This is a genomic window from Streptomyces sp. NPDC056160 (genome assembly GCF_042268205.1).
In the GTDB taxonomy this organism is placed as follows: Bacteria; Actinomycetota; Actinomycetes; order Streptomycetales; family Streptomycetaceae; genus Streptomyces.
This window is the reverse complement of sequence record NZ_JBHJUW010000011.1, coordinates 1-102,973: the sequence shown is the minus strand read 5'-3', so window position 1 is coordinate 102,973 and position 102,973 is coordinate 1. Positions and strand designations below refer to the sequence as shown.

The 102,973-nt window shown below is 72.9% G+C and carries 112 protein-coding genes, 1 tRNA gene and 1 pseudogene; 89 read left to right on the top strand and 25 right to left on the bottom strand.

Annotated elements, in window-relative coordinates; translation table 11 throughout:
- From ACFC02_RS06580 to ACFC02_RS06565, 4 genes are all read left to right on the top strand, one after another.
- A partial coding sequence (locus tag ACFC02_RS06580; protein ID WP_376353107.1) for a tetratricopeptide repeat protein occupies positions 1-1,014 on the top strand: 1,014 nt, incomplete at its 5' end.
- 3 nt (positions 1,015-1,017) lie between these two features.
- Positions 1,018-2,469, top strand: coding sequence for a protein phosphatase 2C domain-containing protein (locus tag ACFC02_RS06575; RefSeq protein ID WP_376353104.1), 1,452 nt, complete (start codon positions 1,018-1,020; stop codon positions 2,467-2,469).
- 169 nt (positions 2,470-2,638) lie between these two features.
- Positions 2,639-3,985, top strand: a complete 1,347-nt coding sequence (locus ACFC02_RS06570) for a VWA domain-containing protein (RefSeq protein ID WP_376353101.1) — start codon at positions 2,639-2,641, stop codon at positions 3,983-3,985.
- A gap of 128 nt (positions 3,986-4,113) precedes the next feature.
- On the top strand, positions 4,114-5,709 hold the full coding sequence (locus tag ACFC02_RS06565; RefSeq protein ID WP_376353098.1) for an FHA domain-containing protein: 1,596 nt from the start codon (positions 4,114-4,116) through the stop codon (positions 5,707-5,709).
- Between the two features lie 16 nt (positions 5,710-5,725).
- On the opposite strand, the gene ACFC02_RS06560 is transcribed toward ACFC02_RS06565, so the two are convergent.
- The gene (locus tag ACFC02_RS06560) at positions 5,726-6,724 is read right to left on the bottom strand and encodes a methyltransferase domain-containing protein (protein WP_376353096.1); all 999 of its coding nucleotides are present in this window, start codon (positions 6,722-6,724) and stop codon (positions 5,726-5,728) included.
- Positions 6,725-6,828: 104 nt separating this feature from the next.
- Between ACFC02_RS06560 and ACFC02_RS06555 the strand changes: the two genes are divergently transcribed.
- From ACFC02_RS06555 to ACFC02_RS06540, 4 genes are all read left to right on the top strand, one after another.
- The gene (locus ACFC02_RS06555) at positions 6,829-7,233 is read left to right on the top strand and encodes a globin (protein ID WP_376353093.1); all 405 of its coding nucleotides are present in this window, start codon (positions 6,829-6,831) and stop codon (positions 7,231-7,233) included.
- Positions 7,234-7,516: 283 nt separating this feature from the next.
- Positions 7,517-10,798 (top strand): FtsX-like permease family protein, encoded by a 3,282-nt coding sequence (locus tag ACFC02_RS06550; RefSeq protein WP_376353090.1) that lies wholly within the window; start codon positions 7,517-7,519, stop codon positions 10,796-10,798.
- Position 10,799: 1 nt separating this feature from the next.
- Positions 10,800-13,535 carry an FtsX-like permease family protein gene (locus ACFC02_RS06545; RefSeq protein WP_376353087.1) on the top strand — a complete coding sequence of 912 codons (2,736 nt, stop codon included), beginning with the start codon at positions 10,800-10,802 and terminating at the stop codon, positions 13,533-13,535.
- A 193-nt stretch (positions 13,536-13,728) separates the two neighbouring features.
- Positions 13,729-14,688 (top strand): ABC transporter ATP-binding protein, encoded by a 960-nt coding sequence (locus ACFC02_RS06540; RefSeq protein WP_376353084.1) that lies wholly within the window; start codon positions 13,729-13,731, stop codon positions 14,686-14,688.
- Between the two features lie 236 nt (positions 14,689-14,924).
- On the opposite strand, the gene ACFC02_RS06535 is transcribed toward ACFC02_RS06540, so the two are convergent.
- The 3 genes from ACFC02_RS06535 to ettA are packed head-to-tail and all read right to left on the bottom strand — an operon-like array spanning position 14,925 to position 17,689.
- Positions 14,925-15,608, bottom strand: coding sequence for a hypothetical protein (locus ACFC02_RS06535; RefSeq protein WP_376353081.1), 684 nt, complete (start codon positions 15,606-15,608; stop codon positions 14,925-14,927).
- A complete protein-coding gene (locus ACFC02_RS06530) occupies positions 15,605-16,018 on the bottom strand; it encodes an acyl-CoA thioesterase (protein WP_376353079.1) in 414 nt (137 codons plus the stop codon). The genes ACFC02_RS06535 and ACFC02_RS06530 overlap by 4 nt, the downstream gene beginning before the upstream one ends.
- 6 nt (positions 16,019-16,024) lie before the next feature.
- Positions 16,025-17,689 carry an energy-dependent translational throttle protein EttA gene (ettA, locus tag ACFC02_RS06525; RefSeq protein ID WP_376353077.1) on the bottom strand — a complete coding sequence of 555 codons (1,665 nt, stop codon included), beginning with the start codon at positions 17,687-17,689 and terminating at the stop codon, positions 16,025-16,027.
- Positions 17,690-17,870: 181 nt separating this feature from the next.
- Between ettA and ACFC02_RS06520 the strand changes: the two genes are divergently transcribed.
- Positions 17,871-17,993 carry a BBE domain-containing protein gene (locus ACFC02_RS06520; RefSeq protein ID WP_376353074.1) on the top strand — a complete coding sequence of 41 codons (123 nt, stop codon included), beginning with the start codon at positions 17,871-17,873 and terminating at the stop codon, positions 17,991-17,993.
- A 187-nt stretch (positions 17,994-18,180) separates the two neighbouring features.
- Positions 18,181-18,699, top strand: a complete 519-nt coding sequence (locus ACFC02_RS06515; protein WP_376353071.1) for a hypothetical protein — start codon at positions 18,181-18,183, stop codon at positions 18,697-18,699.
- A 51-nt stretch (positions 18,700-18,750) separates the two neighbouring features.
- Here the strand turns inward: ACFC02_RS06515 and ACFC02_RS06510 are convergent, their stop codons facing one another.
- The 4 genes from ACFC02_RS06510 to ACFC02_RS06495 all read right to left on the bottom strand — a co-directional run bounded on the left by ACFC02_RS06510 (position 18,751) and on the right by ACFC02_RS06495 (position 24,970).
- On the bottom strand, positions 18,751-20,163 hold the full coding sequence (locus ACFC02_RS06510; RefSeq protein WP_376353068.1) for a Cys-Gln thioester bond-forming surface protein: 1,413 nt from the start codon (positions 20,161-20,163) through the stop codon (positions 18,751-18,753).
- A gap of 317 nt (positions 20,164-20,480) precedes the next feature.
- Positions 20,481-20,957 carry a single-stranded DNA-binding protein gene (locus ACFC02_RS06505; protein ID WP_376353065.1) on the bottom strand — a complete coding sequence of 159 codons (477 nt, stop codon included), beginning with the start codon at positions 20,955-20,957 and terminating at the stop codon, positions 20,481-20,483.
- A gap of 236 nt (positions 20,958-21,193) precedes the next feature.
- Positions 21,194-23,335 carry a GTPase gene (locus ACFC02_RS06500; protein ID WP_376353063.1) on the bottom strand — a complete coding sequence of 714 codons (2,142 nt, stop codon included), beginning with the start codon at positions 23,333-23,335 and terminating at the stop codon, positions 21,194-21,196.
- Between the two features lie 3 nt (positions 23,336-23,338).
- Positions 23,339-24,970: a dynamin family protein gene (locus tag ACFC02_RS06495; RefSeq protein ID WP_376353060.1), complete on the bottom strand. Its 1,632-nt coding sequence runs from the start codon at positions 24,968-24,970 to the stop codon at positions 23,339-23,341.
- A gap of 324 nt (positions 24,971-25,294) precedes the next feature.
- On the opposite strand from ACFC02_RS06495, the gene ACFC02_RS06490 reads away from it, so the two are divergent.
- Positions 25,295-25,367, top strand: a tRNA-Arg gene (locus tag ACFC02_RS06490).
- Positions 25,368-25,480: 113 nt separating this feature from the next.
- Entirely contained in the window at positions 25,481-26,458 is a 978-nt protein-coding gene (locus tag ACFC02_RS06485; protein ID WP_376353057.1) for a tyrosine-type recombinase/integrase, read from the top strand.
- A 76-nt stretch (positions 26,459-26,534) separates the two neighbouring features.
- Here ACFC02_RS06485 and ACFC02_RS06480 read toward each other — a convergent pair whose 3' ends face one another.
- Both ACFC02_RS06480 and ACFC02_RS06475 read right to left on the bottom strand, forming a co-directional pair.
- On the bottom strand, positions 26,535-26,720 hold the full coding sequence (locus tag ACFC02_RS06480; RefSeq protein WP_376353054.1) for a hypothetical protein: 186 nt from the start codon (positions 26,718-26,720) through the stop codon (positions 26,535-26,537).
- Positions 26,721-26,943: 223 nt separating this feature from the next.
- A complete protein-coding gene (locus ACFC02_RS06475) occupies positions 26,944-27,315 on the bottom strand; it encodes a hypothetical protein (RefSeq protein WP_376353051.1) in 372 nt (123 codons plus the stop codon).
- A 250-nt stretch (positions 27,316-27,565) separates the two neighbouring features.
- On the opposite strand from ACFC02_RS06475, the gene ACFC02_RS06470 reads away from it, so the two are divergent.
- The 28 genes from ACFC02_RS06470 (at position 27,566) to ACFC02_RS06335 (ending at position 41,848) form a co-directional block, all read left to right on the top strand.
- Positions 27,566-27,943 (top strand): helix-turn-helix domain-containing protein, encoded by a 378-nt coding sequence (locus ACFC02_RS06470; RefSeq protein WP_376353049.1) that lies wholly within the window; start codon positions 27,566-27,568, stop codon positions 27,941-27,943.
- Positions 27,891-28,172, top strand: a complete 282-nt coding sequence (locus ACFC02_RS06465; protein ID WP_376353047.1) for a hypothetical protein — start codon at positions 27,891-27,893, stop codon at positions 28,170-28,172. The genes ACFC02_RS06470 and ACFC02_RS06465 overlap by 53 nt, the downstream gene beginning before the upstream one ends.
- 98 nt (positions 28,173-28,270) lie before the next feature.
- Positions 28,271-28,624 (top strand): hypothetical protein, encoded by a 354-nt coding sequence (locus ACFC02_RS06460; protein WP_376353044.1) that lies wholly within the window; start codon positions 28,271-28,273, stop codon positions 28,622-28,624.
- Positions 28,621-29,124 carry a hypothetical protein gene (locus tag ACFC02_RS06455; protein WP_376353041.1) on the top strand — a complete coding sequence of 168 codons (504 nt, stop codon included), beginning with the start codon at positions 28,621-28,623 and terminating at the stop codon, positions 29,122-29,124. Before ACFC02_RS06460 ends, ACFC02_RS06455 begins: the two co-directional genes overlap by 4 nt.
- Positions 29,125-29,197: 73 nt before the next feature.
- Positions 29,198-29,593: a hypothetical protein gene (locus ACFC02_RS06450; RefSeq protein ID WP_376353039.1), complete on the top strand. Its 396-nt coding sequence runs from the start codon at positions 29,198-29,200 to the stop codon at positions 29,591-29,593.
- Positions 29,590-30,069: a hypothetical protein gene (locus ACFC02_RS06445; protein WP_376353036.1), complete on the top strand. Its 480-nt coding sequence runs from the start codon at positions 29,590-29,592 to the stop codon at positions 30,067-30,069. The genes ACFC02_RS06450 and ACFC02_RS06445 overlap by 4 nt, the downstream gene beginning before the upstream one ends.
- Positions 30,066-30,344 carry a hypothetical protein gene (locus tag ACFC02_RS06440; RefSeq protein ID WP_376353033.1) on the top strand — a complete coding sequence of 93 codons (279 nt, stop codon included), beginning with the start codon at positions 30,066-30,068 and terminating at the stop codon, positions 30,342-30,344. The genes ACFC02_RS06445 and ACFC02_RS06440 overlap by 4 nt, the downstream gene beginning before the upstream one ends.
- On the top strand, positions 30,341-30,772 hold the full coding sequence (locus tag ACFC02_RS06435; RefSeq protein ID WP_376353030.1) for a hypothetical protein: 432 nt from the start codon (positions 30,341-30,343) through the stop codon (positions 30,770-30,772). Before ACFC02_RS06440 ends, ACFC02_RS06435 begins: the two co-directional genes overlap by 4 nt.
- Positions 30,769-31,020 (top strand): hypothetical protein, encoded by a 252-nt coding sequence (locus ACFC02_RS06430; protein ID WP_376353027.1) that lies wholly within the window; start codon positions 30,769-30,771, stop codon positions 31,018-31,020. Before ACFC02_RS06435 ends, ACFC02_RS06430 begins: the two co-directional genes overlap by 4 nt.
- Complete coding sequence (locus tag ACFC02_RS06425; RefSeq protein ID WP_376353024.1) at positions 31,017-31,844, top strand: hypothetical protein; 828 nt, start codon at positions 31,017-31,019, stop codon at positions 31,842-31,844. Before ACFC02_RS06430 ends, ACFC02_RS06425 begins: the two co-directional genes overlap by 4 nt.
- Before the next feature lie 3 nt (positions 31,845-31,847).
- Complete coding sequence (locus ACFC02_RS06420) at positions 31,848-32,933, top strand: hypothetical protein (protein WP_376353021.1); 1,086 nt, start codon at positions 31,848-31,850, stop codon at positions 32,931-32,933.
- Positions 32,930-33,745: an exonuclease domain-containing protein gene (locus tag ACFC02_RS06415; protein WP_376353018.1), complete on the top strand. Its 816-nt coding sequence runs from the start codon at positions 32,930-32,932 to the stop codon at positions 33,743-33,745. The genes ACFC02_RS06420 and ACFC02_RS06415 overlap by 4 nt, the downstream gene beginning before the upstream one ends.
- Complete coding sequence (locus ACFC02_RS06410) at positions 33,742-34,209, top strand: phiSA1p31-related protein (RefSeq protein ID WP_376353015.1); 468 nt, start codon at positions 33,742-33,744, stop codon at positions 34,207-34,209. Before ACFC02_RS06415 ends, ACFC02_RS06410 begins: the two co-directional genes overlap by 4 nt.
- On the top strand, positions 34,206-34,832 hold the full coding sequence (locus ACFC02_RS06405) for a hypothetical protein (protein ID WP_376353012.1): 627 nt from the start codon (positions 34,206-34,208) through the stop codon (positions 34,830-34,832). The genes ACFC02_RS06410 and ACFC02_RS06405 overlap by 4 nt, the downstream gene beginning before the upstream one ends.
- Positions 34,829-35,215 (top strand): hypothetical protein, encoded by a 387-nt coding sequence (locus ACFC02_RS06400; protein ID WP_376353009.1) that lies wholly within the window; start codon positions 34,829-34,831, stop codon positions 35,213-35,215. Before ACFC02_RS06405 ends, ACFC02_RS06400 begins: the two co-directional genes overlap by 4 nt.
- Positions 35,206-36,354: a DNA cytosine methyltransferase gene (locus ACFC02_RS06395; protein WP_376353007.1), complete on the top strand. Its 1,149-nt coding sequence runs from the start codon at positions 35,206-35,208 to the stop codon at positions 36,352-36,354. The genes ACFC02_RS06400 and ACFC02_RS06395 overlap by 10 nt, the downstream gene beginning before the upstream one ends.
- On the top strand, positions 36,351-36,626 hold the full coding sequence (locus ACFC02_RS06390) for a hypothetical protein (protein ID WP_376353004.1): 276 nt from the start codon (positions 36,351-36,353) through the stop codon (positions 36,624-36,626). Before ACFC02_RS06395 ends, ACFC02_RS06390 begins: the two co-directional genes overlap by 4 nt.
- A 2-nt stretch (positions 36,627-36,628) precedes the next feature.
- A complete protein-coding gene (locus tag ACFC02_RS06385; protein WP_376353001.1) occupies positions 36,629-37,081 on the top strand; it encodes a hypothetical protein in 453 nt (150 codons plus the stop codon).
- Positions 37,078-37,440: a hypothetical protein gene (locus ACFC02_RS06380; protein WP_376352998.1), complete on the top strand. Its 363-nt coding sequence runs from the start codon at positions 37,078-37,080 to the stop codon at positions 37,438-37,440. Before ACFC02_RS06385 ends, ACFC02_RS06380 begins: the two co-directional genes overlap by 4 nt.
- A 55-nt stretch (positions 37,441-37,495) precedes the next feature.
- The gene (locus ACFC02_RS06375) at positions 37,496-38,344 is read left to right on the top strand and encodes a hypothetical protein (protein WP_376352996.1); all 849 of its coding nucleotides are present in this window, start codon (positions 37,496-37,498) and stop codon (positions 38,342-38,344) included.
- A complete protein-coding gene (locus ACFC02_RS06370; protein WP_376352993.1) occupies positions 38,341-39,000 on the top strand; it encodes a hypothetical protein in 660 nt (219 codons plus the stop codon). The genes ACFC02_RS06375 and ACFC02_RS06370 overlap by 4 nt, the downstream gene beginning before the upstream one ends.
- Complete coding sequence (locus ACFC02_RS06365) at positions 38,997-39,197, top strand: hypothetical protein (protein ID WP_376352990.1); 201 nt, start codon at positions 38,997-38,999, stop codon at positions 39,195-39,197. Before ACFC02_RS06370 ends, ACFC02_RS06365 begins: the two co-directional genes overlap by 4 nt.
- The gene (locus ACFC02_RS06360; protein ID WP_376352988.1) at positions 39,194-39,337 is read left to right on the top strand and encodes a hypothetical protein; all 144 of its coding nucleotides are present in this window, start codon (positions 39,194-39,196) and stop codon (positions 39,335-39,337) included. The genes ACFC02_RS06365 and ACFC02_RS06360 overlap by 4 nt, the downstream gene beginning before the upstream one ends.
- On the top strand, positions 39,334-39,921 hold the full coding sequence (locus ACFC02_RS06355; protein ID WP_376352986.1) for a hypothetical protein: 588 nt from the start codon (positions 39,334-39,336) through the stop codon (positions 39,919-39,921). The genes ACFC02_RS06360 and ACFC02_RS06355 overlap by 4 nt, the downstream gene beginning before the upstream one ends.
- A complete protein-coding gene (locus ACFC02_RS06350) occupies positions 39,918-40,124 on the top strand; it encodes a hypothetical protein (protein ID WP_376352985.1) in 207 nt (68 codons plus the stop codon). The genes ACFC02_RS06355 and ACFC02_RS06350 overlap by 4 nt, the downstream gene beginning before the upstream one ends.
- A gap of 34 nt (positions 40,125-40,158) precedes the next feature.
- On the top strand, positions 40,159-40,515 hold the full coding sequence (locus ACFC02_RS06345; RefSeq protein WP_376352982.1) for a hypothetical protein: 357 nt from the start codon (positions 40,159-40,161) through the stop codon (positions 40,513-40,515).
- Entirely contained in the window at positions 40,512-40,838 is a 327-nt protein-coding gene (locus tag ACFC02_RS06340; protein ID WP_376352979.1) for a hypothetical protein, read from the top strand. Before ACFC02_RS06345 ends, ACFC02_RS06340 begins: the two co-directional genes overlap by 4 nt.
- A gap of 98 nt (positions 40,839-40,936) precedes the next feature.
- Positions 40,937-41,848 (top strand): hypothetical protein, encoded by a 912-nt coding sequence (locus ACFC02_RS06335; RefSeq protein WP_376352977.1) that lies wholly within the window; start codon positions 40,937-40,939, stop codon positions 41,846-41,848.
- A 74-nt stretch (positions 41,849-41,922) separates the two neighbouring features.
- Here ACFC02_RS06335 and ACFC02_RS06330 read toward each other — a convergent pair whose 3' ends face one another.
- Positions 41,923-42,123 (bottom strand): helix-turn-helix transcriptional regulator, encoded by a 201-nt coding sequence (locus ACFC02_RS06330; RefSeq protein WP_376352975.1) that lies wholly within the window; start codon positions 42,121-42,123, stop codon positions 41,923-41,925.
- Positions 42,124-42,334: 211 nt separating this feature from the next.
- On the opposite strand from ACFC02_RS06330, the gene ACFC02_RS06325 reads away from it, so the two are divergent.
- The 8 genes from ACFC02_RS06325 to ACFC02_RS06290 all read left to right on the top strand — a co-directional run bounded on the left by ACFC02_RS06325 (position 42,335) and on the right by ACFC02_RS06290 (position 49,510).
- Positions 42,335-43,582, top strand: a complete 1,248-nt coding sequence (locus ACFC02_RS06325) for a DUF2637 domain-containing protein (protein ID WP_376352973.1) — start codon at positions 42,335-42,337, stop codon at positions 43,580-43,582.
- A gap of 1,183 nt (positions 43,583-44,765) precedes the next feature.
- Positions 44,766-45,143, top strand: a complete 378-nt coding sequence (locus ACFC02_RS06320; RefSeq protein WP_376352971.1) for a hypothetical protein — start codon at positions 44,766-44,768, stop codon at positions 45,141-45,143.
- Positions 45,144-45,153: 10 nt separating this feature from the next.
- The gene (locus tag ACFC02_RS06315; protein ID WP_376352968.1) at positions 45,154-47,274 is read left to right on the top strand and encodes a hypothetical protein; all 2,121 of its coding nucleotides are present in this window, start codon (positions 45,154-45,156) and stop codon (positions 47,272-47,274) included.
- Positions 47,271-47,531, top strand: a complete 261-nt coding sequence (locus ACFC02_RS06310) for a hypothetical protein (RefSeq protein WP_376352965.1) — start codon at positions 47,271-47,273, stop codon at positions 47,529-47,531. The genes ACFC02_RS06315 and ACFC02_RS06310 overlap by 4 nt, the downstream gene beginning before the upstream one ends.
- An 8-nt stretch (positions 47,532-47,539) precedes the next feature.
- Entirely contained in the window at positions 47,540-48,007 is a 468-nt protein-coding gene (locus ACFC02_RS06305) for a hypothetical protein (RefSeq protein WP_376352962.1), read from the top strand.
- Between the two features lie 564 nt (positions 48,008-48,571).
- Positions 48,572-48,943, top strand: coding sequence for a hypothetical protein (locus tag ACFC02_RS06300; RefSeq protein WP_376352959.1), 372 nt, complete (start codon positions 48,572-48,574; stop codon positions 48,941-48,943).
- 22 nt (positions 48,944-48,965) lie between these two features.
- Positions 48,966-49,211 carry a hypothetical protein gene (locus ACFC02_RS06295; RefSeq protein ID WP_376352957.1) on the top strand — a complete coding sequence of 82 codons (246 nt, stop codon included), beginning with the start codon at positions 48,966-48,968 and terminating at the stop codon, positions 49,209-49,211.
- Positions 49,208-49,510, top strand: a complete 303-nt coding sequence (locus ACFC02_RS06290; RefSeq protein WP_376352954.1) for an HNH endonuclease — start codon at positions 49,208-49,210, stop codon at positions 49,508-49,510. The genes ACFC02_RS06295 and ACFC02_RS06290 overlap by 4 nt, the downstream gene beginning before the upstream one ends.
- Positions 49,511-49,640: 130 nt before the next feature.
- On the opposite strand, the gene ACFC02_RS06285 is transcribed toward ACFC02_RS06290, so the two are convergent.
- Positions 49,641-50,051: a winged helix-turn-helix domain-containing protein gene (locus ACFC02_RS06285; protein ID WP_376352951.1), complete on the bottom strand. Its 411-nt coding sequence runs from the start codon at positions 50,049-50,051 to the stop codon at positions 49,641-49,643.
- A 341-nt stretch (positions 50,052-50,392) separates the two neighbouring features.
- Between ACFC02_RS06285 and ACFC02_RS06280 the strand changes: the two genes are divergently transcribed.
- The 27 genes from ACFC02_RS06280 to ACFC02_RS06150 all read left to right on the top strand — a co-directional run bounded on the left by ACFC02_RS06280 (position 50,393) and on the right by ACFC02_RS06150 (position 73,549).
- Positions 50,393-50,977 (top strand): bifunctional DNA primase/polymerase, encoded by a 585-nt coding sequence (locus tag ACFC02_RS06280; protein WP_376352949.1) that lies wholly within the window; start codon positions 50,393-50,395, stop codon positions 50,975-50,977.
- Between the two features lie 59 nt (positions 50,978-51,036).
- The gene (locus ACFC02_RS06275) at positions 51,037-51,516 is read left to right on the top strand and encodes a hypothetical protein (RefSeq protein ID WP_376352946.1); all 480 of its coding nucleotides are present in this window, start codon (positions 51,037-51,039) and stop codon (positions 51,514-51,516) included.
- Positions 51,517-51,594: 78 nt separating this feature from the next.
- Positions 51,595-53,205 (top strand): terminase, encoded by a 1,611-nt coding sequence (locus ACFC02_RS06270; protein ID WP_376352944.1) that lies wholly within the window; start codon positions 51,595-51,597, stop codon positions 53,203-53,205.
- Positions 53,206-53,221: 16 nt separating this feature from the next.
- Positions 53,222-54,652 (top strand): phage portal protein, encoded by a 1,431-nt coding sequence (locus ACFC02_RS06265; protein ID WP_376352941.1) that lies wholly within the window; start codon positions 53,222-53,224, stop codon positions 54,650-54,652.
- Complete coding sequence (locus tag ACFC02_RS06260; protein WP_376352938.1) at positions 54,645-55,445, top strand: hypothetical protein; 801 nt, start codon at positions 54,645-54,647, stop codon at positions 55,443-55,445. The genes ACFC02_RS06265 and ACFC02_RS06260 overlap by 8 nt, the downstream gene beginning before the upstream one ends.
- 59 nt (positions 55,446-55,504) lie before the next feature.
- Positions 55,505-56,239: a hypothetical protein gene (locus tag ACFC02_RS06255; RefSeq protein WP_376352935.1), complete on the top strand. Its 735-nt coding sequence runs from the start codon at positions 55,505-55,507 to the stop codon at positions 56,237-56,239.
- 16 nt (positions 56,240-56,255) lie between these two features.
- On the top strand, positions 56,256-56,651 hold the full coding sequence (locus tag ACFC02_RS06250; protein WP_376352932.1) for a head decoration protein: 396 nt from the start codon (positions 56,256-56,258) through the stop codon (positions 56,649-56,651).
- Positions 56,652-56,667: 16 nt separating this feature from the next.
- Positions 56,668-57,717, top strand: coding sequence for a major capsid protein (locus ACFC02_RS06245; RefSeq protein ID WP_376352929.1), 1,050 nt, complete (start codon positions 56,668-56,670; stop codon positions 57,715-57,717).
- Positions 57,717-58,043 (top strand): hypothetical protein, encoded by a 327-nt coding sequence (locus ACFC02_RS06240; RefSeq protein ID WP_376352926.1) that lies wholly within the window; start codon positions 57,717-57,719, stop codon positions 58,041-58,043. Before ACFC02_RS06245 ends, ACFC02_RS06240 begins: the two co-directional genes overlap by 1 nt.
- A 4-nt stretch (positions 58,044-58,047) precedes the next feature.
- Entirely contained in the window at positions 58,048-58,494 is a 447-nt protein-coding gene (locus ACFC02_RS06235; RefSeq protein ID WP_376352923.1) for a hypothetical protein, read from the top strand.
- Positions 58,491-58,844, top strand: a complete 354-nt coding sequence (locus tag ACFC02_RS06230) for a hypothetical protein (RefSeq protein WP_376352920.1) — start codon at positions 58,491-58,493, stop codon at positions 58,842-58,844. Before ACFC02_RS06235 ends, ACFC02_RS06230 begins: the two co-directional genes overlap by 4 nt.
- 4 nt (positions 58,845-58,848) lie before the next feature.
- Positions 58,849-59,127, top strand: a complete 279-nt coding sequence (locus ACFC02_RS06225; protein WP_376352917.1) for a hypothetical protein — start codon at positions 58,849-58,851, stop codon at positions 59,125-59,127.
- Positions 59,127-59,534 carry a hypothetical protein gene (locus ACFC02_RS06220; RefSeq protein WP_376352914.1) on the top strand — a complete coding sequence of 136 codons (408 nt, stop codon included), beginning with the start codon at positions 59,127-59,129 and terminating at the stop codon, positions 59,532-59,534. The genes ACFC02_RS06225 and ACFC02_RS06220 overlap by 1 nt, the downstream gene beginning before the upstream one ends.
- Before the next feature lie 74 nt (positions 59,535-59,608).
- Positions 59,609-60,262 (top strand): phage tail protein, encoded by a 654-nt coding sequence (locus tag ACFC02_RS06215; RefSeq protein WP_376352911.1) that lies wholly within the window; start codon positions 59,609-59,611, stop codon positions 60,260-60,262.
- A gap of 100 nt (positions 60,263-60,362) precedes the next feature.
- Complete coding sequence (locus tag ACFC02_RS06210) at positions 60,363-60,695, top strand: hypothetical protein (RefSeq protein WP_376352908.1); 333 nt, start codon at positions 60,363-60,365, stop codon at positions 60,693-60,695.
- Positions 60,696-60,883: 188 nt separating this feature from the next.
- Entirely contained in the window at positions 60,884-61,165 is a 282-nt protein-coding gene (locus ACFC02_RS06205; RefSeq protein WP_376352906.1) for a hypothetical protein, read from the top strand.
- Positions 61,166-61,171: 6 nt separating this feature from the next.
- On the top strand, positions 61,172-65,503 hold the full coding sequence (locus tag ACFC02_RS06200) for a phage tail tape measure protein (protein ID WP_376352903.1): 4,332 nt from the start codon (positions 61,172-61,174) through the stop codon (positions 65,501-65,503).
- The gene (locus ACFC02_RS06195; RefSeq protein WP_376352900.1) at positions 65,504-66,466 is read left to right on the top strand and encodes a phage tail protein; all 963 of its coding nucleotides are present in this window, start codon (positions 65,504-65,506) and stop codon (positions 66,464-66,466) included.
- Positions 66,467-66,487: 21 nt separating this feature from the next.
- Positions 66,488-67,645, top strand: coding sequence for a siphovirus ReqiPepy6 Gp37-like family protein (locus ACFC02_RS06190; RefSeq protein ID WP_376352897.1), 1,158 nt, complete (start codon positions 66,488-66,490; stop codon positions 67,643-67,645).
- A gap of 11 nt (positions 67,646-67,656) precedes the next feature.
- Positions 67,657-68,598, top strand: a complete 942-nt coding sequence (locus tag ACFC02_RS06185) for a hypothetical protein (RefSeq protein ID WP_376352895.1) — start codon at positions 67,657-67,659, stop codon at positions 68,596-68,598.
- A gap of 2 nt (positions 68,599-68,600) precedes the next feature.
- On the top strand, positions 68,601-70,118 hold the full coding sequence (locus ACFC02_RS06180; protein ID WP_376352892.1) for a glycosyl hydrolase family 28-related protein: 1,518 nt from the start codon (positions 68,601-68,603) through the stop codon (positions 70,116-70,118).
- 9 nt (positions 70,119-70,127) lie between these two features.
- The gene (locus ACFC02_RS06175; protein ID WP_376352889.1) at positions 70,128-70,925 is read left to right on the top strand and encodes a hypothetical protein; all 798 of its coding nucleotides are present in this window, start codon (positions 70,128-70,130) and stop codon (positions 70,923-70,925) included.
- An 85-nt stretch (positions 70,926-71,010) separates the two neighbouring features.
- Positions 71,011-71,289, top strand: coding sequence for a hypothetical protein (locus tag ACFC02_RS06170; protein WP_376352886.1), 279 nt, complete (start codon positions 71,011-71,013; stop codon positions 71,287-71,289).
- Positions 71,286-72,101: a CHAP domain-containing protein gene (locus ACFC02_RS06165; RefSeq protein ID WP_376352883.1), complete on the top strand. Its 816-nt coding sequence runs from the start codon at positions 71,286-71,288 to the stop codon at positions 72,099-72,101. Before ACFC02_RS06170 ends, ACFC02_RS06165 begins: the two co-directional genes overlap by 4 nt.
- 57 nt (positions 72,102-72,158) lie before the next feature.
- On the top strand, positions 72,159-72,476 hold the full coding sequence (locus ACFC02_RS06160; protein ID WP_376352880.1) for a hypothetical protein: 318 nt from the start codon (positions 72,159-72,161) through the stop codon (positions 72,474-72,476).
- Between the two features lie 54 nt (positions 72,477-72,530).
- Positions 72,531-72,863, top strand: a complete 333-nt coding sequence (locus tag ACFC02_RS06155) for a hypothetical protein (RefSeq protein ID WP_376352877.1) — start codon at positions 72,531-72,533, stop codon at positions 72,861-72,863.
- Positions 72,860-73,549: a collagen-like protein gene (locus tag ACFC02_RS06150; protein WP_376352874.1), complete on the top strand. Its 690-nt coding sequence runs from the start codon at positions 72,860-72,862 to the stop codon at positions 73,547-73,549. The genes ACFC02_RS06155 and ACFC02_RS06150 overlap by 4 nt, the downstream gene beginning before the upstream one ends.
- Positions 73,550-73,611: 62 nt before the next feature.
- Here ACFC02_RS06150 and ACFC02_RS06145 read toward each other — a convergent pair whose 3' ends face one another.
- On the bottom strand, positions 73,612-74,073 hold the full coding sequence (locus ACFC02_RS06145) for a hypothetical protein (RefSeq protein WP_376353109.1): 462 nt from the start codon (positions 74,071-74,073) through the stop codon (positions 73,612-73,614).
- A 45-nt stretch (positions 74,074-74,118) separates the two neighbouring features.
- Positions 74,119-75,576 carry a helix-turn-helix domain-containing protein gene (locus tag ACFC02_RS06140; protein WP_376352871.1) on the bottom strand — a complete coding sequence of 486 codons (1,458 nt, stop codon included), beginning with the start codon at positions 75,574-75,576 and terminating at the stop codon, positions 74,119-74,121.
- Positions 75,577-75,704: 128 nt separating this feature from the next.
- Here ACFC02_RS06140 and ACFC02_RS06135 point away from each other — a divergent pair, with 128 nt between their 5' ends.
- The 5 genes from ACFC02_RS06135 to ACFC02_RS06115 all read left to right on the top strand — a co-directional run bounded on the left by ACFC02_RS06135 (position 75,705) and on the right by ACFC02_RS06115 (position 78,872).
- Positions 75,705-76,178 (top strand): hypothetical protein, encoded by a 474-nt coding sequence (locus ACFC02_RS06135; protein WP_376352869.1) that lies wholly within the window; start codon positions 75,705-75,707, stop codon positions 76,176-76,178.
- Positions 76,175-76,663: a hypothetical protein gene (locus tag ACFC02_RS06130; protein ID WP_376352866.1), complete on the top strand. Its 489-nt coding sequence runs from the start codon at positions 76,175-76,177 to the stop codon at positions 76,661-76,663. Before ACFC02_RS06135 ends, ACFC02_RS06130 begins: the two co-directional genes overlap by 4 nt.
- Positions 76,660-77,295 carry a hypothetical protein gene (locus ACFC02_RS06125; RefSeq protein ID WP_376352863.1) on the top strand — a complete coding sequence of 212 codons (636 nt, stop codon included), beginning with the start codon at positions 76,660-76,662 and terminating at the stop codon, positions 77,293-77,295. Before ACFC02_RS06130 ends, ACFC02_RS06125 begins: the two co-directional genes overlap by 4 nt.
- Positions 77,296-77,406: 111 nt before the next feature.
- Positions 77,407-78,516 carry a hypothetical protein gene (locus ACFC02_RS06120; RefSeq protein ID WP_376352861.1) on the top strand — a complete coding sequence of 370 codons (1,110 nt, stop codon included), beginning with the start codon at positions 77,407-77,409 and terminating at the stop codon, positions 78,514-78,516.
- Entirely contained in the window at positions 78,513-78,872 is a 360-nt protein-coding gene (locus ACFC02_RS06115) for an ASCH domain-containing protein (protein ID WP_376352858.1), read from the top strand. The genes ACFC02_RS06120 and ACFC02_RS06115 overlap by 4 nt, the downstream gene beginning before the upstream one ends.
- Before the next feature lie 561 nt (positions 78,873-79,433).
- On the opposite strand, the gene ACFC02_RS06110 is transcribed toward ACFC02_RS06115, so the two are convergent.
- The 4 genes from ACFC02_RS06110 to ACFC02_RS06095 form a co-directional block, all read right to left on the bottom strand.
- On the bottom strand, positions 79,434-79,847 hold the full coding sequence (locus ACFC02_RS06110; RefSeq protein WP_376352855.1) for an STAS domain-containing protein: 414 nt from the start codon (positions 79,845-79,847) through the stop codon (positions 79,434-79,436).
- Between the two features lie 115 nt (positions 79,848-79,962).
- The gene (locus ACFC02_RS06105) at positions 79,963-80,727 is read right to left on the bottom strand and encodes an IclR family transcriptional regulator (RefSeq protein ID WP_376352852.1); all 765 of its coding nucleotides are present in this window, start codon (positions 80,725-80,727) and stop codon (positions 79,963-79,965) included.
- Between the two features lie 113 nt (positions 80,728-80,840).
- Positions 80,841-84,041 (bottom strand): M28 family peptidase, encoded by a 3,201-nt coding sequence (locus ACFC02_RS06100; protein WP_376352849.1) that lies wholly within the window; start codon positions 84,039-84,041, stop codon positions 80,841-80,843.
- A 477-nt stretch (positions 84,042-84,518) separates the two neighbouring features.
- Positions 84,519-86,201, bottom strand: a complete 1,683-nt coding sequence (locus ACFC02_RS06095) for a helix-turn-helix domain-containing protein (protein ID WP_376352846.1) — start codon at positions 86,199-86,201, stop codon at positions 84,519-84,521.
- A 337-nt stretch (positions 86,202-86,538) separates the two neighbouring features.
- Between ACFC02_RS06095 and ACFC02_RS06090 the strand changes: the two genes are divergently transcribed.
- Positions 86,539-86,823, top strand: coding sequence for a chaplin (locus ACFC02_RS06090; RefSeq protein WP_376352844.1), 285 nt, complete (start codon positions 86,539-86,541; stop codon positions 86,821-86,823).
- Between the two features lie 191 nt (positions 86,824-87,014).
- On the opposite strand, the gene ACFC02_RS06085 is transcribed toward ACFC02_RS06090, so the two are convergent.
- The 6 genes from ACFC02_RS06085 to ACFC02_RS06060 all read right to left on the bottom strand — a co-directional run bounded on the left by ACFC02_RS06085 (position 87,015) and on the right by ACFC02_RS06060 (position 91,193).
- Positions 87,015-87,884 carry a tyrosinase family protein gene (locus tag ACFC02_RS06085; RefSeq protein ID WP_376352841.1) on the bottom strand — a complete coding sequence of 290 codons (870 nt, stop codon included), beginning with the start codon at positions 87,882-87,884 and terminating at the stop codon, positions 87,015-87,017.
- Positions 87,865-88,464, bottom strand: coding sequence for a tyrosinase family oxidase copper chaperone (locus ACFC02_RS06080; protein ID WP_376352838.1), 600 nt, complete (start codon positions 88,462-88,464; stop codon positions 87,865-87,867). The genes ACFC02_RS06085 and ACFC02_RS06080 overlap by 20 nt, the downstream gene beginning before the upstream one ends.
- A gap of 194 nt (positions 88,465-88,658) precedes the next feature.
- Positions 88,659-89,174, bottom strand: coding sequence for a hypothetical protein (locus tag ACFC02_RS06075; protein ID WP_376352835.1), 516 nt, complete (start codon positions 89,172-89,174; stop codon positions 88,659-88,661).
- A gap of 167 nt (positions 89,175-89,341) precedes the next feature.
- On the bottom strand, positions 89,342-89,623 hold the full coding sequence (locus ACFC02_RS06070; RefSeq protein WP_376352832.1) for a hypothetical protein: 282 nt from the start codon (positions 89,621-89,623) through the stop codon (positions 89,342-89,344).
- 312 nt (positions 89,624-89,935) lie between these two features.
- Positions 89,936-90,694 carry a hypothetical protein gene (locus ACFC02_RS06065; protein ID WP_376352830.1) on the bottom strand — a complete coding sequence of 253 codons (759 nt, stop codon included), beginning with the start codon at positions 90,692-90,694 and terminating at the stop codon, positions 89,936-89,938.
- Between the two features lie 259 nt (positions 90,695-90,953).
- On the bottom strand, positions 90,954-91,193 hold the full coding sequence (locus tag ACFC02_RS06060) for a chaplin (protein ID WP_376352827.1): 240 nt from the start codon (positions 91,191-91,193) through the stop codon (positions 90,954-90,956).
- A gap of 234 nt (positions 91,194-91,427) precedes the next feature.
- Here ACFC02_RS06060 and ACFC02_RS06055 point away from each other — a divergent pair.
- The 8 genes and pseudogenes from ACFC02_RS06055 to ACFC02_RS06020 all read left to right on the top strand — a co-directional run.
- Positions 91,428-92,600: pseudogene (locus ACFC02_RS06055) on the top strand (glycosyltransferase); the annotation flags it as partial.
- Between the two features lie 464 nt (positions 92,601-93,064).
- Positions 93,065-94,513: an exopolysaccharide biosynthesis polyprenyl glycosylphosphotransferase gene (locus ACFC02_RS06050; RefSeq protein WP_376352824.1), complete on the top strand. Its 1,449-nt coding sequence runs from the start codon at positions 93,065-93,067 to the stop codon at positions 94,511-94,513.
- 5 nt (positions 94,514-94,518) lie between these two features.
- A complete protein-coding gene (locus ACFC02_RS06045; protein ID WP_376352821.1) occupies positions 94,519-95,952 on the top strand; it encodes an O-antigen ligase family protein in 1,434 nt (477 codons plus the stop codon).
- On the top strand, positions 95,949-97,625 hold the full coding sequence (gene murJ, locus ACFC02_RS06040; protein WP_376352819.1) for a murein biosynthesis integral membrane protein MurJ: 1,677 nt from the start codon (positions 95,949-95,951) through the stop codon (positions 97,623-97,625). The genes ACFC02_RS06045 and murJ overlap by 4 nt, the downstream gene beginning before the upstream one ends.
- Positions 97,609-98,370: a polysaccharide deacetylase family protein gene (locus ACFC02_RS06035; protein WP_376352816.1), complete on the top strand. Its 762-nt coding sequence runs from the start codon at positions 97,609-97,611 to the stop codon at positions 98,368-98,370. The genes murJ and ACFC02_RS06035 overlap by 17 nt, the downstream gene beginning before the upstream one ends.
- A 1-nt stretch (position 98,371) precedes the next feature.
- Entirely contained in the window at positions 98,372-99,547 is a 1,176-nt protein-coding gene (locus tag ACFC02_RS06030; RefSeq protein WP_376352813.1) for a glycosyltransferase, read from the top strand.
- Positions 99,544-100,197 carry a lipopolysaccharide biosynthesis protein gene (locus ACFC02_RS06025; RefSeq protein ID WP_376352810.1) on the top strand — a complete coding sequence of 218 codons (654 nt, stop codon included), beginning with the start codon at positions 99,544-99,546 and terminating at the stop codon, positions 100,195-100,197. The genes ACFC02_RS06030 and ACFC02_RS06025 overlap by 4 nt, the downstream gene beginning before the upstream one ends.
- Complete coding sequence (locus ACFC02_RS06020) at positions 100,194-101,339, top strand: GNAT family N-acetyltransferase (protein ID WP_376352808.1); 1,146 nt, start codon at positions 100,194-100,196, stop codon at positions 101,337-101,339. Before ACFC02_RS06025 ends, ACFC02_RS06020 begins: the two co-directional genes overlap by 4 nt.
- Positions 101,340-101,420: 81 nt before the next feature.
- Here ACFC02_RS06020 and ACFC02_RS06015 read toward each other — a convergent pair whose 3' ends face one another.
- The gene (locus ACFC02_RS06015; protein WP_376352805.1) at positions 101,421-102,764 is read right to left on the bottom strand and encodes a glycoside hydrolase family 26 protein; all 1,344 of its coding nucleotides are present in this window, start codon (positions 102,762-102,764) and stop codon (positions 101,421-101,423) included.
- Between the last annotated feature and the right edge of the window lie 209 nt (positions 102,765-102,973).

Below are 102,973 nucleotides of genomic sequence, written 5' to 3'. Positions count from 1 at the left end.
GGCCCGGCCACCGCGGCGCCCGCCCCGGGCCCCGCCGCCGTGCCCGCCCCCGCCGTCCCGGTCGCCGTCCCGGCCCTCGTGAAGCCGGCCGGTGCCCCGGCCGCGGCGCTCGCCCTGCCCGCCCCGCACGTCGATCCCGGCGACCCCGACGCGGGCTTCCTGGCGGGTCTGCTGGCGTCCGCGCCGGCCGAGCTGATCCACGCCCTGACCGCCGCGCCCGCGCCCTCGACCGAGACCCGGCTGCGCGAGGTCCGCGCCCGCCTGGAGACCGGCGAGGCGGACACCGCCGTACGCGTGCTGCGCGCCCTGGAGCAGCAGCACCCCGACGACTGGCGGGTCGTCTGGTACCGGGGCCTGACCGCCCTGGTCACCGCCGACCACGAGGAGGCGGCGCTCGCCTTCGACGCGATCTACGACGCCTTCCCCGGGGAGGTCGCGCCGAAGCTGGCGCTCGGCCTGTGCGCGGAGGTCCTCGGCCAGCTCGACAACGCTGCCGAGTACTACCGCCTGGTCTGGTCGAGCGACCCCAGTTACGTGAGCGCGGCCTTCGGGCTGGCCAGGGTCCGGCTCGCGGGCGGCGACCGGCAGGGGGCCGTACGGGCCCTGGAGTCGGTCCCGGAGTCCTCCATCCACTACACGGCGGCGCGGGTGGCGGCCGTACGGGCGCGGCTGCGGCACCGTACGGCACCCGCCTCCGACACGCCGTTCCTGGCGGACCTGACGGCCGCCGCCGGGCAGGTGGAGGCGCTGCGGGCGTACGGTCTGGACCCCGCGCGGCGCGAGCTGCTGTCGGCCGAAGTACTCGGCTGCGCGCTGGACTGGATACTCTCCGGGGGCCGGGCCACCGACCCGTCCTCCCGGCGGGTGCTGCTCGGCAGCGACCTGGACGAGCGGGGACTCCGCTTCGGCCTGGAGCGTACGTACCGCACGCTGGCCCGGCTGGCGCCCGGCGGCGAGGAGAGGATCGACCTGGTGGAACGTGCCAACCGTTACCGCCCCCGGACGTGGGTGTAGTTGATGTCCCAGATGCACCAGCAGGCCGCTCTGACGAACTGCCCGAGCTGCGCGGAGCCGCTGGAGGCGGGTGACCGTTTCTGCGGCGCCTGCGGATACGACCTGTCGGCCGCCGCGCCGCGGCACGACACGCCGACGGTCCAGATGAACGGCGGCGCGGTGCCGCGCCCGTCCGCGCCGCCCGAGGGCGGCACGGAGGGCGACGGGTGGCCGCTCGCCCCGCAGCCGGACAGTTCCGGCGCGGCCCGCATGCAACACCCCGCCGACCTCCCGGGCACCGACTCGGGCGGCTCACCGCTGCCCGCACAGGGACAGCAGGGGCAGCAGGGGCGGGAGCCGTCAGCGGCGGCGCCGGAGGCGGGCGTACGGTTCGACCGCCCCGCGGAGCCCGAGGAGTACCCGCTCCAGGCCCCGGACCCGCGCACGGCCCCGGGCGGCACGGAGGGCACCGCCGCCCTCCCGGAATTCGGTGCACCCGGCGGGGCCGGTGTCCCCGGCGGGGCCGGTGTTCCGGAAGGGACCGGTGTTCCCGGTGAGGCCGGCGCGGTGTGCGTGGCCTGTCGGGCGGGCCGGGTGGACGGCGACGGCTACTGCGAGAACTGCGGTCACGCCCAGCCCCGCGAACGCGACCACATGGAACGGCAGTCGGGCCCGGTCGCGGCGGTCAGCGACCGCGGTCTGCGCCACCACCGCAACGAGGACGCGTTCGCCGTCGGCAACGCCGTCCTGCCCGACGGCTCTCCCGCGACGGTGGCCGTCGTCTGCGACGGTGTCTCCTCCGCGACCCGCCCCGACGAGGCCTCCCTCGCCGCCTCCCGGGCCGCCTCCGAGTCCCTGCTGGCCGCCCTGCCCCGGGGCACGCACCCGCAGCAGGCCATGCACGACGCGATCGTCGCCGCCGCGCGGGCGGTCGACGCGCTCGCCGAGGAGCCCGCCGGGGCCCGTGAGCACGCCCCCCAGCAGAACTCCCCCGCCTGCACGCTCGTCGGCGCGGTGGTCACCGCCGGACTGCTGATCGTCGGCTGGGTCGGTGACAGCCGTGTCTACTGGGTGCCGGTGGACCGCGCGGCGCCGCCGGCCCGGCTCACCGAGGACGACTCGTGGGCCGCGCAGATGGTCGCGGCGGGCCTGATGAGCGAAGCGCAGGCCTACGCCGACGAGCGCGCCCACGCGATCACCGGCTGGCTCGGCGCGGACGCCTACGAACTGGAGCCGCACACCGCCTCGTTCAAGCCGGACCGGCCCGGAGTGGTCGTGGTCTGCACGGACGGCCTGTGGAACTACGCCGAGTCGGCGCAGGAGATGGCCGAGGCCCTGCCCCTGGACGCGGCCGTACGCCCGCTGCACAGCGCCCGGGTCCTGGTCGGCCACGCGCTCGACGGCGGGGGCCACGACAACGTAACAGTGGCCGTCCTGCCGTTCCCGGCACCGCCGCAGGGGGCAGGATCGGCCTGAGGGACACGGCCGGAGCGCGCGAGGGGACGCCCGGTCCGGGTGCCCTCGCACGGGGACTTCCCGGGGACCGGAGGGCACCGTCAGGGCGGCGGGGGGGGGGGACCGGTCCGGCAGAGCCGCACAGTCGTCAGCCCCGCCCACGGGGCCCAGAGGGGGGATCTGGGAAGGCATGGCCAATTTCTCGAAGTCCAGCGTGCCGCTGTTCTCGATGGACGTGTACCAGAACGAGTACCTGCCGGAGGGCGGGCGTGAGGTCGACGCCATCATCACGGTGACGGCGACCGGCGGCGGCACCGTCGGGAGCGCGGTCACCGCCCCGCACCTGTACACGTCCGGCCAGGGGCCGTCCGCGGCGGTGGTCGTCATGGTCGACTGCTCGGGTTCGATGGACTACCCGCCGGCCAAGATGCGCAACGCCCGTGAGGCCACGGCCGCCGCGATCGACACGCTGCGCGACGGCGTGCGGTTCGCGGTGGTCGCCGGGACGCACGTGGCCACGGAGGTCTACCCGGGCGGCGGCAGGCTCGCCGTCGCCGACGCCACCACCCGCGACCAGGCCAGGACCGCGCTGCGCCGGCTCGGCGCGGGCGGCGGCACCGCCATCGGCACCTGGCTGCGGCTGGCCGACCGGCTGCTCGCCTCGCAGGACGTCGCCATCCGGCACGGCATCCTGCTCACCGACGGCCGCAACGAGCACGAGTCGCCGGACGACCTCAGGGCGACGCTCGACGCGTGCGCCGGGCGCTTCACCTGTGACGCCCGCGGTGTGGGCACCGACTGGGAAGTGAAAGAAGTCACAGGGATCGCCTCCGCGCTGCTGGGCACCGCCGACATCGTCGCCGATCCGGCCGGCCTGGCCGCCGACTTCACCCGGATGATGGAGACGGCGATGGGCAAGGAGGTCGCCGACGTCGCCCTGCGGGTGTGGACACCGGTCGGTGCCACGATCAAGTTCGTCAAGCAAGTCGCGCCCACCGTCGAGGAGTTGGGCGACCGTCGCAGCGAGGCCGGCCCGCGCGCCGGGGACTACCCGACCGGCTCCTGGGGCGACGAGTCCCGGGACTACCACCTCTGCGTCGAGGTCCCGAGCGCGAACATCGGCCAGGAGATGCTGGCGGCACGGGTCTCCCTGGTGGTGCCGGAGCCGGGCGGAAGCTCCCGGAACCTCGGCGCCCAGGGTCTCGTACGGGCCGTGTGGACCGACGACATGGCCGCCTCCACCTCCATCAACCCGCAGGTCGCCCACTACACCGGGCAGGCCGAACTGGCCCGGGCCATCCAACAGGGGCTCGATCTTCGCAAAGCGGGCGATTTCGATGGAGCAACGACCAAACTGGGGCGGGCGGTTCAGCTCGCGAACGCCTCCGGGAACGCCGATACCGCGAAGCTGCTCGCCAAGGTGGTGGACGTGGTGGACGCCGCGACGGGTACTGTGCGACTGAAGACGAAGGTCGAGGAGGCCGACGAGATGACTCTCGAGACCCGGTCGACAAAGACTGTTCGTGTAAAGAAGTGACCTGGCACGGCTCGGCTCCACGAGCCGGCAGTACGACCCAGCAGCACAGCGACAGACAGTGAACCCGGCCCCTCGGGGTGGGAGAAATCCGGCCGGTGCGGCCGGAAAGGAGAGGGGGAAGCGCCGACATGCCGACCTGCCCGAACGGACACCAGTCGGGTTCCGACGACTGGTGCGAGGTCTGCGGTCACCGCATGGCCGGTGCCGTACCACCACCTCCTCCTCCGCCGCCGCCCCCGGTCGGCGGCTACGGCTTCCCGCCCGCGCCGGGCCCTGGCGGCCCCGGGCCGGCCGGCGGCTTCCCGTCCCCTCCCGGGGGGCCCGGCTCCCAGCCGGAACTCTGCCCGCAGTGCCGCACGCCCCGCGAGGGCGGTGCGCCGTTCTGCGAGGAGTGCCGGTGGAACTTCCTGACGAACACCGCCACCTCGTACACCCCGGCCGCCCCGCGCCCGCAGACGCCCGGCCCCGGCCCGGTCGGCGGCCCCGGCGGCGGTACCGGCCCGCGCTTCCCGCAGGCGCCCGCCCCGGCCTACGGCAGCGGCGGCGACGCCTTCGACTACCAGGGCTCCCGGCCCTCCCAGGTGAACCGGCCGGCCGAGCCGATCCCGCCGAACCCGCCCTTCGGCGCGGACCCCGCGGGCCGTCCCGGCGGCCCCGGCCCCTCGGGCTTCGGCGGCGCCCCCCGGCCGACCGGGCCGTCCGGTGGTCCGGGCGCACCCGGAGCGCCCGGCGGACCCGGAGGACCCGGTCCCTCGGGCTTCGGCGGTGACCCTTCCCGCCCCCTCCCGCCGCCCCCCGGCCCGCCGCCGCACGCCGGCCCCGGCGCTCCTGGTGGCCCCGGCGCACCCGGCGGCGCCCCGCAGGCCTTCCACCGGCCCGGCCCGCCCGCGCCGCCACCCTTCCCGCAGGAGGCGAACAGGCAGCAGCCCGGCGGTCCGTCCTTCGGCGGTGGCGACGACGACTGGGTGATCTCCCCGCCGTCGTCCACGAACCCGGGCGGCCCCGGCGGCCCGGGTCACGGCGGTCCAGGTCCCGGCGCTCCGGGCGGTCCGGCCGGTGGTCCCGGTGGTTACGGCTACCCGCAACCCGGCCCCGGACAGCGCCCCGGTCCCCAGGGCGGCCCCGGTGGTTACGGCTACCCGCAGCCCGGCCCCGGGCAGCCTCCGGGCGCCCAGGGCGGCCCCGGTGCCTACGGCTACCCGCAGCCCGGCGCCACGCAGGCCCCGCCGCCGCCCCCGCCCGGCCCCGCGTTCCCGCAACAGGCACAGCAGCCGCAGCAGACCCAGCCGCCGCAGCAGCTCCACCAGCCGCAGCAGCCGGCGACCTGGACGGCGACGATCGGGCCGGACCGCGAGTACTTCATGGCGATGATGCACCGCTCCGGCCCCGAGGCCGCGGGCCTGAACCTGCCCGCGTACTCGCCCGAGCAGCAGCGCACGCTCAGCGGCGACCAGATCACCATCGGCCGCCGCCGGCACTCCACCGGCGACACCCCCGACATCGACCTGGCGGTGCCGCCGGAGGACCCGGGCGTCTCGCACCAGCACGCGGTGCTCGTCCAGCAGCCCGACGGCAACTGGGCGGTGGTCGACCAGAACTCGACCAACGGCACCACGGTCAACGGCTCCGAGGAGCCGATCCAGCCCTTCGTGCCGGTCCCGTTGCAGGACGGCGACCGGGTGCACGTCGGCGCGTGGACGACGATCACCGTCCGGCGCGGCTGACCGGAGGGCGTACGGATCAACCCGGCAGGGGCCAGCTGTGCGGCCCCTGCGGGTCGTCCAGCCACGCCCGGGCCCGCTCGCCGCTCACGGTGACCCCGTAGCGCTCCCGTTCCGGCCGGCCCGCGCGTTCCCACAGGTCGTACGCCTCGCGTGCGTCGGTCCGCCCCCGTACCAGGGCGAGCAGGAAGCGGAACAGATCGTCCTCACGGGCCCACGCGGGTACGCCCTCCAGCCTCGGCACCGGTGCCGCCGGTCCGCTGCCGCCGCCGCGCAGCGGCACGAAGTAGGCGGGGGTGTCGAGGAACGGCCCTTCGGCGTGCCCGGCGTCCCGCACCGTCAGGGCGACCAGCCCGGTGGCGATCGGCACCAGGATCCGGCCACCGGGGACGCACTGGGCCGGCCAGGCGGGCGGGACGGAGGGCAGCGCGCAGGTGGCGATGATCCGGTCGAAGGGGGCGCGCCGGGGGACCCCGCGGGTGCCGTCCGCGGTGACCACCACCGGGTGGTGGCCTGCGGCGGCCAGGTGGCGCCGGGCCGACTCGGTGATCTCCGGTTCCAGGTCGACGGTGGTGACGAGGCCGTCGTCGCCGAGCCGGTGGGCGAGCAGCGCCGCGTTGTAGCCGGTGCCCGCGCCGATCTCCAGGACCCGGTCGCCGTCCCGCACCCGCAGCTCGGCGAGCATCTGCGCCATCAGCGAGGGCTGGCTGCTGGAGGAGACGAGTTCGCCGTCGCGCAGCCGGGTGGCCAGCGGCACGTCCTCGTAGGCGCCGCGCAGCCACCGCTCCCGCGCGGCGGGGTCCGGGTTCTCGCCCCAGCGCCGTTCGTAGCCTGCGGCGCCGGCGACGTAGTAGTACGGCACGAACAGGTGCCGTGGCACCGCGGCGAACGCCTCCCGCCACACCGGGTCGCGGGCCCAGGCCCCGCTCGCCTCGATCTCCCGGACCAGCGCGGCCCGCTCCGCGGCGGCCTGCCCGGCCCGGTCCTTGTCGTCGGTGTCGACGGGGTGCGCGCCCATGGCTCCACTGTGCGGCTCGATCGGCCGCGGGGCGAGCGTCCACGTCAGGGCGTGGGGGACCTAAGTCCTCGGTCCTCCGTCCGGCCGTCTGAGACGATGAACGGGTGAATGAGATTCGGCGCGGCACGCTTCAGGAGCAGACCTTCTACGAGCAGGTCGGTGGGGAGGAGACCTTCCGCCGGCTCGTCCACCGTTTCTACGAGGGGGTCGCAGGCGATCCCGAGCTGCGGGCCATGTACCCGGAGGAGGACCTCGGTCCGGCGGAGGAGCGGCTGCGGCTGTTCCTGATCCAGTACTGGGGCGGCCCGACGACGTACGGCGAGCGGCGCGGCCACCCGCGGCTGCGCATGCGGCACGCGCCCTTCACGGTGGACCGGGCGGCGCACGACGCGTGGCTGCGGCACATGCGTGCCGCTGTGGACGAGCTGGGCCTGTCCGAGGAGCACGAGCGCACGCTGTGGAACTACCTGACGTACGCGGCGGCGTCGATGGTCAACACCCCGGACTGAGCCGCCGGGGCCCCGCCCGGCCCCGTCCCGTCCGGCCGTACGGCCCCGCTCTCGTTCCGCCCGGCCCGGTCAGGGCAGGCCCGATGACGTCGCCCGGGTTGCCCGCTTCGCCCGGTCCGCCCGCCCGTACCGGACGGTTCGACCGCTCGGAGTGCCGTATTCCGGTCGTTCGTCGCCGTATTCCGGTCACAATCCGATCAAGCTAGGTCTACAAGCGCTTACCCCGCCCCCGGCTCCTCTGACAGCATCACCGGCAGGTCTGGACAACTGCGGGGGGAGCCGCGTGGGGGGATTCACGGGATTCGTCCTGTCGCGAGCGCGCGCACACCGCTTGCTCCTGGCCGCCGCTGTGCTCTCGGTCCTGCTGACCACGGCGGTGCTGGCGACGCTCACCGCCTACTCCGGCGCGATCGGGGACGCCTCGCTGCGCCACTCGCTGCGGGATGCGCGCAACGCGGCCGCCACGACCCTCGTCGTCAAGGCCGACGTACCGCCCGCGGGCCGCGCCGCCGCCGACGCGGCCGTGCGCGCGCAGGCCCGCACCGCCTTCGACGGCCTGCCGGTGGCCGTGCGCTCCCTGACCCGCTCCGGCCCCTACGCGCTCCCGCGTTCGCTCCAGCCGCCCGCCGCGCGCTCCGGCGACCCGGACCTGACGTACTTCGCCGCCCTCGATGCCGCCCAGGTGCGGCTCGTCTCCGGCCGCCTGCCGCGCGCGACGGCGACCGGGGACCTGGAGGCCGCGCTGCCCCAGGCGGCGGCCCAGCGCCTGGGCCTGAAGCCGGGCGCCCGGCTGACCCTCGCCGACCGGCTCGACGACCACGAGGCCCACGTACGGATCACCGGGCTGTACCGGCCCGCCGGAACCGACGCGCCGTACTGGCAACTGGACGACCTGGGCGGGCGCGGCATCCGCAAGGTCGACTTCACGACGTACGGTCCCCTCCTCGCCGACGCCGGTGTCCTCACCGGCGGCCGGGTGAGCGCGGGGCAGACCGCGTGGCAGGCGTCGGCGGACTTCTCCGCGCTGACCACCGGCCGGACCGGCGCGCTGCGCGACGCGGTGCGCGCGGGCGCGGCGACCCTGAAGAAGACGACCGCGATCGGCGGCACGCCGACCGTCACGACCTCGCTGCCCGACGTCCTCGACCGGATCGACCGCTCCCTGCTGGTGGCCCGCTCGACACTGCTGATCGCCGCGCTCCAGCTGGCCCTGCTCGCCGGGTACGCGCTGCTGCTGGTGGCCCGGCTGCTGAGCAGCGAGCGCGCCGGTGAGACCAGGCTGCTGCGGGCCCGCGGCGGTTCCCGGGCCCGGCTGGCGGCGCTGGCCGCGACGGAGGCGCTGCTGCTCGCCGTACCGGCCGTGATCTGCGCTCCCCTGCTGGCCGGCCCGCTGACCCGGCTGCTGGCCGGGCACGGCGCGCTGGCCCGGATCGGGCTGCACCCGGACGTCCCGCTGACGGGCGGCCCCGGGGTGTGGCTGGTCGCGGCCGGTGTGGCGCTGGGCTGCGCGCTGGCGGTGACGCTGCCCGCCCTGACCTCGTCCCTCGCGCCCGGCCGGCGGGCCCGCGCGCTGCCCGCGCCGCTGCGGGCGGGCGCGGACGTGGGCCTGCTGGCGGTGGCCGCCGTCGCGTACTGGCAGCTGAACCAGCAGTCCTCCGGCGCGGTCGGCGACGACAGCACCGGCGCCCTCGGCATCGACCCGCTCCTCGTCACCGCGCCCGCGCTGGCGCTGCTGGCCGGAACCGTACTGACGCTGCGCCTGCTGCCGCCGGTGGCACGTCTTGCCGAGCGCCGGGCGGCCGGTGGGCGCGGGCTGCCCGCGGCGCTGGCCGGCTGGCAGTTCAGCCGCCGCCCCACGCGCGGCGCCGGACCGGTCCTGCTGCTCGTCCTGGCCATCGCGCTGGGCATGCTGGCGATCGGGCAGGGCGCCTCCTGGAACCGTTCGCAGGACGACCAGGCGGACTTCCTCGCCGGTGCGCCGGTGCGGGTGATGGGCGCCGGGGAGGGCGGCCTGGGCCGCAGCGAGCAGTACGCGGCCGTCCCCCACGTCGAGGCCGCCGCCCCCGCCGTACGCACCTCGCTGCCGATGTCCGCCGACCGCACCGGGACCGTGCTCGCCCTGGACACCACGAGCGCGGCGGGCTCCGTACTGCTGCGCGGCGACCTGGCACCACAACCGGTGCGCCCACTGCTGGCGGGACTCGCCCCGAAGGGCGCGGCGGCGGGCGTGCAGGTACCCGCGGGCACGGCCCGGCTGCGGCTGACGGCGGCCGTGCGCAGCTCTGCGGCGGAACACCCGGCCACGCCGGTGGACCTGGCGGTCACCCTCCAGGACCGCTACGGCGTCCCGTACCGCAAGGCCCTCCCCCCGCTGCCCGCCGACGGCCGCGCCCGCCCCCTCGACGTGGACCTGCCGCCCGCCGCTGGGCCCCTGACGCTCACCGGTCTCGACCTGAGCGTGCCCCAGCCCGTGGACCGGGCCGCGGAGCACCGCCTGACCCTCCTTGCGGTCGAGGCCGACGGCGGCGGGGCGGCCCGGCAACTGACGCTGCCCACCGCCTGGACGGCGGTGTCCGCCGGCGGCGCCGACGCCCTTCCCGACGGCAGCAACATTCCGGCCGCGGCCGAGGTGACCTCCGGCCGCCCGCCGACGGTCGCCTACGGCACCGGCTACGTGCCGCACCAGGACATGTGGGCGGTGGGGACGGTCATCACCGTACGGCTCCAGGTCACGCAGCCCGCGCAGCGGGAGATCGCGGCCGTGGCGACCGACCGCTTCCTGACCGCGGCGGGCGCCCACGCGGGACAGCGCATGGACGTGACCTTCGCCGGCCGCAACCTCCCGGTGCGGCTCGTCCGCGCGGTACGGGAGCTGCCGACCACGGCCGGGGCCGGCCAGAGCGCCTCCCCGGACACGGCACACGACGGCGGAGGCCTCCTCATGGACCTGCGGGCGGTGAACCGGCTGCTCCAGACGCGCTACGGCGAGAGCGCCGAACCCACCGAGTGGTGGCTGAGCGCCGACGCCCGCCACGCGAGCACCGTCGCCGCCGAGCTGCGCTCGCTGCCTGATATCGACCCCGGACAGGTCGTCGTGCGCGAGGAGATCGCCGGCCAGCTGCGCGACGACCCGTTCGGCGCCGGGCCGGCCGCAGCGTTCACCGCCGCCGCGATCGTCGCGGCGGCGCTGGCCGCGCTCGGCTTCGCGGTGAGCGCGGCCGGGGCGCTGCGCGAACGCGACGCCGAGTTCGCGGTGCTGCGCGCCCTGGGCGCACCGCGCCGCCAGCTCGCCCGGATGCTCGCCGCCGAACAGGGCGTCCTCGTCGCGCTGGCCCTGGTGGTCGGCGTGGCCCTGGGCACGGTCCTGACCCGGGCCGTGATCCCGCTGATCGTGCTGACCGGGCAGGCCACGAAACCCGTGCCGACGGTGCTGGTCCGGCTGCCGGTCGGCCAGGTGGCGCTGCTGCTGGCCGCCGTCGCCGCCGCACCGCTCGTCGTCACGGCGGTGCTGACCCTGCGCCGGGCCGACCCGGCGGTGTCCCTTCGAGACCGCGGAGGTGAGTGAGGTGAACACCGTCGCTCCCGCCTGGGTCCGGGTACGGCTGCGCACCGCGCCGGGTGCCGCCGCCGCCCTCGCCCTGCTGGTCGCGCTGACGGCGTGCCTGGCCGCCGCGTTCCCGCGCGCCCTGGACCACTACGAGGACGCCGGCCTGGGCCGGGCCGTCGAGCAGGCGACCCCGAAACGCACCACCCTGACGGTGAGCGCCCCCCAGCCCGGCCTCCAGCTCTCGGCGGCCGAGCGGGAACAGGCGCTGCTGCCGCAGGCGCTGGGCCGCCAGTTCGGCAGGGTCGTCGGCGCCGTCCCCCGGCCGCTCGTCGTCGACCGCGACCAGTCCTCGTACGGGGTGCAGAACACCGCCGACCTGACGGTGCCGGACCCGTGGATCCCGCGGCCCAGCGGCGTCCCCCCGCAGATCCGCCTCGCCGCGCAGAACGGGCTCGCCGCGCACTCCACCCTGACCACCGGACGGCTGCCCCGCGCGGCCGGCCGGGTCACCGCCGAGACGGCCGGGGTGGAGGCCGCGGTCACCGCCGAGACGGCCAGGAGCCTGCACGTCAAGGTGGGTTCGGTCATCCACGTGCCCGCCGTCTCCCGCCCTCCGCTCGCCGTCCGCGTCACCGGCATCGTCACGCCCCGCGCGCCCGAGGGCGCCTACTGGGCGACCGAGCCGCTGCTGCGCTCCCCGGCCCTGATGCGGGTACCGGGCAGCAACGACCCCTTGTACTACTGGCTCGGCACCCTGCTGCTCCCGCCGGAGGCGGCCCCGGCAATGCTGGCCACCAACGGCAGACCGGTCCGCTACTGGCAGGTGGCCCCCGACGGCGGCGCCCTGCACGCCCATGAACTCGGCCGGCTGAAGTCCGCGGTCGCCACCCTGGAGGCCGGACCGGGGCTCGGGCAGATGCGCGCGGCCACCGACCCGGCCGCGCAGGCCGCCACCGATCTCGACGACGTCCTCGCCTCCTACGACCGCCTGGCCTCGGGCGTCGGCCCGCTCGTCGCGGTCGCCGCGTTCGGCAGCGCTACCGTCGCCGCCGTCGTCCTGATGATGGCGGGCGGCCTGGCCGCCGACCGCCGCCGCACCGAACTCACCCTGCTGCGCGCCCGCGGCGCCTCCCTGCGCGGCCTGACCGGACGGCTGCTGGCCGAGACCGCGGTGGTCGCGGTGCCCGCCGGGGCGCTCGGACTCGGCGCGGCCCTGCTCGCCGTGCCCGAGGGCCGCCGCCTGCCCGCGCTGCTCGCGGCCGTCGCGGTCACGGCCCTCGCCTGCCTCGCGCTGCCGCTGCGCGCGGCGGCGGCGCACCGCACGGTCCGCCTGCACGGCCCGCGCGAGGACACGGTGTCCGTACGTCCCTCCCGGCGCCGTACGGTCGCCGAGCTGACGCTGCTGGTGATCGCCGCGGCGGCGGTGGAGGCACTGCGGCGGCGCGGGGTCTCGGGCTCCTCGGACGCCTCCGGTGACCGACTCGTCTCGCTGGCGCCCGTACTGGTGGGCGTGATCGCGGCCCTCGTGCTGGTCCGCCTGTATCCGCTTCCGCTGCGCTGGCTGATGCGCCCCGCCGGGCGGCTGCGCGGCGCGGTCGGCCATCTCTCCCTGGCCCGCGCGGGCCGTACGTCCGTCTCCGCGGTGCTGCCCCTTCTCGCCCTGCTGACCGCGCTCACCACCGCCGCGTTCGGCGGTTCCGTGCTGGCGGGGGTGGCCGACGCCCGCGACCACGCCGCGCTCATCGCCGTCGGCGCCGACGGCCGCGTCGAGGGCACCGGGATCCTGCCGGCCACGCTGCCCGAACGGGTGCGCGAGGTGCCCGGCGTGCGCGCGGTGACCGAGGCGGGCGTCAACTACGAGGCCAAGGCGGGTGACGACCTCACCCAGACGACCCTGGCGGGCGTGGTCCCCGCCGACTACGCGGCCCTGGCCCGCCGTACCGGACTCGGCGCGTTCTCCCAGGAGGAACTGCGGCGGCCCGCCGGTGACCGGCGGGACCCGCTGCCGGCGCTGGCCTCCCCGTCGGTCGCCGAGACGTACGGCACCCGGCCCTTCCCGGTCCGGCTGGACGACGGCACCTCGGTCACCGTCCGCATCGCCGTCGTCCGGGACCGGACACCGGCCGTGATCGGCACCCGCTTCCTGGTCGTGGACCGGTCCGGGCTGAGCAGCCAGGCCGCCCGCACGAGCACGCTGCTGCTGACCGGCGACCACCTGGACGCGGGCGCGCTGCGCCGGGCGGCGGGCGCGTCCGTGGGCGTGCATCTGCGGTCGGCCGAACGGGCCCGGTACGTCGACTCCCCCCTCCAGTCCGGCGCGGAGCACATCTACACGGCGGCGGTGGCGGCCGGCACCGGTTACGCGGTGCTCGCCCTGCTCCTGGCCCTGCTGCGGGCCGCGCCCGAACGCACCGCGCTGCTCGCCCGGCTGCGCACCATGGGCCTCACCCGCGCCCAGGGCCGCCTCCTGCTCGTACTGGAATCCCTTCCCCAGGCGGTGCTCGCCGCGGCGGGCGGCGCGCTGACGGGCTGGGCGACCATCCGGCTGCTGTCCCCCGGCGTCGACCTGACGACCATCGCGCTGCCCTCCAGCGCCGTCTCGGCCGGCGAGAACGTGCTGCGCACCGATCCGCTGTCCCTGGCCCTGCCGGCTGCGGGGGTCCTGCTGCTGGCGGTCGCCGTCGCCGTCGGGCAGGCGTGGTGGACGGGCCGCAGGGGCTCGGTGCGCGAGCTGCGGGCGGGGGACGCGCGATGAGCCCGTACGAGCCGCCGGGCCGCCGACGCGGACCCCGTGAACGCGGCGGCCCCGGCAGCCACCGCAACCGAAGCGGCGGCAGCAGCGGCGGCGGCCCGAGTCCCCGTGACTGCCATTGCCGCCATTGCTGCCACAGCCTCCCTAGCCTCCGTAGCAGCCGTAGCCGCCGTAGCCGCCGTGCAGGAGTCCTCCGATGACGAAGAATCCCACCCTCGCCGACCTGGCCCGGCGCGCCACCGAGGACCGCACCCGGCCCGCCTACGGCCATGACGCCCTGATCACCTGCGACCGGCTGGTGCGCATCTTCTCCGCCGACGGCGTGGAGGTGCAGGCCCTCCAGGGGCTCGACCTGCTGGTACGCCAGGGGGAGCTGATGGCTCTGGTCGGCGCGTCCGGCAGCGGCAAGTCCACCCTCATGAACATCCTCGCCGGTCTGGACACGCCCACGGCGGGCGCGGCCCGGGTCGGGGACCACGACCTGCTCGCCATGACGGCCAAGGACCGGCTGCGCTACCGCCGTGAGGTCGTCGGTTTCGTCTGGCAGCAGACCTCCCGCAACCTGCTGCCCTACCTGACCGCCGCGCAGAACGTCGCGCTGCCCATGCAGCTGTCCGGCTCCCGGGGCCGCGCCCGCCGTGCCAAGGCCGAACGCGCGCTGGAGCTCCTGGAACTGCTGGAGGTCGGCGACTGCCGCGACCGGCGCCCGCACCAGATGTCCGGCGGCCAGCAGCAGCGCGTCGCGATCGCGGTGGCCCTCGCCAACAACCCCGCGGTACTGCTCGCCGACGAGCCCACCGGTGAACTCGACTCGCAGACCGGCGAGCAGGTCTTCGCCGCCTTCCGCACCGCCAACGAACGCCTGGGCACCACCATCGTCATCGTCACCCACGACCAGGCGGTGGCCACGGAGGTCCGCCGCACGGTCGCCATCCGCGACGGCCGCACCTCCACGGAGGTGCTGCGGCGCAGCGAGGTCGACGAGGCGACGGGCGACGAGCGGGTGGTGAGCCGCGAGTACGCGATGCTGGACCGCGCCGGCCGCCTGCAACTGCCGGCCGACTACACCCAGGCCCTGGGCATGCGCGACCGCGTGGCCCTGGAACTGGAACCCGACCACATCGCGGTCCGGCCGGACGACAGCGATCGGGACTGAGACGGCGGCGGACGGGGCCGGGACGACAACGGGCCGGAGTGGTCCGGCCGCACGAGGACCGGGGCGTCCGCGGGCGTGCTCGGTGGTGGCAGGAGCCGGGACCACGACGGACGGGTCCGAACCGGCTGCGGACGGACCCGGAGCGGCTGACGTCGGGAGTTGCCCCGGGCGCGGCCGGGACCGAGGTGGCAGGGACCGGGCCGCCAGGGACGGATCCGGCCGGCGGGCGGCGGCAGCTAGCGGACGCTGACGCCCAGCGTCCCGAGGCCGGCCCGCCGTACGGCTATCGACCCGTACGGGGTGCGCAGCCGGAGCCAGGCGCCCGACGAGAACAGTGCGAGGCCGTCCGGCCCGGCGGCCGGCGCGGGCCGCAGGAAGCCGAGGGACTGCGCCGCGTGCACGGCCCGGACGGGCAGCCCGCTCTCCGCGACCGTCCGGGACCAGATCTCCCGGCCGATCCGGTCGAGTTCGCCCCGGGTCCGCCGCTCTGGAGCCAGCTCGCCCGTGCGGGTACGGAACTCGGCGACGGCCCCGGAGACCAGCGCGCGCAGGGAGTTCGCCGGGGGGAGCCCGCCCTCCGCCCGCCAGCCGCCGCGCGGGGGCAGCACGCCCGCCCACGGCGGCCCGGTCACCGCGGCCGGGACGGCGGTCGTGGCCGCCTTCTCGTCGACGGCCTCCAGGAGTTCACCCGCGGAGACGGTCACGTCGAGGGTGGCTTCGAGGCCGTCCTCGTAGGGCTTGGCCAGAGCGACCGCGCGCACCGCGAGCACCTCGAAGGAGGCCGGCCGCCCGAACACCGCCAGCGCCGTCCCCGCCGCCTGGAGGCGGACGGCGGCGGCACGGTCGTAGTGGAGCAGACGGGAGAGGAAGGCGGCGAGATCGGCCGCCTCCGTCTCGTCGGCGAGGTGGAGCACCGTCATGCGGCGACGGCCTCCTCCTCGTCCGCGTCCCGGTACTCGCGCAGGAACTCGCGCTCCTCCTCGGTGAGCCGGCGGGGCCGCTGTGCCTCGAAGTCGAACGGCACGATCACCGTGGAGGCCCGGACGTAGATCTGGTCCCCGTCCTTCACCTCGTAGCCGAGGGTGAAGGAGGCGGCCCTGATCTCGGTCACCCACAGCTCGATGTCCACCGGCGCGTGCCGGTGGACGAGCTGCCTCTTGTAGTCGATCTCGTGGCGCGCCACCACGGACCCCTGCTTGAACTGCTTGTCCGGGCGGAACAGGAAGTCGATACGGGCCTCCTCCAGGTAGCGGAGGAAGACCACGTTGTTGACGTGGCCGTACGCGTCCATGTCCGCCCAGCGCAGCGGGCAGCGGTAGATGTGCCGCAAGACCGATCAGCCCCGGGTCAGCTTCTTGTAGGTGGCCCGGTGCGGGCGGGCGGCGTCCGGGCCGAGCCGCTCGATCTTGTTCTTCTCGTACGACTCGAAGTTGCCCTCGAACCAGAACCACTTGGAGTCGCCCTCGTAGGCGAGGATGTGCGTCGCCACGCGGTCGAGGAACCAGCGGTCGTGGGAGACGACGACGGCGCAGCCGGGGAACTCGAGCAGCGCGTTCTCCAGGCTGGAGAGGGTCTCGACGTCGAGGTCGTTGGTGGGCTCGTCGAGGAGCAGCAGGTTGCCGCCCTGCTTGAGGGTGAGGGCGAGGTTGAGGCGGTTGCGCTCACCGCCGGAGAGGACCCCGGCCGGCTTCTGCTGGTCCGGGCCCTTGAAACCGAAGGCCGAGACGTACGCGCGCGAGGGCATCTCGACCTGTCCGACGTTGATGTAGTCGAGTCCGTCGGACACGACCTCCCACAGCGTCTTCTTGGGGTCGATGTTGGCGCGGGTCTGGTCGACGTAGGAGATCTTGACGGTCTCGCCGACCTTGATGTCACCGGTGTCCGGCGTCTCCAGGCCCTGGATCATCTTGAACAGGGTGGTCTTGCCGGCGCCGTTCGGGCCGATGACACCGACGATGCCGTTGCGCGGGAGGGTGAAGGACAGGCCGTCGACGAGGATCTTCTCGCCGAAGCCCTTGTGCAGGTCGTTCACCTCGACGACGACGCTGCCCAGGCGCGGGCCCGGCGGGATCTGGATCTCCTCGAAGTCCAGCTTGCGCATCTTGTCCGCCTCGGCGGCCATCTCCTCGTAGCGGGCCAGACGCGCCTTGGACTTGGCCTGGCGCCCCTTGGCGTTCGACCGCACCCACTCCAGCTCTTCCTTGAGCCGCTTCTGCCGCTTGGCGTCCTTCTGGCCCTCGACCTTCAGGCGGGCGGCCTTGGTCTCCAGGTACTTGGAGTAGTTGCCCTCGTAGCCGTGCAGGCGACCGCGGTCGACCTCGCAGATCCACCCGGCGACGTTGTCCAGGAAGTACCGGTCGTGGGTGACGGCGACGACGGTGCCCTCGTACTTGGCGAGGTGCTGCTCCAGCCAGTTCACCGACTCGGCGTCGAGGTGGTTGGTGGGCTCGTCGAGGAGCAGCAGGTCGGGGGCCTCCAGCAGCAGCTTGCACAGCGCCACCCGGCGCTTCTCGCCACCGGAGAGGTTGACCACGGGCCAGTCGCCGGGCGGGCAGCCCAGGGCGTCCATGGCCTGCTCCAGCTGGGCGTCGAGGTCCCAGGCGTTCGCGTGGTCCAGCTCCTCCTGGAGCTTGCCCATCTCTTCGAGCAGCGCGTCCGAGTAGTCGGTCGCCATCTGCTCGGCGATCTCGTTGAACCGGTCGAGCTTGCCCTTGACCTCGGCGACGCCCTCCTGGACGTTCTCCAGGACCGTCTTGTCCTCGCTCAGCGGGGGCTCCTGCAGCAGGATGCCGACGCTGTAACCGGGCGACAGGAACGCGTCCCCGTTGGAGGGCTGCTCAAGCCCCGCCATGATCTTCAGTACGGTCGACTTACCGGCACCGTTCGGGCCGACGACGCCGATCTTGGCACCCGGAAGGAAGTTCAGGGTGACGTCGTCGAGGATCACCTTGTCGCCGTGCGCTTTGCGCGCCTTGCGCATGGTGTAAATGAACTCAGCCAAGAGAAACCGTCCGGCAGCTTGAATCTGGCAGTGGGCAGATACACCCCATCTTGCCTGACCGCCACCCCTGGATGGAAACCAGTGCGGTCGCAGGGCTCTGAGCTGGTGTTTACCGGGGCCGCCTGCGACTCGCCCGGCACTGCCGGTCGCCGTCCGCCGGCCTCGGGCGCCCTTCATCGGCATGCAGGACCGGGAGGCCGCCTTCTGGGGGTCCGACTTCGACCGGCTCGGCAGGATCAAGGCGAAGTACGACCCTCGCAACGTCTTCCAGTACGACCAGAGCATCCCGCCCGCATCCTGCTGACCGAGCAGGGCCTGAGCCCCCACCCGGCAGGTGAGGGGGCTCGGCTCGCCGTACGTCCGCCCCTGGGCGGAAACCCGTCCGGTCCGGCGGCTCTGACCTGGGGTTTCGCTGCCGGCATCCGCACATGTCCGAGGGGGAGGACCCGGGGGCGACGGGTGTCCTCACCTCGTCGGACTACCGTGACACCATGGCCAGCGCACCGGAGCGCCCCCTCCTCTTCCTCGACGTCGACGGACCGCTCATCCCGTTCGGGGCGTCGTACGGTCCCCCGCAGGTGCCCGTTCCCGGCCCCTCGGCGGCCCTCGACCGGGGGAACCCGCTGCTCGATCGGCTCGATCCCGGGATCGGACCGCGCCTCATGGCCCTGGACTGCCGTCTCGTGTGGGCGACGACGTGGATGCGGGATGCGAACGAGGCCGTCGCTCCACGCCTCGGACTGCCGAAGCTCCCCCTGGTGGAGTGGCCGGACACCGGCGCCGACGACGGACCCCGCGGCCTGCACTGGAAGACGCGCCCCTTGGTCGAGTGGGCCGACGGCCGGCCGTTCATCTGGGCCGACGACGAGATCGGCGCCATGGACCACGTCTGGGTCGCCGCCCAGCACCCCGGGCCGTCGCTGCTGCACCGCGTGGACCCGGCCCGGGGACTCGTGGAAGCCGACTTCTGCGCGTTCACCGATTGGCTCGGAGCCCTTGCCGCTGGATGAGCCCGGCTCGCCGCCCGCGACACGGACGCGCCCCCGGCCGGGAGGCTGGGGTCAGCCCTGGGTGGTCTTCTTCTTGCGGACGATGCTCAGGGCCGTGGCGCCGAGGACCAGGAGGCTGAGGCCGATCGCGGCGATCAGTGGGGTGGTGTCGGTGCCGCCCGTCTCGGCGAGGTTCGTGCCGTCGGGGACCTCGCCCGCCTTGGCCGGGGCCGGGACGGGTTCGCCGAGCGTCTGGGTCTTCGTGCCGACCGCGGCGCCCTGGGTCTTGCAGTCGAGGACGCCGGTGAAACGCTGTCCCAGGCCGTCCGGGCCCGTGATCGTGAAGTCGTAGGCCTGGTCCTCCTGGAGGGGGATCGCGATCGTACGGGCCGCGGCCGCGGGGACGCTGTGGGCGGCGCCCATCAGCTCGAACGTGTATGCCTTGTCGCCCTTGTTGACCACCTTGATGTCCAGGGCGCCCTTGTCGCAGTCCTTCTGTGCCGACAGGGCCGGTATCGCGCCCTTGTCGGCCCAGGTGGCGACGGCGGTCGCGGAGACCGTCGACTCGCTGGAGCCGGCCAGGATCTGCGTCTGGCTGCGGCTGTCGGAGGTGAAGGCACGGCCGACCGGCACGGTGGTGGACGCCTGGACGGTCAGGTCCGCCGAGCCTGCCGCGTCGCCCGGTGCCGTGGAGGCACCGTCGGGGTCGGCGGCGGTCCTGGGCACGTCGAAGTACAGCCTGCTGCCGTTCTTGGCGGAGGTGACCGGCTTGCCGTCCTTCCCGACGATCCGCACGCCGCCGGTGTCCGCCAAAGAGGCCACCGTCACACTGCTCGCGTCGGTGTGGACCGTCACCGGGCCCAGCCGGTGACCGGGGCGGCCGGAGACCGCCGGCGGGTCGAGGCTGAGCGAGGCCTTCGGCTCCGCCAGGTCGCGCGCGCTCCTGTGGAGGTAGTCCGCGAGCTTCTCGGCCCGGGCGTCGGCGGCGTCGACGTGCGCGCCGTCGGAGTAGCGCCAGATGGCCACCTGGGTGCCGGCCGCGGCGTCCTGCTCGGTGAGGTTCTTGACCCCCGCCTTGCGGGCGAGTGCCGCCAGGTCGTTCACCTGCGGGTAGGAGTGCTTCAGGATCCAGCGGATCTTCCCGGCGTTCCTGTTCGTGCCGAGCGAGGTGCCGTTCCAGGGAGTCTCGTAGTACTTGGCGTCCTTCTGCGTGGGGTTGTGGATGTCGACGCAGTACGTCTGCAGCATCCCGCCGCCGTCCACGGCCATTTCGAACAGACCGGCCGAGATCTGGTGGTCACCGCCCTCGTCGTGGAGGACGGCGGCGCCGTACGTCTTCAGGCCGCCCATGGTCGCGGTGGCCCCGCCCTGGCTCTGCGGCCTCCCTACGGCGGCGGCCGGGCCGGCGGCGGCCAGCACACCGGTGGCGACGAGTCCGGACGTCAGAGCGAGGGCGGCGAGAGAGGTCGCCCCCCGCCCGCGCACGGACCGCGCGGAGTACGAAGCACACACAGAATTCCCCTTCGAGCAGGACCCGTTCACGTGGGGGTGCGGTCCCACCAGCAGAATCTCCAAGCCCAGAGAGCTACCTCGGCATCCTAAGGACCCCTCGCACCGGCACTTGCTGTCAGATCGTCAGCCGACGGATCCGAATCGGAATCGTTATCGCCGACCGTCCCTGCCACGAGCGGGGATCATCGACAAATCCGCCTCGACCGGGTGTGTCGGGCGGGAGTTGACGTACGGAGCCGTGGAGCGGGTGCGGGGCGCGGCCGGCCCGGAGGGGTCGGCCGCGCTCGGTGTCACGTCACCGCGGCCGGTTCGCGCTCCTGCCGGTTCGCCGAGGGGACGGCCGGGTCCGGCTCCGGTGTCTCCCAGGACGGTTCGGGCTGTGCCTGGGCGCCGGCCGTGCCGGGCTCGGGCCTGCCGGTCCGCCGGAACGCGGCCGTCCCCCGCCCCAGGTCGTGGCCGATCGCCACGGCGTCGATGTCGGCCGACGTCCGGCTGGTGCCGTCCCGGGTCTCCGTACGCACCTTCAGCCTGCCCTGGACGAGCACGGGGTCGCCCACGTTCAGCGACGCCACCGCGTTCGTGGCGAGCTGGCGGTTGGCCCAGACCGTGAAGAAGTTGGTGTGCCCGTCCGTCCAGGCGTTCTTCTCGCGGTCCCAGTAGCGCGAGGTGACTGCCAGCCGGAACCGCGCCGACGCCCCCGACACCGGTTCCCGGTACACCGGCTGGGTCGCCACGTTCCCGACCACGCAGACCATCGTCTCGTTCATCGTCTACCCTCCCTCGCCCGGCCGTCCGGGCCGGGCCAACACGCGTACGGGCCCGTCCCGTACGGCTGCGCCTGCCGCGCCGACCGCGTCCGTCGCGATCGCCGCGGCACCAGACTGCCGCCGTCGGGACGGGCCCGCAGAGACCTGTGGACCACCGCCCGCCTGTGGACAACTCGCTCACCCGGACAGGGGACAGGCTCCCGCCCCCGCACCGGCCCGCCGACCCGTCGGACGCCTCACCGCGTGCCCGGCACCGCTCCCGCGCCCGTCCCCGCCCCGTTCACGCGGGCGTACTGTTCCCGCACCTCCCGGTAGCGCAGCAGTTCCGCGGCCACCGGGTCCAGTACCCGGGCCCGGCCGCACCCCCCGGCCGCCTCCCGCAATCGGCGTTCCGCCTCCTGGCCGTAGCGCCGGGCCGGGCCGCGCGCCGCGATGCGGCAGCTCCACTCCACGAGCGGTCCGCCGACGATCCCGGCGATCATCAGCAGCACCGGCACCCCGAGGTCCGGCGACAGGACACCGGCGATCTGGCCGACGAGCCACAGTCCGCCGAAGACCTGAAGGACCGTCATCGAGGCCTGGGCCAGGACCGCCGCCGGCCACCAGCCCGGCCGCGGCGGGCGTCCCGGGGGCAGGCCTGCCCGCGCCGCCAGTTCGTCCAGTGCCTCGGGCAGCCCCTGCGCACCGCGCACCGCGGCCTCGCGCACCGCCTGCGCCCACGGCGCCGGCAGTCCGGCCGCGGCCCGTTCGGCCACCGTGCGCACCGCCTGTTCGACGCGCTGACGCGCCGTGGCCTCCTCGTCGGGCTGCGCGCGCACCGGCAGGCGGCCCGTGGGTGGTTCGCGCCGGTCCTGGTACCACCGCCACAGCCGCAGCCAGGGCGTGCCGCACGCGCGGCCCGCGTTGCGCAGCCAGGCACGCTCGGCCGCCTCGCCCGCGGCGACGGCGCCCACCGCGTCCGCGAGCCGGGCCGCGAACTCCTCCCGTGCCTCCTCGCTCAGCCCGGCCCGACGCCCGGTGGCGTAGACGGGCCGCAGATGGGCCGCCGCCGCGTCGACGTCGGCCGCGATGCGCCGGGCGGCGGCACCGCGCTCGGCCACGAACTGGCCGAGTGACTCCCGCAGTTCCCCGACGCCGTCCCCGGTGAGCGCGGAGAGCGCGAGTACGGTCGCGCCCGGCTCGCCGTACTCCCCGAGGGCGATGCCGTCCTCGTCGAGCAGCCGCCGCAGGTCGTCGAGGACCTGGTCGGCGGCCTCTCCGGGCAGCCGGTCGACCTGGTTGAGGACGACGAACATGACCTCGGCGTGGCCCGCCAGGGGCCGCAGGTAACGCTCGTGGAGGATGGCGTCGGCGTACTTCTCCGGGTCGACCACCCAGATGACCGCGTCGACCAGTCCGAGGATGCGGTCCACGTGCTCCCGGTGCTGTACGGCGGCCGAGTCGTGGTCGGGCAGGTCGACCAGGACGAGCCCGCGCAGCTGCGGGTCGGCGTCCGGGCCCTGGACGGGGCGTCGGCGCAGCCGGCCGGGGATGCCGAGCCGGTCGATGAGGCCGGCCGCGCCGTCGCTCCAACTGCACGCGATGGGCGCCGCGGTGGTCGGCCTGCGGACGCCGGTCTCCGAGATCGGCACGCCGGCGAGGGCGTTGAACAACTGCGACTTGCCGCTGCCGGTGGCGCCCGCGATGGCGACGACGGTGTGCTGCCCGGACAGCCGGCGGCGCGCCGCCGCCTCGTCGAGGACACGTCCCGCCTCGGCGAGGGTGCGGTTGTCCAGCCGGGCGCGGGAGAGCCCGACGAGTTCGCGCAGCGCGTCCAGCCGGGAGCGCAGCGGTCCGTCGTAGGCGAGCGGCGGCACGGGCAGCGACCGCGCGGGGCGGAGTTCCACAGGGGCGAGTTCGGCGGCGCTCGTGCCGGTCTCGGTGACGCGGCGGGCGATCAGCCCGTCGTCCCAGGCGCCGTCGGCTCCGCCACGGCCGGGGGCGTCGTCGTCCCTCACGCGCGCGTGCCGGTCGGTGGGGCGGTCGGCGAGAGGGTCCGCCCGGTCGTGCCGGTCGCCGTACCGGTCGCCCTGCCGGTCCGCGTGCTTCACGAGCGCGCTGCCGGAAGCCTCCCGGTCCGCGGGGCTCCTGCCACCCCTGCCGTCCCTGGCGTCCCTGCCGTCCCCGGCACTCCTGGGATCTCCAAGGTCTCTGACGTCTCTGGGATCCCTGCTGCCGCTGCCGGCCCTCTGCTCCCCCGGGCCCCTTCTCGGCCGGCCGTCCACCGGGTCCGAGCCCTCCACCTCGGCGGAGACCGCGCCCTCCGTGCGCTCCGCGCGCCCTGGGCGATCCCTGTGCGCGGCGTCTTCCGTTCGGTCCTGGTCAGTGACGGCGGTCACCGGTCACCTCTCCTTCAGCAGTACGGACAGCGAGGCGATGAGTTCGGCCTGGGGCTCGGGATGCACGTCCAGGGCGTCGAGCGGGGCCAGCCGCCGCTCCCGCTCGGCGTTCATCACCCGGTCCAGGTAGTCGGCGAGCAGCCGCCCGGCGCGGTCGCGCAGCCGCAGGGCGCCGTGCGCGCCGATCCGTTCGGCGAGCCCCTCCCCCGCGGACCGCCCCCGGCGGCCTCCCAGCAGCCCGGTGGCGGCCAGGGCGGCGACGGCCTCGGGGTCCGGCGCGACGCTGCGGTCCAGTTCGCGTACCTCGTCCTCGGCGTACTCCTCCAGCTCCCGTCGCCAGCGCCGTACCGCCAGCCCGATGCGGTGCTCGGCGCTCTCCACGGCGGGGACGTGGTCGCCGAGCCCCGGGGCCGCCGCGGCCGGCTCGCGCCGCCAGGCGTCGTCGATGCGCTCGTCGGCGGCGGTCACGGCGCACAGCAGCAGCGCGCAGAGGCTTTCCACCAGCGCGTCGAGCAGTTCGCCCGCGGTGCAGTCCAGGGGGTAGGCACGCCAGCGTTTCAGGGCGTCCCCGGCGAGCACGGCCCCTGCCTGCAGGCGGCCCCGCACGCGTGCGTGCTCGCCGTCGTAGGCGCCGTCCACGGCCGAGATGAGCCGCAGGGCGGCCGAGTGCTGCGCGGCGGCGGCGCCTGCCAGCTCGGGCATCCGGGACTTGAGCGAGTCGAGCAGGCCGTGGGCCGTGCGGGCCATGGCGTGCCGGCGGGCCGCGGGGTCCTGGGCCTGGTGGACGAGCCAGGTCCGCAGCGGGGCCACGGCGGTGGCGGGCAGCAGCCCGCCGCCCCAGGCCGACTCGGGCAGTTCGGGCACCGTGAACCGGGGTACGTCGCCGAGGCCGGCCTTGGCGAGCAGTGCCCCGTACTGCCGGGAGACCTCGGAGACGACCTGGTGCGGCACCCGGTCCAGCACGGTCACGAGCGTCGCGTCGTACTCCTTGGCGGTACGCAGCAGGTGCCAGGGGACGGCGTCGGCGTAGCGCGCGGCCGTGGTGACCATGACCCAGATGTCGGCGGCGCAGATCAGCTCGGCGGCGAGGGCGCGGTTCTCGGCGATCAGGGAGTCGATGTCCGGCGCGTCGAGCAGGGCGAGGCCGCAGGGCACGGTCTCCACGGTCTCCACGCGCAGCACGCGCGCCGGCTCGTCGTCGGACGCCTGCGGTTCGAGCGGTTCGTCGCCGGCCGCTCCGGTTCCGGGTTCCTGCCGTGGCACCCACACGCGCGCGAGGTCGGGCAGGACGCGCATGCCGCTGAACCAGTGGTGGTCCTCCGGATGACACACCAGTACGGGGGTCCTGGTCGTCGGCCGCAGGACTCCCGCCTCACTGACCCGCCGTCCGACGAGGGAGTTGACGAGCGTGGACTTGCCCGCCCCGGTGGATCCCCCGACGACGGCGAGCAGCGGCGCGTCCGGCTCCTTGAGCCGTGGCACCAGGTAGTCGTCGAGCTGGGCGAGCAGTTCGTCGCGGTTGGACCGCGCGCGGGGGGCGCCCGCGAGCGGCAGCGGGAAGCGTGCGGCGGCGACACGGTCGCGCAGGGCGGAGAGTGCTTCGAGCAGCTGAGGCCGTACGTCCAAGGTCACCACATGCGAAGAATGCCCAATTTTAGGGGAATTCTGAAGCATATGAGCATGTCTGCGCGCCGACGGAACACAAGGGATGGAACGGACGACTGGGACGAGGGCGCAGTCCAGGCATAACGAGTGCACAACACCCGGCGCCCGAGCCACCAAAAGCGGTGCACGATTCTTACCTGCCTGCGATTATCAGGACCGCTTCACCGAACCTCCACATCGAGCCACGGAGGCGAAGCAGCAGGGGCAAGGACGCGGGAGCCCTATCCTTGTCCCCGGTGATGTCTCGGAACGGCCCGTACCGGGGCGGCACCACGACAGAGGCCACCACACCAGGCCCCCGTAGCTCAGTGGATAGAGCAGGCGCCTTCTAAGCGCTTGGCCGCAGGTTCGAGTCCTGCCGGGGGCGCACACACCTTCTGACCAGCGGAAACGCTGGTCTTCTTTCGTTCTGGCCCGATGCACATCGCTCCGAGGCCAAGCGCCTTGACCGTCCACGATCGTGGGCACCATAGTCGAGGCATGGCAGATGAGCGGTACAACATCGGGCCCATGGCTGCCTCATGGCTGCGCGCCCTGCGGTCCGAAGCGAAGTCCGAAAACACCATCCGGATCTACGGCAACGCGACGAGACAGTTCGCCGCGTTCCTGCTCGACCAGGACGAGGGCTATCGGCCCGTCGCGGACGACGAGGGCATCCCCGGCCGGCCCGCCCCGACCGACCTCGACGAGGTGCACCGCGAGCACGTGCAGGCGTACATCGCCCACACGATCAGGCGCACCTCGGCGGCGAACGCGCACCAGCACTTCCGCGCATTGAAAACGTTCTTCAACTGGCTGATGGACGAGGAAGAGATCGACCGCACCCCCATGCGGACGATGAAACCGCCGACGGTCGTCGAGCCCGAGGTGCCCGTCATCGCCGACGACGACCTCGTGAAGCTGTTCAAGACGTGCAAGGGCAAGACGTACGCCGAGCGACGAGACACGGCACTCTTGCTGTTGTTCCTCGACACGGGCGTGCGGCTGTCCGAGGCGACCGACCGCAAGGTCGCCGACCTCGACCTCGACTTGATGGTGCTGCGTGTCCTCGGCAAAAAGGGCAAGTGGCGGTCGGTGCCGTTCGGCCGCGCTACGGCAACGGCTTTCGACCGGTACCTGCGCGCGGCAGCGAAGCACAAGGGCAAGCCGCTCGAAGAGGACATGTGGCTGTGGTGGGGCGACCAACCGGCGCACAAGCACCACAGGTTGACCGTCTGGGGCGTGGGGAAGGTCGTCAAGCGGCGGTGCGCCGAGGCTGGTATCGCCCCGATCCATCCTCACCAGTTCCGGCACACGTTCGCGCACCTGTGGAAGGTGCAGGGCGGCAACGAGGACGACCTGATGCGTATCACGGGTTGGACGTCCCGACAGATGCTGTCGCGCTACGCGGCGTCGGCCGGCGCCGAGCGTGCCCGTGCCGCTCACGCGAAGTTCAGCCCGGCCGACAGGATCGCCTGAACAGACCTGCGCCCCGGTGCCCGGCTCGTCGGTGAGAGTCGGATTCCGGGGCGTTCGCGTGCGGTCCGGTGGGGGGTTACTGGACTCGCCGCACCTCAAGGTTCCCGACGAGCTGCGGCTCGTGGACGCAGAGGAGCGCGAGGGCCGCAGCTTCGTCTATCTGCTGGGGATCGTGGGCAAGTCGCACGTACGTCTCGAAGCAGCGATACATCATGGGCGTACCGCGGTCGAGTTCGGCCTGTTCGACTCGCACATCTGTCAACGTGACCCCCTGTTCCCGCCGGTTCGGAGCAGCATAAATCGAACCGGCGTTCGACACGCGCGAGGTGAGATCACTCTACGACGCGAGGGTCCGTTCGCACAGCGCGTATCAACTGCAACAGTGGGTGACTCCGTGACCAATCAGCGACGGTCTAAACATGCTTCGACCGAGCTGTCACAGAAGCAGTACGTGCCGGGTACAAGGTGTTCGTGCGCTCGAACGCTTACGCCTCGCGCTCCCAGCGCTCCGCGACCGCCTGCGCCTTGTCCGTCGAGGCATCGGCGCCGATGATCTTAATCAGCTTGGCCGGCGCCCCCTTGGTCAACTCGACCTCGGTGTAACCGATCACCTGCAGATGCGCGGCGGCGGCGACGATCTCTCGGTCGATGCCGAGGCCGGCCGCGATGGCAGACACGAGCTGTGGCGTGATGTTGTACCCCTGCCCGCCGATGATCTTGCCGACGAGGCTCTTACTCGGGGTCCAGTCGGATTCGGCGTCCACGGCTGCGGCAGCGAACTCCCTCGTCGACATCCGCCGGCCCTCGCCGACGTGCGCCTTCACGAGTTCCGTGAGCGCGTTCCGCTGCTGCGGCATCCCTCCGCCTCTCTAGCCTCATCAGTCCACACCCGAATCCGGGCATGCGTACGAAATCGCAGGTCAGGGCGTACAACCTTTTTCGACTGCGAGACATTGTCCACGATCGGGGGCAGGCATGGGGCGCCGGGGGCAAGGAAGGGCCGATTCTTAACCCCCTCATAAGGTGCCCACGATCGTGGACACCGCATGAACGGTGTGCTTCACTGGTCCTGTCCACGAACGTGGGCAGCTAAGCGGAGGCGCATTCATGACCCATGCCCGACTCGTTCTGACCGACAGCGACGTGCTGCGCGGGCTGATGACTTGGGCGCCGGGCGGTAGCTCGGTGGATATCCGGAAGCTCGCAGACGCCGTCGGCGTCTCGAAGAGCAAGATCGGCGCGCTGCTGTCCGGCGAACGACCTTCAGTCACAGAGGACGTTGCCGACCGCATATGCGAGGCGCTCGACGTACGTCGGGACGCTCTTTTTTACGACCCACTGCCCACGCCCATGGGCGTGGGCAGCCATCGACAGGAAGGGGCAGAACGTGAACACGAGCGAGCGGTCGCAACAGATGAGGTTCGCGGCTCACATGAGTTGGGCGAACACGACGGACCGGTCGGCCCGTACCGCCGCCGCGCGTAGGGCATCGCACCACACGCGGTTCCTCGACCAGGCGCGCGAACTGCACCCCGACGCGAGCGAGCAGCAGATCGAGCAGATCGCCGAGTCGCTGCGCAAGGCGCATTACACCGCGCTCGCCCTCAAGTCGGCGGCTGCCCGCCGCGCGAAGCGGGACGCGACGCAGGCGAGGAAGCGGGCCACGGCGCAGCAGCAGCTCGCGCAGTACCGCACCGGCTCGGCCGCCGCCTGACAGACCCCCGGACGCGAGTCGGGGCCGACCCGGACCGGCATCCGGAACGACCCCTGTCGGCTCGCTCCCCACTCAACACAGAAAGCGAGGCACGTGCCTTGAGCGCACAGCCTATCCCCCTGCGTTCGGCGAAGGCGCCGACGATCGACCCGCAGCTCGCGGCGGTCGAGGCGGCGATCGACTACCTGATGCTGCCGACCGTCCGGCCGCCGCTGCTGCGCGAGGACGGCATACACGTCGTCGTCGCCGACGGCGAGCAGTTCGCCGCGTGGGTGTTCGCCCTCGGCGGCGACGTCAACCGGGCGCCCGCCCTCGACGGCGCGTCGCTGTGGACGCTGCGCACCGAGACGCCGGCCCGCGGCGACGGCTCGACCGTCCGGATCCGCGTTCACGTCGCCCTCGTGCACGACGAGTTCGTGCCCGCGCAGTTCCGCGGCGAGGTGTCGGCATGACGAACCCGACCGTCGAGCGAGCGGCCCGCATCATCGCCGCGGCGATCGTGCACGGCACCTCGCCCGACCCCGCCCTCGACGCCGCGCAGGCGCTCGACGACGCGCGGCTGCTCGTACCGGCGCCCGACCCGTTCGCGACGCCCGGCCGCAACCGGCCCGGCCCGAGTCCGGCCGCCGTCGCCGCCCTCGCCGCCTGCGGGAAGGCGAAGCAGGCCGCCGACACCGCGCGGGCGCAGACCGAGGGCATGCCCGGCAAGCCCAACGTGTCCGCGGCCGGCGGCGAGGTGACGTTCGTCGTCCACCCGCAGTCGCTCGCCGACTGGAAGCAGTGGATGCACGCCCTCGGCGTCGGCGACGCCCGCGGCGACTCGACCGGCGTCGCGATGGTCGTCCGCTGCACGTACGGCGGTGTCCGCGCCCGCCTCGTCGGGGTCGGCGTGCCCGGCCTGTACGGCGAGATGCACGACCGCCTCGGCTACCGGACGGCGGTCCGCTCGTGAGCGTGCTCGACGTCCTCGGGGTGCTGCTCGTCGGCGCCGTCCTTGTCCTTGCCTCGTCTGCCGGGGGTTCCCGATGACCAAGCCCAACATGCCCGTTGACGGGCCGTACCGCATTACCACCGAGCCGTTCCCCACGGGCGTGACGCTCGACGTCGAGCCGTTCGTGCAGCGCGTCGTGACCGACGTCGTCGAGGCGCTGCTGACCGACGAGTTCGCCGACCGGCTCGGCGGGCTGTACGACATGCAGGCTTGTGACCCGCACCTGATCGAGCGCCCCGGCGACCTCCCGTTCGAGGGGCTCGTCGACGACCTCGTCGCCGCGGTCCGCACGAAGCTGCCGGTCTACGGCCGACAGTGCTCGCGCCTCGCCGAGCGGCTGCTCGTGCTCAGCCTCGCCGGACAGGTGCGCTCGCTCGCCGACCGCCGCGCGGCCGTCGCGCAGCACGCCGAGGGGGGTGCGGCAGCGTGAGGAACACCTACCGCGACGAGTGGCGGGTCATGGTCACTCTCAAGCCGCGCCGCCCCGCCGATCTCGGGCTCACCGGGCTCGACGACCTCGCCGAGTTCGTCGCCCCGAGCGGGCCGATCACGGTCGCCGTGCTGCCGCGCCGCCTCGGCAAGCTCGCGGCCGGTATGTCCGTGAGCGACGACATGGTGAGTCGGGACGTCGAGGGCGACTACCGGCGCCGCTGTGAGGAGATCGCGGCCGAGCTGCGGCGCCGCCCGCAGGTCGACGAGGTCAACGTGAAGTGCACCGAGACACACACGTGCTCGCACTGCCGGCTGCGGTGGGAGGTGCTGACCGCCGACGAGGCGGCCGACAGCTCGACGAACCAAGACGAGCACAGCGTCGAGGGCGAGCCCGTGTGCTGCACGGCCGCGATCGCCGAGTTCCGTGCCGAGCGCGGTATTCCGGCGCTCGTCGAGGCGGGTGAGGTCGCGTGATCGCCCTCACCGACGCCCGCGTCGCGGCTGCCGACCGGCTGCGCGAGTACGACCTCGACGGGCTGCCCGAGTGGCGGGTCGCCGCCGACGACGAGACCGGCCGGATCGAGCCGCAGTGCATCGCTCCCGTGTGTCCCGACCCGGAGCACGAGCGGGTCGACGCGAGCGTGTACTCGTGCTGCCCCGGACCGGTCGTCGAGGTCGGCGACCGGCTGCTCGCCGAATACCTCGTCGCGCTGCTCAATGACGACCGCGGGGCGGGTGAGTCCGCATGAGCGCCCGCGACGTTCTCGTGCACGCGCTGCGCGTCTACTACGCCGACAGCCGAGACCCGAACGGGCTCGTCGACAAGCTGATCGCGAAGTACGACGCCGAGCGCTCGGTGAACGAGACGCTCGCGACGGCACGCGGGGCTGCCGCCGACATGTTCGAGGTCGAGGCCGGCGAGCGCCGCCCGATGTGGCGGGTCATCTACACCGACAGCGAGTCGGCGACCGGCGTCGCCCTGGTCTGCACGGCCGAGGGCGACGCCGACGAGCACCGAGTGATCGTGACCGACGACGGCTCGGGCGAGCCTGTGCGCGACGAGCAGGGCGTGTACGACTGCTGCCCCGGAACGCAGTTCGAGACGTACTCGACTGTCCTCGCCGCGTACCTCGTCGAGCTGCTGAATGCCGACGTCGAGGCGGGTGAGCAGCCGTGAACGCCCGCGCCGAGGCACGCGCCGCCCTCATGCGGGCCGGCTACGGGGCACCTGCGGCCGACCGGCTGCTCGACCAGGTCGAGGGCGACGCGCTCGCTCGTGAGAAGGACACCCGCGGCGGATCGCCGCAACAGGGCGAGTCCACTCACCGGCACGGGCTGCCCTGCGAGTACCCCGAGTTCCTTCCCTGCCTCTGCCCGGTCCGTCCGGCCGGGCTCGTGGAGCCGTGGGCGGGTGCTGCGCGATGACCGATCCGAAGTGGGCGCACGACACCGAGCGGGGCCGGTACTACACCGACCCCGCCGGGGGGCCGGACCTGATCAGCATCACGAACGCGCTCGGCAGCATCGCGAAACCGGCGTTGGTGCCGTGGGCGGCCGGGCTGACTGCCGACGCCGTGATCGCCGACCCGATCTCGACTGCCCGCCGGGCGCGCACCGAGCCGACGGCGCTGCGCCGCGAACTCGTCGCCGTGTCACGGGAGTACACCGATCAGGCTCGCGACCTCGGCACGCGCGTGCACCTGCGGGCCGTGTCGCTCGTGCTGAACACCCCTTATCCGTACGACCCCGAGGTCGAGCCGTACGCCGTGCAGCTCGCTGCGTGGTTCCGGCTGTGGCGCGTCGACTTCGAGAACGACGTCGAGGCGGTCGAGACGACCGTGATGCACCGGAAGCGCGGTTACGCCGGTACGGGCGATCTGTGGCTGTGGCTGCCGACCGGCCGGTTCCGGCGGCGGCAGCTCTGGCTCATCGACTACAAGACGAGCGCGAAGAAGCCGGCGAGCACGGTGTACGACGATCAGCCTCTGCAGCTCGCCGCCCTGCGGCACGCGCCCGAGTGGCTGCTGCCGGACGACAGCAGCGAGCCGGCGCCGCGGGTGCACCGTACGGCGCTGCTGAACCTGCGCCCGCGCAGCCGCCGGTTCATTGAGGTGCCGTCCGGCCGGGCGCAGTTCCGGGCGTTCCTCGGCGCCCTCGCAACCTCCCGCTATCTGCACGACGCCCCGAGCGCGTACCCGGCGATCGATCCGCCGTGGGCGCCGGGCGCATCCAACCGAAAGGCAGCGTGACCCATGGGTTCGCGCATCATGACCATGAAGCGGCAGGCGGCCGAACTCGGCCGTATCCGCACTGGCTACAGCCGGCCCAACCCGAAGCCGAACGGGCGGCCGATCCCGGTCAAGTCGAAGACGTTCATTCTCACCTCGCACTCGCGCGAGTACATCGCGGCGGCGGCCGATCTGTACGGCGGCCCGGTCGAGCAGTGGACGCCGCAGGGGCAGCCCGTCGCGCAGTGGCGGGTCATCACCGAGGCGACCGAGCTGCGGGCGATCCTGCCCGCCGGCGACCCGCTCGACCAGGCGAACGAGAAGTGGACGGCGGGCGGGTGCGAGCGACGCTGTGACGGCGTCACCGAGAAGCTCTCGGGACGTCCGTGCATCTGCCTCGCGCAGTACGGCGACGACTGGCACGAGCGCAAGCCTGAAGAGGTGTGCCGCCCGACCAGTCGGGTCGGCGTGTTCCTGCCCGATCTGCCCGACCTCGGCGTGTGGCGGCTGGAGACGAAGTCGTATTACGCGGCCGATGCGTTGGCGGGCGGGCTCGACACCGTGCTGCAGGCGACCGGCGGCCGGGGGCTGCTGCCCGTGCGCATGTGGATCGAGCAGCGCAAGGCGGTGCGCGGCGGTAAGACCAAGCAGTTTCAGGTGATCGTCGTCGTGCCGTCGCTGCCGAAGCTGCGCCACGCGCTCAGCGGCCCGATCAGCACGGCGGCGGCGCTGGACCCGGCGAGCCTCGACCGGCCCGCGATCGAGGCGGCGCCCGTCGAGCGGCCCGACTACCTCGCCGAGGCGCGCGGTTGCCGGACGGCCGACGACGTGATCGGGGTGTGGCACAAGGCCCGCGAGGCCGGTCACGGGTCCGACGAGCTGCTCGCCGACCTCAAGACGATCGCCGAGGACATCAGCAAGGGGATCGACCCGCAGACCGGTGAGGTCGGCGACCAGGACGACGACGAACTCGGGCCGGACGACGAGGGCGTGTACGACGTCGAGGTGCTCGGCGAGGGCGACGGGCCCGTCGGCGAGGAACCGCCGGCCGCGCCCGCACGGTCGTCGTGGCCGACGGCGGCGCAGCCCGGATCAGGGGCACGCCGATGACGTGGTTCCTGGGCCGATGGGCCGCGTTCGACACGGAGACGACTGGCGTCGACGTCGAGAACGACCGGATCGTGTCCGCGGCCGTTCACGCTCGCGGCGGCGGGGTCGAGCCCGAGTCGGGCGAGTGGCTCGCCGACCCTGGCATCGAGATTCCCGCCGAGGCGGTCGCCGTTCACAAGATCAGCACCGAGCACGCCCGCGCGCACGGCGACCCGGCCGCGCAGGTGGTGAACGAGGTCACGGCCGAACTCGCCGCGCAGGTCGTCATGGGCGGCGCGGCGGTCGTCGGGCACAACGTCGTGTACGACCTCACGCTGCTCGACCGCGAGTGCCGTCGGCACAGCCTGCCGACGCTGCACGACCGGCTCGACGGTCACCCGCTGCACGTCATCGACACGCGGGTGCTCGATCAGCGGGCGGTGCCGTTCCGCAAGCGCGTGAGCGAGCAGCAAGGCGCCCGGCAGCTCATCACCCTCGCGCAGTTCTACGACGTGCCGTGGGACGACGAGGCGGCGCACGGCTGCTCGTACGACGCGATCGCCGCCGCGCAGGTCGCCCGCCGGATCTCGACGCTCGCGCACATGCGGCGCGTCGACTGGCCCGAGCACGTGCGCGCCGAGCGCCGTGTGTCCTTCCTGCCGTTCCGCGATCTCTCCCTCGCCGAGCTGCACGACGCACAGATCGAGTGGGCGGCCGAGCAGGCGGCCGGGCTCGAAAAGCACTTCCGCAAGACCGACCCCGAGGCGCGCGTCGACGGCACGTGGCCGCTGCACCCGTGGGCCGAACCGACCAGCGAGGGGGCACCCGCATGAGCGAGCGGAACATCATCGGATTCGACGTCGACAGCCACGGCAACGCCGCGATCGTGGTCGTCGTCGAGCGCGACGGCGCGTACTCCGTGCGCACCTCGGGCGTGTGCAAGCACCTCGCCGCCGAGCTGCTGCGCGGGATCGCCGCCCGGCTCGACGCCGAACACGGCCCGTTCCCCTGCAGCCCGGCGGCCGAGCAGCACGACCGGCCGCGCGAGGACGAGCCGGCCGACCCGCGCGGCGGGCACCTCGACCGCGACCGCGGCGTGTACCGCGACCCCCGCGGCGACTCGTTCGACCTCACGCTGCTGTGGGCCGACGAGTTCGACCGCGCGTGGAAGTGGCAGGGCGCCACCGACGTACTCGGCGAGCCGATGCTGCAGGCGGACGACGGCGAGGTGCAGCCGCTCGGCGTGCTGCGAGCGCTGTACGGGCCGATCACTCCGCGCTCGGGCGGTGCCGCATGACGGAGATCCCCGGACTGATCGCCGCCGACGAGGTGCCGCTCGACGACCGCACCGCCGCCCCGGCCGAGCTGCAGGTGATCGGACTCGACCTGTCGATCACGTCGACCGGCGTGTGCATGCCCGACGGTTCGACGTTCCGGATCCGGACCCGGCAGAAGGACGGACCGCGCCGGCTCACGGTGATCCGCGACCGGCTGACGATCGAGGTCGCCGAGCAGCGCCCGCACCTCGCCGTGATCGAAGACCTGCCCATGAACGCGGGGCGGATGAGCCTCACGAACCTCAAGAACATGGCGTGCCTGCACGGCGTCGTGCAGGCGCTGCTCGTCGACGCTGGCGTGCCGTGGGCGTACGTGAACACGAAGACGCTCAAGAAGTTCGCGTGTGACAACGGCGGCGCCACCAAACAGGAGATGACGGCCGCCGCGTTCCTCGCCGCCGGCGCGGCGTTCGAGGACGACGAGGGCGCCGACCAGGTCGACGCGTGGTGGCTGCGCGCTGCCGCGTTCGACTGGCTCGGGCTGCCCCTGTTCGCGATGCCCGAGGCGCAGCGCGAGGCACTGAGTAAGGGCGACTGGCCCGACACCTACGCGCAGCGGTACGTGATGGGGGCCGCGGCATGATCGACGTCACGGTTCGCGTGAAGTCGCCGACCGCTGCGCGGCTGCTCGCCGGTCTCCTGCGGCAGGCTGCAGCGGACGAGGCCGACCGGGGGCAGGCTCGGCACTGGCGAGGCGCTGCCCGTCGGCTCGACGAGTGCGTGCGCCTGCCCCGCTACGCCCCGCGGGTGCAGCGACCGCAGGCTGCCGAGATCGATCACGGCGCCGTGCGGCGGGTCGTGACCGGCGTGCACCCGCTGCCCGTGCTCACCCGCGACGAGGCGCGGCTCGCGTGCTGGCACCTCATGGTGAACGGCTGCAGCATCACCGAGTCTGCCGAGCGGCTCGGCGTCCGGCCGCGCACGGTCAGTCGGTGGCGGGCCGAGGATCTCGGCGGGTGCTCGTGAGGCGCCGCAGCGTCCCGGCGGGCGCCGCGACGATCCCAGGTACGGCCGTCGCCCCGCCGCGGCCGACGCTCGACGACACGATCCGTGCGACCGCCCGGCCGGTCCCGCCCGTTCCGGGGCAGCAGCCGCTCGTCGTCGACGGGCCGCGGATCGCCTCGTTCTGCACCGGGTACGGCGGGCTCGACATGGCCGTGCAGCGGCTGCTCGGCGGGTGGCTCGCGTGGGTGTCGGACATCGACCCGAGCGCCTGCAAGATCCTTGCCCACCGCTTCCCCGAGGTGCCCAACATCGGCGATCTGACCGTCGCCGACTGGCAGCACCTGCTCGCCCTCTACGGCCGCCCCGACGTCGTCACGGGTGGCTACCCGTGCCAGCCGTTCAGCATCGGCGGCCGGCAGAAAGGAACCGCCGATGACCGGCACATCTGGCCCGATATTGCCCGTGCCCTTCGCGTTCTACGACCCCGAATCGCAGTCTTTGAGAACGTCCGCAACCACCTTCGGATCGGGTTCGACACCGTACTCGCGGACCTTGCCGGTCTCGGGTTCGATGCGGAATGGATCGTTGTACGAGCGTGCGACGTTCACGGCTGCCACATCCGCGAACGGCTGTTCATCCTTGCCGTTGCTCAAGACGCCGACGGCGAACCTTGGATCGAATGGCGGCAGTCAGCATCCCGACAAGCGGAAAGCGGGCGGGCACGGTCCGACGCTGGCCGACGAGGTCGAGTGGCTGCTGCCGACGCCGACGACGTCGCAGCACGACGACGGCAAGGATCCGGCAGTCTGGCGGGCGCGCCGGGAACGGCTGAGGGAGAAGCACGGGCAGGGCGTCGGTACGCCTCCGCTGTCGGTACTGGCCCGGACACTTGGGGAATCTACGCCCCCGCGGTCGCGCGGTGGGCGGAAGCGTTCGACGTCAAGCCACCCCGGCCAACTGACGATCGAGGGCTGCTGAACACCGAACTCGAAGAGTGGATGCAGGGGCTGCCCCCTGGCCACGTCACGCAGGTGCCCGGCCTCGGGCGGCAGGGGCAGCTCAAGGCGCTCGGCAACGGGGTGTTCCCGCTGCAGGCCGAGGCGGCGCTGCACGTGCTGCTCGACCGCCTCGACCAGGACGCAACCCGGCGAGCGGCATGAGCGGGCTCGGGCCGACCATCGGCGACGCGCACCCCGGCTACGGGCTGCGGGTCCGGCTCGACAGTCACAAGGCGAAGAGCCTCGCCTCGGGCGACTTCACGTGCCCGTGCGGGCGAGCCGAGGACGCCGTCGGGTACGCCGAGGTCGAGTCGCTCGTGATCCGGTACGGCCGCCACCGCCGCGACGAGTGCCCGATTCCCGAGGTCAGAGAACACGCCGCACGCCAGTACGCGGCGCTTGAGCGGTCAATGAACAAGCGACGGAGGAAGTAACCATGCCGAGGCTGGAAGAAGACGCCGAGGTCGAGGTCAAGCTCGACGGCGCTGCCGGGATGCTGCAGCAGGCGATTCCCGCGATCCTGCGCCGCGGACTGTTCGAGGCGCCGGGCGCCCGGATCGTCGCGGTCGTCGAGTTCGCGAGCACGACGTACACCGGGCACGCCGCCGGCGAGGACAAAGACCCGCAGGTGAAGCTCAGGGTCAAGCTCGCCGAGGTCGCCACCGAGGGCGATCAAATCCGGCTGCTGCGCGAGGTCATGCGTGCGATGTACCGGCAGCGCAAGATGAACGGCACGCTCGACGAGATCGGGCCCGGCTCGCGCGACGTCGACGCCGCGGTCGAGCTGCTGCTCGCCGAGCACCCGACCGAGGGCGAGTTCAACGCGCACGAGGAACGCGAGCGCGCGGCGAAGCAGCGTCGCGGCGGCCGGGTCGAGCAGTTCGGGTGACTCGGCCCCCAAGCAGCAGTGGCGGCGCACGCCGGGTGCGCTGCCGCTGCGGCCGAACCGTACTGCGGCAGCTCGTCGGCAACCGGGCGGCGCTCGACGTCACCGCGGACGCCGACGAGATGACCGCGGCGGCGGCCGTGAAGCTGCGCGAGCCGAACCGGCTCGACTGGTGCGTGCGCACTACGGCGGGCGGGCCCGATCTGCAGTGGGCCCACTGCCACCAGCGCAAGGCGGAGTGCACCCGCCCGCACGTGATCGACCACCAGTGCACGGCGCCCCCTGGATCCGGCGCCCACGCCCACGGGCGAGGGCGCCCCCGTAAGACCTCGGTTCCCGAGGGACAGCTCGCCCTCGGATAGGAGAACCCCGATGCCATGGTTCGTCGTTGACGACAACGCCCACAGCCACCCGAAGATGATCGCCGCCGGGAACGCTGCGCTCGGGCTGTGGTTGCGCTGCGGCGCGTACGCCGCGCAGCACCTGACCGACGGCATCGTGCCCGGCGTCATCGCCCGCATGTACGGCTCGAAGCCGCAGATCACGAAGTTGGTCGCGGCGGGACTGTGGCACGAGCAAGGGCACTCGTGCCGGCACCCGAAGTGCGCACAGCCGCAGCCGGGCGACTACTTCATTCACGACTACCTCGCCCCGTACAACCCGTCGCGCGCCGAGGTCGAGCGCAAGCGCGAGCGGGCTGCCGAGAAGAAGCGTCGGCAGCGCGGGGTGCAAGATCCGCTGCCGGATCGCGAGGGGTTCGGCGGCGAGTCGAGTGCGAATCACGACGGATTCGACGACGATTCGTCGACCGATCGCTCGCCGGAAAACGGCACCTCCGCAGGTCACGGCGGTGCGTCCCCTGGGGACAGCCGGGGGACTCGCGCGGGCGCGAACCCCTCCCCTCCCCGCCCCTCCCACGAGGGGGGTGCAGGTAGAGATCAGGGGTGCCGTCCCTCTCTCATCGCCGCCGACTGGCAGCCGAGCGACGAGGACGTGCAGGCGGCGCAGTTCGGCCGCAGCGACCTCGGCCGCGAGCAGCTCACCGCGCAGCAGATCGACGCCGTCACCCGGAAGTTCCGGCAGCGCATGCTCGACGACCAGGTGCGCGCGGCCGGGTTCGGCGGTCGCTGGCGGCAGTGGGCCGAGAACGAACGCACCGAGGCGCCGGGCGGTGTCGTCGTCCCGTTCGCGCAGCAGCCCATGACCAAGTCACAGCAGGCGATCGCCGGGCTCGACCGGCTGCGCAACGGAGGACACAGCGCATGAACGTCGACGAAACGATCGACTTGCTGTCGCAGATCGCCCTCGTCGACGACCGCGTCGTCAAGGTCGACGAGGCCGAGCAGCGGGCGCAGGTGACCATGTGGGCCGCAGTGCTGCGCGACGTGCCGCTCGCGTTCGCGGGCGAGGCGGTCGGCCGCCACTACGCCGAGTCGGCGTGGCCGGTCATGCCGAAGGACGTCGCGTCGCGGTGGCGCGATCACGTCCGCGACCGGCTCGGCCGCTCGACCGGCACGTTCGAGCCGACCGATCACCCCGCCGTCGACCCCGACGACCGGTACGGCAACTCGTACGTTGCGGCGCTGCGGGCCCATCGGACCGCGGTCGCCGGCGGCGACGCCGAGCCCGTCGGGCTGCGCGAGCTGCTGCCCGCCGTCGGCAGCCGGCTCGGCGGCGGCCGGTCCGTCGAACTCGTGCCCGCGAACGACGAGTTCGTCGCCGCGAAGCAGACCCGGTATCCGCGGCGCGAGCGGCCGGCCGGACCGCCCGAGCGGGCCGTGCACTGCCCGGTGTGCGGATCCTCGCCCGGCCGCCCCTGCCGCCTGCCGGGAAGCGGCCGGGTCATGACCGGCATACACCCCTCTCGCCGCGACGTGTACGACGCCGCGCAGTCCACCGACAGCAAGGGAGATCAGCAGTGAAGCAACGTGATCCGCTGCTCGCCGAGTTGTACCCGACCGGCTCGTTCGGCGGGCCGCGCCCCGGCGTCCGCCGGGCGGGCGAGCCCGACCCCGAGGGTCCGCGCCGCGGCGCCGAACTCGCCGCCGAGGTCGCCGAGATCGACCACGAGCACGGGTACGGCGTGCACCTGCGCTACCGGCAGGCGGACGCCGCATGACCGAGCCCGCCCTCGTCGGGCACCTCGGCATCGCCGCCATGGTCACGGCCGCGGTCGCCGCCGTGTGCCTCGTGGCTGCCGCCGTGTCCGCCGTCCTCGACAAGTACGCCCCGCCGACCGACAAGGAACTGCAGCGATGACCGAAACCAACATGACCGCCGTCGAGGCGCTGCTCGCGTTCGCCCGCCGTGTCGTCGACGACGAGGCCGCGCGGGCACTGCTCGACGAGGCCACCCTCGAACTCACTGGGCGCCGTGTCGTGCGGCCCGATCAGCAGCTCGTGCCGCTCCGCTTCACCGTGCGGCGGCGCCACGACGTGAGCGGGGTGAGCGGCGACGGGGACGTCGCCGACGGCGTGCTGTGGCCGGACGGGACCGCGAACATCCGGTGGCGCGGCGAGCACCCCTCGGCCGTGTTCTGGGACCGGGGCCGGGTGAGCGTCGAGTTCATCCATGGCCACCAGGGCGCAACCGAGATCGTGCTCGTCGACCAGGACGACGAGGCCATACTGCCCACGCCCACGGGCGTGGGCGATAAGGTGGACGCCGCCCCGCTGGTCGTCCGCCGAGTTCTCGAACACGCGCTGCGCCGCCCCGTTCCGTGCCCGAAGTGCTCGCGCACGACGACCTGCAGGTGCATCGCCGACCGGACCGACGCCCGCGTCGACGCCGTGCTCGGCGCCCTCGCGCCGTGGCTCAACACCAGTACGGGGGACGCGACATGAGCGACGAGTTCGACCCTGACGACTTCGCCGACCTCGACGAGGACGACGCCGAGCAGCTCGCCGCACTCTCCGACGACGAACTCGCCGCCGCCCTCGACTGGCTGCACGAGAAAGACCCGCTCGCCGGCTACTGCACGCCCGTGACCCGGCAGCGCAAGCCGACCGCGATCGGCCGCACGGTCATTGACCTGCCGCCCCTGTAGTCCCGCCCGCCATCCACAGACTGTGAGGAACCCCGTGGACAACCCGACCACCGCCGCCCCGGCGGTCGACCAACTGATCGCCGCGCTCGACGAGATTCGCTCGTGGCGGCATCGTCACCCGAACTTCGATGCCCGGCAGATCGGCGAACTCGACGCGATCCTCGACCGCGCCGCCGTCGGGCGGATAGAGCGTCGCCTCGACCTGCCCGAGGCGACGTCGCTGCCCGAGGCCGTCAACGCGTACCACGCCGTCATGCGGCTGCGGCGCAGCATCCTCGCCGACGCCGCGCGTGCGTGGGATCTCGTCGAGGCTCGCGCAATGCGGCAGATCTCGCAGTTCATGCCGCACGGCGACACCGCCGCCGACGACCAGCACGGGGGCAACGCATGATGAGCCTGCGTCTCTACCGGAAGGTGTGGCACGACCGGGTGCACGACACCCTCGCCCGCCTGCGCGGGTACTGCAACCACTGCCCGCGCACGGACGAGGCGGGCGGCGGGTACCGGCACTGGCGGTGCGCACTGCGCCGCGGACACCGCGGAATGCACCGGTACCGCAACTACGTGTGGGATCAACAGGGGCGGGTCGAGTACAGCCCGGTCGACTGCCTGCCGCCCTCGCAGCCGAACGAGCGTCACGGCGTGTTTGCGGGCGGCGAACTGCGCGCGGCCCGCCGGCGGGCTCGGGAGAAGCGGCGGCGTACGTCCGCCTGACACGACGGCGGGGCGCCCCAAGCCGGCAAGCACCGGGCGCCCCGTTCCCCTTCGCGGTGCGATCAGCCTACGCCCCACGCACCACAGGAGCGATCACCATGCAGCACACCGCCCGCCCTCGTACCGTCCGCGATGACCTGCAGACCCTCGTCGACCACTGGGGACACCTGCGCGCCCTGATCGACACCTCGCAGACCTCGGACACGTGGCCGCCCGCCATGGGTCACGCCGACTATCTACGCGCCCTCGACGACCACGACGCGGCCGAGGTGTCCGCCGAGCAGCAGCTCGCCGCAGCAATCGCGCACGCCCTCGACCACCCGCAGCAGCTCGTCACCATCCGGCACCCGAGCGGACAGCTCTACTACCGGTGCGCCCACTGCAGCCATGTCGGCGAGGGGCTGCCGCACCCGGTGCGCGAGGACCGAGACCCGACGCAGCTCGGCGAGCGCCCGGTGCCGCTGCGCCTGCACGTCGCCGACGCGAGCCGTGCGATCGAGATCGCGGTGTGCGGTCTGGCCGACTCGATCGCGGCCCGCGACGCACTCGATCCGGCGGACTGGCACGGCCGGGACCGGGCGCAACGCACCGTGCCGACCGCGGCCCGGTGGCTGCTGTCCAGGTTGACCGACAAGCCGTGCTGCCCGACGCACGACGCCGAGCAGGACCGGATCGCCCGGTACGCGCGCCAGGCAGCCGACCGGCTCGATCGCGTCGTCGGTCTGCAGCGCGCGACCGCTGTCCTGCCGACACCGTGCCCGTGGTGCGACGGCGATCTGATCGCGCACACCGAGGGCGACACGATCACGCGCGTCACATGCGGTACGGGCCTGGTCGACTGCGACGCCCCGGTGCCCTTCGACGTCGACCTGCGGGCGCGCACGTGGTCGACGCCCGAGCAGCTCGCCGCCTTGCAGCGTGAGATCAGCGACGCGGCGCGGCGCCGGAAGCGCGCCGAGGCACGGGCGCGGCAGCGAGCAGCAGTTCGTGCACGGCAGGCAGCCGCATAGCCGCTGCCCGGACACAGCAGAGCCCCCGATCGCGATCGTCGCGGTCGGGGGCTCGGTCGTTGGCGGGCGGCCGGCTACTGCTCGTCGCCTCGCAGGTCGGTGCGGGCGCCCGGCTGCAGGTCGCGGGAATCCCAGTAGCGGCGCACCTCGTCGAGGTCCCACTCGTCACGGGTGCTGCCGGGGCGGCGGCGCGGCTGCGGAAAGTCGTCATGCGTGCGTCGCCAGTTGTGCACGGTCTGCCGCGATACGCCGAGTTCGGCGGCGACTTGGGACATGTTCCCCAACCTCGTTTCCCCCTCGCCCGCGTCCCCTGTCCGCGGCTCTTCCCGCTCTGGCATGGCGCTCATCCTGCCCTAACCTTGTTGACACTGTAAAGCAGGTTCACTTACCGTCGAACCCGCACAACCGGAAAGCCCCGGCCGGCGCCGCGAACGCCACATGGTCGGGGCGGACCGTGCCCCCAACCGTCAAGCAGAGGGCCGATCCGTGGCTGATAGTAACGGCGAGCGTCACACCGCACCCGAGCGTGACCGACAGCAGCTCACCCCGCTGCAGCGCAGGCTCATCGCAGGCGTTGCCCTCGGCGGCGCCGCGATCGCCCTGATCGGGTTCATCGGCTCGTACGCCGCGGTTCGCGCCCTCGCGGAAGCGAAGCGCTTCGGCACGTTCGCACTGCTCTTCCCGATCGGGCTCGACGCCGGGATTCTCGTGCTGCTCGCCCTCGACATGCTGCTCACGTGGCTGCGTATGCCGCTCGGTCTGCTGCGTCAAACCGCGTGGCTGCTGACGGCCGCGACGATCGCGTTCAACGCCGCCGCCGCGGCGGGCGATCCGCTCGCCATGGGGATGCACGCCGTGATCCCGGTCCTGTTCGTGGTCGTCGTCGAGGCGGCACGGCACGCGGTCGGGATCGCCGCGGACATCAGCGCCGCGAAGCACATGGAGTCGGTACGCCTGTCGCGGTGGCTGCTCGCCCCGTTCGGCACGTTCCTGCTGTGGCGGCGCATGAAGCTGTGGGAGCTGCGGTCGTACGACGAGGTGATCGCCCTCGAACAGGAGCGGCTCACGGAGCGGGCGCGGCTGCGTCGCGAGTACGGGCGCAGGTGGCGGTCGAGGGCGCCCCTCCCCGAGGTGCTCGCCCTGCGGCTCACCCGCTATGGGCGCCCCCTCGCCCCGGTCGTCGTCGACGCCGCCCCGCTGCCCGAGGTCGAGTACAAGGGCGCCCCGGCGTTCGCCCCCGCCCCGCAGGGCGCCCCGGCACTGCCCGCCCCGCCCTCGGCCGCGCCCGAGCAGGGCGCCCCGCAGCGCCCCGCCCCGCAGATCGAGGGCGCCCCCGAGCGCCCCGCCCCGGAACCCGAGGGCGCCCCGCAGGGCGACGCCCCCGTCGACCAGAGCGCCCCGCACGCGGACGGGGGCGGCGACCAGGGCGCCCCCGGCGAGGACGCCCCGGACGACGAGGGCGCCCCGGAGCGCCCCGCGGGCGAGGACGAAGCGCCGCGCGACGAGCAGCGTCCGCCGACGCGCGACGAGGTGAAGCGGAGGATCCGGGCGCTGTACGACGAACTCGACGCGCGGCCCGGCGAGGGCCGGATCGTGGCGCTGCTCAAGAGCCTCGACGGCTACCCCTACACGTCCCGACGGCACGCGCAGACGCTGCGCGACGAGATCGAGCGGAAAGAGCCGAAGCTCGCCGAACGCGGCTCGGACAACGTCCGCGCACTGACCGGCACATGACGGTCTGACCGTGACTGCAACTGCAGTCGCAGTTCACCCTCACCCCCCTCTCACCCGCCACGACCCGCCCGCAGGCACACCCCTCGGTCGCCACGACCGCAGTCGCAGTGAAGGAGCAACACCGGTGTCCGACACCGCAGCACCGCCCGCGCCCACCGCGGCGCCGCCCGCACCGCCCGACCCCGCGGCCGTCGCGCCGCCCGCACCGGCCGCCGAGTCGGCCGAGACCGAGCCGAGGCAGCGCACCCCGCGCCGCCGCGGTGTACCGATCGAACCGCTCGTCATCGGCGCCGGAAACGGAACCGCCGTTGTGGCGACCGCCGCATATCAGGCAGCCGGCCCGGTCGGGCTCGCCGCCGCGGCCGGTACCGCCGTCGCCCTCGCGGCGGGCGGGATCCTGCAGCGTCGCCGTACTGTCCGCACGCGCACGACGACCGGGGCGGGGCGCACGCGGGGCGGGGCGCCCGGGGCGGGCCGAGGGCGCGGTCGGGGCGGGGCGCCCGGCGGCACGTCGGGGCGGGGCGGATCGCCTCGCCGGGGCGGGGCGGGGCGGACGCCGCGGGGCGCCCTCGACCGGCTCGTCGGACGTGGGGCGGGGCGCCTCAAAACGCCCCGGGTGCCCACGCCCACGGGCGCGGGCGGGAAGCATCGGCGCCCCGGCAACCCGAACCGCTCGCCCTCGACGTCGTCGACCAGGACGCGCACGCCCCGCACGCGCAGCCGGCTCGGCATGCTGCGCCCCGCCGCGAGCGCTGCCCGCCGCGGCATGGCCGGTACGGGGCGCGCGATCCGTGGCACGGCGCGCGGTGTCGCAGCCGCCGCCCGCGGCATCGGTCGGGCGGGGCGCTGGACTGCCCGGCCCGTCGGCGCGCTGTGGCGAGGAACCGAACGAGCCCGCCGAGCAGCCGGTCGGCGTACCGCCCGCGCCGCGGGCGCGCTGTGGGATGGCGCGCTCGCCGGGATCGGCGGGCTCGCCGCGGCCGTGTGGCAGCGCAGTTGGCGGGCCGGGCTCGCCACCCTGCGCGCAGTGTGGCAGCGCCGCCGACGGAACCGAGCGGCGCGCAGGGCTGCCGTCGGACCCGCCATGACCGGACCGGGGATCGCAACGACGCCGCCCCCGGTCGCCCCCTACGTACGCCGCCCGGCGACCGCCGGCGGATCAGCCTCGACCTACGGAGGACACATGACCGCGACCGGCGGGCACCACTTCCTTGCACCCGCAATGGAAATGGAGCGCATCGCGACCACGTACACGCCCGACAGCATGATGCAGGTCGGCCGCGACCTCGGCGCGCTGCCCGAGGCGCTCGAACACGTCGCGAACTCGATCAAGATCACGACGGCGCGGGCCGACGCCGAGCAGCCGCTCGACCCGAACGTCGTCGAGATCCTGAAGCAGATCTATCTCTTGGAGATGAAGGCGGCGCAGCTCGCGCGCGACCTCGGCCCGGCGTTCAAGAAGCTGCATCAGGTCGACATCGCTCGCCTGCAGAACCCGCGCAAGGGCCGGGCTGGCGAAGCGATGTGGGACGTCCGCGCGAACGCCGACACGAGCCTGTAAGGGGCTGACAGTGCAGATCGATTGGGAGTCGGGGCACGGTCCGTTCACTGCCCCGCTCAGCGCAGCCGGCTCGCTGCTGGCTGCCTCGTACGCGGCGAACGCGGCCGGCGTCTCCCCTTGGTGGGGCGCCGTCGTCGCGGGCGCCGGGTTCGTCGGCTCGCAGATCGCGGGCCGGCGGGCCGGCGTCGACAGGGGCAGCCTCGTACTCAGTGCCGCCGCGTGGGTCGGCGCAGGTGAGTGGTCCTCGTGGGCGCTCAATGTCGGCCCGTGGACGGTCAACTGTCTCGGCTCGCTCGTCGCGGGCGGGGTCGCGCTCGGCGCCGCCATGGCGGGCAACCGTGCGGCCCGTCGCCGGGCGGACGCGCAGCGCGCGGCCGACGCCGCGGCGACCGAGCACGCCCTCGTCATGGGGCGGCACCGGGCGCTCGCCGCCGAGTGGTCGGCGCGGTTCTCGCGCGTGTCCGGGATCGACGGCGTGCAGGTCGTCGGCGTCGAGATGTGGGATCAAGGCGGGTTCACGCTCGAAGGGCGGTTGCCCGAGGGCGGGTACACGTGGCGCGACATACAGCGCTGCGGCGACGGGCTCGCCGGCGACGCCCGGCTGCCGAACGGCTGCTCGGTCGAGATCACCGAGGGCGCCGACCGCGGCTCGTTCCTCGCCAACGTCGAGACCGAGAATCAGATCGCGTCCGGTCCGACCATGTACCCCGACGACTACTCGCCCCGGTCGCTGAACGACGGGCTGCAGCTCGGGTTCCACAAGGACGGCACCGAGGCCGCGCCGTGCATCCGTGAACTGACGGCGATCTTCACCGGGCGCAAGGGCTCGGGTAAGTCGAACCTGATGAACGTGGCCATCGCCGGACAGTTGCGCATGGTCGACGTCCTCGTGTGGGTGATCGACCTCAACGGCGGTTCGCTCGCGCTGCCGTGGCTGCGCGCGTGGCACAAGGCGGGGCGCCCCGGCCGGCCGCCGATCGACTGGGTCGCCGACACCCCCGAGAAGGTGCTCGCCATGGCCGAGGCGCTGCTGCGCATCGCGAAGGCCAGGAAACCGGGGTACGCCGACCTGCAGATCGAGGCGGACGACGACAAGATTCCGGTGAGCCCGGCCGTGCCCGCCATCATCGCGAACGCCGACGAGGTCGCCGAGCTGTACTCGGGCAAGGCGCGCAGGCACCCGATCCTGCGCAAGGCGGGCGACGTGCTGCTGCAGGTCGTCGAACTCGCGCGGGCCGTGGCGTGCAACGTGATCGCCTCGGCGCTGCGGGCGACGCAGGATGTGCTCGAAGAGCCGCAGCTCGTCGTGCAGTCCGGCCTCAAGGTCGCCATGAAGTCGGACGAGCGCGAGATCGCCTATCTGATGGGGTGGGGCGACAAGATCTCGCCGGAAGACATGCCCGTCGCGGGTACCGGTGCGATCAAGGTGCTCGACGACCCGGCCCGCCCGCTGGTCGTGTACCGCATGACGCCGAGCGAGATCGCCCGGATCGTCGTCGCGACCGCCGATTACCGGCCCGACCTCGACGAGCTGTCTCGCCGCGCGGCGGGCGAGGCGTACGAACGCAGGTGGGAGAACACCGACCACCTGTTCTCGGGGAGCGTGCAGGCGGCGCCGGTCGCCGTCCTCGACGAGCCCGCGGTCGAACAGTCCGCGCGCGAGGGATGGACCGACCCAACTGCCGGTTGGGGCGAGCCGGACGAGTCCACACCGGCCGCTGAGGCGGCAGCAGCCGGCGGCGAGGCGCTCGCAGACGCCGATGCCGCCATGCGCCGGATTCACGAGCGGATCGACGACGCGACCGCCCGCGGTAGCGACCTCGACGTCGACGCCGAGGCACGCGCCATCTTCGAGGTGAGCGGGCTCGCGCACACGCCGCCGACCGCCCTCGACGAGGCGCAGCCGGCCGGCGGCGACCCGCGCAAGGCGATCGTGTTCGAGATCGTGCTCAAGGCCGGCCCGGACGGGATCGGACCCGAGGCGATCCGCGACTCGATCGCACGCCTGCACCCCGACGTCGAGGTACCGCACGCCGCCACCATCGGCCGATGGCTCGGCGCCGACCCGCGCGTGCACAAGGCCAGGTACGGCCGGTACGCCGTGCGCCCGGACGGGGGAACCCCCTCATGACCCGCCCCACGCCCGCCCGCCGCCGCACCGCCCGAGCCGTACGCGGGGTCGGCGAGACCGTACGGATCGCCGCCCCAGTCGTGCCGATCGTCGTCGTGCTGCTGCGCCTCGACACCGTCGACGGCCCGCACCTCGACCTGCCGCTGCTGCACCTGGTCGTCGTACTGCTCGCCGGGCTCGGCGTCGACCGGCTCGGTCTGCTGCTGCTCGGCCTCGGCCACCACATCGAGCACCACCGCCCCAACACCGCGAGCTAGGACCCGCCATGCATCCCGAACACCGCGCCGCACAACCGGCGCCCCTCACCCGGACCGTGACCCCGACCGCTGTCGTCCCGGCCACCGAGCAGCAGCTCGCGCCCGTCCCGCCGCCCGGCATGCGCGTGATCGGGTACGTACGGATCGACGGCATGCTGCACCCGCAGTACGGGCCCGAGTACGCGCCCGCCGCCCCCGTTGCACCCCCGGCAACGCCCGTCCTCGACCCGCAGGCGCAGCGCACCGCCGCAAAGGGCGTGTACGCGATCGGGGTCGGCGTCGGCGCGTACTTCGGCATGCGGGCGCTGCAGATCCTCGTCGACAGCCTCGTGCAGTTCCTGATCGCCGCCGCGGTGTGCGGGCTCGTGTGGGCGCTGCCGACCGGCCGCCGGAGCGTCCGCGACGCGCCGACGTACATCATCAACAACCGCGGGTTCTTGTCCGGCTGGAAGTCACGGATCGGCCCGCCGAAGTAGCGCCCGGCCGCCACAGCAGCGCCCCGTATCGCCCCGAGCGGTACGGGGCGCTCGCATGTCCGGGGCCGGGGCGGGCCGTTGACGCGGTTCTGCACGAGAATCGCGTACGAATCGATCGCGAATCGTCGACGAATCGCACGCGAATCGTTCGCCGTTCTCAGACGTCGTCGCAAGTCAACGCGTTCTGTCCCTGGGGGACAGCCGGGGGACTCGCGCGCGCGCGTTCCCCTCCCCTCCCATATATGGGGGGTGGCCGTAGAGAGATCTCCTACAGGTAGTAGCGGGCGAGCGCACGAGCCGATCTCACTCTCAGCACGCCGCCCGAACTTGACTCTGACGATCACCTGTCGCACCCTTGTCGGCAAGTCCGCCATGCCCGGACACCGAGACACCCCGAAGCGCCCCGCCCCCCGCGGGGCGTTTCGCATTTCCCCGAACTCCGCGCGGGGCGGAGACGATACGAACTCTGGCGGGTTTGCTGCCCGCCCCGCGCGGCGCCACGCTGGCCACATCCGCAGCCACACAGGCACCATGGACCCTCACCTAGAACCACGAGGGGGGCCCGTGTTCGGCAGTAAGAAGACCGACGAGGAAAAGGCCGCAGCGCGTCGACAGCGGCAGATCACCCAAGCCGCAGCGTCCGCCGGCATCACGGTCATGGGGGGCAAGTTCCGCGCCCCCAATCAGGACCCGATAGCGATCGACGGCGCCCGTATGACCATCGAGCGAGGCGAGGACGCAGGGAAGCGGGTCACCGCGACCCGAGTTCTGCTGACCGGCGTGTTCGCGCTGCTGCTGAAGAAGGATCAGACGCAGTTGTTCATCACCGTCGAGAACGGCGAGCAAGTGATGATGATCCCGGTCCCGGCGAAGAAGGAAGCTGCCGCGCGCGTGCTGGCCACCATGGTCAACGGCGAGGCGACCGGCGTGAACTGACCCGTGGAAAGGATCCCGTCCCATGCGCATACGCCTGTCGGACGGGACCCACGAGGTCGAGATCAAGTCCAAGGGCTACAGCCGGCGCAAACTCGACGACGCCGAGAACGCTGCGCTGCGGCTGCTCGACGCACTACGTGCCGAGCAGCCGACGCAGCCCGGCACGACGTTCGGGTTCGCCCCCGACGTCGTACTCGACAGCAGCACCGAGCGAGCCGAACCGTACGTCGACGACCGCGACCAGGACGACGAGGACGACGACGCATGAGCGGCGGATGGGCCGGCAGCAACCGGCGGGCCGAGCTGCCGCCCGACTGGTACACGCACATACGCCCGTTCGTCCTCGCCCGAGACGAGTACCGGTGCCGCAACCGGATCGACGGCGTCGTGTGCGGGCGTACGGCGAATCAGGTCGACCACATCGGCGACCGTCACGACCACCGCCCCGAGATGCTGCAGGCGCTGTGCGCCGAGTGCCACGCTGCCAAGAGCAGCCGACAGGGCAACGACGCCCGGTGGACCGTACGCATGACCCGCCCCCCGGAGCGACACCCCGGTCTGCTCTGATCCCCCCCGGTGTACACGCACCCCCCCCGGCATTCCCCGGCGGCAGACGACCGGGCGCCACGGCAGCCGGCCCATGACGGCAGACGCACGGCAGTACAGCCGAGGCACTACTGCCGAGCAGCACTCAGGCTCATGCCTCGTCGGGATCAGGCAGCACCGACTCGCGCAGGCGGGCAGCGAGATCGACGTCGCCTCGCGCTTCCAACTCGGCGGCGATCGCGACCGCACCACGCAGCGCAGCCTCGGCACGCTCGGCCCGAGCAGCCTCACGAGTCGCCATGCGAAGCGCGACGTCACGCTCGCGACGCAGCTCGACTAGCTCAGGATCGCGTACGAACATGCCTCGGCCCATGAGTACGTTGACCGCACCATCGGCGCGCAGCTCGGCCAGACCTTGACGAACCGTCGGACGGGTCACACCGAACTCGGCGGCGAGGCTGCTCTCGGACGGCAGCGCACTGCCGGGCGGGTACGTACCGTCGTCGATCCGGGCTCGCAGCGCGTCGGCGATCTGCCGGTACTTCGGAGTCTGGCCAGTCATGGCCGACAGCATCCCATGCAGTCCGGATCATCATCCGAGCAGTTCCGAGGCTCTGTACGGCGATTTGAGCGACGATCTCGGACCCTGGGGGGTGACTCCCCTCCCCGCCCCGTCTGGGGCTCGGGAGGTGCTGCGGCTGAACTTCTGTACGGGTCTGGGGAAAACGACCGCGCTGCGGGGCGCGGGCGGCTCGCTGGCGGGCGAGCAGGGATGCGGCAGGCTGATTTGATGGCGCGCGGTTGAGGGGCCGCAGATCGCCTCTCAGCCTGCCGCACTCCCGATGCGAACCTGATACATGCAGGTCAGAGCGCTAAAAGCGTACGCGGCTGTAGACTGGGCACATGACGACGAGCCGCTGCTGCGAGCACTGCGACGGGCCGATGCCGATCACGGCTCGGCGGCACGCGCGGTTCTGCAAGTCGGCCTGCCGCGCCGCCGCGCACCGTGCGGCCCGCACGATCCCGGCCGAGCTGACCAGCCGGCCGCGGTGGGTGCGCCGCACCTCGCGGAAGGTTCCGGTCACGGTCGGCGGCGCGGTGGCGAGCAGCACCGACCCCGCGTCCTGGTCGAGCTACCGGGACGCCGCCCGCTCGACGGCGGGCGCCGGGCTCGGGTTCGTCCTCGACGGCGACGGCGTCGTCTGCCTCGACCTCGATCACTGCGTCGACGACGAGGGCACGGTCGCCGGTTGGGCGCGCAACGTCCTCGACGCTGCCGACGGCACATGGGTCGAGGTGTCCGCGAGCGGCGACGGGCTGCACGTCTGGGGGTACGGCGAGCTGCCGCACGGCAGGCGCATCACGGTCGGCGGCGGCTCGGTCGAGCTGTACGGCGACGGCCGGTACATCGCGGTCACGGGGCGGACGTTCGACGGCACGCCGCGGCGCCTCGGCGACCTGCAGCACGTAATCGACTCGCTGCTGTAGCGCCCCGACACGGGTGTGCTGCGGCGCACCCGACACGGGGAGGTACAGCAATGGGCGGCATGGGACCGGCGCCAAAGCCCGAGGGCAGGAAGGCGCGACGGAACAAGGACGCGATCCCGCAGACCGTGCTCAGGTGGGAGCGGGCCGAGGCGCCCGAGCTGCCCGACGTCGAGGTCGAGAAAGACGGTCAACTCGTCGAGTTCGTGTGGCCTGCGCGCACGCGCGTGTGGTGGCAGATGTGGATCGACTCGCCGCAGGCCGAGCACTTCGGGTCGTCCGACTGGCAGTACCTACTCGACACCGCCCTGATTCACGCCCGGCTGTGGCGCGGCGATCTGACGGCCGCGGGCGAACTGCGGCTGCGCGTCGCGGCGTTCGGGGCGACCCCGGCGGACCGGGCCCGGCTGCGCATGGTGTTCGCCGAGGCGGACGGCGCCGACCAGGGGCGCGGCAGCTCGGGCGTACCGCCGGCTCGCGAGCTGTACGGGAACCTGCGGCCGATCAACGGCGGGAAGTCCGCCGAGGGCGGCAGCGCGTAGCTAGGGGGCGTCATGCCGTGGCGCGGCCCGGAGTACGAGGGCGAGTTCCCAACGCTCGGTTGGTACGTCATTGACTGGATGATCGGGAATCTCGCGCAGCCCGGCCGTGACGACGGGGCACCATACATCCCGACCAAGGAACAGGCCGAGTTCCTGCTGCGGTACTACGAGCTGCACCCGGTGACCGGCAAGCGGGTCATTCACCGGGCGCTGCTCAGCCGGCCGCGTGGGTGGGGGAAGAGTCCGTTCGTCGGGGCGATCGCGCTCGCCGAAGCGTGCGCCGACGTCGTGCCGGACGGGTTCGACTCGTACGGCGAGCCGGTCGGCCGGCCGTGGCACTCGGTCCGTACGCCGCTCGTGCGTATCGCGGCCGTGACCGAGCAGCAGACCGACAACACGTGGATCCCGTTGTTGGAGATGGCGCGCGGCCGGTCACTGTCGACCGACTACGGGCTCGACGTCCTCGACACCGTGATCTACCTGCCGCGCGGCGAGGTGTCGCCGATCACCTCGTCGGCGACGAGCACCAAGGGCGACCCGGCCTGTTTCGCGAGCCTCGACCAGACCGAGGAATGGACGGCGACGAACGGCGGCGTCCGGCTCGCGAAGGTGATGCGGTTCAACGCCGCCAAGCTCGGCGGCAGCCTGATCGAGACGCCGAACGCGTACACGCCCGGCGTAGGCAGCGTGGCCGAGCAGTCGGCATCGGACTATCAGGCGATCATCGACGGCCGGTCGCGGGCGCGAGGCATCCTCGCCGACCACCGCGAGGCGCCGCCCGACACCGACATGACCGACGAGCAGTCGCTCGTCGCCGGCCTGCGGTACGCCTACGGCGACAGCAGCGATCACCCCGACGGGTGCGTGCTGCACGATCCGCCGTGCGCGCCCGGCTGGTCGCCGATCGAGCGGCTCACGAGCGAGTTCTACGACACGTCGAACGAGCCGCAGGATCTTCGGTCCGACTTGCTGAACCAGATCACGCACGCGGCCGACGCGTGGCTCACCGAGCCCGAGGTGCGGGCGTCGTCCGACCTCGGCCGCGTGGTGCAGCCGGGCGACCGGATCGTGCTCGGGTTCGACGGCTCGCGGAAGCGGGCGCGCGGGGTGACCGATGCGACGGCACTGATCGGCTGCAGGCTCAGCGACGGGCACCTGTTCACGATCGGCGTGTGGGAGCAGCCCGAGCGCCCGCAGCTCGGGCCGGACGGCAAGCCGATCGAGTGGCAGGTGCCGGTCGTCGAGGTGCTCGCGACGATCGTCGAGGCGTTCGCGACGTACGACGTCGTCGGGTTCTACGCCGACCCCGCCAAGTGGGAATCGCACGTTGCGGACTGGGAAGCGGCGTACGGGTCGCGGTTGAAGGTGCAGGCGACCCGGCAGCACCCGATCGAGTGGTGGATGACCGGCGGCCGGTCCGTGCTGATCGTGCGGGCGCTGGAGAAGTTCCACACCGCCTTGACCGAGGGCGAGTTGACGCACGACGGCTCGTCGGCGCTCGTGCGGCACCTGTGCAACGCCCGCCGCCGACCCGGCCGTTCGGGTCTGCAGATCGGCAAGGCGCACCCCGACAGCCCGAAGAAGATCGACGCGGCGGTCGCCTCCGTGCTCGCGTGGCAGTGCCGCCTCGACGCGATCGCGAAGGGCATCGCGGTCGAGGACGAGCCGATGTTCGGCGGGACGTTCTGACAGAGAGGGGGCGACCGTGCTCGACGAGACACCTGATCTCGACAATCCCGACTACATGCTGCTGCGCCTCGGGCGCAAGATGCGCAAGCGCGTGAGCGTCCACGAGGGGTGGTGGCTGTACTACCGCGGTCGGCCGCCGCTGCCCGAGCTGCCCCGGAACGCCGAGGCTGCCTTTATCGACTTCCAGCGCAAGGCGCGCACGAACTTCTGCGGACTGATCGCCAACGCCACGGTGCACCGGCTGCTCGCCCTCGGCGTCACCGGGCCCGACGGCAAGCCGGACGATCAGGCGTCGCGGTGGTGGCAGGCGAACCGGCTGGACTCGCGGCAGAAACTCGTGTGGCGCTCCGGGATGGCGCAGTCGGTCGGGTACATGCTCGTCGGCCCGCACCCGACTCGCGTCGAGGACAACAAGCGGCCGAGCCCCCTGATCACGCCCGAGCACCCGAGCGAGTGCATCGTCGAGTACGACCCCGAGACCGGCGAGCCGCTCGTCGGGCTCAAGGCGTACGCGAACGACATCGACGGGTACGGGTACGCGCGGGTGTACTACGACGACCGCTCGTTCCCCTACCGGACGGCCGAGCGCTGCGGGCGCCGCCTGCCGTGGGGGCCGGCCTCGTGGGTGTACGTCGGCGACCAGGACGACGGCGAGCTGCACGACCTCGGCCGCATGCCGTTGGTCGAGTTCGCGCGGATGCCCGACCTCGGCGAGGAGCCCGAGCCCGAGTTCGCGTGCGTGCTGGACACGCAGGATCGCGTCAACATGGGTGTGCTCAACCGCATGGCCGCGAGCCGGTACAGCGGGTTCCGGCAGAAGTGGGTGCGCGGGCACAAGTTCGCTCGCAAGGTCGATCAGGCGACCGGTATCAAGGTCGTCGAGCAGCCGTTCGTGCCCGGCCCGAACACGGTGTGGGTGAGCGAGGGCGAGCAGGCGCAGTTCGGGCAGCTCGACGCGACCGACTTGAGCGGGTTCCTGAAAGAGCACGAGTCCGACGTGCGCGACATGCTGATCATGTCGCAGACCCCCGCGTACTACTACGCGAGCGACCTGATCAACATCTCGGCCGACACCGTCGCCGCCCTCGACCTCATGCACGTCGCGAAGTGCCGCGAGCACATCGCATCGTTCGGCGAGGGGCTCGAAGATGTGATGAGCCTCGCCGCGGCGCAGGCCGGCGTGCCCGAGGACTACACCGAGGCAACGGTGCGTTGGGCGAACCCGCAGTACCTCAGCCCGGCAGTGCAGGCGGACGCCGCGACCAAGCTCGCGAGCATCGGGTACCCGCTCGACGTCATCGCCGAGGATCTCGGCGAGTCGCCGCAGCGCGTGCGCCGGATCACCGCGAGCGCCGCGGCGGCGAAGCTGCTCGCCGCCTCGCTGCTGCCGGCCAACACGGCGCCGACCGCGGGCAACGTCGACGACCAGGGGGCGACCGGTGGGTGAGGCGCTGCAGGCGGCGCTCACCGAGCGGTACGACGCCCTGTCGACGTCGCTGCGCGCCCGCGTGATCTCGTTCGCCCTCGACGCGTTCGACAGCCTCGACGGCTACCGCGACGCCGACGCCGCGGCGTTCGTCGAGCAGGTGCTGCCGACCGTGCTCGCGGCGCAGGCGCAGATGGGGCAGATCACCGACGCGTACCTGTCCGCGATGCTCGCCGACATGCTCGGCACCTCGACGGCGGCGGCGGGCGTCGAGCTGCCCGAGGCGCTGCGCGGTGTCGATCCGGCCGAGGTGTACACGCGCCCGTTCGTGACCACGTGGACAGCGCTCGGCAAGGGCAAGGCGTACGCGCAGGCGGTCAACGAGGGCCGTACGCGGCTGCTCAGCATCACCGAGACCGACCTGCAGCTCGCCCGCACGCACGCCGCGCAGCAGTCCATGCAGCGGGGCGGGGCGCGGTTCTTCCGGCGCCGGTTGACCGGCTCGAAGAACTGCGCGTTGTGCGTGCTGGCCAGTACACAGCGGTACCGGGTCGAGAACCTGATGCCGATTCACCCCGGCTGCGACTGCAAGGTCGAGCCGCTCGCCGGCAGCAAGGATCCGGGGCACGTGCTCGACGAGGCGACGCTGCGCGAGGCGCACGCCGCCGTCGCGAAGGGTGTCGGGCAGTCCGACGCGGGCGGTCGCGCCCCCGATTACCGCGACGTCATCATCACGCGCGAGCACGGCGAGTACGGCCCGCTGCTCGCCGTGAAGCGTCACGAGTTCACCGGTCCCGACGACATCCCGTCGTGACCGGAGCGCCGACACGGCGCACCCCATGCTCACCCCAACCCGACACGGGAGACACCACCATGCGCACGCGCACTCTGCCCTCACTGCCCGGTATCGAGTCGGCGGCCGGTTGGTCGCACCCGTACCCGACCTCGCCGTTCTCGCCCGTGTTCTACGCGGACGGGGGCGACGGCGGAGGGGACGACGGCGACGACGGCAACGACGACGGCGACCAGGACGACGACGGCGACGGGTCCGGCAAGGACGACGGCGACGGTACCGACTGGAAGGCCGAGGCCGAGAAGTGGAAGGCCAGTAGCCGGAAGCACGAGGGCCGTGCGAAGGAGAACGCGGGCGCCGCGAAGGAACTCGCGAAGATCAAGCGCGAAGGGATGCCCGAGCAGGAACGGGCCGTTTCCGAGGCGGTCGCGAAGGCGCTCGCCGAGAGCAACGCGAAGAACGGCGCGAAGCTCGCCCGGCAGGCGTTCCTCGCCGCCGCGAAGGGCGTGATCCCGAACGCGGGCGAGGTCGCCGACGACGTGAACCTGCACAGGTACGTCGACGACGACGGCGAGGTCGACGAGGACGGTCTCGCCGAACTCGTCAAGCGGCTCGCGCCGAAGAAGTCCGACAAGGACGAGAACGACGAGGACGACGACCGCGAGGGCGGGCGCGACACGCGCCGTCGCCGCCGCGGCGGCGGATTCGACCAGGGCACCCGGCGGGGCGGCCGTGGCGGGGGCAAGGGCGGCGGTGTCGCAGCCGGCGCCGACCTGTACCGCGAGCTGCTCGGCAAGGGCACCGACAAGAGCTGACCACACCGGAGGAACCATGATTCTCGCTCAGACGAGTGAGTCGTTCGGGTCCGACGATCAGTCGTGGCTCGGGTCCGCGCACGGCACGGACGCGACCGAGACGATCTCGCTCGACACCAGCCTGTTCACGGCAGGCACCCACTACCCCGACGGGTATTTCAAGTCGGGCATTCCGCTCGGCGCCATCACCGCGACGCCCGGCAAGTTCGGGCCGTACGACAACGCGGCGACCGACGGCCGGCAGACCCTCGTCGGGTTCCTGTACGCGGCGGTCAAGGCGCCGTCCGTCAACACGATCGACCCGTCGGCCGCGATGCTCACGCACGGCAAGGTGCGCGAGTCGCGCCTGCCGCTGGGCGCCGTCGACGCCGCGGGTCACACCGACGTCGCCGGCACGATCCGGTTCGTCTGAGAGGGGATGATCTGAGATGAGCTGGACTCTCGACACAGAGTTCATCGAGCCGACCGAACTCACCGGCCTGATTCGGGCCGCGCTCGCCGACCTGCAGGTGAACCGCTTCACGCTGTCGCGGTGGCTGCCGAACGTCGAGGTCGACGACATCGCGTACGAGTACACCAAGGGCGGCGGCGGGCTCGCCGAGACCGCCTCGTTCCGCTCGTGGGATGCCGAGTCCAAGATCGGCCGCCGCGAGGGGATCGGCAAGGTCATGGGCGAGCTGCCCCCGATCTCCGAAAAGATCCCGCTGAACGAGTACGACAGGCTGCGGCTGCGGAAGCTCGACACCAACGACGATCGCGTGCTCGCGCTGATCGCCCGCGACGCGCAGCGCATCGCCCGCAACATCGGGGCGCGGTTCGAGGTCGTGCGCGGGCAGACGCTCGTCAACGCGCAGGCGCCCGTGACCGAGCTGCAGCAGACCGTCGACTTCGGCCGCACGGCCGCGCACTCGGTCGTCGCTGCCACGCTGTGGACCGACCACACCAACGCGACGCCGCTCACCGACATGCGGTCGTGGGTGAACACCTACGAGGACACGAACGGCGAGACGCCGGCCGTCACCCTCGCCCCGAACGCCGTCGTGCAGCACTTCGCGATGTGCCAGCAGGTCATCAGGCAGGTGTACCCGCTCGCCCCGTCCGGCACGGCGCCGATGCTGAACACGGATCAGGTGAACTCGGTTCTGCGGTCGCTCAACCTGCCGCCGTTCGAGATCTACGACGCGCGCGTCAAGGTCGACGGCGTCTCGACCCGCATCACCCCGTCGGACTCGATCGCGCTGCTGCCCGAGCCCGGCCCGACGACCGCGTCGCAGCCGACCGACCTCGGCGCGACGCTGCTCGGCACGACCGCCGAGGCGCTCGAATCCGAGTACGCGCTCGTCGCGAGCGAGCAGCCCGGCATCGTCGCGGCGACATACAAGAGCAAGGACCCGATCCGGCTGTGGACGCACGCCGCGGCGGTCGGTCTGCCGGTTCTGCGCGAGCCGAACCTGACGTTCAAGGCCAAGGTGATCTGATGACGCGCCGACTGATCGCGTACGTGCACGTCGACGGCGTCGCGTACGGGCCCGACAGCAAGGTGCCGCCGGCGGTGGCGAAACGGATCGGCGACCACGCGTGGACGGATGCCGATTCCGCGGCCGAGGTGCCCACGCCCACGGGCGCGGGCGGCGGTTCCGAGGACGTGGCGCCGCCTCGCTCGGGTCGCGGCTCGGGCGTCGACGCGTGGCGGGCGTTCGCCGAGCAGCACGAGGTCGAGGTCGCCGCCGACGCGAGTCGCGAGGACATCATCGCGGCGTGCGAGGCGGCCGAACTCGTCGAGCCCGAGCAGCGGAAGGAGTAGGGCGGTGGCGGCGTTCGCTACGGTCGACGACTACACGGCGCGCGCCGCCGTCACCCTCGCCGAGGGCAGCCCGAAGCGGGCGCAGATCGAGGCGTACCTCGACGACGCGACCGCGCTCATGCGGCGGCACATCCCGGCCGGGTACGAGCCGGACCCGGCGACGCTCAAGGCGATCGCCGTAGCGGTCGTGCGCCGGGTCACGGCCAACCCCGGCGGGTACCGGCAGCGCACGATCGGCCAGTATTCCGAGACGCTCGGCGAGGACGGCGGGCTGTACCTCACCGACGACGAGAAAGCGCAGCTCGCGCCCGAGGACGTCACCGACCCGGATGCCGACGCCGCGTACACGATCGGCGTCCGCGACGAGGGGCTGCCGGGATGGCGGCGGGATCCGTACCCCTGCCACCCGCACGACCCGGCGGCCGGGCTGTGGGCCGGCGGTGCGTGGTGATCCCCGACGACGTGCTGCCGCACCTCGTCGACGTCGAGCACCCCGGCACGAAGCGGGACCGGTACGGAAACGACGTCGACGACTGGTCGGCGTCGACGCACACCGAGGTCGCCTCGTGGCTGCAGCAGAGCACGGGCGCCGAGGACAACGACCAGCGGGCGGCGCAGATCGGCGAATGGCTCATGGTCTGCAACCCGGTCGACACCGCCGGGCAGCCGCTCACGGTGTACGGCAGCGACCGCGTGCACTGGCAGGGGATCGACTTCGAGGTGATCGGCCCGCCCGGACCGGCGTACACCCCGGCCGAGCTGCACCACTACGAGATCAGGCTCAAGACGGTCGAGGGGTGATCACATGGGCCGGACGAGGTTCGTCCCCAACCGGCGCGGCATCGCGACCTTCCTGCGCACGCCGGAGACGCGGGCGCTGATCGACCGCAAGGTGCGGGCGATTGAGGCGGACGCGAGCGCGACGGCGCGGGCCGACGGGGCGGGCGGGCAGTTCCGGGTCGACGTCGAGACCGGCGATCACCGCGTGCGCGGCGCCGTCATCGGCGACTACTCGACCAACGACCCCGAGGTGTCGCGGCGGGCGCTGCTGCGCGCCCTCGACGCCGCGCGGGCGGTCGAGTGATGGCGGCGCCGGTCGAGTTCCCCGACGCCGTCGACGTCGTGCGCACGTACCTGCAGGCGGCGCTCGACGCCGCCGGGCTCGGCGTCCGGGTCATCACCCGCGTGCCGTCCGCGCGCCCGCCCTCGTTCGTACGGATCGAGCGCGTCGGCGGTAGCCGGCTCGACCGGATCACGGACCGGCCGCGGCTCGACTTCGAGTGCTGGGGGCCGGACGAGGGCGCCGTCGCCGACCTCGTCAAGGTCGTGCGGGCGCTCGTGTTCGCGATCCCAGGGTGGCGAGGTGTGGCCGCGTACGACGTCGTCGACGTCGGCGGGCCGAACAGCTCGCCCGACCCGGAAAGCGGGCAGGAACGCGCCTCGTTCGCCGTCGAGGTGTCCCTGCGCGGCAAGGCGCTCGCCGCCCCCTGATCGGCTCACCCGCCACCCTGACCACTCGCCCCCGAGCCGCTCGCGGCCGGGGGTTTCCCATGGAGGGACACAGCATGACCACACCGACCCCGGTGTCGCTGGAAACCGGCCTGCACACCGAGTACATCCGCAAGCAGCTCGTACAGGCGATCTTCGCGGCCGACATCTCGACGGCCGCGATCACGAACCCGTTCGACACCGACGGCGACCTCGTCACGATCCCGGCCGGGTACGTGCCGATCGGCTACACCACCGACGACGGCGTCTCGTTCCCGAGCGACGTGTCGATGTCCGACGTCACCTCGTCGCAGTCCTCCGAGCCGACCCGCAGCGACGTCGAGTCCGACGTGCTCACCGTGACGTTCTCGCCGCAGGAGACGAACGCCGCGACGGTCGCCCTGTACGAGGGGCTGCCCCTGTCCGGCGCGGGCGCGCTGCCCGCCCTTGGTACCGCGTGGACGTGGGACCGGGCCAAGACACCGCGGAACCCCTTCCGCCGGCTGCTGTTCATCGGACTGGACTACGGCGACGACGGCGGAGAGATCTACGTCGTCAAGTTCATGCCGCGGGCTCGGCTCACGGACAAGGACGACGAGACGTGGTCGCGGTCGGACCCGACGACCCGGCCCGTCACCCTCACGGCGTATCGAGACAGTGCGGTCGGAACCTCGTGCCGCAACTGGATCGACGGCCCCGGCTGGCGGGCGCTCGCCCCGTCCGGCGGCTGACGCCCCCTGAACGGGCGAGGGACGGCGGTTCTGGGTGAGCCCCGACCGTCCCTCGCCCTCGAACGCTCACCCGCAGCTCACCCGAGAGAGAGGCACCACCATGAGCAAGCCCAACGGCAAGCGGTACCGGCTGGAGACCGTACGGCGGTCGTACGCCGAGGCGGTCGGCGGCGAGCGCGTCGAGTTCGAGGTCGGTCCCGAGGACGACCCGACCGTGTTCTCGTTCCCGCATCCGATCTTCACGCCCGACGACATGCAGCAGGACCTCAACGAGGCGAAGGGCGACGAGGCCGGCGCGCGCATTCTGCTCGGCGACCGGTACGACGAGTTCGTCGCGGCCGGCGGCGACGTCAACTCGGTCATGCTGCTGTACGTCGGCATTCGCAACGAGGCGCAGGACAAGGTGCAGAAGGTGCGCCCTACGAGGGGGTAGCCCCCGACGGCGACGACGTCGTCGAGGTCTACACGTACACCGCCGTCGACGTCCTCGGCGAACACCCCGAGGCCGTCGAGGCGGACCTGATCCGGTACTACGGCAGCAGCGTCGGCGCGGGCGGGCCGCTCGCCGCCTACTGGCGGGGCGAGATCACGCTGCGGCTGCTGCGCGTCCTGGTCGAGGGGTTGCCTCCCGACAGTGCCACCGCCCGCGCCCACAGCGGGCATGCGTGGCAGGCACTCGACTACGCCGCCGCCGACACGCGCGATCTGCTCGCGCTGCTCTTCACGGCGTTCGTGAACGCCAACCGCGACCCGAAGAAACCGGCGATGCCGTGGCCCGAGCCGGGTTGGCGGCCGGGTGATCCGACGCCCGAGGAAACCGCGGCCGAGGCCGAGCGGAACCGGGCAAAGGCGCGGGCCGCGTACGCACATATCACCGCTCAAGTGCTGCCTGAAACGGGGTGATTCGGCATGCCGGTCGAGGTCGGCGTCGGGTACGTGTCCGTCGTGCCCGAGGCGCGCGGGTTCGGCCGGCTGCTCAATCAGCAGATCAGCGGCGAGTCGGCGCGCGTGGGCACGTCGGCGGGCCAGGACGCCGGCGAGGGGTTCCTCGGCGGGCTCGGCGGCAAGCTGAAAGCGGGCGTGGCCGGCGTCGCGGTCGCGGGTGGCGCCCTGTTCGCGGCCGGGTTCGCCGAGGCGGTCGAGCAGGACAAGGCCACGGCCAAGCTGGGCGCGTCGCTCGGGCTCAGTGAGAAGGACACCGCTCGCGCCGGGAAGATCGCGGGCAGGGTCTACGCGTCCGGGTACGGCGAGTCGATCGACCAGGTCGACGAGTCGCTCAAGAACCTGCAGCGCAACGGCGTCGCCGCACTCAGCGCCCCCCGGAAGCAGCTCGTCGGGCTCAGCAAGGACGCGTTGGCGCTCGCGGACGTGTTCGACGCCGACGTCGCCGACTCGACCAAGGCAGTCGGCAAGCTGATGAGCACGGGCCTCGTCAAGAACGCCAAGGCAGGGTTCGATCTGCTGACGGCCGGGTTCCAGTCGGGCGCCGACCAGGCGGGCGACCTGATCGACACGGTCAATGAGTATTCGACGCAGTGGCGCAAGGCGGGTATCTCGGGCGCGACCGCGATCGGTCTGATCAACCAGGGGCTCAAGAACGGCGCCCGCGACGGCGACCTCGTCGCCGACTCGATCAAGGAATTCTCGATCCGGGCGGTCGACGGGTCGACGACGACCGCCGCCGGGTTCAAGATGCTGGGGCTGTCCGCCGACGACATGGCGAGCAAGTTCGCCAAGGGCGGGAAGTCCGCGAACGGTGTCCTGCAGCTCACCCTCGACCGGCTGCGCGGGATCAAAGACCCGGTCAAGCAGGCGCAGGCGGCGACCAGCCTGTTCGGTACCCAAGCCGAGGATCTCGGACGGGCGCTTTACTCGTTGGACCCGAGCACGGCTGCCGCCGGCCTCGGCAAGGTCGGCGGCGCCGCGGGCCGCATGGGCAAGCAGCTCCACAACACCGCCGCGAACGACGTCGAGGTGTTCAAGCGGCAGGCGCTGCAGGGGCTCGCCAACTTCGCGAGCAAGTACGCGTTGCCCGCGCTGCGCGACACCGGCAAGTTCCTGATCACGTACGTGCTGCCGCCGACGAGGACGGTCGGCGGCGCCCTGGTCGACTACCTCGTGCCCGCCGCGAAGAGCGTCGGCTCGGCGTTCGCCGCAACGGGCGGATGGCTGCGGAAGTACGGGGCATGGCTCATCCCGGTCGGCGTCGCGGTGGTCGGTCTGACCGCGGTTCTGTCGGCGCAGGCGATCGCGACCGGGATCACCGCGGGCGTGTTCTCGGTCTACCGGGGCGCGATCCTGCTGTGGTCGAGCGTGACCCGGATCGCGACCGGCGTGCAGGCCGTGTTCAACGCGGTCATGTCGGCGAACCCGGTCGGGTTGATCATCGTCGGCATACTCGCGCTCGCTGCCGCGGTGGTCGTCGCTTACAAGAAGAGCGACACGTTCCGCGGCATCGTGCAGGCGACTTGGGCCGGCATCAAAGTCGGGTGGGATTACCTGTGGGGCGCCCTGCAGGTCGGGTTCGCCTACTTCATGACCGGTCTGCGGGCGATCGGCACGGCCGCCTCGTGGCTGTGGTCGAACGTGCTGTCGCCCGTGTTCTCGGCGATCGCCCTCGGCGCGAAGATCCTGTTTACGGTCGTCGCGGTCGCCGTGATCGGGCCGTGGGTGCTCGCGTTCAAGGTGCTTGGCGCGGTCGGCGGGTGGCTGTGGACCAACGCCCTACAGCCCGCGTTCAACGGCATCGCGGCCGGGGCGATGTGGCTGTGGAACAACGCACTGGAACCCGCGTTCCACGGGGCCGCGACGGTCATCGGCTGGTTCTGGTCCGGCGCCAAGGTCGTGTTCGGGTACTTCGAGGCCGGCGCACGGGGCGTCGGGGCGGTCGGGGTGTGGCTGTACCGCAACGCGCTGCAGCCCGCGTTCAGCGGCATCGTGACCGTGGCCGGTTGGTTCTGGACCGGCACGAAGGTCGTGTTCGGGTACTTCACGGCCGGCGTGCACGCGCTCGGCGCAGCCGGCTCGTGGCTGTACCGCTCCGCGATCAAGCCAGCGTTCGACGGGATCGGCTCGGCCGCCTCGTGGCTGTGGTCCAAGGGGCTCAAGCCTGCGTTCGACGCTGGAAAGAGCGCGGTCGGGCTGTTCGCGGGTGCGTTCGACACGGCGCAGAAGGGCATCGGCAAGGCGTTCGACAAGGTGCGCGACGCCACGCGCAAGCCCGTCGCGTTCGTGGTGAACACGGTGTACACGAACGGGATCAAAAAGGTCTGGGACGGCGTGGCCGGGTTCGTTGGACTCGGCAAGCTGCCCGCGGCCAAGTTCGCCGGGGGTGGCCGCACGCGTGGCGGCACGCCCGGCAAGGACTCGATCCCGGCGCTGATGATGGCCGACGAGTTCGTCGTGAAGCGCGACAGCGCTCGTAAGGTCGGGTTCGGGACGCTGGACTACATCAACCGGACCGGCGAGTTGCCGGCCGCGCCGGTGCAGCGGTTCGCCGGCGGCGGCGTCGTGGGCGACGTCGCGGGGTGGCTCGGCGACAAGGCGAAGTCGATCGGCGGCGCCGTGATGGACGGCGTCGACTTCCTGTCCAACCCCGGCAAGCTGTGGGACAAGGCGACCGGGTTCGTCCGCGACAAGATCGCGTCGATCGGGCAGAGCCCGGTCGCGCAGATGGTCGGCAAGGTGCCGATCAAGATGCTGTCGAGCCTGAAAGACAAGGTCGTCAACGCGGCCAAGAGCGCGTTCGGCGGCGGCGACGTCGGCGGGTCCGGGGTCACCCGGTGGTCGTCGGTCGTGCTGCAGGCGCTCAAGCTCGTCGGGCAGCCGGCGACGCTGCTGCCGACCGTGCTGCGCCGGATGAACCAGGAGTCGGGCGGCGACCCCAAGGCGATCAACAATTGGGACGTCAACGCCAAGAACGGCGACCCGAGTCGCGGGCTCATGCAGGTGATCGGGTCGACGTTCAACGCGTACGCGGGCAAGCTCGCGTCGCGCGGCATCTACGACCCGCTCGCGAACATCTACGCGAGCATGCGGTACGCGCTCGCGAGGTACGGCTCGCTCGCCTCGGCGTACAACCGGGCCGGCGGATACGCCTCGGGCGGTCGCCCGAAGGCTGGCGAACTGGCGTGGGTGGGCGAGGCCGGTCCCGAACTCGTGAGGTTCCGGGGCGGCGAGACCGTGTACGACCACCGCACCTCGGTCGGGATGCTGGCCGGGCTCGGCGTGCGCGGGTTCGCAAAGGGCACGACCTCGGCAGCCGCGAAGGCTCGCAAGGAAGTGCCCGGCGATCTGTCCTCGTTCACCAAGAGCCTGACCGGCTCGGCGAGCGACATCGCCGCGGCGGCGAAGGGGCTCGCCGCCGACCTGCGGGCGACGGGCAAGACCGGCCGATCGCTGGCCACTCAGGCGCTCGCGACGTCGAGCAAACTGCAGTCGCTCGCGAAGCAGCGCGACGCGGTCGCCTCGAAGATCGCCACGGCGAAGCAGGCGGCGGCCGACCAGAAGGGGACCGCGCAGGATTACCTCGCGCTCACCAACATCAACGGCGGGAAGATCGCCACGGTTGGCGACCTAATCTCAGGCATGGAGACCCGGCAGACGTCCCTCTCCAAGTTCGAATCGCTGATCGCGACGGCGCAGAAGAAGGGTGTTGACCAGTCCGTCATTCAGCAGATGATCGCCGCCGGACCCGACAGCGGGCTCGCGCAGCTCATCGCCGGGGCGTCCGCAGGTGACGTCAAAAAGATCAACTCTCTCGCCAAGAGCGGCGCCAAGCTCAGCACGTCGTACGGAAACTTCATGGCCGACGCGATGTACGACAGCGGCGTCAACGCGGGCAAGGGGTTCTTGGTCGGTCTGCAGTCGCAAGAGAAAGCCCTGCAGAAGCAGATGACGCAGCTCGGCGGCGTCATCGTCGACTCGATCGAGAAGCGGCTCAAGATCCGCTCACCGGCCAAGGAAACCGAGTACGTCGGCCGCATGGTCGGCGCCGGCGTCGTCGTCGGCACCGACAAGTCGCTCAGCGCTGTGCGGGCAGGCGCGAAGCGACTCGGCACCGCGGCGATCCCGCCCGTCATGCCGACCGCCGAGGCGGTGCGCTCGGCCGGGCAGGCGGACGGCGGGCAGTCCGGCCACACGTACAACTTCTATCCGCGCACGCTCGAAATGACCGTGCGCGACCTTGAGGTGCTGCAGCGCAGGCAGGATGCGCTCGCTCGGGTGGGGAGGCCGCGTTAAATGCCCCTGATCACAGCGCCGGTCATCACCCCGCCCGACAGCGGGGGCGGCACCGGTACGCCGGTACCGCTCCCCGAGGTCGGGTACGCCGTCGCCACCTACACCGACCCGACGGGAACGGTCTGGTCGCTCACCGACGAGGACGCGGGTTGGTTCACGCTCGCCGACGGCGTGTCCGGGCTCGGCGCGACGTCGTACTCACTGACGACCGATGCACACCCGCGGGGCGGCGCGCGGCTGCGCTACGCACAGGCGCAGCCGCGGGCGATCGTGTGGCCGCTGTACGTCTACGGCGAGGATCACGTCGAGTTCGTCGGCCGCTGGCGGGCGCTCGCAACGGCGTTCACGCGCACCCTGCGCGAGGGACCCGGATGGCTGGAGATCGCCCGGCCGGACGGCGGGCGGCGCCGGATCGCCGTGTACTACCAAGAGGGGTTCGAGGGGCGCGGCTCGAAGGGGTCCGGGGTCGTCTCGGACTCGGCAGCGATCACGCTGTGGTGCGAGGACCCGTATTGGATCGACCCCGTCGAGGTGTCGGTGCACCGCGAGACCGGCGCACTGACGTCGTTCTTCACTCCTTACCCGACGGTCTCGTCGTCGCAGGTGCTCGGCGCGACCACGCTCCGGAATCCGGGGGATGTGGTCGTGTGGCCGCGATGGACGGTCACCGGCCCGGCGTCACTGATCACGTTCACGAACCAGGGCACGGGCGAGTCGTTCTCGCTCGACCCGACGGCGGTCGGGCACGGCGCGCTGCTCGCCGGGCAGCAGGTCACGATCTCCACCGACCCGCCGACGGTCCGTTACCAGGACGGTTCGAACTGGGTCGGGGCGCTCGACTGGCCGAGCGCCGTTCTGTGGGGGCTGTCCCCCGGCAACAACCCGGTGACGTTCCAGTTGGACGGGTCCGGCCCCGGCAGCGCGGTCGATCTCACGTTCAATCCGCGGTACGAGACCGCCTGATCGGAAGGGGGCGGCGGTCGCGTGGCCGTGCAACTGCTCATCACCGACGAGAACCTCACCGTGCAGGGCGACCCGCTCAGCGGGTGGACGAATCTCGACGTCACGAAGAAGTTCAACGAACCGGGCTCGGGCAGCGTCGACGTGCGCGCACTGCCCGAAGTCATGGCGCAACTGCAGCCGGGGAACCGCCTGGTCGTCATCCGCGACGGCGCCGTATGGCTGGCCGGCCCGATGGAGATACCGACGGATTACTCGTGGTCGGTCACCGACGAGCCGGCGGGCAAGGTCACGATCAGTTTCTCTGACGACCTCGCCACGGTGGCCGGGTACATCACCTGGCCGACCCCGGCGAATGCGTGGACGGCGCAGCTTGCCAACACGTACCGGACCATGACCAGTACCAACGCGGAAACGATCGTCCGTGCCCTGGTCAATGAGAACTGCGGGCCGGGCGCGCGCAGCGACCGCCGGATCCCGCACCTCGTGCTCGACGCCGTCGCGGGCGTCGGCGCCTCGACGACCTTGAGCACGCGGTTCGAGCCGCTGCTCGACGTCTGCAGGCGCATCGCCCTCGATGGCGGAGCGATCGGGTTCCGCACCCGGCAGGCGGCCGGGCAGATCTTGTTCGGCTGCTATCAGCCTCGCGATCTGACGGCGACCGCGCGGTTCAGTACCGGTCTGGGGAACCTCCGCTCGATCCAGTGGAAGCGGTCCGCGCCGACCGTCACGCACGCGCTGATCGCCGGCACCGAGCCTGACATCGGTACGACGGGGCGCACGTACGTGCAGGTCGCCGATACCGCCGCGGCCGGCTCGTGGTGGCGGGTCGAGAAGTACGTCGACGGGTCGGCACAGACCGACACCGACGGCGAACTGACGCAGGCCGGCAGCGGCGAGATCTCGGCCGGCGCCGCCCCGGTCGAACTCGCGACGGTCACCGTCGACACCCCTGATCTCCGGGCCGGCGTCGACTTCGATCTCGGCGACAAAGTCACCGTGGCGCTCCCGTACGGCGTCGAGGTCGCCGACCTCGTGCGCTCGATCCAACTGCAGGCGACGCCGGACTCGGGCGAGTACGTGACGACCCTGGTCGGCTCGCCGGACGCGACCACCGACCCCGCGATGGTCACGGCCATTCGCACGCTCAGCCGCCGACTCGGCCGGCTCGAATCCAGATAGGAGGCGAACGCGTGGCTCAGGACAGTTGGCCGTCACCGGCACACAACGGTCGCGCCGTCACCGACACCGAGTACGAGAAGATCGCCGCGAGGTTCTCCGGTGACGGCGTGTACGGCGCCCCTGCCGACACTGCCGTCGTGGCGGCCGGTATCGGTCTGTCCGTGGACGTCCGATCGGGCGTCTATGCCTCGGTACGCGGGCACGCCTGGACGTCCGGCACGGCGACCGTGAACCTGCCGGTCACCCCGAACACGAGCGGGAAGACGCGTGTCGACCGCGTGGTGCTGCAGCTCGACCGCTCCGTATGGACTGTGCGCGCCGTCATCAACGCCGGTACCCCCGGCGGCAGCGCCCCCGCCCTGACACAGAGCACCGGCGACACCGGTCTGTACGAGATCAGTCTCGCCACGGTGAGCGTGCCGACCGGGGCGACGTCGATCACGGTCGCCCGCAGCGAGCTGTACGTCGGTGTCAGGATCCGGCCGTGCACCTCGACGACGAGGAACCCGAACCCGGCGCCGGGCGAGATGTGTTTCGAGACGGACACCAAGCGCGTGCGGGTGTGGACCGGTAGCAGTTGGACCGGGCTGTTCGACGACTCGGGGCAGGTGGTCGTCAGTGCGACGGCGACCGGGTGGCGGAACAGCGCCGACAGTGTGCTGCAGAAGCGCAACGGTGCCGTGCACCTGCGCATCGGCGGGTTCCAGCGGACCGGCGGCACCCTCGCCGCAGGTACCGAGTCCCGCCTGCCGATCACAATCCCGGCCGCCTACCAGCACCCGAACCGCGATCAGTACGCGATCGCCTACACGACCGGCGTACTGATCAGCCGGGCGATCATCTACTCGGCCGCCTCGGACCGGCCCGGTCAGGTGTGGCTGTCGAACCATCCGGCGATCGACAAAGACGACTACGTGCTGCCGGGCTCCGGTATCAGTTGGGTGGTGGACTGAGCATGGCTCGTCACGAGTTCGGGGCAGGTATCGCCGACTACGTGGTCGCCCCTACCGACGGGCTGTGGGGGGTGGCCGCGAGTGCGGTGGTCACGTTCTGGGATGCCTCGGACGCCGGGAACCAGTACACCGACCTGCAGGACGCGAGCGGCACGCCGATGACATCGGTCAAGGCCGACGAGTTCGGGTTCCTGCCGCGGTTCCTCGGTCCGGACAACATCACCGGCATGTGGGCGGACGCCGGCGGCGGTTCCCGCGCGTGGGTCGAGGCGTACAACCTCACCGCGGGAAGCAGCAGCGGACCCGCCTCGTCCCTGGACTGGTTGAGCGTCCGGGACTTCGGGGCGAAGGGCGACGGCGTCGCGGACGACGCGCCCGCGATTCAGGCAGCGATCGCCGCGGCGAGCACGGCGGGCGGCGGCACCCTGTACGTCCCGGCCGGCCGGTACACCCTGGGTGCCTCGCTCAACTGGGCGAGCAACGTCAACGCGATCGGCGCGGGCGACCGAGTGTCGATCCTGCAGGCGACGAACCAGAACCTTGACCTGATCACCGGTACGGACATCAGCGGTGTCACGCTGCAGGGGCTGCAGTTGTCCGGTCCGGGCCGGGGGTTCGGCAGCGGGGTGCGGTTCACGAGGTTCGCGGCGCCATCGACCGCGAACATCACGCTGCGGGATGTGCTGATTCAGAGCATGGGCGGCGACGGCGTGTTCTGCCACGAGCTGTCGTCGAGCATCCTGCACCGGGTGCGGGTGCGCACCTGCGGGGGCGTCGGGTTCCACCTGCAGGCGCCGCAAGACACCGTCCTCGGCGGCGCGTCGACGTCCCTGATCGGCTGCTCGGCCGAGGGCAACGTCGGGGCCGGTTACTGGCTCGACGGCATGGCGTACACCAGCCTGACCGCCTGCGCCGCCATGGGATCCCCGAGCGGGTTCCGGCTCGATACCTGCACGGGCGTTGCGCTCACCGGCTGTGGCGCCGAGCAGTGCACGACCGGGCTCACGGTGTACGGGGGCAAGGGCGCGACCGTGAACGGGTTCGTGACCAAGGCATCCGACGGCGCGTCCGTGTGGGTCACGAACAGCGCGACCGGTGTCGTCCTGGTCGGCGTCACCGAAGTCTCGCCGGGATCGAACGCGGGCACCTGCCTGCGCACCGACGCGGGCACGATCGCGACCGTCCTCGGGCTGACCGCCGTGAAGGCGAACACGCTGAACGGCACGGTCAACCGGATCGACCCCGGCGACGGCTCGCTCGTCGTGACCGGCAAGACGATCGTGCCGAGCGGTGGCACCGCCGCGCGCATGGGCACGGCCACGCTGGCGGCCGGCACGGTCACCGTGAACACGACGGCGATCGCCGCGGCGAGCGTCGTGCAGCTCACGATTCAGACCCCCGGCGGCACGGTCGGCTCGGTCTACGTCAACACGAGGACGGCGGGCACCTCGTTCGTCATCAAGTCGACCTCGGCAAGCGATACGTCAACGGTCGGTTGGCGCATCCTCGACCCGTCCTAGGGGGTTTTCATGGTCGCCGCGATCGCGCCGCAGACCCTGATCGAACTTGGCCAGCAAGAGGCCGCGATCAAGTACCAAGAGGATTTCTCGGGCGGCACGTGGACGAACCTCAACAAGTACGCCAAGGAAACGCCCGGCATGGCGAGCTACGACGGGCAGTCGTGGTGCGTGATCGGGCTGCTGTGGCTCGCGTACCGCACAGGTGACATCACGATCATGCCGCAGACCCCGGCGTGCGACGTCGCCGTGACGACCTACCAGTCTTGGAACCGGTGGAGTTGGTACCCGGCCGTCGGCGCGCAGGTCATGCTCGGCACCAGCGGGCAGGATCACACCGGGCTCGTCTACCGGTACAGCGACACTCAGATCTGGACGATCGAGTTCAACAGCAACAACACCGGCAGCAGCGAGGGCGACGGCGTGTACCTGCGGACCCGCAACAGGTCCGACGCCAACGTGTACGGCTACGGGTACCCCAAGTACGCCTCTCCGATGGTCACGGCAGATGTCAACTGGCACGACGACGCGAGCCTGATCAAGACCTCGTCGGGCACCGCCGCCGCCTACAGCCCTTATCCCGGACAGGACTGGTTCAAGGTCGGCCGCACGTCCCCGATGGTGCTCGCCGCGGCGAAGCGCCTCGTCACCGTCGGCGCCGGCTCGTACACCCCGACCGCTGACATCGGCTCGGGTGACCTCACCGCGTGGGGCAACTGGCACGTCACGTGCGGCTCGCCGGGCGGCGCGTACGCCGGCTACCCCAACGAAACGATCTGGCGAGCGCTGCAGGTGCCGCACAGCCACTGACCCGGCGGCGCGACCGCCGAACTCCCCACGCCCCGAGCCGACCCGGCCGGGGCGTTTCTCATGCCCGAACAGAAGGGGCTCACCCATGGGTGACACAGCACGGCCGACGCCCGAGCGGCTCGGCGATCAGGAAGAGCAGGCGTCGCACCTCGTGCGCACCGGCAACGGACCGACGGTCGAGCACGAGGCCGAGCTGCTCGCCGAGCAGTTCGGCGCCGCGGACATGGCCGGGTTCCACACCGGCCCCGGTCTGGCCGACGGGCTCGCCGACAAGGCGGCCGACCAGGACGACGAGCCCGAGGCGGCCGTCGGCGAGGGCGACGCCCCGGCCGCGGACACCTCGAAGGGGGGCGAGTCCGCATGAGCGTCGACACGATGATCACGCAAGTGGAACGCTGGATAGGGACCGGCGAGCCGAACGAGATTCAGGCGTGGTACAGGCAGCGCAACGGGTCGGCGTACGCGGGCAACTTCGCGTGGTGCGACGCCACGATCACCCGCGCCGCGGTCGACGCGGGCGAGCACGACGCGGTGTGCTTCGGCACCGACTTCGCGTACACCGTGGCGCACGCGCAGGCGTTCAAGGAACACGGCCAGTGGCACGCCATGACCAACGGGATCAAGGCGAGCGGGATCCGGCGCGGCGACATCATCTTTTTCGACTGGGACGGGTCGAGCGAGATCGGCAAGATCGATCACGTCGGGATCGTCACGGGCGTCTCGGCCGACTATCAGTACGTGTTCACGATCGAGGGCAACACCGCGAACGTGTGCGCGAGGCGCGCGAGGATCGTGCACGACATCGCCGGGTTCGGCCGCCCCAAGTACAAGACACCGCCGAAGTCGACCAGCACGAGCGGCAGCTCGGGCTCGAAGCGGCCGGTCGTCTCCCTCTCGAAGCTGATCGCCGCGTTCAAGAAGGACGCGCCGCGCAAGGGCACGCCGGTCTCGTACGAGCCGACGATCTACGTCGAGAACGGGCTCGTCGCCGAGAAGCTGCTCGCGAAGCCGTACGCCGACGGGCACGCCGGAACCGCCACCCGCAGCGCCTACAGCCTGTGGCAGGAACGGTGCGGGTTCCACGGGACGCAGCCGGGCGGCGACGCCGACGGCACGCCCGGCATGACGACGCTCAAGCGGCTCGGCCAGAAGCACGGGTTCGACGTCGTCGCCTGACCGACGCCCGACCGCCGCCGGGCGGCCGGGCTCACCCACCACCGAAAGGGGGCCGGCATGTCGACCGGTCTGTTCGTCTCTGCCATGCGTACGGGCGTCCCGCTCGTGGCGGGGTGGCTACTCACCCTCGCCGTGCGCGCGGGCGTCACCATCGACTCGGCGACCGTCACGGCCGCCGTGACCGTCGGGATCGCGCTCGTGTACTACCTGCTGTTCAGGGTGCTGGAAGTGCTCGGCGAGCACCTGCCCGGAACCTTCCTGCAGTCCCTCGCCGGCGTGTTCCTCGGATGGGCCCGGCCGCCGTCGTACCCCAAGTACGAGGCGCTGCCGCCCGTCGACCCGGCCGCGTACACCGGCCCGTCGACCAGCGGGTGACTCCAGCCTTACGGCCGCGGTCACACCCCCCACTGCACAACCGGAGGCAAGCGCGTGGACGCTGCGACGCTCGGCGCCGTCGGAACCATCGTGGTCGGGCTCGCAGCAGCCGCGGCAGCCGTCGCCGGACAGCGGGGCGCGAACCGTGCGTCGCAGTCCGGCGCGGTACTCGGCGGGTACTCGACGCTCGTCGACAACCTGCAGGAAGAGCGCGACAAGCTCGGGCGGCAGCTCGCCGAGGCCGAGGTGAAGCTCGCCGCGGCGTACGCCGAACTCGCCGCCGAACGGGCCAACAAAGCAGTGCTGCAAGGGCAGATCACGGCGCTCACAGCAGAGTGCGAGCGGCTGCGCGACCGCATCGTCGAGCTAGGAGGACAACCCACGTGAAGCGTCGTCATGCTCAGCCGATCCTCGCGCAGCGGTGGCGGTCGTTCGCGGTCGCCGCCGTGCTGCTCGTACTGTCGGGCGCCGTCGTCCTCGTGTGGCTGCGGATCTCCGCCGAGGCGAGCCGAGCCGACGCCCTCGCGGCCGAGGCGAATTTGCGCGGCGATGCCGTGTCGACGCTCGCAGGTGACGTGCGGGTGCTCCGCTCGCAGATCACGGCCGACGGCAAGACGCCGGCCGCGCCGGATCCGGCACGGGCTGTCGACGATCTGCCCGCGCGGGCGAAGGTGCCTGTGCCGATCCCCGGTCCTGCAGGACCCCGCGGACCGCAGGGCGAGCCCGGCAAGGCGGCACCCACGATCACACCGTCGCCCGGCCCGTCCGGGGCATCCGGTGCGCCCGGCGAGCCCGGCGCGACGGTCACAGGACCGGCCGGACCGCCCGGCCCGACCGGTCCCGCGGGGGCGCCGGGCAAGGACGGCACGGACGGCACGGACGGAAAGAACGGGACGGACGGCAACGACGGGCAGACCTGCCCCGACGGATACACCCTGCAGGTGCCGTCATGGGATCCCGACGCCCTCGTCTGCAGGCATGACGGGGCGCCGCAGCCGAGCGCCCCGTCGCCGAGCCCGACCTCGTCACAGTTGCTTCTCGGGCTGCCCGCCGAGCGTCGCCGCATCGCGTGACAGCATTGCGCCCCTGTCTGGCCTGACGGCCGGGCAGGGGCGCCTTTCTCGTTCCTGCGGGTTCAGCCGAGACGTGCCGCTCCCTCGGGCCACACGACGTCGACGGCGAGACCCTCAGCTCGGGCTTGCTCAACAGTGTCAGCCGTGCCGCCGCCCTTGCCCGAGGGCGGGGTGCCGTCCCACACCGCGACAAGGCGGTCGCCGCGGCGCAGCAGCTCGCTGTTCGCCGCCTCGTACGCCTGCCGGTTGGCGTTCTCGTGGGGCATGACGACGACTTCGGTTGCCGACTCGACGAGGCGATCGAACACTGCGGCATGGTCGGGTCGCACCTTCGCTTGCCGATAGTCCTGCGACGGCAGCACCACAACCAACCGGCCGCCGACGGCGAGCACTTCCTCGGCAAAGATCGAGTCGGCGCCGGCCGCGATGCACGACACCCCGACGAGTTCGCCGTCGGTGTGCGCCGCGAACACCTCACGCAGTGCCTCGCGCACGAGACCGACACTCTCGACGGTCAAGTTCATGTGCCCGGTAACGGCATACGTCGTCGTCACTCCGCATCCCTCTCGTCAGGTCGTCAACAGGCCGCGAATCCTATCCCGCGCGTCCCGCAGGCCGCGGTTCGCGTCCTTGCCCACGGTGTACGGGTACAGCTCGGCGAGCAGATCTCGCACGCGCCTCGACTGCGTCTGTTCAGCTGCGTCGACCGCGGTGTGCGTCTGCTCGATTCCGCCGTTCACGTCACCCATGAGAAACAGGGTCTCGGCAAGTCCGATGTGGTCAAGCGCGTGGCTGCGGCCCGCCTCGGCGCCGCGGTGCTCCAGCGCGAGGCGGATTTCGTGGGCGGCTGCCTCGGCGTGCTTGGCAGGGTCCTGTCGCGCGAGATCGAGCAGCCGGCCGCCGGTCACGCCCGCGAGTTCCGCCTCGTCGAAGTAGGCAATCCAGTACGGGGCGTCGTCGTCGCCCGCCTCGTGCAGTACCTCGGTCGCCTGCATGGTCGCTCGCCGGAACGCGGTCACGCGCCCCATGGCGGCGTACGCCCATGCCTCGCGGGTGTAGAGCATCGCCCGCACCCGCGGCCCGACTCTGCCCCTAGAACCGTCCTGCGCGAGCCTCACGAGATCGGCAGCGTCCTTGGGACGGCCGCGATAGAGCATCTGACGCGCCATGCCCGCCAAGACGTTCGTGCCGAACTCAATGTCGCCGCCGGCGTGCGCGGCTCGCAGCGCCGCTTTGTAGTAGTTCTGGGCCTTGAGCTGCATACCCGAGTCCCAAGACATTGTGGCCGCCATTCCGGCGAGCTGTGCCATGACCCGGAACAAACGCTCCTCGACAATCCGCGACTGATGATCTCTGAGTGCGTCGGATACTTCGGCGAGCTGTCCGATCACGGCTTTCCGGCGCAGCCCTCCCCCGTACTTGTGATCCCATTCGCGGAACTTCCGGGCGGTCGATTCGAGTTCGGCACACTCGCGTCGGCCGAGTCTTCCGTTCGGCAACGCGACCGGCACCGCCTCGGCGGGCTCGTCGAGCAACCATCCTTCGAGCGGTTCGAGCAGTGCCGCGCCGCCCACTGCTGCGGCGGCGATCGCCTTCGACGCCGCGCGACGGTCCATCACTAGGTCACTCCTGGTCATGCGCGCCGCCATGCTCACTGTGATCTCGGGGCGCCATGGCACGTCGTCCGACTCGATGTCGGGCGACTCGTCGACGACAGGCTCGACCGACTCGTCGCCAGTGTCTTGCCATGGGCGAGCCGCGAGACCGAGCAGCGCGCCGGGGATCCGCAAGCCGTCCGCGATCCTGCAAACCACCTCAAAGCTCGTGATCTGTGTGTCGCCGTTGATGACGTTCGAGACCTTGCCCGGCGTCAGCATGCACGCCGCTGCGATCCTGTTCTGCGAGAGTCCGCCGTGCTTTTTGAGCAGCTTAAAGACTGCGGCAAAGTCGTGTTCCGCGAGGGCTCTGCGCACGTCTTCCCTGTCGAGGATTCCGGCGGGCAGTGGTCCGGGGCTTGTGGCGTTCATGGCGGTCAACTTCCACAGCAGGATAAGCACAGGTAGGCGGCATGCCGCGACTCACAACGAGTGTATTACCGCCTCGGTAACCCCCGCCGGTGATCCCGAAGTTGAGTAGTAGGCGACACCCTCGAAGGGTGACCAGAGACGATCAAGAACAAGAGGCGGCTGCGGACGCCGTTGCTCGCGACTGGATCAGGGAATCCGGCGCGAGCGTGTCGCAGACCCTCGCGCGATGGGCCGAGGGAAGGCTCGCCGAGCTGCCCGCAGGCCAGGGATGGGACGTCGTCCGTATGGACCGGCCGCACGGGTGGCGCACCGTGCAAGCCCTACGCAACGCGGGCGCCGAGATCGGGCCCGTGCTGCACAACGCCGACCACGTAGACGTGTTCGTGCCGGCCGGCTCGGTTGAGGATTGGGACCAGGAGGGCGCAAGGGTCGTCGCCGCAGGCGCGATGCTGCACGTACCGCCGCCCGCCGTCGTCGCCCCGCACACGCTGAATGCCCGCTCGTGGATCGTTCCTCCGAGCGCAGCACATACGGACGGTACGGCGCTGTACGAGGCGTTCGCGACCGCCAGCGCGAGCATGGCCATGGACGGTCGCCGATGACCGCCGAGACTACGGTCGCCGAGGTCGTGCCACTCTGTACCCTCGCGACGGTCAACGTGCGCACGTGGATAGACCAGACAGACGCGGGCGAGCCGGTTCCCTGCCTGATGCTCACGTACCCGGCGCCGCAGTTCGACGAGGTCGACCCGGCCGCCGTCGAGGGCACCATGCGGCAAGTGGTGCAGTCGCTCGGCGCCGTACTCGCCGGCGAGTCGGTACCCGACGTTGGCGTGCGGCTGACGATCAGTGGCGGCGTGGCGCTGCTGTGGTTCCTGGAGACCGGCTACGCGCTCAAGGTCCAGCACCCCAGATGGGTGCGCGGACTCAAGGAGTGTGGCGGCGCGCTGCTCGTGGTCGGGCTCGACGAGTTGTCGCAAGTCGCGTCGGTTGCCGAGGTTGACGAGTATCGGGCGAACGCCCGTGCAGGCGGCCGTCTGTATCTCGCCCTCGCTCAACTCGGCCGCCCCCTGGGGGGTGCCTCGTGAAGGCGGCGCCGGCGCGGCCGGACGTCGTTCCGTTCATCGCGGTGTGGAGCGGCGAGCAGAAGCACCGGCGGACGGTCGTGTACTCGGGGCACGGCGGGATCGCGTACGCCGACGAGGCGCCCGAGGACCGTGACCAACACGGCGTGCTGTGGGACGCCCGCGCCGAGGGGCGGGGCACCGGGCGCCCGCAGTACGGCAACGTGCACCCGACCCGGCAGCGGGTCGCGATGCAGTACCTCTTGTGTCAGGTGTGCGGGAAGCCGGCCGACAGGGACGACCGCGGGGTGCTGTGGCTGATCGAGAACAACCGCGGCGACTGGAAGGGGTGGCCCGAGGGGCAGATGACAACGCACCCGCCGGTCTGCCTGCCGTGCGCCGGTCAGGCCGTCGAGATGTGCCCGCACCTGATCGACAGCAGCGTCGCCGTTCGCGTCCGTGACAGCGAGGCGTGCGCGGTGTACGGGCGTATGTGGTCGTCGTCGGCGTTCGGTGCCCCGGTGCGGACCGCGAACGCCGAGGTCGTCTCATACGGCACGACGGCTGCGCGATGGGTGCTTGCCGGGCAGCTCGTGCGATCCCTGCACCGCTGCACGCTCGTCGACCTGCAGCACGAACTCGGGACCCGCCGATAGGGCAGGGGCGCCGAGTCTCCGCACGCTGCTCGCCGTGCTCTTGCCGTTCTTCGGCAACACCCCGGCCGCCGCCCGGCGGCGCAGTCCCGTTCTCGAACCGAGGTATGGATCATGACTGCTCACCCCGTTTCACCGAACACCGTGCTTGCGAACGCGCTCAGCTCGGCCGAGGACATCCTCGCGCCCCGCATACGAACCATGTCCCCGTCGCAGGTGACGTTCGTGGTCGGGACACAGATCAACGGCGTACCGCACCTCGGCACGTCCCTCGTACAGTCCCTCTCGTTCGCCGCCGCCGCTCGGGTCCGGCAACGCTTCGGCATCCCCGTCGACGTTCTGTTCGGTGCCCTCGACAACGCGCCGCACGAGGTCGTCACCGATCCCGCAACGGGGCACCGCTACCAGCGCGCCTACGTGCACGCGCTCGGCGAGACCGCCCTCGCCGACCAGGTCGACGAGTTGTACCGACCGCTGTTCGACGCCCTGTCCGATCGGCTGTCGATTCCGTACTCGATCGAGATGTACTCGCGGCAGCAGCAGACCGAGCAGTACCGGCGCACCTGGTTACGAGCGCACCGCCGCATCGACGCCGCCCGCTGGTGGCTCGACCCGGCGCACGGTGTACCGCACGTGCGAATCCCCTGCCCGACGCCGGGCTGCGGGTGGGCCGAAAAGTACGCCGAGCGGACCCGTATCCTGCTCGACGCCGATCACGCCGAGGTGCACGCGGTCTGCCTGCATCACGGGTCGTACGAGGTCGTCATCGCCCCGGACGGCGGCGGGTACCTCGACCTCGCGACGCTGTACCGGAACCTCGTCAAAGAGGTCGCCGCGGGCACCGACCGCGACCGCTTGAGCGTGATGGTGAAGGGCGGCGACTGGGTGTTCGGTTCGACCCTCGTCGACAACGCCTTGACCGCGATCGGTCTCGTCGGGGCGCAACTGCCGACCCGGCTGTTCTGCCCGCAGGTCGTCACGGACACCGGAGCGAAGCTCTCGAAGAGCCTCATTCGGGATGGCAAGGCGTCGTTGCCTGACGGTTCGGCACCCTGGATGCTCGACACGCGGATGTGGCCCGGCTCGTTGTCCGACTACGCCGATCGGCTGCTCGACATGGCCGACGTGCTGCTCGCCAACCCGCGGCATTTCTTCCGCGCGTACTCGGCCGGCGAACTCGGCCGCTTAATGTCCCAACCGACGAGGAGCGTCACCACCCCATGAGCAACACCCGGACCGCCCGCAGGCACGAGCTGAACCTGTACCGCCGGTACTTCGACCTCGTCGCCGCAGGCAGCAAGACGATCGAGGTACGAGTGCGATACCCGCACCTCGCCGACATGGCCACGGGCGACACGATCCGCTTCCGGATCAAGGGCACCGACGAAACGTGCGACGTGCTCGTGAAGCGGGTCACCGCATACGACGACTTCGAGGCGCTGCTCGACGGCGAGGGGCCGGCGAACGTGAACCCGACTGCGAGCCGCGAGCAGCAGCTCACGAACATCCGCAGCATCTACCCGCCCGAGAAAGAGGCGCTCGGCGCCCTCGCAATCGAGATCGGGCTGATCGGCGCATAGCGCCGCCGACGGACCGGGTGCCCGGCGGTCGACGCTTCCCCCGGCGTCCCGCCGGGCGCCCCTTCGTCAGGCTCGAACACGAATTCGAATACCATCGGGTTTGGCATATGCCCATGTCGGGGCAAGTTACTCGGGAGTTAGTTAGCGCTTGCTATCTGACGACCCCCCACAGCGGGCGCGATAGGCACCTCACGCGCGAGGCCCGTTCCGTCAAGAGCACGGAGTCGCGTCCTGACCGCCCCGGCTGCCCGTACAGTGGCGGCCGGGGCGGGCTCGTTCGAGGGAACGGGATCGCGTCAAAGTTCAAGGATCCGAGGGCAAGCGCCTTTCTTTAGTTTGGTCACGCGTGACCAGCAAAGACGCAGGTGAGCACATCGCTAGACCTCGCACACCTTCTAAGCGCTTGGCCGCAGGTTCGAGTCCTGCCGGGGGCGCTCCGCTCGTGCGGCGCTCACGCCCTCCCCCCGGGAGGGCGTTTCTGCTGCCCGGAAACGACCGGAATTCGCCCCGGGGGCCCGAAATTCCAGCCTTCGCCCCGCCCGCGCACGAGTCCCTCGCCCCTCACTCCCCGCCCCGGCGGTGCGGCCAGCCGGCCAGGCCGCTCCCCTCGGGGGCGCGGCGCGTCGCCTCGGCGACGGAGTCGTGGAAGGCGTAGAAGGAGTACAGGCCGCCGGCCTTGAACACTTTGAGTACGCGGCGGTCGGCGCAGGTGAGGACCAGGGACCCCGCGTGCGACCGGAGGCGCTTGGTGAGCGCGACGATCAGACCCAGACCCATGGAGTCCAGGAAGGTCACCTGGCACAGGTCCAGGACGCAGTGCCGGTGCCCGGCGTCGATGAGGCGGCCGACGGCCGCGCGGATCGCGCCGGAGGAGCAGATGTCGACCTCCCCGGTGACGGTGACGACGGTCCAGCCGTTCACCACGCGCACTTCGAGGGTGTCGTTCTCCGGGATGGGCTGTATGGGCGTCCGCACTCTTCGCTCTCTGCCTCTCTCGCCGTCCGCTATGCGACGCATGGCGGGTGTGCCATGTATGCCGCGTTGCATCCAGTAGACGGCTTTCGCGCACTCGGCCACAAGGGTGCGATTTTCAGATGGTGAGCGAGAGCCCCCGCGTCACCCGGGCCGCCGTCGCGAGCAGCCGCTGGGAGGCTTCCCGCAGCGCGGCCGGGCGGTCACGGTCCGCACGCAGGGAGACACCGAGCGACCCGAGGGTCTCCCCCTGGTAGACGGGCACCGCCACGCAGACGACCCCGAGGGAGTACTCCTCCAGGTCGGTGACGGCCGTGGCGTCGGGGAAGGCGTCGAGCCGCCGCAGCAGCTCCGTGCGGTGGGTGATCGTCCTGGGCGTGAGGTCCGCCAGCAAGTGCCGGGAGAGGTACTCCTGGCGCCCCTCGTCGTCCAGCTCGCGCAGCACGCACTTGCCCAGGGCGGTGGCGTGGCCCGCCTCCTCGAACCCCACCCACAGGTCGGCACGCGGCGCCCGGGGACCGTCCACGATCTCCGCCACGCGGATCTCGCCGTCCTCGTAGAAGGTGAGGTAGGCGGCGGCGGACAGGTCGTCGCGCAGGGAGCCGAGGGCCGGGCGGATCCGGCTGAGTCGGCTCTGCGTCCGGCTGCCGTCGTGCAGGGCGTCCAGCCGATCACCGAGGACGAAGGAGCCGTCGTCCAGTTTGCGCAGGTAGCCGTCGTGCACCAGGGTCCGCAGCAGGTGGTACGTGGTGGCCAGGGCCAGCCCCGTCTCCCGCGCCAGCAGTTTGGCCGGCGCGCCTCCTTCATGAGCCCCGACCGCCTCCATCAGCCGGAACGCCCGCTGCACGGAGGCGATGAGCGTGGGGCCTTCCTGTGCGCCCATACCTCCACCGTGGGGCTGACGGCCATGCACGGCAAGCGCACAGGGCGGGCCCACCCGCCCGGCACACCGCCGGGCCCGGCGACCACGAGGACCCGAGGTCGGAAGTCACCTGCTCAGACGGCCTCCCACAGGGCGGGGACGTTCGGCGGCTCCCAGCCCGGGTAGGCGGTGTGGCCCTGGATGCACCGGTAGCTGACACCGTTGTAGGTCACGACGTCACCGGGCGCGTACGTGACGCCCGGCTGCCAGCTGGTCCGGCCGCCACCGCCGGGCACGGTCAGGGTGTAGGTGGTGGTGTGAGTGGCCTCGCCGGTGCCGGTGATCACCACGGTGTACGTGCCGCCCGCCGTGCCCGCCGCGACCTGGACGGTGGCGGCCGAGGACTGGCCGGAGGTCACCGAGGCCGGGCTGAAGCCCACGCTGACGCCGGACGGGGCGCCCGAGGCCGACAGGCGCACGTTCTGCGCGGCTCCGCTGGTGGTGGCCGTGGAGACGGTCACCGTGGCGGAGGAACCGGGCTGGACCGTACCGGCGGCCGGGTTCGCGGAGATCGAGAAGTCGTCGCCGGGCACGGGGGTGTCACCGACGGCGGTCTTCCAGATCGTGTACGCGACCCCGTCCGCGCTGCGGTTCAGGGCGGTGGCGTCGATGTTGCCGGTGGTGTCGCACGCCGAGTGGTAGCAGGAGTCGTAGGAGCGGCCCGCGGTGCCGCCCCACTTGGCCGCCTCGGAGGCGGACTTCACCGCGTCGGCACCGGTGGCGTAGCCGGAGGTGGGGATGCCGACCTGCTGGAAGGAGTAGTCGTCGGAGCGGCCCTGGCCCTCTACGTTCTCCTGCGGGGCCAGGCCCAGCGAGTCCCAGTACGCCTTCATCGGGGCGGAGGCCGCCGAGTTCAGGTTGTTCACGAAGTAGCCGGCGTTGGTCGAGGCGACCATGTCGAAGTTGTAGTACGCCTTGATCCGGGCGCGGTCGGTCGCGGAGAGCGACCGGGCGTAGAAGTCGGAGCCGTTCAGTCCCTGCTCCTCGTCGGTCCACCAGGCGAACCTGACCCGGTTCTTCATGGCCGGGTCGGCCTGGGCCAGGGTCAGCGCGTTCTCCAGCAGCGTGGCGGAGCCGGAACCGTTGTCGTTGATGCCGGGGCCCGCGGACACGCTGTCGAGGTGGGCGCCGAACATGTAGACGGTGTTCGCGTCACCCTTGGGCCACTCGGCGATCAGGTTGTTGCCCGCGCCCGGCGTGCAGCCGGAGGTGCAGCTCTGCTCGGTGACCGTGTAACCGGCGGCCTGGAGCTTGCCCTTGACGTAGGCGAGCGAGGCGCGGTACCCGGCGGTGGTGGAGCGGCGGTTGCCGCCGTTCTGCGTGGCGATGGTGTTCAGCTGGGACAGGTGCGCCCGCACCTTGGCGACGTCGACGTCGGGCGGGGTGCCCGGACCGGTGCCGCCCCCGCCGACCGTGAGCGTGTACCGGGCGGTGTGGGTCTTGCCGCCGCCGCTGCCCGTGACGGTGATCGCGTACGTCCCGGCGGACACGGCGGCCGAGGTGGAGACCGTCATCGTGGAGCTGCTGCCGGAGGTGACCGTAGCCGGGCTGAAGGCGACGCTCACGCCCGCGGGGGCGCCGGAGGCGGTCAGGGAGACCTGCTGGGCGCTGCCGGCGACGGTGGTGGTGCCGACGGTGGCCCGCGCGGAGGCGCCGGCGTCAACGGTGCCCGCGGCCGGGTCGAGCGTCAGCGAGAAGTCGGACTGCTGCCCGGTGCAGGTCGGGTCGCCGGCCTGGGCGGGCACGCTGATCGCGTCCCAGGCCGCCTTGGTGGCGTTGTACAGGCCGCAGCTCGCGTCGAGGTTCTTCGCCGAGGTCAGCGTGGCGGTGCGGTAGCGCTTGTAGGTCATGCCGCTGGTCTTGAGCAGCATGCCGCCGTAGAAGATCTTGCCCGCGCTCTGTATGCCGACGCCGGTGACGGTGGAGTTGTCGCAGGTGGGGCTGGAGGGCTTGCCGCCGCCGGGGCTGGAGCCCTCGGCCAGCAGATAGAACCAGTGGTTGAGCGGCCCGGCCGCGGCGTGCTCCTCGGTGGAGGGGATCGACGCGGAGTAGCAGCGCGGGTCGTTGTTGACCCGGCTCGGGTCGTACATGTTGCGGATCGGGCCGCGGCCCTGGAGGTCGATCATCTCGCCGACGGTGTAGTCGGGGGTGTCGTACGGCGACGGCTCGTTCGCGTACGCCTCGGTCAGGGCGCCCATGATGTCGCCGGTCGCCTCGCCCAGTCCGCTCTCGTGGTTGTCGCCGCCGGGCGTGTTGGTGTCGAGGCCGTGGCCGAACTCGTGGCCGACCACGTCGATCCCGGCGATCCACTCGTTCGCGCTGTTGTGGCCGATGGAGACGGTGGAGCCGTCCCAGTAGGCGTTCAGGTCGTTGAGGCCCACCCGGACCGGCCAGCTGCCGCCGTTGCCGTCGTGGCCGTTGCGGCCCAGCCAGTTCTTGAGCATGTCCGATTCCTTCTGCGCCGCGAACATCGCGTCGACGCAGCCGGTCTCCTTGCTGGTGGGGTTGCCGGTGCCCCAGTTGTCCGTGGACTTGGTGAACACGCCGCCGTTGTAGTCCGAGCACTGCAGGCCGGGGCGGGTGGTGTCGCGCAGCGCGTAGCTGCTGCCCGAACGGGAGGTGTCGATGGTCAGCGGGTTGGGGCCGTTCCACTTGCTGGTGCCGGAACCCGCCCGTACGTCGTCGTAGGAGTCGACGACCTCGCCGGTGCGGGCGTCGACGAAGACGTGCAGCTTGCTGGGCGCACCCGCCCTGGTGCGTCCCGTCAGCACCGTCTCCCAGGCGAGCGTGGCGGTGTCGTTCCTGACCCGGACCACCAGGCGGCCCGGGGCGGCCTTCTCGACCTCGGCGAGCCGGGCGCGGCTGGTCCCGGCCGCCTGCGCCGCGGTGACCGTGGGCTCGGTGGGCACCGCGATCCTGGCGGTGGAGGCGGACTGGACGGCCCGGACCTTGCCGTTGCCGTCGGCCAGGACGACGGCGTCGCCGCCCACGACGGGCAGGCCCTCGTAGGTGCGCCGGTAGGCGACCGAGTACAGCCCCTTGACCCAGGGGGTGACCTGGTGGCGGTCGTACTGCTCGTGCGGGCCCTTGGCCAGGGTGTCGAGGCCGCTGCGCACCGCCTGGTCGGCGGCGGCCACGGCCTTGGCGGCGGGGGTCGGCTCCGGCTTGCCCGCCAGGGGCGCGGAAGCCGGCGCCGCCGCGGCGAGCGAGGCCGGCACCACCACCCCGAGGGTCACGGCCAGGGACACCCCGGCCACTGCCATCTTTCTCAGCATCTCGGCTCCTTGTGAGAGGTGTGCGGCCCTGCTCGGCCGCACGTGAGCTAGATCATGGACACGTCAATTCCATGCCCGTGCGGGCGCCCCGGTGTCTCCGCGTGGCCCGCGGCGGGTATGGCTGACGCTGACATGTCATGGTCTGGACCGGCCGAACCCTCACACCGGGCCGCCCCCGGGTCAACGGTTTCCGGGCCGCGGTCCAGACCTGTCAAAATCCGGCAAGCGCGCCGGCCGGGCGTCCACGCCACCCCGGCCCCGGGGAGCGGGGAACGGGAAGCGGCAGAGGCCGTGCGGTGCCCCCGGCTCCCTTCGCGGGCACGCGCTCGCCGGCTGCGCGACCGTCCGCGCGTCCGACTTCGTATCTGCCTGCGGGTCCGCCTTCGTGCCCACGTACGTGTCCGCGTACGGGTCTGCCTTCGTGTCCGCGTACGGGTCTGCCTTCGTGTCCGCGTACGCGTCTGCCTTCGTGCCCGCCTACGGTTCTGCCTTCGTGTCCGCCTCGGCCTCCAGCAGCCACTCGCGGTACTCCCTGACCTCCCGGACGTCGCCCCAGTCCCCGAGGAGCCGGGCGTGCAGCCCGCGCAGCTCGGCGTTGATCATCAGCTCGCGGGAGCCCACCGCCGCGCCCAGGACCGGCCCCGCCAGGGCCACCGCCGCCCCGGGATCGCCCGCACACGCCCAGGCGTCGGCGAGCCGCAGGGTGAGCAGCAGACGGGTGGAGCGCATCACCGCGGGCAGCCGGGCGCGCGACCGCTCGGTGGCCTCCACGGCGCGCCGGGCCGTGGCCCGGTCCCCGGTCACCGCGGCGAGGTCGCGCAGCGCGCCGCCGATCGCCGACTCCACCCGCATCTCCCCTTCGGCGCCCGCCATCCAGGACGCCTCCAGGAGGTCACGGTGACCGAGGCGGGCGAGCCCGCGGCGGGCCAGGGTGATGTGGCGACGGCACTCGGCGGCGTCGTGCCCGAGGGCGTACCCGCGGGCCTGGTACAGGTGCGAGAGGGTGGCGACCCACCGCCGCCGGCTGTCCACCGCGCCGATGGCCCGGGCGTACGCGAGCGTCGAGCCGGGGTCGTCGTCGAGCCTGACCAACGTGCACATGTCGCTGAGCAGCGTCGCCCGCGCCGGGGCGTCGTGGACGGCGTCCGCCCACCCCAGGCCGTGCCCGAACCACGCCATGCCGATGCTGCTCTGCCCCCGCTGCATCCGCAGGCGTCCGGCGACCTGTGCGTACTGGGCGGCGAGCCGCAACTGCCCGTACGGCAGCCGGCCCGTGGAGTTGACCGCCTCGGCCCAGCCGACCACCGCCCGCAGCAGCCGCTCCACGAGGACCACGCCGCCCGCGGTGGTCCGATGGTGCGCCTCCCGGATCAGGCAGGCCAGCACGGCGGTGAGGGCGTGCAGCAGGTCCGCCTCGGCGACCGGGCCAAGCGCCGCGCCCCCACCCGCACCTCGACCGGCAGTCGCGCCGCCGAGGCGCACGCCGCCCCCGCCCGCACCGCCGCCGCCACCGCCCCGGTCAGGACGCGTACCCGCGCCGGCGCCGGCCCCAGCCCCGCCCCCGGCCCCGGCTCGGGCCCCGGCTGCGGCGCCTCCCGGGCCCACCGCCACCGCCAGACCCGCCAGGCCTGCCCGGCCCGCCATGTCCGTGATGCCCGCAACACCCGCAATGCCCGCGCCGCCTGTCGTGAGGGCGGAGCCGCCCGGCGGCCGGCCGGGCAGCCCCGCCAGAAGGGCCGGTAACTCACCCTGCCCGGGCACCACGCAGCCCGCCGTGCCGTGCAGCGGGCACGCGAGTCCCTCGGCGGGCAGCTCCGGGGGCCACAGCCGTGGGTCCCACGCCTCCCCGCCGTCGGCGGCGTCCATCCCGGGCATGGCGCCGAACAGCTTCCGGTCCAGCGGCGGACGACTGCGCGCGGGCGGCGCCTCGCGCGGCGCGGCGACGATCGCGGCCAGCTCGCCCCCGGTCTCCAGGACGGCGTCGAGCCGGCGCACCAGGCCGGCTGGCGGCTCCCGCAACCCGCTCTCCAGCTTGCTGATGAGGGTGTGGTGGTAGCCCACCCGCAGGCCGAGTTGCAGCTGGGTGAGCCCGGCCTGCCTTCGCCGGGACCGCAACCGCCGCCCGAACTCCCCCCACACCTGAGCTGCTTCGACGGACATGGCCCCTCCCGGACGAGGCTCACGCCTCCAGCCGTGTGACACCCGGACTTCGCCTCCCCGCTACCGCACAGCACAGGGGAGCGGCTGCCGCCCCGTCAATCGGGTTGGCCGAACAGCAGTCGAATTGGTCTCTACCAGAGTCCCGCTACCCCACTACCGTCCTGCCGGACCTTGCTCGGCGCCGCACCGGGTCCGCGCGCCGACCCCTCGGGTCATCATCGTTCAAAAAGGGTGATCTAGGGAGATACGCCGTGACCCGGGCGCAGCGGTCGCGTTGAACGGGAAGTGCGGTCGCGCGACCTGCTGCCGCACTCATCGAGCACGTTAGGAGAACGTGATGTCTCGCATCGCGAAAGCGGCTGCCGTCGCCCTCGGTACGGGTGCCGTGGTGATCAGCGGAGCCGGTCTCGCCATGGCGGACGCCGGCGCCGAGGGGGCGGCTGTCGGCTCGCCCGGCGTCGTGTCCGGCAACACGATCCAGGTCCCGGTCAGCATCCCGGTCAACCTGTGCGGGAACACCATCGACGTGGTCGGCCTCCTCGACCCGGCCTTCGGCGACACCTGCGCCAACGTCGGCCACCACGGCGAGGGTGACGACGAGCCGGGCGGCTACGGCGGCTGACGTCCCGGCTGCCGCAGCGGCCGGCGTCGTCCGCCCAGGGCACGCCGTACGTGCGGGATCCAGATCCACAGGGTCCTGCAGCATTCGGGCCCCCAGGCTCCGCGCAGCATCCACAGGAGAGCCCCGGCACCTCGAGCGCCGGGGCTCTCCCCTGTGCCGGAGCGCGCCCGAGGCCGGGCGCGGTCCGGGGGTCAGGCGTACCGGTAGATGTGGCTCACGTCCTCCAGTGAGTCCGGCGTGACGTCCCAGGGCGGCAGTTTCTCGTGCCGGGCGACGACCCGTCCGTACTGCTCGTCACCTGGCCCCGGAGGGGACGCGGGCAGGTAGCGGGCGCCCCGGTGGCGGCTCTGCCAGCGCGACCACTGAAGGTCGAGGAAGGCGTGGTGGAGCCAGAAGACCGGGTCGTTCACGGAGGCGGCACCGAGCATCGCGCCCCCGATCCAGCGGTGCACCCGGTTGTGGTTGCGCCAGGAAACGCTGCCCCGGCCGGTGCCCCACCCCTCCAGCTTGTTGCGGAACCCCCTGGTGACCGTCGAGTCCCAGGGCGCGGCGTCGTAGACGGGGTCCTTCAGCGCCCACTCCAGCTCGTTCCTGGTGGGCAGTTGGATCGGTTCGCGCGAGCGACCCAGGTCCCGGGTGAGGAACTGCCCGTCGGTCACGCCCTCCTTGAGCGTCCAGCCACCGTGCGCGTACGCGAACGGACCGGTCGTCACCCGGCGGTCGGAACGCCGCCCGTCGCCGCCCATGAGGTCGGCGCTCCAGGGCGCCGAGGTGACCGTGCGCTCGCGCGTCCAGTCCCAGTAGGGCACGGCCACCGAGGAGTCCACCCGGCGCAGCGCCCGTTCCAGCTCCAGCAGGAACTTGCGGTGCCAGGGCAGGAAGGAGGGCGCCATGTGGGCCGGCCGCAGACCGTTCTCGCCGTCCGCGGTGAAGTACGCGACGTGCGTGCGCACGAAGTCGTCGTACTCGCCCCGCCGCTTGATCTCCAGCAGCGCGTCCACGAACCGCCGCTTCTCGGTGCGCGTGAGCCGGGTGACGTTCTTACGCGTGTACGCCGCCACCGTGCGCCCCCCTCGTGAACGAGCCGTCAAAGGGACCCTCGTCCGGGCCGCCGGACGAGCCGTCGGACGAGCCGTCGGACGAGCCCTCGTACGGGCCGCCGACCGGCCCCGGGGCCAGGTCGCGTAGCCGCCGGCCGGGGCCCATCTCGTCGACGGCGCCGCGGGCCGCCTCCAGGGGCGTGCGGTACGAGCCGTAGTGGTCGACCATGCTGAGCCAGGTGCCGTCGGCGCGGCGCATCAGGTGCAGCGGGCGGCCGTCCACCGTGACGTACCACAGGCCGGTTCCGCCGGCGCCGCGCTGCGGGGTCCACACGCCCCGGATGCGACGGCCGCGGTAGGTCTCCTCGAAGGCGGTGCCGACCGGCCCGCTCCACGGACCGCTGTGCGGGTCGGCCGCGGGGTGCGGGGGCCGGGAGGCGCCGACCACCGGGGCCATCGCGACGGCGGCGGCGCAGGCGAGCAGCCGCCGGGTCGTCTCGCGCCGCGTTTCGCCTCCGGCCCCTTCCGTACTTCCCGCTCCTTCGGTACCCCCCGCATCACCGCTGTCCCTGCCGCTGTCACTGCCGTAGCCGAAGCCCATGGCTCACTCCTCGTCCGGTTCGGTTGTCCGCAGCCGTAACCGGCCAAGGCGCGGGACGGTCACCGCGATACCGCCGGATGGTGAACGGTGGCGCCCGGACCGGTGCGCCGTAGCAGCCGGCCGAGGTGCCATGGCAGCCGGCCGAGGTGCCATGACGGCCGGCCGAGGTGCCATGACGGCCGGCCGTGGTGCCGTTACAGGCCGGGGCCCGCCACCATCTCGGCCCCGGGCGCGGTCCGCAGGGCCGGGGCGAGGAGGCCCAGTTGCGGCTGCTTCAGGTCCGGAAGTCCGGCGTGGCCGGCCCTGGGTCCGGTCAGCGGGCCGTCCGCGGTCAGCCCCGGCGAGACGGCCCGCAGGCCGGAGGCGGGCGTGCTGACGCCGACGTGGTCGAAACCGTCGCCGAGGGCGTGCGCCAGCGGGGCCCGGACGTCCAGGCCGGGCAGCCCCCCGTGGACCGGGAGCCGCGGCACGGCTCCTGCCGGCAGGAGCCTGCCCTCGGCGAAGCGGGGCCCCTCCGGGCTGCCGGCCGTGGGCAGCGGAAGCTCTCCGCCCACCCTGGGCAGTTCCATGCCGAGGGCGGTCTCGGCGCCGCCGAGCGGAACGGGGAGGGGAACCGTGCCGACCGCGGCGGCGGGAGTCGCGGCGGCGCCGACGGCCGCGGCCACGCCCGTGACGAGGGCGGCGAGGGTTCCTCGGGTGGTCGACTTCATGGCAGGCACGGTCCCTTTCAGGTGCGGTCGGGTTCGGGGTCGTCCGTACCGGTCAACGATCCGGACTTCGCGACCAGCGCAAGATTCCCCCGAGTGCCGCAGTAGTACGACGGGTATGACGGACGCCCACGACCCGTACGACGGTCGGGGCGTCGGGGCGTCCCGACTCAGCTCTGCAGCGGCAGCCCGCCGAGCAGCGGGGTGGCCGAGTTCAGCGTCTTGGTGGCGCCGTTGACGGAGTGGAGCAGCGAGCCCTTCTTCTGCGTGTCCAGGGCGTCGGACTGGTGCTTGAGCGGCATGACGTCGATGGGGTCCCTGGTCAGCGAGTTCACGGCGCCGTTGAGGCTGGTGGGCGTCAGGTCGGCGGCGTCGTGGGCGAACGCGGGCGCGGCGGCACCGGCGGCGACCAGGGATCCGGCGAGGACGGCGGCAGCCTTGAGCGACTTCATCGTGTTCCTTTCCGCGGCGACGTACGTCACCGGAGGGGGATGGGGTCGCCGTGCCTAACGAGTGCCGGGCGGGCCGGAAACCACGGGGCGGGAGATTGCCGAGTCCTCATACGAGATCTTCCGCATACGAGATCTTCCGCATACGAGATCTTCCGCATACGAGATCTTCCGCATACGAGATCTTCCGCATATGAGGTCTTCCACGTGCGGAACACCCGCCCTTCGCGAGAGGTGCCGGGCGAGAGGCGTGCGGCAGCCGCCGTACCGGCTCCTGCGACCGGTGCGGCGGCTGGGCGGGCACTCGCGTCCGGGTTACGAGCCCGCCGCGGCCGGGACCGTCGCCGCGGGGGCCGCGGCGTCGGGCACGGTGAGGGCCGGCAGGGTCGAGGCCGACGCCGCGGGCGTGGTGCTCGTCGCCGGAGTCGTCGAGGTGTTCGGCAGCGTGGTCAGGCCGCTGCCCGACAGCCCGCTGGTGACGAGCGAGGTCAGGTTCTTCACCAGGCCGCCGACCGCCGGGAGCACCTGGCCGGCGTCCCCCGAGGTGATCGCCTTCAACAGGCCGTCCAGACCCTTCTGTACGGCGGCCAGGGCGTCGGCGGCGGGGTCGGCGGCGCGCCGCGAGGCCACCCGGGTGCCGGCCGCGGGCAGCAGCACGCCCGGGGCGGCGGCCGGAGCGGCCGGGGCGAGGGTGAAGGGGACCGCGGGGGCGCCGGGCCCGGTGCCCGCGGACTTCGTGGCCGAGGCGGCGGCGACCGCCGCGTCCACCTTGGCGAGGGCGTCCTTCGCCGCGTCGCCGAGCTGCTGGACGACGGGGGCGGACAGCGTGCCGCGGTCCGGGCTGAGTACGGCGGTCAGCAGATCGCGGACGGGGGCGAGGGTGCCGCCGAGGCCACCGAGGTTCTGGACCTGGGTGAGCAGTGCGCCGGCGTCCGGGCGGGGGGCGCCGGGCGCCGCGGCGGGGCCGTGCGCGGGGGCCGAGTCGGCCGCCATGACGACCGGGCCGCTGATCCCGACCAGGAAGGCGGTGCAGAGTGCGGTGGACGCGACACGCCGCGCTGACAGACCTCGCATGGGAGTTCCTTTCGATGGGCACCGGATCTGGAGCCCACCGTGAGAGCGCTTGTCGATCTTCGCAACCGATCATTCACCCTCCTGCCCGTGCGCCTTCGGCCGCCCTGCGTCCCACCTGGCGGGACGTGCTCGGGGGCGGCATGGGCCCCGCCGCCCGTTCGAGGGAACGGCGCCGGCCGCCCTCCCCGGAGGGACCCGCGCGACGCGCGGGACACGGGCTCCGGTAAGGGCGGCCGGCGGAAAGGACACCGCGCCGGTGTCAGCCGTTGACGCAGGTGTCGCCGAACGCCGGGTTCAGCAGACCGATGATGTCGATGGTGTCGCCGCAGAGGTTGACCGGCACGTGGAGCGGGACCTGGATGTCGTTGCCCGAGATCACGCCCGGCGAGTGGGCGGCGACACCGTCGGCACCGCTGTCCGCGGCGGCGATGCCGGCACCGCCGGCGACAGCCGCGGCGGCGGCGGTGGTAAGGACCAGGCCCTTGGCGATACGCGACATGGAAAGAAACTCCTTGCAGTTGACGCACAAACACCCGGGCAGGGATGCCCGGCGCTGTGTCAACGCGCGGCAGGGGGCGGGGTTGTGCCACCGAAAGGGTGATCTCCGGATCGGACCTGCTTCACAGTTCCGACACACTTGCCCGATTTCATCGCATTAGTTCCTTTTATCGCTAGAGTTGCGGATCTCTCGGCCCTCCCCTTCGACGGACACCCGAAAGAGGCAACGACGGTCATGCGGCTCCTTCTTCGGCCGCGGGTCCTGCACCTCACCCAGCCCGTGGACGGCGGGGTCGCGCGCGTCGTGACGGACCTGGTGCGGGCACAACTCGCTGACGGCTTCGACGTGACCGTGGCCTGCCCGGACGGCGCGCTCGGCGGGCACCTCCGGGCGCTCGGCGCGGACGTGCGCCCCTGGAACGCGGCGCGTGCGCCTGGGCGTTCACTCCCCCGGGAAGTACGACAGCTCGTACGCCTGATCGACGACGTACGGCCCGATCTGGTGCACGCGCACAGTGCCAAGGCCGGGCTCGCCGGGCGTCTGGCCGTGCGCGGCCGGATCCCGACCGTCTTCCAGCCGCACGCCTGGTCGTTCGAGGCGGTCGACGGGAGCGCCGCGGTGCTCGCGCGGGCCTGGGAACGGTGGGGCGCGCGGTGGGCGGCCCGGGTGGTGTGCGTCAGCGAGGGGGAGCGCGCGACGGGCGTACGCGCGGGTATCACCGCGCGCTGGCGGATCGTGCCGAACGGCGTCGACCCGCACCGCTTCCACCCGGCCGCGGCCGGAACACCCGCGTACGCCACCGCCGAGGCACGCCCTCGGCCCCCCGCCGCCGCGGCGGGCGCACCGCTCGTGGTGTGCGTCGGGCGGCTGTGCCGGCAGAAGGGGCAGGACGTGCTGCTGCGGGCCTGGGGCACGGTGGCGGACCGGGTGCCGGGGGCGCGGCTCGTGCTGGTCGGGGACGGCCCCGACCGGGAACGGTTGCGGCGACTGGCCCCGGGGCCGGTGGAGTTCGCCGGTGCTGTCGCCGACCCCGTGCCCTGGTACCGGGCGGCCGACGTCGTCGTGCTGCCCTCCCGGTGGGAAGGCATGGCCCTGGCTCCGCTGGAGGCGATGGCGTGCGGCCGGCCCGTGGTGGTCACGGACGTCGACGGCGCCCGCGAGAGCCTGCCGCCCGCGCTCGCCGCACGGTGCCTGGTCCCCTCGGAGGACCCGGCGGCGCTGGCCCGCGCGGTCACGGAACTGCTGCTCGACCCACCCCTGCGGGCCTCGCTCGGCCGCCTCGCACGCACTCACGTACTGACCTCGCACAACGCCCGCCGCGGCGCCGAAGCGATCACGGCTCTCTACCGCGACCTGCTCACCGCCCGCCCGACCACGGCACGACCGGTGCCTGTGCCGCGCCCGGCACCGGCGACACGAACGGCGCCCGCCGCACGACCGGCGCCCGCGACACCACCGTCCCGAGAACGACCGGCCCAAGAACGACCGGCCGGAGAACCACCGGCCGGTGATCGGCCGACCGGCACAGGGCCGGCCGGAGAGCGGCCCGGTGGAGAGCGACCGATCGGAGAACCGGGTGGAGAACCACTCGGAGAACCGGCTGGAGAACCACTCGGAGAACCGGCTGGAGAACCGATCGGGGCGCCGCAGACCGGGATCGCACCGGCCGGGATCGCACCGGCCGGGGCCGTACCCGCTGCGGCAGCACCCCTCCCCCGCGCCAAGCGCCTCACCCCCGGCAAGCACCCACGCCCCGCCAAGCACCCCGTACCCGCCGAGCACCCCCGACCCCCAGAGCACCTCACGCCCACCGAGCCCCTTGGAACCGCCGGGCCCCTCGGGTCCACCGAGCACAGGGAGTCCAGCCACTCGTGAGCGCGGAAAGCACCGTTCCCTCGCCCGGGCTGGCCCCCGGGCCGCCGGCCCGCGAGCACGGGCCCACGGCCGTCCAGGTCCTCCGGCCGCGCCGCGGGGCCCCTGGTTTCCGCTTCCCGGTGCGGCGGCAGCGGTCCCCGCTGGGGCCGGCCGCTCCGGTGCCGCTGATCCTCGCGGACGGCGCCGCCGCCCTGCTGGCCGCCCCGGCGTTCGCCGGGGCCGCGCACCGGCCGTTGCTGGTCGCCCTGCTGGCGGCCGCGTCCCTGCTGCTGCGGGCCCAGCACGCCGGGCAGCCCGTGCCGTCGGTCCTGGACGAACTGCCCGCCGTGTGCGGCCGGGTCGCGGTGGCATGGCTGGCGCTGGCGGCACTGGTGGCGGCGTACCGGCCGGAACAGGCGCTGGGCGGCCGCACCCTGCTGGCCGGGTTCGCGCTGCAGGCCGCGGCCAGTTGCGCGTTGCGCGGCGCCGTCCACGCCCGGCGGCGCGCGCTGCTGCTGCGCAGGCCGCGCGCCGCGCTCGTCGTCGGCCCGGCCCGGACGGCGCAGCGGGTGGCCGCGGCCCTGCTGCGGCAGCCGCGGTGCGGGATGCGGCCGGTCGGTGTCGTCGCCGGGCAGCCGGACGGCGGTGCGGGCGGGCTGCCGGTGCTGACCCGCGGCGCGGAGGTCGAGCGTGCGGTCGTGCAGAACGGGGTGCGGGCGGTGCTCGCCGTCCACCCCTCCGTACGGACCGAGCAGGGACCGTTGTTGCGGGCGCTGGCCGATTCGGGGTGCGCGGTGTGGGAGATCGACGCGGAGTCGCCGTCGTACGCGACGAAGCAGCGGCTGGCCGGGTTCTCCTGCCGGCGCCTGCTGATGTCGGGGGCGCGGCGCGGCAGTGCGGGCAAGCGGGTGCTGGACGTCGTGGTCGCCGGTGCCCTGCTGCTGCTGGCCGGGCCGCTGCTGCTGGGGTGCGCCGCGGTGCTGCGGCTGGCCGAGGGGCCGGGGGTGCTGTTCCGGCAGGAGCGCATCGGCCGGGACGGCAGGCCCTTCACGCTGCTGAAGTTCCGCACGCACCGGCCGGCCGACGCCCTTGAGGCGGCGACGCGGTGGAGTGTGGCGGGCGAACGGGAGATGCGGCCCCTGTGCCGGGTGCTGCGGCGCACCTCGCTCGACGAGCTGCCGCAGTTGTGGAACGTGCTGCGCGGTGACATGAGCCTGGTCGGCCCGCGCCCGGAACGCCCCTATTTCGCCGCCCGGTTCAGCCAGGAGCACCCCGGTTACGCGGCGCGCCACCGGATGCGGGCCGGGATCACCGGGCTGGCCCAGGTCCACGGGCTGCGCGGTGACACCTCGATCGAGGACCGGGCCCGCCTCGACAACGCCTACATCGACAACTGGTCGCTGTGGCAGGACGTCTGCATCCTGCTGCGCACCGCGGTCGCGCTGGTGCGGCCGACGGGGAGCTGAGGGACATGACCCACGCCGCGCTGCCCGAGCCGCCGCGCCCCCTCGCCGCGCCCGCCCCGCCGGGGCGCCGGTCCGGCGGGGCGGCCCTGCTGCCGCCCCGGGCGGTTCTGCGCAACCCGGTCCTGCCGGTGGTGGCCGTCCTGGCGGCCCTCGCCCTGCCGTTCGGCCCCGGCGGCGGTGAGGCAGGCGGCGCGGGCCCCGCGGACCTGGTCTCCGGGTTCCTGCTGCTGTCCTGCGTGCTGCGTCTGGTGCGCGCGCGGCGGCGTCCGCTCACGCCGACGGCGGCCGTGGTGCTGGGGCTGCCGGTGGCGGGCTTCGCGCTGGCCGCCCTGGCGGCCTCCTCCCCGGCGACCGCGTTCGCGGGCTTCGGCCGGTACCTGCAGGTCTTCGTCCTGGTTCCGGCGGCCGTGCTGCTGCTGGTCCGGGACCGCGCCGACTTCCGGCTGCTGGCCTGGGCGTTCGTGGGCCTCGGGCTGTGGCAGGGCGCCGTGGGCACGCACCAGTACCTGACCGGGACCGGGGCCTCCTACCAGGGCGCGCAGATCCGGGCCGTGGGCACCTTCGGTCCCGGGGACGTGATGGGGATGGCGACGGCGGTCGCCCTCGGTCTGGTGTGCGCGGTGGGACTCGCCCTGGGGTGCTCGTGCGGGGTGCGGCGGCGGGTGGTGGCCGCCTTGTGCGCGGCGGCGCTGGTGGTGCCGCTGGCGCTGTCCTTCAGCCGGGGCGCGTGGATCGCGACGGCCGTGACCTGCGCGGTGCAACTGCTGCTGGCCGGGGTGCGGCGCGCCCTTGCGGCGGGGGCTGCCGTGGTCGCGGCGGGCGTGGTCCTGGTGGGCGGCCTCGGTGTCGGCACGACGCTGCTGGAGCAGCGGTTCGACAGCATCACACAGGTCACGGGCGCCCCGGACCAGTCGGTCCGCGACCGCTACGCGCTGTGGACGGCCGCCCTCGGCATCTGGCGCGAACATCCGCTGACGGGAGTGGGGTTGAAGAACTTCCCGGAGTACCGCGACGCACACGCCCCGATGGCGCTGTCCTCGGCGAGCGACACCGGGGGCGCGGGCGCCGCGTTCCGCAGGCAGCCGCTGCTGTCCCCGCACGACATGTACCTGCTGGTGCTGAGCGAGCAGGGGCTGTGCGGTCTGGTGGCCGTCGCCGGGAGCTGGCTGGCGCTGCTGGTGTGCGGGGTGCGGGGCCTGCTGCGCGAGCGTCGCCGGCCGCCGTCGCGGGCGGGCGGGCTCGACTGCGCGCTGGTGGCCTGCGGGCTGCTGGTCTGGCAGCTCACGGACTTCGTCTACGGGGACATCGGCGGCCCCTCGACCGTACTGACCGCCGTGTCCTTCGGCCTGGTGGCCTGGTGGGCCGCGCCCCGGCCCGGCGGCCCTGTGACCGACGGCCCCGCGACCGCCGGGCGGCCCGTGAAGGCGGTGCCGCGATGACCGTGACCCCACCACCCCTGCCACGCTCCGACGGCACCGGCGGCGACGGCACAGCGACCCTTCCTGCGGCCCGGGCCGCCACGGGCGCCGGCGGTGGCGTACGGGCTGCGGCCTCCCGCGGGTTCCTCGCCAGGGCCGCCCTGGTCACCGCCGTGCTGTCGGTGGCGGGGTCGCTGCTCGGCCTGGTCCGGGACCAGTCGCTGGCCCGGCTGTTCGGGGCCGGGAGCGACACGGACGCCTTCCTGGTGGCGTGGACCGTGCCGGAGTTCGCCGCCACGCTGCTCATCGAGGACGGGCTGGCCTTCGTGCTGGTCCCGGCGTTCAGCGCGGCGCTGTCCCGGCGGGCGCGGGGCGCGACGGGCGACCCGGTGCGCTCCCTGGTCACCGGCACGCTGCCCCGGCTGGCCCTCGCCTCCGCCGTGGTGTGCGCACTGGTCGCCGGTGCGGCCCCGCAGCTCGTCCAGGTGCTGGCGCCGGGCCTGCCCGACCCGCGCCTGGCCGCCGAATGCACCCGGCTGACGGCCACCTGCGTGCTCACCTTCGGCCTCGCGGGCTACTGCAGCGCCGTACTGCGCGCGCACGGCCGCTACGTGGCGCCCGCGGCGATCTACCTCGCCTACAACGCCGGCATCGTCGCCTCGATGTTCCTGCTGGGCGGTGCCTGGGGGGTGCGGTCGGCGGCGGCGGGCGTCGCGGTGGGCGGCTGCCTCATGGTCGCGGTCCAGGTGCCCGCGCTGTGGAAGCAGCTGCGTACGGGCCTGCGCCCGCCGGCCGTGACCGGGGGCGCGGCGACGGCCCGGCCCATGGACCTCGCGCTCGTCGCCTCGGTGCTGCTGTTCGCCCTGTGCCGTCAGTCGCAGGTCCTCATCGAGCGTTTCCTCGCCTCGCCGCTGCCCGCCGGGGCCATCTCGCACCTGAACTACGCGCAGAAGGTGGCCCAGATCCCGATGTCGCTGTCGCTGATGCTGTGCACCGTCACCTTCCCGGTGGTGGCGCGGGCGCTCGCCGACGGCGACCCGGAGCGGGCCCGCGACCGCGTGGAACGGGACCTGGCGGTGGTCTCCTGCCTGGTGCTGCTGGGCGTGGCCACGGTGATCGCCTGCGCCCCGCAGATCATCAGGCTCCTGTTCGAGCGTGGCGCGTTCACCGCCGCCGACACCGACGCGACGGCCCGCGTGATGCGGGTGTACGCGCTCGGACTGCTCGGCCAGGCCCTGGTGGGCGCCCTGATCCGCTCGTACTTCTCGGGCACGCGGCCCGTCTGGTATCCGCTCGCCGCGATGACCGCGGGCGTCGTGGCGACCTCCTGGATCGGCGCCGCCGCCGTCGGCCCGTGGGGCGTGACGGGGATCGCCGCGGCCAACGCCGCCGGCATCACCGTCACGGCCGCGCTGCTGCTGGCCGGAACGGGCCGGTGCGGGGTGCCGCTGCGGGTGCCGCGGGTGCTGGCCGAGACGAGCAGGCCGCTGCGCGCCGCGGTGGTCGCCACCGCCGCCGGGGTGTTCGCGGCGAGCCTGCCGCGGTCCGCCGCGGCGGGTCTGCTGTCCGGCGTGCTGACCGTCACCACCGTCCACCTCCTCCTCGCCCGCGCTCTCGGCGCCCAGGGCGTCGAACCCGTCCTCGGCTCCGTACGCTCCGTCACACGAAGGCTCCGGCATGGCCTCTCCCGCTGAAACCGTCCCGCCCACCGTCGCCGGCGAACCGCCCGCGCCCTTCCCCTGGGTGGCGATGTACCACTCGGTCGGCGATCGCTCGGACGACCCGTACCGCATCACCGTGACGCCCGAGCGGCTGGCCGGTCAGCTCCGGTGGCTGCGGCGGCGCGGGCTGCGCGGGGTGTCCGTGCGCGAGCTGCTGGCCGCCCGCGCCGAGGGCGGCGGCAAGGGCCTGGTCGGGCTCACCTTCGACGACGGGTACACCGACTTCGTCACCGACGCGCTGCCCCTGCTGCACCGGCACGCCTGCGGCGCCACGCTGTTCGTGCTGCCCGGCCGGCTCGGCGGCGACAACGCCTGGGACCCGCGCGGCCCGCGCAAGCCGCTGCTGACCGCCGACGGCATCCGGTACGCGGCGGCCGAGGGCGTGGAGATCGGCTCGCACGGGCTGACCCACGCCGACCTCACCCGGGCCGACGACCGCGCCCTGGCCGCGGAGGTCGCCACGAGCCGCGCCAGGCTCCAGGAGCTGACCGGCGCCCCCGTGGACGGCTTCTGCTACCCCTACGGCTCCGTGGACGCCCGGGTCGTGGCGGCCGTACGGGAGGCGGGGTACGCCTACGCCTGCGCCGTCGACCCGGGCCCGCTGACCGGCCCGCACGCGCTGCCCCGGCTGCACCTCGGGCAGCGGGACACGGCCTGGCGGCTGCACCTCAAGCACCGGCTGCACGGGCTGCGGCGCCGCCCGGTGGAGGGCGTGTGAGATGCGGGTCCTGCACATCATCACCGGCCTCGGTGTGGGCGGCGCCGAGCAGCAGCTGCGCCTGCTCCTGCGTCACCTGCCCGTCTCCTGCGACGTCGTGACGCTCACCCGTCCCGGCCCGGTCGCCGACGGCCTGACCGCCGACGGCGTGCGCGTCGTGCACCTCGGCATGGGCGGCAACCGCGACCTGGCCGCGCTGCCGCGCCTGGTCCGGGTGATCCGGGCGGGCCGCTACGACCTCGTGCACACCCATCTGTACCGGGCCTGCCTGTACGGCCGGCTCGCCGCGCGCCTCGCGGGCGTCCGCGCGGTCGTCGCCACCGAGCACTCGCTGGGCGAGGGGCAGATGGAGGGCCGCCCGCTCACGGCCGGGGTGCGCGCGCTGTACCTGGCCGGTGAACGGCTCGGCTCCACCACGGTCGCCGTCTCCGCCACGGTGGCCGGCCGGCTCCAGCGCTGGGGCGTGCCCGCGCCGCGCATCGCGGTGGTCCCCAACGGCATCGACCTGGACCGGTTCCGCTTCGACGCCGCCCGGCGCGCACGGACCCGCCGCCGCCTCGGCCTGCCCGAGGACGCGTACGTGATCGGCGGCATCGGACGGCTGACGGCGGGCAAGCGGTTCGACGTCGTCGTCCGGGCGCTGGCCCGCCTGCCCCGCGACCACTGGCTGCTGCTGGTGGGCGGCGGCCCCGAGGAGAGCGTGCTGCGCCGCACCGCCCACGGGGCCTCGGTGGCCGACCGGGTCCTGTTCACCGGCGAACGCCCCTGCGCGCCCGACGGCTCGCCCGGACCCGACCTGCCCTCGCTCACCGCCGCGATGGACGTGCTCGCCTCGCCGTCCCCGCAGGAGGCGTTCGGTCTGGCGGTGGTCGAGGCCCTGGCGGCCGGGCTGCCCGTGCTGTACGCCTCCTGCCCGGCCGTGGAGGACCTGCCCCCGTACGCCGCCGCCGGCGCCCGGCGCGTCCAGGGCGGCCCGGAGGCGTACGCCCGTGCGATCACCGACGTGCGCGCGGGCGGCCCGCACCCGCGCACGCCCTCGGCGGCGGCCCGCCACTACAGCATCGCCCGCACCGCGGCCCGCCTCATGGACGTGTACACCGCCGCGGTCGCCACCGCCGCGCCCACCCCGGCGCACCCGTCCCCCACCGCCTCACCCCAGGGAGCGAGTTCCCCATGACCGACCGCCCGATCCGGCCCCGCCGCTTCCTCCCCGCCCGTCTGCGGCGGCTGCCCGCCTGGTCCCTGGTCGTGGCCGGCACCGCGGCGGGCGGCCTGCTCGGCGGCGCCTACGGCGTACTGCAGACCCCCGTCTACACGGCCACCAGCTACGTCGTCGCCGTCCCCGGCAAGAAGTCCGACCCCGCCGCCGCGCTCGGCTTCGCCCAGGCCTACGGGCGGGTCGCCACCCAGCTCGCGGTCCTCGGCGATGCCCAGCGGCAGGCGCGCGTGCCGGTGCGCACGATGCGCCGCAGCGTGCGCACGGCGACCTCGCCGGACGCGCCGATGGTCGCCGTGTCCGCCACCTCCACCCGGCCGAAGCTGGCCGCCGCCATGGCCGACGCCGTCTCCGACGCGCTGACCCGGCACGCCGAGGCCACCGCGGGCAGCACCCACGTCGCGCTCGTCCGGTTCGCGCGCGCGGTGCGCCCCACCGACCCCTCGTCCGCCTCGCCCACGGTGACCGGCCTGGTCGGCGCGAGCGCCGGCGGCCTGCTCGGCGGCCTGGCCCTGCTCGTACGGCCGCGGCGCGGCGAACCCGGCGAGCCCGCGCCCACCGCCTCGGTCCCCGGCCCGGCCCCGGCCGCCGACGTCCGCGGCCTGCGGTGACCGCCACCCCCCTCGCGCCGCCGGCGCGCACGGCCCGCCCGGCGTACGCGACGGAACTCGTCACCGACGCCCGCACCTTCGCCGCCCTCGCCCCCCAGTGGACGCGGCTGTTCGAGAGGTGCGCGGCGGCGACCCCGTTCCAGAGCCACGCCTGGCTGCACTCCTGGTGGCAGTCGTACGGCACCCCGGGGCGGCTGCGGCTGCTGCTGGTGCGCGCGGACGGTGAACTGGTCGCCGCCGCACCGCTGATGCTGCGCCGCACACCCGTGCCGGCGCTGGTACCGCTCGGTGGGGCGATCTCCGACTACGCAGACGTCCTCGTCGACGACCGGTGCCCCCACCCGGCGGCCACCGCGCTCACCGAGGCGCTGGCGGGGGCCGCCCGCACGGCGCTGATCGACTTCCGCGAGGTACGGCCGGGCAGTGCCGTCGAACAGGTCTACGAGCGTTGGCGCGGGCCCCGGCACCGCGCGCCCGACTCCCTCTGCCTGGAACTGCCGGCCCTCCCCCTGGACGAGCTGGTCTCCCGGCTGCCGGCGCCCCGCGCCCAGCGGGTCCGCGCCAAGCTGCGCAAACTACGGGCGCTCGGCGTGGAGCGGCACGTCGTGCGCCCCGGAGAGGTCGAGACGGCCCTGCGCCGGCTGCTCGAACTGCACCGCCTCCAGTGGCAGGGGCGCAGCGTCACACCCGAGCACCTGCGGCCCCGCTTCCGCGAGCACCTGGTGCGGGCGGCGGGTCCGATGGTGCGCGACGGGGAGGCGGTGGTCACCGAGTTCCGCCTCGACGGCGACGTGGTGGCCGTGGACCTGACCCTGCGCTCCCGGGGGCTGATGGGCGGTTACCTCTACGGCGCCCATCCGCGCCTGCGGGAGCGCAAGGCCGACGTGGCGGTGATGCTGCTGGAGGCATGCGCCGCGCACACCGGCGAGGGAGCACCGGAGACCCTGAGCCTGCTGCGCGGCGACGAGCCCTACAAACACCACTGGCGCCCTCGCCCGGTCGTCAACGAGCGGCTGCTGCTGGCCCGGCGGCGCACCGCCCCGCTGCTGACCGCGGTGGCCGGCGAGGCGGCCCTGCGCCGCCGGGGCAGGGAACTCCTGCGCCGGCACCGTCCGCCGGCCCGGCCTCAGGGCGGGCCGTAGGCCGGCCCGTCACATCCCCGTCGGCCCCGCGCCGCCGTTGGCACCATGGACGCCGCGGACGCCATGGACGCCGTGGACGGCTCAGGCGGGAGACGGCGGGGGCACTGACGCGGGCGCGAGGGCGGTGCCGGGTACGGGCGCGGACACCGGGCCGGGTACGGAGCTGGGCACGGGTGCCGGTGCGGGTGCGGAACCGGGCACGGGTGCCGGTACCGGTACGGGTGGCACGGCAGGAGCCGGTACGGGTGCGGGTGGCACGGCAGGAGCCGGGGGCCGGGCGGGGGCGGGCGGTTCGGTGCGGCCGAAGAGGACCGAGCGGTAGACGCGTGAGGAGGCGGGGTTCGCCCCGCACTGCCAGACACCGTGCGGGCAGTAGTCGGTCAGCGTGTTGTACAGCGCCCGGTGCTGGTCGATCCAGGCGAGCATGCCCCGTACGTACGCGGCGTCGTCGCCGTTGCGGAACAGTCCCCACTCCGGATAGGAGACGGGCTTGCCGTGCGCCCGGGCGAAGTCCACGTGCGCCTGAAGTCCGTAGGGTTCGGTGACCTGCTGATCGAAGGACAGGCCGGTCGGCTGGTCGTAGGAGTCCATGCCGACGATGTCGACCGCGTCGTCTCCCGGGTAGCACTGCGTCCAGGGAACGGCGTCCCGGCCCCGGTTCGGCGCGAAGTCGAACCGGAACCTCTGGCCCGGCACGGCGCGCATGGCGGTCACGATGCGCCGCCAGTAGCTCTTCCACGCCTCGGGGTCGGGCCCGCAGCGGTGGGTGTACGTCGTGCCGTTCATCTCCCAGCCGAGCACGATCACCGTGTCCGGCACCCCCAGCCCCACCAGCCGCCGGGCGAGGGCGCCGAAGTGCTGGTCGAACTCTCCTGCGGCGCCCTGCCGCAGGAGGTACCCGACCTCGCCGTCGGACAGGTGCTCCTCGTTGCGCTCCAGCATGGGGACGTTGAGGACGAGCATCCGGTCGGGCCGCTGCTCCCGCCAGTGCGCCCAGACGTCGAGGAACCCCGGGGCGCCCTCGATGTCCCGCCAGCGGTCGCCGGGCAGATAGGTGTGTCCCACGCGCAGTTCGGCGCCGCCCAGCCAGCTGCTGAGCTGTGCCATCCGGACCACACCCCGCGCGTCCGACTCCAGGAAGGCCCCGAAGGCGGGACTCCGTCCCGCGGCCACCTGGGCCGGAAGGGGAAGCGGAGCGGGAGCGGAGGGAGAGGCCTGGGCCGCGACGGGCGGGACCGCGGGAGTCGCTGGGGCCGGGGACGGACCGGACGGGGGCGCGGGCGGGCTCGCCGGCACCGGGGACGGGCCGGAGGGCGGCGGTACGTCACCCGCCCACGCGGCGGCCCCGCAGGCCAGGGCGGCCGCGGTGACGGCCGCCGCCGCGACGACGGCGAGCCGCCGGATCCGGCGTCGCTGTGCAGCCATGCCCGCTCCTCTCCTCGTGCCACGGCACAGGTGTGACGAGTGATCAGCTCGTCCTGAGAAGTCAGGCACGGATGACGCGGGGCCGCCACCGCCGGTACGGCCTACGGGTGTGCCGCGCGTCCGCCCGGGTGACGGTGCCCGGAAAGACGGCGCCGCCGCGACCGGCCGCCCGGTCGGCGCGGTGGCGGCGGCCGGGCGTCGGCCCCCCC

What these genes read in the sequence shown, in the direction of transcription:
- ACFC02_RS06575 (WP_376353104.1), top strand. Translation starts at nt 1,018, where the DNA reads ATGTCCCAGATGCACCAGCAGGCCGCTCTGACGAACTGCCCGAGCTGC.
- ACFC02_RS06570 (WP_376353101.1), top strand. Translation starts at nt 2,639, where the DNA reads ATGGCCAATTTCTCGAAGTCCAGCGTGCCGCTGTTCTCGATGGACGTG.
- ACFC02_RS06565 (WP_376353098.1), top strand. Translation starts at nt 4,114, where the DNA reads ATGCCGACCTGCCCGAACGGACACCAGTCGGGTTCCGACGACTGGTGC.
- ACFC02_RS06560 (WP_376353096.1), bottom strand. Translation starts at nt 6,724, where the DNA reads ATGGGCGCGCACCCCGTCGACACCGACGACAAGGACCGGGCCGGGCAG.
- ACFC02_RS06540 (WP_376353084.1), top strand. Translation starts at nt 13,729, where the DNA reads ATGACGAAGAATCCCACCCTCGCCGACCTGGCCCGGCGCGCCACCGAG.
- ACFC02_RS06535 (WP_376353081.1), bottom strand. Translation starts at nt 15,608, where the DNA reads ATGACGGTGCTCCACCTCGCCGACGAGACGGAGGCGGCCGATCTCGCC.
- ACFC02_RS06520 (WP_376353074.1), top strand. Translation starts at nt 17,871, where the DNA reads ATGCAGGACCGGGAGGCCGCCTTCTGGGGGTCCGACTTCGACCGGCTC.
- ACFC02_RS06515 (WP_376353071.1), top strand. Translation starts at nt 18,181, where the DNA reads ATGGCCAGCGCACCGGAGCGCCCCCTCCTCTTCCTCGACGTCGACGGA.
- ACFC02_RS06505 (WP_376353065.1), bottom strand. Translation starts at nt 20,957, where the DNA reads ATGAACGAGACGATGGTCTGCGTGGTCGGGAACGTGGCGACCCAGCCG.
- ACFC02_RS06485 (WP_376353057.1), top strand. Translation starts at nt 25,481, where the DNA reads ATGGCAGATGAGCGGTACAACATCGGGCCCATGGCTGCCTCATGGCTG.
- ACFC02_RS06475 (WP_376353051.1), bottom strand. Translation starts at nt 27,315, where the DNA reads ATGCCGCAGCAGCGGAACGCGCTCACGGAACTCGTGAAGGCGCACGTC.
- ACFC02_RS06470 (WP_376353049.1), top strand. Translation starts at nt 27,566, where the DNA reads ATGACCCATGCCCGACTCGTTCTGACCGACAGCGACGTGCTGCGCGGG.
- ACFC02_RS06465 (WP_376353047.1), top strand. Translation starts at nt 27,891, where the DNA reads ATGAGTTGGGCGAACACGACGGACCGGTCGGCCCGTACCGCCGCCGCG.
- ACFC02_RS06455 (WP_376353041.1), top strand. Translation starts at nt 28,621, where the DNA reads ATGACGAACCCGACCGTCGAGCGAGCGGCCCGCATCATCGCCGCGGCG.
- ACFC02_RS06450 (WP_376353039.1), top strand. Translation starts at nt 29,198, where the DNA reads ATGACCAAGCCCAACATGCCCGTTGACGGGCCGTACCGCATTACCACC.
- ACFC02_RS06435 (WP_376353030.1), top strand. Translation starts at nt 30,341, where the DNA reads ATGAGCGCCCGCGACGTTCTCGTGCACGCGCTGCGCGTCTACTACGCC.
- ACFC02_RS06425 (WP_376353024.1), top strand. Translation starts at nt 31,017, where the DNA reads ATGACCGATCCGAAGTGGGCGCACGACACCGAGCGGGGCCGGTACTAC.
- ACFC02_RS06420 (WP_376353021.1), top strand. Translation starts at nt 31,848, where the DNA reads ATGGGTTCGCGCATCATGACCATGAAGCGGCAGGCGGCCGAACTCGGC.
- ACFC02_RS06415 (WP_376353018.1), top strand. Translation starts at nt 32,930, where the DNA reads ATGACGTGGTTCCTGGGCCGATGGGCCGCGTTCGACACGGAGACGACT.
- ACFC02_RS06410 (WP_376353015.1), top strand. Translation starts at nt 33,742, where the DNA reads ATGAGCGAGCGGAACATCATCGGATTCGACGTCGACAGCCACGGCAAC.
- ACFC02_RS06405 (WP_376353012.1), top strand. Translation starts at nt 34,206, where the DNA reads ATGACGGAGATCCCCGGACTGATCGCCGCCGACGAGGTGCCGCTCGAC.
- ACFC02_RS06400 (WP_376353009.1), top strand. Translation starts at nt 34,829, where the DNA reads ATGATCGACGTCACGGTTCGCGTGAAGTCGCCGACCGCTGCGCGGCTG.
- ACFC02_RS06390 (WP_376353004.1), top strand. Translation starts at nt 36,351, where the DNA reads ATGAGCGGGCTCGGGCCGACCATCGGCGACGCGCACCCCGGCTACGGG.
- ACFC02_RS06385 (WP_376353001.1), top strand. Translation starts at nt 36,629, where the DNA reads ATGCCGAGGCTGGAAGAAGACGCCGAGGTCGAGGTCAAGCTCGACGGC.
- ACFC02_RS06375 (WP_376352996.1), top strand. Translation starts at nt 37,496, where the DNA reads ATGATCGCCGCCGGGAACGCTGCGCTCGGGCTGTGGTTGCGCTGCGGC.
- ACFC02_RS06370 (WP_376352993.1), top strand. Translation starts at nt 38,341, where the DNA reads ATGAACGTCGACGAAACGATCGACTTGCTGTCGCAGATCGCCCTCGTC.
- ACFC02_RS06360 (WP_376352988.1), top strand. Translation starts at nt 39,194, where the DNA reads ATGACCGAGCCCGCCCTCGTCGGGCACCTCGGCATCGCCGCCATGGTC.
- ACFC02_RS06355 (WP_376352986.1), top strand. Translation starts at nt 39,334, where the DNA reads ATGACCGAAACCAACATGACCGCCGTCGAGGCGCTGCTCGCGTTCGCC.
- ACFC02_RS06350 (WP_376352985.1), top strand. Translation starts at nt 39,918, where the DNA reads ATGAGCGACGAGTTCGACCCTGACGACTTCGCCGACCTCGACGAGGAC.
- ACFC02_RS06340 (WP_376352979.1), top strand. Translation starts at nt 40,512, where the DNA reads ATGATGAGCCTGCGTCTCTACCGGAAGGTGTGGCACGACCGGGTGCAC.
- ACFC02_RS06335 (WP_376352977.1), top strand. Translation starts at nt 40,937, where the DNA reads ATGCAGCACACCGCCCGCCCTCGTACCGTCCGCGATGACCTGCAGACC.
- ACFC02_RS06330 (WP_376352975.1), bottom strand. Translation starts at nt 42,123, where the DNA reads ATGTCCCAAGTCGCCGCCGAACTCGGCGTATCGCGGCAGACCGTGCAC.
- ACFC02_RS06320 (WP_376352971.1), top strand. Translation starts at nt 44,766, where the DNA reads ATGACCGCGACCGGCGGGCACCACTTCCTTGCACCCGCAATGGAAATG.
- ACFC02_RS06310 (WP_376352965.1), top strand. Translation starts at nt 47,271, where the DNA reads ATGACCCGCCCCACGCCCGCCCGCCGCCGCACCGCCCGAGCCGTACGC.
- ACFC02_RS06305 (WP_376352962.1), top strand. Translation starts at nt 47,540, where the DNA reads ATGCATCCCGAACACCGCGCCGCACAACCGGCGCCCCTCACCCGGACC.
- ACFC02_RS06295 (WP_376352957.1), top strand. Translation starts at nt 48,966, where the DNA reads ATGCGCATACGCCTGTCGGACGGGACCCACGAGGTCGAGATCAAGTCC.
- ACFC02_RS06290 (WP_376352954.1), top strand. Translation starts at nt 49,208, where the DNA reads ATGAGCGGCGGATGGGCCGGCAGCAACCGGCGGGCCGAGCTGCCGCCC.
- ACFC02_RS06285 (WP_376352951.1), bottom strand. Translation starts at nt 50,051, where the DNA reads ATGACTGGCCAGACTCCGAAGTACCGGCAGATCGCCGACGCGCTGCGA.
- ACFC02_RS06280 (WP_376352949.1), top strand. Translation starts at nt 50,393, where the DNA reads ATGACGACGAGCCGCTGCTGCGAGCACTGCGACGGGCCGATGCCGATC.
- ACFC02_RS06275 (WP_376352946.1), top strand. Translation starts at nt 51,037, where the DNA reads ATGGGACCGGCGCCAAAGCCCGAGGGCAGGAAGGCGCGACGGAACAAG.
- ACFC02_RS06270 (WP_376352944.1), top strand. Translation starts at nt 51,595, where the DNA reads ATGATCGGGAATCTCGCGCAGCCCGGCCGTGACGACGGGGCACCATAC.
- ACFC02_RS06255 (WP_376352935.1), top strand. Translation starts at nt 55,505, where the DNA reads ATGCGCACGCGCACTCTGCCCTCACTGCCCGGTATCGAGTCGGCGGCC.
- ACFC02_RS06250 (WP_376352932.1), top strand. Translation starts at nt 56,256, where the DNA reads ATGATTCTCGCTCAGACGAGTGAGTCGTTCGGGTCCGACGATCAGTCG.
- ACFC02_RS06245 (WP_376352929.1), top strand. Translation starts at nt 56,668, where the DNA reads ATGAGCTGGACTCTCGACACAGAGTTCATCGAGCCGACCGAACTCACC.
- ACFC02_RS06240 (WP_376352926.1), top strand. Translation starts at nt 57,717, where the DNA reads ATGACGCGCCGACTGATCGCGTACGTGCACGTCGACGGCGTCGCGTAC.
- ACFC02_RS06225 (WP_376352917.1), top strand. Translation starts at nt 58,849, where the DNA reads ATGGGCCGGACGAGGTTCGTCCCCAACCGGCGCGGCATCGCGACCTTC.
- ACFC02_RS06220 (WP_376352914.1), top strand. Translation starts at nt 59,127, where the DNA reads ATGGCGGCGCCGGTCGAGTTCCCCGACGCCGTCGACGTCGTGCGCACG.
- ACFC02_RS06215 (WP_376352911.1), top strand. Translation starts at nt 59,609, where the DNA reads ATGACCACACCGACCCCGGTGTCGCTGGAAACCGGCCTGCACACCGAG.
- ACFC02_RS06210 (WP_376352908.1), top strand. Translation starts at nt 60,363, where the DNA reads ATGAGCAAGCCCAACGGCAAGCGGTACCGGCTGGAGACCGTACGGCGG.
- ACFC02_RS06200 (WP_376352903.1), top strand. Translation starts at nt 61,172, where the DNA reads ATGCCGGTCGAGGTCGGCGTCGGGTACGTGTCCGTCGTGCCCGAGGCG.
- ACFC02_RS06195 (WP_376352900.1), top strand. Translation starts at nt 65,504, where the DNA reads ATGCCCCTGATCACAGCGCCGGTCATCACCCCGCCCGACAGCGGGGGC.
- ACFC02_RS06180 (WP_376352892.1), top strand. Translation starts at nt 68,601, where the DNA reads ATGGCTCGTCACGAGTTCGGGGCAGGTATCGCCGACTACGTGGTCGCC.
- ACFC02_RS06175 (WP_376352889.1), top strand. Translation starts at nt 70,128, where the DNA reads ATGGTCGCCGCGATCGCGCCGCAGACCCTGATCGAACTTGGCCAGCAA.
- ACFC02_RS06170 (WP_376352886.1), top strand. Translation starts at nt 71,011, where the DNA reads ATGGGTGACACAGCACGGCCGACGCCCGAGCGGCTCGGCGATCAGGAA.
- ACFC02_RS06165 (WP_376352883.1), top strand. Translation starts at nt 71,286, where the DNA reads ATGAGCGTCGACACGATGATCACGCAAGTGGAACGCTGGATAGGGACC.
- ACFC02_RS06160 (WP_376352880.1), top strand. Translation starts at nt 72,159, where the DNA reads ATGTCGACCGGTCTGTTCGTCTCTGCCATGCGTACGGGCGTCCCGCTC.
- ACFC02_RS06145 (WP_376353109.1), bottom strand. Translation starts at nt 74,073, where the DNA reads ATGAACTTGACCGTCGAGAGTGTCGGTCTCGTGCGCGAGGCACTGCGT.
- ACFC02_RS06140 (WP_376352871.1), bottom strand. Translation starts at nt 75,576, where the DNA reads ATGAACGCCACAAGCCCCGGACCACTGCCCGCCGGAATCCTCGACAGG.
- ACFC02_RS06130 (WP_376352866.1), top strand. Translation starts at nt 76,175, where the DNA reads ATGACCGCCGAGACTACGGTCGCCGAGGTCGTGCCACTCTGTACCCTC.
- ACFC02_RS06120 (WP_376352861.1), top strand. Translation starts at nt 77,407, where the DNA reads ATGACTGCTCACCCCGTTTCACCGAACACCGTGCTTGCGAACGCGCTC.
- ACFC02_RS06115 (WP_376352858.1), top strand. Translation starts at nt 78,513, where the DNA reads ATGAGCAACACCCGGACCGCCCGCAGGCACGAGCTGAACCTGTACCGC.
- ACFC02_RS06105 (WP_376352852.1), bottom strand. Translation starts at nt 80,727, where the DNA reads ATGGGCGCACAGGAAGGCCCCACGCTCATCGCCTCCGTGCAGCGGGCG.
- ACFC02_RS06100 (WP_376352849.1), bottom strand. Translation starts at nt 84,041, where the DNA reads ATGCTGAGAAAGATGGCAGTGGCCGGGGTGTCCCTGGCCGTGACCCTC.
- ACFC02_RS06095 (WP_376352846.1), bottom strand. Translation starts at nt 86,201, where the DNA reads ATGTCCGTCGAAGCAGCTCAGGTGTGGGGGGAGTTCGGGCGGCGGTTG.
- ACFC02_RS06090 (WP_376352844.1), top strand. Translation starts at nt 86,539, where the DNA reads ATGTCTCGCATCGCGAAAGCGGCTGCCGTCGCCCTCGGTACGGGTGCC.
- ACFC02_RS06080 (WP_376352838.1), bottom strand. Translation starts at nt 88,464, where the DNA reads ATGGGCTTCGGCTACGGCAGTGACAGCGGCAGGGACAGCGGTGATGCG.
- ACFC02_RS06075 (WP_376352835.1), bottom strand. Translation starts at nt 89,174, where the DNA reads ATGAAGTCGACCACCCGAGGAACCCTCGCCGCCCTCGTCACGGGCGTG.
- ACFC02_RS06070 (WP_376352832.1), bottom strand. Translation starts at nt 89,623, where the DNA reads ATGAAGTCGCTCAAGGCTGCCGCCGTCCTCGCCGGATCCCTGGTCGCC.
- ACFC02_RS06065 (WP_376352830.1), bottom strand. Translation starts at nt 90,694, where the DNA reads ATGCGAGGTCTGTCAGCGCGGCGTGTCGCGTCCACCGCACTCTGCACC.
- ACFC02_RS06060 (WP_376352827.1), bottom strand. Translation starts at nt 91,193, where the DNA reads ATGTCGCGTATCGCCAAGGGCCTGGTCCTTACCACCGCCGCCGCCGCG.
- ACFC02_RS06045 (WP_376352821.1), top strand. Translation starts at nt 94,519, where the DNA reads ATGACCCACGCCGCGCTGCCCGAGCCGCCGCGCCCCCTCGCCGCGCCC.
- murJ (WP_376352819.1), top strand. Translation starts at nt 95,949, where the DNA reads ATGACCGTGACCCCACCACCCCTGCCACGCTCCGACGGCACCGGCGGC.
- ACFC02_RS06035 (WP_376352816.1), top strand. Translation starts at nt 97,609, where the DNA reads ATGGCCTCTCCCGCTGAAACCGTCCCGCCCACCGTCGCCGGCGAACCG.
- ACFC02_RS06030 (WP_376352813.1), top strand. Translation starts at nt 98,372, where the DNA reads ATGCGGGTCCTGCACATCATCACCGGCCTCGGTGTGGGCGGCGCCGAG.
- ACFC02_RS06025 (WP_376352810.1), top strand. Translation starts at nt 99,544, where the DNA reads ATGACCGACCGCCCGATCCGGCCCCGCCGCTTCCTCCCCGCCCGTCTG.
- ACFC02_RS06015 (WP_376352805.1), bottom strand. Translation starts at nt 102,764, where the DNA reads ATGGCTGCACAGCGACGCCGGATCCGGCGGCTCGCCGTCGTCGCGGCG.